Origin of the sequence: Citrobacter sp. Cpo065 (genome assembly GCF_030332805.1) — a bacterium.
GTDB classification, from domain to species: Bacteria; Pseudomonadota; Gammaproteobacteria; order Enterobacterales; family Enterobacteriaceae; genus Citrobacter; species Citrobacter portucalensis.
The window spans coordinates 55,156-142,198 of record NZ_JAOWHC010000033.1; the positions used below are offsets into that span (position 1 = coordinate 55,156).

The window sequence follows — 87,043 nt, forward strand, 5'->3', positions numbered from 1 at the left end:
CTGAGTTCAGAGGCACAACGCATGTCATGGCAACACTTCAAACAGGCCTGGTTAATTAAATTTTGGGCCCCCGCCCCTGCGGTCATCGCAGCGGGTATTCTCTCCACTTATTATTTCGGCATTACGGGAACCTTCTGGGCCGTTACCGGTGAATTCACCCGCTGGGGTGGTCAAATCCTGCAACTGTTTGGTGTGCACGCCGAAGAGTGGGGATACTACAAGCTGATCCATCTCGAAGGCTCGCCCCTGACCCGCATCGACGGCATGATGATCCTCGGTATGTTCGGCGGCTGTTTTGCTGCCGCACTGTGGGCCAACAACGTCAAGTTACGCATGCCGCGCAGTCGGGTGCGCATAATGCAGGCGATAATCGGCGGGGCAATCGCCGGATTCGGCGCACGACTGGCAATGGGCTGTAACCTGGCCGCATTCTTCACCGGCATTCCGCAGTTCTCGCTACACGCCTGGTTTTTTGCGCTGGCCACAGCTATTGGCTCCTGGTTTGGTGCACGCTTTACCCTGCTGCCAATGTTCCGTATTCCGGTCAAAATGCAGAAAGTCTCCGCCGCCTCGCCGTTAACGCAAAAACCGGATCAGGCCCGTCGCCGTTTCCGCCTGGGCATGCTGGTGTTTATCGCCATGATCGGCTGGGCGCTACTCACGGCGATGGATAAACCCAAGCTCGGTCTGGCGATGCTGTTCGGCGTTGGGTTCGGACTGCTGATTGAACGGGCGCAAATCTGCTTCACCTCCGCCTTCCGCGACCTGTGGATTTCCGGTCGCACCCATATGGCAAAAGCGATCATCTTCGGGATGGCGGTCAGCGCCATCGGTATCTTTAGCTACGTGCAACTGGGCGTCGAGCCTAAAATCATGTGGGCGGGTCCAAATGCGGTGATCGGCGGCTTGCTGTTCGGGTTCGGTATTGTTTTAGCGGGCGGATGTGAAACCGGCTGGATGTATCGCGCCGTTGAAGGCCAGGTGCATTACTGGTGGGTTGGTCTGGGCAACGTTATTGGCTCGACCATTCTGGCCTACTACTGGGATGATTTTGCTCCCGCGCTTGCCACCAACTGGGACAAAGTGAATCTGCTCAACACCTTCGGCCCGCTCGGCGGTCTGCTGGTGACCTATCTGCTGTTGTTTGCCGCGCTGATGCTCATTATCGGCTGGGAAAAACGTTTCTTCCGTCGCGCAGGGCTGACGCCTGCCAAGGAGTCTGTATGAAAAATATCGTGCCTGATTATCGCCTCGATATGGTCGGCGAACCGTGTCCATATCCGGCTGTAGCCACGCTGGAAGCGATGCCGCAATTGAAGAAAGGTGAAATTCTGGAAGTGGTGAGCGATTGCCCGCAGTCAATCAACAATATACCACTGGATGCGCGTAATCACGGCTATACGGTGCTGGATATTCAGCAGGATGGTCCAACGATCCGCTATTTGATTCAGAAGTAACTGTTTGCCGGATGGCACTGCGCTTATCCGGCAAACATTCCCAGCACGTTGTCCCTACACCTGCATGGACATCACTTCCTGATACGCCGACACCAGTTTGTTACGCACCTGAATACCCATCTGCATCGATACCGACGCCTTTTGCATATCGGTCATCACATCGTTTAACGCAATACCCGGCTCACCCAGGGTAAATTTCTCAGCCTGCGTACGGGACGCGGTTTGCACATCGCTGATTCTGTCTAACGCCGCATGCAGTTGTCCGGCAAAACTCACGGTCGGTTGTGGCTGCATATCCTGCATTTTTGCTGACATCGCCGTGGCCTGTAACTGGCTGATGACCCCTTCAATCCCCTGTATTGCCGACATTCTGATCCCCTGGATGATTTTTTACTTAGCTGAGATTACCAGTTAGTCAATAAGATAAAGGCGTTAAATAACGATAAAAAACCACGGTTTTTAACGCATAGAAAAATTCGAAACCGCAAATAATGAGACCGTCAATTTTTCGAGTTTGCTGACCCGGGAGTGAGTCTTGTTCCACTTTGCAAAAAACGCCGTCCACGATAAGCCACGAGGTGCGAGATGAGTGCGACAGCATCGACTGCAACCCAGCTTAAACCTCTCGAGTGGTTAAACCGCCTGCGCGCGAATCCCAGAATTCCTTTGATTGTGGCGGGAGCCGCTGCCGTCGCTATCATCGTGGCGATGGTCCTGTGGGCCAAAGCGCCTGACTATCGCACGCTGTTCAGCAATCTTTCCGATCAGGATGGTGGCGCGATTGTCACCCAACTGACGCAGATGAACGTTCCCTATCGTTTTACTGAGGGAAGCGGTGCTATCGAAGTTCCTGCCGATAAAGTCCACGAACTGCGCTTACGTCTGGCGCAGCAAGGCCTGCCCAAAGGCGGAGCCGTTGGTTTTGAACTGCTGGATCAGGAAAAGTTTGGTATCAGCCAGTTTAGCGAGCAGGTCAACTACCAGCGTGCGCTGGAAGGTGAATTAGCCCGTACCATTGAAACGCTGGGACCGGTAAAACGCGCCCGCGTGCATCTGGCAATGCCGAAACCGTCGCTGTTTGTGCGTGAGCAAAAAGCGCCTTCAGCCTCCGTGACCGTGAATCTTGAACCAGGCCGTGCACTGGATGAAGGTCAGATCAGTGCAGTTACGCATCTGGTTTCCAGCGCTGTCGCCGGGTTACCGCCGGGCAACGTTACGCTGGTCGACCAGGCGGGTCATCTGTTAACTCAGTCAAACACCAGCAGCCGCGATCTTAACGATGCGCAGTTGAAATACGCCAGCGATGTCGAAGGCCGCGTTCAACGTCGTATCGAATCGATCCTGTCGCCGATTGTCGGCAACGGTAACGTACATGCGCAGGTCACCGCGCAGCTGGATTTTGCTAATAAAGAGCAAACCGAAGAACAGTACCGTCCAAACGGTGATGATTCCCAGGCCGTGCTACGTTCACGTCAGTTAAACGTCAGCGAGCAGATCGGAAGCGGAGCGCCAGGCGGCGTACCGGGCGCATTGTCTAATCAGCCAGCACCGGCGAATACCGCGCCAATCGCCAACCCTCCGGCTAATCAGCAAAATACGCAAACTACGCAGACGGCAAATAACAGCAATAATGCCGGTCCACGCAGTACGCAGCGCAATGAAACCAGCAATTATGAAGTCGACCGTACCATTCGCCACACCAAAATGAACGTCGGCGATGTGCAGCGTCTCTCGGTTGCAGTGGTGGTCAACTATAAAACGTTGCCGGACGGCAAACCGCTGCCGTTAACCGCCGATCAGATGAAACAGATTGAGGATCTGACCCGCGAAGCGATGGGCTTCTCCGACAAACGTGGCGATACCCTGAACGTGGTGAACTCTCCGTTCACGGCGACCGACGATTCCATGGGCGAGCTGCCGTTCTGGAAACAGCCGTTCTTTATTGATCAGTTGATGACCGCAGGCCGTTGGTTACTGGTTCTGCTTGTTGCCTGGATCCTGTGGCGTAAGGCTGTTCGTCCGCAGTTGGTTCGCCGCAGCGAAGAAGCAAAAGCGGTACAAGAACAAACGCGTATTCGTCAGGAAACCGAAGAAGCGGTAGAAGTTCGCCTCAGCAAAGACGAACAGACCCAGCAGCGTCGTACGAATCAGCGTCTGGGTGCAGAAGTGATGAGCCAGCGTATTCGTGAAATGTCAGATAACGATCCGCGCGTCGTGGCGCTGGTCATTCGCCAGTGGATGAGTAACGATCATGAGTAATGCCCTTACCGGTACCGATAAAAGCGTCATCCTGCTGATGACCATTGGCGAAGATCGCGCGGCAGAGGTGTTTAAACACCTTTCCACGCGCGAAGTTCAGGCGCTGAGTACAGCGATGGCGAACGTACGCCAGATCTCCAACAAACAGTTGACGGAAGTGCTGGCCGAATTTGAGCAAGAAGCAGAACAGTTTGCCGCGCTGAATATCAATGCCAACGAATATCTGCGCTCCGTGCTGGTGAAAGCGCTGGGCGAGGAACGCGCCTCCAGCCTGCTGGAAGATATTCTGGAAACCCGCGATACCACCAGCGGCATTGAAACGCTCAACTTTATGGAGCCGCAAAGCGCCGCCGACCTTATCCGCGACGAGCATCCGCAGATTATCGCCACCATTCTGGTGCACCTCAAACGGGGCCAGGCCGCCGATATTCTGGCACTGTTCGACGAGCGTTTACGTCACGACGTGATGCTGCGTATCGCCACCTTCGGCGGCGTGCAGCCTGCCGCGCTGGCAGAACTGACCGAAGTATTGAACGGTCTGCTCGATGGCCAGAACCTCAAGCGCAGCAAAATGGGCGGCGTGAGAACGGCGGCAGAAATTATCAACCTGATGAAAACCCAGCAGGAAGAAGCGGTTATCACCGCCGTACGCGAGTTCGACGGCGAACTGGCGCAGAAAATTATCGACGAGATGTTCCTGTTCGAAAACCTGGTGGATGTCGACGATCGCAGTATCCAGCGTCTGCTACAGGAAGTGGATTCCGAATCGCTGCTGATTGCGCTGAAAGGTGCCGAACAGCCGCTACGCGAGAAGTTCCTGCGCAACATGTCGCAACGTGCTGCCGATATTCTGCGCGACGACCTTGCCAACCGCGGTCCGGTGCGTTTGTCGCAGGTGGAAAACGAACAGAAAGCGATTCTGCTTATTGTGCGTCGTCTGGCGGAAACCGGCGAGATGGTGATCGGCAGCGGCGAGGATACCTATGTCTAACGAACTGCCGTGGAAAGTCTGGACTCCGGACGATCTCGCCCCACCGATGGCAGAGTTCGTGCTGGCTGACCACAGCGAAACGCCGCTGTCCGAAGAGACGGAAGAACCCGAGCTTTCAGCAGAGCAACAGCTTGAACAACAGCTCGCACAGCTGCAAATGCAGGCCCATGAGCAAGGGTATAACGCGGGGCTGGCGGAAGGTCGACAAAAGGGTCATGAACAAGGCTATCAGGAAGGTCTGAGCCAGGGGCTGGAGCAAGGCCAGAACCAGGCGCGTGCGCAGCATGCGCCGATTCATGCCCGTATGCAGCAGCTGGTGAGCGAGTTTCAGAATACGCTGGACGCACTGGACAGCGTCATTGCCTCGCGCCTGATGCAAATGGCGCTGGAAGCTGCGCGTCAGGTGATTGGTCAGACGCCTATCGTGGATAACGCTGCGCTGATTAAGCAGATCCAACAGTTATTGCAACAGGAACCGCTGTTTAGCGGTAAGCCACAGTTGCGCGTACATCCGGACGATCTCCAGCGTGTTGAGGAGATGCTCGGTGCCACTCTCAGCCTGCACGGCTGGCGGCTGCGCGGCGATCCCACGCTGCATCACGGCGGATGTAAAGTTTCAGCCGACGAAGGCGATCTGGATGCCAGCGTCGCCACACGCTGGCAAGAACTCTGCCGTCTGGCAGCGCCGGGAGTCGTGTAATGACCACTCGCCTGACTCGCTGGCTCAATACGCTGGACAACTTCGAAGAGAAAATGTCTCTGTTGCCTGCGGTGCGTCGTTACGGTCGCCTGACCCGCGCAACCGGGCTGGTGCTGGAAGCCACGGGGTTACAGCTACCGCTGGGTGCCACCTGCGTCATTGAACGCCAGGATGGCAACGAAACCCAGGAAGTTGAAAGCGAAGTCGTAGGCTTTAACGGTCAACGTCTGTTTCTGATGCCGCTCGAAGAGGTCGAAGGCGTTCTGCCCGGCGCGCGCGTGTACGCGAAGAACATTGCCGGAGAAGGTCTGCAAAGCGGGAAGCAATTACCGCTTGGCCCTGCTCTGCTGGGGCGTGTGCTGGACGGCAGCGGCAAACCGCTCGACGGACTGCCCGCCCCGGATACCACCGAAACCGGCGCGCTGATTACACCGCCGTTTAACCCGCTGCAACGTACCGCAATTGAACACGTCCTGGATACCGGTGTACGCCCCATCAACGCGTTGTTAACCGTAGGTCGCGGCCAGCGTATGGGGCTTTTCGCAGGTTCCGGCGTCGGTAAAAGCGTCCTGCTCGGCATGATGGCGCGTTATACCCAGGCCGACGTCATCGTCGTGGGCCTGATTGGCGAGCGTGGCCGCGAAGTTAAAGATTTTATTGAAAATATTCTCGGCGCTGACGGTCGCGCACGCTCGGTAGTGATTGCCGCTCCGGCGGACGTCTCGCCGCTGTTACGTATGCAAGGCGCGGCCTACGCCACGCGCATCGCCGAAGATTTCCGCGATCGTGGACAGCACGTATTGCTGATTATGGATTCCCTCACCCGCTATGCGATGGCGCAACGTGAGATAGCCCTGGCAATAGGCGAGCCACCGGCAACCAAAGGTTATCCACCGTCAGTATTCGCCAAATTACCGGCGCTGGTTGAACGTGCCGGAAACGGTATTCACGGCGGCGGTTCAGTCACCGCGTTTTATACGGTACTGACCGAGGGTGATGACCAGCAGGACCCGATTGCCGATTCCGCGCGCGCGATTCTGGACGGCCACATTGTGCTGTCCCGCCATCTGGCCGAAGCAGGTCATTACCCGGCCATCGATATCGAAGCTTCGATCAGCCGCGCCATGACCGCGCTCATTAGTGAACAACACTATGCGCGGGTGCGTAACTTTAAACAGTTGCTATCCAGCTTCCAGCGTAACCGCGATCTGGTCAGCGTGGGGGCGTATGCCAAAGGCAGCGATCCAATGCTGGATAAAGCCATCGCCTTATGGCCACAGCTGGAAGCGTTTTTACAGCAAGGCATCTTTGAACGGGCTGACTGGGAAGATTCTCTACAAGCTTTAGAACTGATTTTCCCTGGTGTGTGATTAAGCAGGAGAGCATAGGTCATGGCACAACATGGTGCGTTAGCAACACTGAAAGACCTGGCTGAAAAAGAGGTAGATGACGCCGCTGTCTTATTAGGAGAGATGCGTCGTGGCTGTCAGCAGGCGGAAGAACAGTTAAAAATGCTGATCGATTATCAGCATGAGTATCGCAACAATCTGAATACCGATATGGGCCAGGGTATTACCAGCAATCGCTGGATTAACTACCAGCAATTTATTCAGACGCTGGAAAAAGCGATTGAACAACACCGCCAACAGCTCAATCAGTGGACGCAAAAAGTGGACATGGCTTTGAACAGTTGGCGCGACAAAAAACAACGATTACAGGCGTGGCAGACGTTGCAGGACAGACAAACCTCGGCGGCGTTACTGGCCGAAAACCGTCTGGATCAGAAAAAAATGGATGAATTTGCTCAGCGCGCAGCTATGAGGAAACCCGAATGATTACTTTACCCCAACTGATTACCACCGACACCGACGTAGCCGCAGGTCTTCAGTCAGGCAAAGCGGTAGATTCACCCGAGGATTTTTTAGCGCTGCTGGCTGGCGCATTAGGTGCGGGCGACGCGCAGGGTAAAGACGCTCCGCTGTCGCTTGCCGACTTACAGGCGGCCAGCAGTAAGCTGCAAAAAGGGTTACTGCAAAAAAATGGCGATGCCGCACAGTCGGTCAAATTAACCGATCTGTTGGCGCAACAGGAGCTACAAACCGAGACTTCTCTTGCCGACATGACAGACGCTCAGCAACTGTTGTCTGCTCTCACACCTTCACTGAAAGCTAATGCCCTGACGACGCTGGGCAAAGTTGCTCAGCAGGACGAAAAAAACACTACGCTGAGTGATGACGATCTCGCCAACCTGAGCGCATTGTTCGCCATGCTGCCAGGACAACCGCTGGCTACGCCTGCCGTCGACAGCGCACCAGCCCCGGTTGATGCCACGCTTTCCGCATTGTCACGTGGCGCTGCACACGGTGCTATTGCCGATAACGCTGGCGAATTGCTGCCGGGTGATGCCAAAAAAGGCAAAGCGGATGTCACAATTGCTGGCGGTGGTGCTAATCAGGCAAACAATCCAACATTAACCCCGCTGACGGCGGCGGCGAACGCCAGAGCTGAAATCGACAGCACCCCGTCACCGACCAGCATTGGCATGACTGCGGCCCCGCTAAGTGGTCCACAAACACACGCACAACCGTTACCGACGGCCGCGCCGGTGTTAAGCGCTCCGTTAGGTAGCCATGAATGGCAGCAATCGCTGAGCCAGCACGTCACATTGTTCACGCGCCAGGGCCAGCAAAGCGCAGAGCTGCGTCTGCATCCGCAGGACCTGGGTCAGGTACATATTTCCCTCAAGCTGGACGATAACCTCGCGCAGCTGCAGATGGTATCACCGCACAGTCACGTGCGCGCCGCACTGGAAGCCGCATTACCGATGCTGCGTACGCAGTTGGCTGAAAGCGGCATTCAACTGGGGCAAAGCAACATCAGCAGTGAAAGCTTCGCTGGCCATCAGCAGTCTTCCGGGCAGCAACAGCAGGCTGGTCGCGCTCAAGGACAAGACATTTTTGCCGCTGAAGATGACGCAATACTGGCAACCCCAGCCTCGCTGCAAGCCGCTGCCCGCGGCGATGGCGCAGTAGACATCTTCGCCTAACGCCAGAGGTAGCATGATTATCCGCGTCTTTTCCACGCTTTGTCGTGGACAGGACACGGGATAATCAGCCCATAAGCTGTACCGAAACAGGAAGCCCGTATCTGATGACTGACTCCGCGATTAACAAAAAAAGTAAACGCGCTATTTGGATCCCTCTGCTGGTATTAATTACCCTCGCCGCCTGCGCAACTGCGGGTTATAGCTACTGGCGCATGCAGCAGCAGCCGTCCGCCAGCGTCAAAGCGGAACCGCCTCCACCGCCAGCCCCGGTGTTCTTTGCGCTGGATACCTTTACCGTCAATCTGGGTGATGCAGACCGTGTGCTGTATATCGGTATCACGCTGCGCATGAAAGATGAGGCGACACGTTCACGTCTTAACGAATATCTGCCGGAAGTGCGCAGCCGCTTGCTGCTGCTGTTCTCTCGTCAGAATGCAGCCACACTCGCCACCGAGGAAGGTAAGCAACAGCTGATTACCGCCATCAAAGAGACGCTGGCGACTCCGCTCGTTGTCGGGCAGCCGAAACAGGTTGTCACCGACGTTCTTTATACAGCTTTTATTCTGCGGTAAAGACATGGGCGACAGTATTCTTTCTCAGGCTGAAATCGACGCATTGCTCAACGGCGATAGCGAAACCAAAGACGAACCCATTTCAGGTATCGCAAAAGAAAGCGATATTCGTCCTTATGATCCCAACACTCAGCGTCGCGTGGTACGTGAGCGTTTACAGGCGTTGGAAATCATTAACGAACGCTTTGCGCGCCAGTTCCGTATGGGGTTATTTAACCTGTTGCGCCGTAGCCCGGATATTACCGTGGGTGCGATCCGTATCCAGCCATACCATGAATTTGCGCGCAACTTACCGGTTCCGACCAACCTGAACTTAATCCACCTGAAGCCGCTGCGCGGTACGGGTCTGGTGGTGTTCTCACCGAGTCTGGTATTTATCGCCGTAGACAACCTGTTTGGCGGTGACGGTCGTTTCCCGACGAAAGTCGAAGGGCGCGAATTTACACACACGGAACAGCGCGTTATCAACCGCATGCTTAAGCTGGCGCTGGAAAGCTACAGCGACGCGTGGAAGGCCATCAACCCGCTGGAAGTGGAATACGTCCGTTCTGAGATGCAGGTGAAATTTACCAATATCACCACCTCTCCGAACGACATTGTGGTGAACACCCCGTTCCACGTTGAAATTGGCAACCTGACCGGTGAATTTAACATCTGTCTGCCATTCAGCATGATTGAACCGTTGCGTGAGCTGTTGGTGAATCCGCCGCTGGAAAACTCACGTAATGAAGATCAGAACTGGCGCAATAATCTGGTGCGTCAGGTTCAGCATTCTGAGCTGGAGCTGGTGGCAAACTTTGCCGACATTCCGCTGCGGCTATCCCAGATTTTAAAACTGAAACCCGGCGATGTACTGCCGATTGAAAAACCCGACCGCATTATTGCTCATGTGGACGGCGTGCCTGTGCTGACCAGCCAGTATGGCACCGTAAACGGTCAGTATGCGTTACGCGTAGAACATCTGATAAACCCGATTTTGAATTCGCTGAATGAGGAACAGCCCAAATGAGTGATATGAATAATCCGTCCGATGAGAACACTGGCGCATTGGACGATCTGTGGGCTGACGCGTTAAACGAGCAAAAAACCACGCCCACCAAAAGTGCGGCCGATGCGGTATTTCAGCAGTTAGGTGGCGGCGACGTCAGCGGTGCTTTGCAGGACATCGACCTGATCATGGACATTCCGGTCAAGCTGACCGTCGAACTGGGCCGTACCCGCATGACCATCAAAGAGCTGCTGCGTCTGACTCAGGGTTCGGTTGTCGCACTGGATGGTCTGGCAGGCGAACCGCTGGATATTCTGATCAACGGTTATCTGATTGCCCAGGGCGAAGTCGTCGTAGTTGCGGATAAATACGGTGTGCGTATCACTGACATTATCACCCCGTCTGAACGTATGCGCCGCCTGAGCCGTTAATCATGAATACCCAGGCTACCGTTTCTCAACCCGCCGCCGTTCCCGGCTCACCGCTGGTGCAGGTAAGCGGCGCGCTGCTCGGGATCATCGTCTTGATCCTGGCGGCGGCCTGGGTCATTAAACGTCTGGGGTTTGCCCCCAAAAGTGCCGGTACGCGCGGGCTAAAAGTTATGGCCAGCACCTCACTGGGTCCACGTGAGCGCGTGGTGATTGTCGAGGTCGAAGATGCCCGTCTGGTACTGGGCGTCACAGCCTCGCAGATTAACGTCCTGCACACCCTGCCCCCGGCACCTGCCGATGCAGAAGAAAAAACGGCCTCCCCTGCGGATTTCCAGGCCATGATGAAGAGTTTGCTGAAGCGTCCTGGGAGATCCTGATGCGCCGTTTGTTATCCCTTACGCTGGCAGGCTTGTGGCTTTTCAGCCCCGTTGCCCTCGCCCAACTCCCGGGTCTGGTCAGTCAGCCTTTGCCGGGCGGCGGACAAAACTGGACGTTACCCGTGCAGACGCTGGTGTTCATCACCTCGCTGACGTTCCTGCCTGCAATTTTGCTGATGATGACCAGCTTCACCCGCATCATCATCGTTTTTGGTCTACTGCGAAATGCGCTGGGTACCCCCTCAGCACCACCTAACCAGGTGCTCCTGGGCCTGGCGCTCTTTTTGACCTTTTTCATCATGTCGCCGGTGATCGATAAAATCTACGTTGACGCATACCAACCGTTCAGCGAAGAGAAGATCTCCATGCAGGAAGCCATGGAGAAAGGCGCCCAGCCGCTGCGTGAGTTTATGTTGCGCCAGACCCGTGAAGCCGATCTGGCACTCTTCGCGCGCTTAGCAAACAGCGGTCCGTTACAGGGACCAGAAGCCGTGCCGATGCGAATTTTGCTGCCCGCTTATGTCACCAGTGAGCTGAAAACAGCATTCCAGATAGGCTTTACCATTTTTATTCCGTTTCTGATTATCGACCTGGTGATCGCCAGCGTGTTGATGGCGCTCGGGATGATGATGGTACCGCCCGCCACAATCGCGTTGCCGTTCAAGCTGATGCTGTTTGTGTTGGTAGACGGTTGGCAGCTACTTGTCGGCTCGCTGGCACAAAGCTTTTACAGTTAGAGGCGCGAAATGACTCCTGAATCGGTCATGATGATGGGCACAGAGGCGATGAAAGTCGCCCTGGCCCTTGCCGCACCTTTGCTGTTGGTCGCTCTCATCACGGGTCTTATCATCAGTATTCTGCAGGCGGCGACCCAGATTAACGAAATGACGCTGTCCTTCATCCCCAAAATTGTCGCGGTGTTTATTGCCATCATTGTTGCTGGCCCGTGGATGCTTAACCTGCTGCTCGACTACGTGCGTACGCTGTTCAGCAATATCCCCTATATCATCGGGTAGACAACGTTATGTTGCAGGTGTCCAGCGTTGAGTGGCTCCACTGGCTGAATTTATACTTCTGGCCTTTGCTGCGCATACTGGCGCTCATCTCAACGGCCCCCATCCTCAGTGAACGAGCCATCCCCAAACGGGTAAAGCTGGGGCTGGGGTTGATGATTACCGTCGTTATCGCCCCATCGATCCCCGCCGTTGACGTCCCCATCTTTTCTGTTGGCGCGCTTTGGCAGGCAATGCAACAAATCCTGATCGGTATCGCATTAGGCTTCACCATGCAGTTTGCGTTTGCCGCAGTACGTACCGCCGGGGAATTAATTGGCCTGCAAATGGGCCTTTCCTTCGCGACGTTCTTCGATCCCGGTAGCCGTCTGAATATGCCGGTTCTGGCACGACTGATCGACATGCTCGCCATGCTTCTGTTCCTGACCTTTAACGGCCATTTATGGCTGATTTCGCTGCTGGTAGATACTTTTCATACTCTGCCCATCGGCGGCAATCCGGTGAACAGCAATGCGTTTCTCGCGCTGGCACGGGCGGGTAGCCTGATTTTCCTCAACGGGCTAATGCTGGCCCTGCCGGTAATGACGTTACTGCTCACGCTGAACCTCGCACTTGGTTTGTTAAATCGCATGGCGCCACAGCTGTCGGTTTTCGTCATCGGCTTTCCTCTCACTCTGACCGTAGGTATTTCACTAATGGCGGCGCTAATGCCATTAATTGCGCCATTCTGTGAACGATTATTCAGTGAGATTTTTAATTTACTGGCCGATATCGTCAGCGAAATGCCTGGAAAATAATAACCCTTATTTTTTATCCTGTTTTACTAAGGATTGTCCTAAATTTAAAAAGTGACAACATCCACCAGGATATCTCTGTCGCGGCTTATTTGTTTTTGCCTCACTCACATAACGCAACATTCACTTTACTTTAAGATATTTCCTGGCAAATTATACGCAACTTTACGGGATAGTAAATTCGCCTGAAAAACAGCGAAAGCGTCATCTTGGGTCGTTATTATTCCGTTTAGTTGTGATGAAATAATCAGGTAAGGGGAATTATCGTTACGCATTGAGTGAGGGTATGCCATGTCAACGATTATTATGGATTTATGCAGTTACACCCGACTAGGGTTAACCGGATATCTGGTAAGTCGGGGAGTGAAAAAAAAGGAAATCAACAACATTTCCAACGTTGATGAACTCAGTCTCGCCTGTGTCTCTCAACAACCCGCTGTGGTGTTTATTAATGAGGACTGCTTTATCCACGATCCTGCTAATAGCCAGCAAATAAAGCAAATCATTAATCAGCATCCCAGCACATTATTTATTGTGTTTATGGCAATTGCCAACGTGCATTTTGATGAATACCTACTCGTCAGAAAAAATTTATTGATTAGTTCTAAATCGATTAAACCTGACTCACTGGATAAACTACTTGGCGATATTCTGAAAAAGGAAGTAGATATTGCTATTGATGTGAATCTGCCGACATTATCATTAAGTCGAACCGAATCCAGCATGCTGCGTATGTGGATGGAGGGTCAAGGAACAATACAGATATCAGATCAAATGAATATCAAAGCCAAGACGGTGTCATCCCATAAGGGGAATATAAAACGAAAGATTAAAACGCATAATAAGCAAGTTATCTATCACGTTGTAAGGCTTACGGATAACGTCACCAATGGTATCTTTGTGAATATGCGCTAAGACGTTCTGACTGGTGGCGACTCCACCAGTCAGAATCAAACAGCGGAACTCATGTCACTCCACTTTTTCCACAAAGATACCATCCTGATGACCTGATTCATTAAAGAACCAGATACCGAGCGGGTAGTCTTCCAGCGAAACCAGGTACATGGTGCCTTCACTAAATTCTTCGATTGCCAGTACCACGCCCGGTCGACGAGGACCGCCGTCCGTTTTGACTGTGACCCGATCATTCACCTTCATAGTTTTCCTCCTGTGGCTTTGTGCCAGTGTAGAACAAATTCCTTTTTCTGGCAGCGCTGTGCACGCGCGATTGCGGGTTTTATCGACGGTCTATACTTAAGTTGTGCGTATCTGATGTTTGGGTACGCTCCCCCGGTATCCTTAACGGTTGAGAGGTATGAGGATGAAAACCGCGAAAGAGTACAGCGATACGGCCAAACGTGAAGTCAGCGTCGATGTCGACGCGCTGCTAAAGGCAATCAACGAAATCTGCGAGAGTGAAATTCATCGCAGCCAGGATGACCCGGAGCGCGTCAGCGTTGACGGGCGTGATTACCATACATGGCATGAACTGGCCGATGCGTTCGAGCTTGATATCCATGACTTTAGCGTGTCGGAGATCAATCGCTGACTGAGGGCGAAAAAAATCCCGGCCCTTATCGGGTCGGGATCAAGCTTGCTTATGCAAGAAGCACTTGTAAATTCGTTACACCAGAAAATCTGATGTGAACCAAACCTTATCTGCAATTTTTTTGCCTGACAAGTAAATAATTCTCACCGGAATGATAAATATAACTAATGGGTGAGAGATCACCAGGTTACGGTCGAGCCAAATGTTCAGGCATCCTGACAGAGCTGTCTTCGCTCGCCAGGCACCACCAGTTCATCTTCACGGAATGCTTCCCGTTTAACGCCAAAGCCGTCGTACCAGCGACATTCCACCATTCCGCTGGCATACCCGGTAACGATCATACGTGGGCCACCCTCTTTGGAGGTGACTTCCTCACTGACAGAAAAGACCATACCTGCCTCCTGTATCAAGAGAAACCTTTACACCTTAGATGACAAGGAGGCGTTTTGCGTAATCAGTCCTGTAACAATTAGTGCGAAATTCCGCGCACTCTGGCGACAGCTTTTACCAGCAGAACGACAATCCCACCGATGATAAAGCCGAGCACCAGGTTAAGCAGGGTCGGAAGCATTAGCGAAATCAATGTACTTTGCTGCTGAGCAAAATGTTCAATCGCATGATGCAGCGGCGATATTCCGTGTACCACAATGCCGCCTCCCACTAAAAACATCGCCAGTGTGCCGACCACAGAAAGTGTTTTCATAAGCCAGGGGGCAACCACCAGCAACCCTTTGCCCAGCGACTGGGCAAGCAGGCTGCGCTTTTCTGCCAGCCAGTAGCCGATATCATCAAGCTTAACGATAATCCCCACCAGGCCATACACGCCCACGGTCACCACTAACGCGATACCAGATAGCACCAACACCTGATTCAGCAAAGGGGCGTCCGCTACAATACCCAGCGTAATTGCGACAATCTCGGCAGACAAAATGAAGTCGGTACGTATTGCCCCTTTGATTTTATCTTTCTCAAAGGTGAGTGGATCCTGTGCGGCCAGAGCAGCCAGACGCTGCTGACGCTCTTCCGGGCTTTCTTTGTGCTTACGCGCCTCCAGGGTATGCAGAACCTTTTCCACGCCTTCAAAACAGAGAAACGCCCCGCCTACCATTAATAAGGGGGTGATCGCCCAGGGAATAAATGCGCTTATCAATAGCGCCAACGGCACCAGAATAACTTTGTTAACAAACGACCCTTTCGCCACGCTCCAGACCACCGGGAGTTCGCGGTTCGCCCGCACGCCCGATACCTGCTGCGCATTAAGCGACAGATCATCCCCCAGCACGCCCGCGGTTTTTTTCGCGGCCAGTTTTCCCATCACTGAGATATCATCCAGTAGCGTGGCGATATCATCGAGTAAGGTCAGTAAGCTACTTCCTGCCAAAATTTTCACCCTCAATATTATTTTTTTGCAGTCATAAGTATGAAGTAAAACACGCCATGCTGAAACTGACCTTTCTGGTCAACAATTTTTTAACATCAACACGTAATTATAAATCTCGCCAGTAAGATAGTTTTGACGTTTACTATGTTGCACCTTTTTATTTCCACCGTGAGGGATTATGCGTTTCAGGCAATTGTTACCGCTTTTCAGTGCGCTATTCGCGCTGTACATCATTTGGGGTTCCACGTACTTCGTTATTCGCATTGGCGTTGAAAGCTGGCCGCCGTTAATGATGGCAGCCGTACGTTTTCTCTCCGCGGGAATTTTATTAACAAGTTTCTTACTTATTCGTGGGCATGAGCTGCCCCCCTTACGCCAAATCCTGAACGCCGCGTTAATTGGTATCCTGCTGCTGGCTGTGGGTAATGGTCTGGTCACCGTCGCAGAACACCAAAATGTCCCTTCCGGTATTGCCGCCGTGGTGGTCGCCACCGTCCCGTTATTTACGCTGTGTTTTAGCCACTTTTTTGGCATCAAAACGCGCAAGCTGGAATGGTTGGGGATAGCGATTGGGCTAGCAGGGATCATCATGCTGAACAGCGGGGGCAATTTAAGTGGCAATCCGTGGGGCGCTATTTTGATCCTGATCGGTTCAATAAGCTGGGCGTTTGGCTCAGTGTACGGTTCACGCATTACGCTACCCGTTGGCATGATGGCCGGAGCCATTGAAATGTTAGCCGCCGGTATTGTGCTGATGTGCGCATCGCTACTCTCCGGGGAAAAACTGACCACCATGCCAACATTTTCAGGCTTTATGGCTGTGGCTTACCTGGCCCTGTTTGGCTCCATTATTGCCATTAATGCGTATATGTTCCTGATCCGCAATGTCAGCCCGGCGCTAGCCACCAGCTATGCTTACGTCAATCCGGTTGTTGCCGTGCTGTTAGGTACCGGTCTGGGGGGTGAAAGACTGGCCCCTATCGAATGGCTGGCACTCGGCGTGATCGTGTTTGCTGTGGTGCTGGTAACGTTGGGGAAATACCTGTTCCCTGTTAAAGCGGATGCCGTTGCTACCCCGTCGGAAAAAACGTTACAGTAAATGAATACCGAGTGTGTCGATCTGCGCGGTGTCGCCACCGCCGCAGATCCACTCGATGACACGTTCAGATAACGCTTCATCGTCCAGCTTTTCGCGACCACGCAGGGCGCACTCCCAGACAATCAGTACGCGCCAGCCCAGAGCCTGCAACTTTTCACAATCCCGCGCATCGCGCTGGACATTTTTGCCTATTTTTTCCAGCCAGAATTCCGTTCGTGTCGCGGGGACTTTAAACAAATAGCAATCGTGGTGGTGCCAGAAACAGCCGTGAGTAAAAATCACACAATGATAATCATCCACCACAAAATCGGGGCGACCGGGTAACGTCGCATCCTGCACGCGAAACGTTACCCCCTGCTCTGTCAGCACGCTGGCAAGGCGTTTTTCAATTGCGGTATCGCGGGTAGCTATCGCCCGCATATTTTTACTGCGTGTTGCTTTATCGTGAACGTCTGCCACGCTGGTTCTCTTTCTCGCGAATAGCAACTGCCTGCCTGATTTTCGGCTCCAGCAGCCTGGCCACCGCCGCAAATGCCGGAACGACCACCGAATTACCAAACTGGCGATAAGCCTGAGTATCTGACACAGGGATCCTGAACTGATAGCCCTGCGGAGATTCAAACCCCATCAGACGCGCGCACTCTCTGGGCGTAAGTCTGCGTGGGCGGTGTCGCTGATTCTGCGGATCGTCAAAATCTTTTTCACCCAGCGCCATATCCCAGCCACGGTCAATCAGGATCTCCGCCCCATCTTTATAATAACGCGCAGATAATGTGCGCGTTACGCTATCAGGGTTACCGGGATACACCATGCCATAGCCAAATCCATTGCCCCGCGCCTGATGCTTTTTCGCATAGCGATAGAGGTATTTCCACAGCACCGGCGTCAGTATATATTTCGCATCGACGGTCGGCTCAAGCAGTTCCGCAAGCGTAGTACGCCGCTGCGGATAACGCGTGACAATATCCCGCAGCGTGAAGTCTGATTTCAAATTCAGATCGCGTCGGAAGCCGACAAGCACGATACGTTCGCGATGCTGAGGCAAAAAATGTTGCCCATCGATAATTTTCGGATCGTCCGGACCGTTATCCGCCGCATCTGCCACGTCATAACCCAGCTCGTCCAGCGTTTGCATAATGATGCGAAACGTTTTGCCCTGATCGTGACTCTTCAGGTTTTTGACGTTTTCGAGCACAAATATGGCTGGCCGACGCGCATCGATAATGCGCACTACATCAAAAAAAAGTGTGCCTTGCGTATCACAGGCGAAACCATGGGCCCGCCCTAACGCGTTTTTCTTTGATACACCAGCCAGAGAAAATGGCTGACATGGGAATCCGGCCAACAGCACGTCATGTTCAGGAACATGCTGGCGAATATGTTCTGCCGCCTGCTGGTCACTCACCCCGTCATGATGGCTGAGTGTGATATCACGAATATCTTCATTAAAGCGGTGCTGGAGCGGATCGCAGTAGTTATTCGCTTTATAGGTGCGCACCGCATGCTTGTTCCACTCACTGGTAAACACGCACTGCCCGCCAATCGCTTCAAAGCCGCGACGAATGCCGCCAATACCGGCAAAAAGATCGATAAAGCGAAAGGCATAATGCGGATGATGCGCAGGTGGTTTCGGCAACAAAGTATTCAGATGAATGAGCTCGCGGTCGCTGAGGCGATGCCATGTTTCATTAGCAACCACTCGCTTAAAGATGGCCGGGCTCCAGCGGTTCTCGCCAACGCCATTCAGATGAGCAACCAGCGTTTTCACGTCATATATTTCAAGCAACTTGGCCAACATCACCTGCACGTCGGCCTCGTTTTCATCTGTCATCGGGTTCATGGAGCCTGCTACTGAAAAATTATCCTGCATACATTTAACCGGCAGAAATGGATAACCGACAGATTAACATAAATTAGCACGGTTGACGTTTCAGCCGTATTGGCGACTAGCGCGCTTTAAAGGGTTGAATCGCGTCAAGATCCAGCATTTCGTATTCTCCTTTTAGCTCCGCACTCAGCTTCGCCATATACGTCAGTAAAAAATCCGCATTGTGTTGCGCCAAATGCCGCCCTCGTTCGGTTTGCATCGTCAACGGCAACGTCAATAACTTGGTCTGGAAGTGATCGAGCGCGTACTGTTTATCGTCAAGGCTACGCTTTCGAGCAAACGGATCTTCCGCATCAAACAGCGCAACCCCCAACGCCCCTGACACGGCAAATACGCGCGCTAAACCAATTGCACCCAGCGCCTCAAGCCGATCTGCGTCCTGCACGATTTTCGCTTCAAGGGTTTCTGGCGCGATTTTGGCGCTAAAACTGTGCGCCTCAATGGCATGACACACTGCCGATAACCGCTGTTGTGGAAAATCCGGAAAATCGCGCATCAAAACACAACGTGTTTCCTTGGCTGCCAGTACCGACGAACAATGACGCTCAGGATGGTTCTTTGGCAGACTGACGAGATCGTGGAAGTAGCACGCGGTCAGCACCACCAGCCAGTCTACGGTTGCATCTGTACTCAGCTTTTGCGCCGTTATCCACACTCGTCGAAAGTGAAAGATGTCATGTGCAGCATCTTGTCCAGAATGGTTATCAGCTAACCAGGCTTCAAATCGCGACTGCCAGTCGTGCAGTTTCATGCTATCTCCCTTTGTAGAAAGAAAATCACCTTAGCAATAATTTTCATTGCAGACCACTGCCCGCCCCATTACATAATCATCTTTTATTATTGCACTAAAAATAAAATCCACATGAATTTATAAAGCCCACCACGCCAATATCGAAAAATAATTTATATGAATATTAAAAACAAACATCTAAAACAAATAAAATACACATAACAAATAAATAGATAAACACATATAACCCAATGATTAAAAACAATTCATATGGCGAATACCAATGTAATTAACATACACGTATAATTATATAAAGATGCAAAATAAACATTTTGAAATATTTTAAATATATTTGTTACATGTTATATTTTAAATTAAATGAACTTCATAGATAGTATCCAAATGTAGTCACTCGGATAGTACTACATATTCATTTTAATTATCATGCAAAGGGAATACATAATGAAAAGAAAAGTATTGGCACTGCTTCTCCCTGCTTTATTAGCTGCAGGCGCAGCAAATGCGGCTGAAATCTATAATAAGAACGGCAATAAACTGGATCTGTACGGTAAAGTCGATGGTCTGCGTTATTTCTCTGACGATGCTGACAGCGATGGCGATCAGACCTATGCGCGTCTGGGTTTTAAAGGCGAAACCCAGATCAACGACATGCTGACCGGTTACGGTCAGTGGGAATACAACATCCAGGCTAACGGTACCGAAGGTGAAGGCGCAAATTCCTGGACTCGTCTGGCCTTTGCCGGTTTAGGCTTTGGTGAGAACGGTACCTTCGACTACGGTCGTAACTACGGCGTGGTCTACGACGTAGAAGCCTGGACCGATATGCTGCCGGAATTTGGCGGTGACTCCTACACCCAGACCGACGTGTATATGACCGGTCGTACCAACGGTGTTGCCACCTACCGTAATAAAGGTTTCTTCGGTCAAGTTGATGGTCTGAACTTCGCACTGCAATACCAGGGTAATAATGAAAGTGCAGGAGCAGGCGAAGGTACTGGTAACGGTGAGAACCGTAAACTGTCTAAAGAAAACGGCGACGGTTTCGGTCTGTCAACCTCCTATGACTTCGACTTTGGTTTAAGCCTTGGTGCTGCTTATTCCAGTTCTGACCGTTCTAACAATCAGGTTGCTGCTGGTCGTGGCGATCGTAGCTATGAGAATAAATACGCAGGCGGCGAAACAGCAGATGCCTGGACTATTGGCGCTAAGTATGACGCTAACAACGTTTACCTGGCTGCTATGTATGCAGAAACCCGTAACATGACAGCATACGGTAGCGGAACTTATCAAGATGCTACAGGCAAAGATGTTGCTAAAGGCGGGATCGCTAATAAAACACAGAACTTTGAAGTTGTTGCGCAGTATCAGTTCGACTTCGGTCTGCGCCCTTCCATCGCTTACCTGCAGTCTAAAGGCGTCGACTTAGGCGGCTGGGATCACCATAGCAACGGCACCCCACGCTATACCGACAAAGACCTGGTCAAATATGTTGATGTGGGTGTGACTTACTACTTCAACAAAAACATGTCCACCTATGTCGATTATAAAATCAACCTGCTGGATGAAGACGACAGCTTCTATGAAAGCAATGGTATCGCAACTGACGACATCGTTGCCGTTGGTTTAGTCTACCAATTCTAATTGACGCAAAAACAAGCAAGCCCGCTTCATATGAAGCGGGCTTTTTATTTATACGAAACGTATTTTTTTATCACACGGGCATTACAACGATAAACTTGTGAGGATACTCAAAGAAAAAAACATCCATGAGAACTGTCGTTGAAAGCGAGGCGTGCAAGTGCTTGAATAGTGGCGGAGAGAGGGGGATTTGAACCCCCGGTAGAGTTGCCCCTACTCCGGTTTTCGAGACCGGTCCATTCAGCCGCTCTGGCATCTCTCCGTTTTGGCGGTTGCCATGATGCCAGGTAATTTGGCATTTTAACAGACCCCGTTCCGTCAATTTCGTTCAAGTGACGAGTTTGCGAGCAAAACGATGATTAAGTGGCCCTGGAAAGAGCAAGAAACAACCCGGAGTGACGACTGGCCGTGGGACGACGCCCTGGCTATTCCTCTTCTGGTGAATCTCACCGAGCAAGAACAAGCCAGGCTTATCGCCCTGGCCGAGCGCTTTTTACAGCAAAAAAGATTGGTAGCGCTTCAGGGGTTTGAACTGGATCCACTAAAAAGTGCGCGCATTGCGCTGCTTTTCTGTTTGCCTGTTCTGGAATTGGGGATCGAGTGGCTCGACGGGTTTCATGAAGTTCTCATCTACCCTGCCCCGTTTGTCGTGGACGATGAATGGGAAGACGATATTGGGCTGGTACATAATCAACGTGTTGTACAGTCCGGGCAAAGCTGGCAGCAAGGTCCAATAATCCTCAACTGGCTTGACATTCAGGATTCTTTTGATGCCTCCGGCTTCAATCTGATCATCCATGAAGTGGCACATAAGCTTGATATGCGTAATGGCGACCGCGCCAGCGGTATTCCGGCGATCCCTCTACGAGATATTGCCAGTTGGGAGCACGACCTGCATGCCGCAATGAATAACATTCAGGATGAAATTGATCTGGTCGGTGAAACCGCGTGCAGTATAGATGCCTACGCAGCGACCGATCCTGCCGAATGCTTTGCCGTTCTATCGGAGTATTTCTTCAGTGCCCCTGAATTATTTGCACCACGTTTTCCGGCATTATGGCAACGTTTCATTCAGTTTTACCGCCAGAACCCCATGGAGCGGTTACGCGATACCCGCTAAGGTGGCCATTGTCGCTCACCAAATGTGCATTAACGCTGAATTTGAAGATTAATTAACCAATTGAAATGACGCGCTAATTTTACTGTTGACACCTCATGATGAGGTCAGTAATATGCGCCTCGTTCACACGATTCCTCTGTAGTTCAGTCGGTAGAACGGCGGACTGTTAATCCGTATGTCACTGGTTCGAGTCCAGTCAGAGGAGCCATATTTAAGAAGCCTGCTTAGGAAACTAAGCAGGCTTCTTGCTTTTCAGGTCGCTATAAAATCCCTCTCATAAGCCCCCTGCCTGCTCTGCACCGCTGTTACATGCCGCATCACAACGTTGATTAAAGTTATGTAAATGTAAATCGTTTAAACTTTGCAATTATTGTAAGTGCTAGTGATTATCATTTATTGTACGCGAGCCAAAGGAACGAGCCCCCTGCTCGGTTCACTGTACGTTCCAATTACTCTGGGATATAAACGATGAATTCTCTGCCTCGCGCCGGACTGCGCCGTATCACCCTTGCCTCTGCCCTGGTCTTCTCTGTTAGCCTACCGGCTTTCGCTCAGGAAACGTTAACGCTCTATACCACCCGTGAACCGGGTCTGATCCAGCCTTTGCTTGATAGCTGGACCAAAACCAGCGGCATCAAAGTCAGTACGGTCTATATCAAGGACGGTATGCTCGAGCGCGTTAAAGCTGAAGGTAAAAATTCACCTGCTGACCTGCTGATGACCGTTGATGCCGGTAACCTCATTGATTTAGTGGAAGCGGGTGTAACTCAGCCAGTAGAGTCTGAAGCACTGAAAACCGCTATTCCGGCTAATCTGCGCGGCGCAGATAATCAGTGGTTTGCGCTGTCGATGCGTGCCCGCGTGCTGTATGCCGAGAAGTCACTGCCAATCGATAACTGGCATTACGAACAACTCGCCAGCCCTGAGTACAAAGGTAAAGTTTGTATTCGTTCCGGACAGCACCCGTATAACACAGCGCTGATCGCCGCAATGATTGCTCATCACGGTGAAGCAAAGACCGAAGAATGGCTGCGCGGTGTGAAAGCTAACCTGGCGCGTAAAGCTACCGGTGGCGACCGCGATGTAGCTCGCGATATTCTCGGTGGCATTTGCGATATTGGTCTCGCCAACTCCTATTACGTCGGCCATATGAAAAACGCCAAAGAAGGCAGTGATGCACGTCAGTGGGGCGATGCGATTAAAGTCGTTAAACCCACCTTTGAAAATGGCGGTACACACGTCAACATCAGTGGCGCAGCTGTAGCCCGCTATGCACCAAATAAAGCCGATGCCGTTAAGCTGATGGAATATCTGGTTTCCGCACCTGCCCAGCAGCAGTATGCGAAAGCGAACTTCGAATACCCGGTACTGAAAGGCGTGACGCTTGATCCGGTTATCAGTGCAACTATTGGTGAAATCGACGTCGATAAAACGCCGTTAACCGAAATCGTTAAATATCGTAAACAAGCTAGTCTGCTGGTAGATAAAGTTGGATTCGATCAATAAACCTCTGCAGTTTCCGACGTTACGCGGCCTGGTTTCCGGGCCGCAGTCATTATTAACGCCGCTACATCTTGGCGCGCTGTGCGTAGCGCTTGGCGTTCTGACACCGATCATTGCGCTGATTTGGCAGGCTACCCAGGCCGATTTATCTCACTGGGATAATCTCCTGACGTATGTACTGCCTGCCGCACTAAAAAATACCGTGCTGTTATTAGCCGGTGTCGCGGTGATGGTCGGCGTGATTGGCGTAGGCAGCGCATGGGCGGTAACGGCATGGGATTTTCCTGGACGTAAAATTCTTAGCTGGGCGTTACTGTTGCCGCTGGCGATGCCGACCTACATTGTGGCCTTTGCGTGGCTCGATCTGCTGCATCCGATTGGCCCTCTGCAAACCTTTATCCGTTTTTTATTGGGTTTTGACAGCCCAAGACAGTTCCGACTGCCTGATTTACGCTCACTTTCCGGCGCAATCATCCTGCTCGGATTAGTGCTGTACCCATACGTGTATCTGACAACCCGCGCCATGTTTATTAGCCAACCGGCTCATTTACTGGAAGCCGCACGCACGCTGGGATGCAGCGCAACCGGAACCTTCTTTCGTGTTGCTTTGCCCATGGCTCGTCCGGCGTTGGCCGTTGGGATCAGTCTGGCACTGCTGGAAACGCTCAACGATATTGGCGCATCAGAGTTTCTCGGTGTACAGACGTTAACCGTTACCGTGTACACCACATGGATCTCGCGGTCTGATTTATCTGCCGCGGCACAAATTGCCTGCATGATGCTGATGTTTATATTCCTTATTCTGACGCTGGAATTTTATGGTCGCAGAAAACAAGGATTCAGCAGCCGCAGTCTGCGGGAGATTCAACCTACGCGCGTGCATGGCTGGCGTGGTTGGCTGCTCGGTGGCGTTATTTCACTGCCGGTTGTGCTGGGTTTTCTGGCTCCGGTACTGTTTTTAATTTGGGAAAGCGCCAAACGCATAGGCGATGAGAACCCCCTTTCCTCTTCGTTACTGTCAGCATTGCAAAATACGCTATCGCTGGCAGCGGGAACCACGCTAGTGGTGGTTTGCGTCAGTATGCTGGTGGCCTGGAGCGCGCGTCATAGCGCCGCAGACAACGCCATGCCGGGATTTCGTCGCGGCGTGATGCGTCTGGCCTCTTTAGGCTATGCGGTTCCCGGCACAATTCTGGCGATTGGCTTTTTAACCCCCGCCATGGCTGTCGACCGCTGGCTGGCAGATTTACTGGATGTTCGCGGCCTGCCGCTGATGTCCGCCGGGATCCTGCTGGTAATTTGTTGTGCCATGCGATTCCAGGCGATTGCCATTGGCGCGCTGGATTCTGGTCTGGGCCGCATTCCACCTTCGCTGGAACAGGCGTCTCGTCTGTTGGGTGAGAATGGTGCGGGGACGTTTGCACGAGTCCATTTTCCCCTGCTGCGCCCGGCGTTAGTCAGCAGTGCCCTGCTGGTTTTTGCTGATGCCATGAAAGAGCTGCCAACAACGTTGCTTTTGCGCCCAGTCAATTTTGAAACGCTGGCAACGTTGCTGTATGCGGAAGCCGCCCGTGGAACCTATGAAGAAGGTGCTATCGCCGCGCTAATGATTGTTTTAGCTGGCACGCTACCGGTTATTTTGTTGGTGCGTCACCAAATGACTCGCCGTGGTTAAGAGAGCAACAATGTCAGAAATTGCATTACGACTCCAGGATGTACACGTTGCTTATGGCAACAGCCAGCAATCGGTACTGAGCGGATTTTCAATGTCGGTACGTAAAGGTGAAATTGCCTGTCTGCTGGGCGCTTCAGGCTGCGGAAAAACCACGGTGCTACGCGCAGTAGCCGGATTTGAACGCCTGCAAAACGGAGAGATCTATGTGTCACAGCGACGTGTTGCCGGTCCCGGCGTTCATCTGCCACCGGAAAAACGTCATGTCGGCATGGTCTTCCAGGAATATGCGTTATTCCCCCATCTGACCGCGCAGCAAAATGTGGCCTTTGGATTGCGTCGCATGCCGCGTGAGGAACAACAGGCCAGAGTGACTGAGTTGTTGAAAATGGTGGAGTTACACAGCCATGCCAACCGCTATCCGCATGAGCTTTCCGGCGGGCAACAACAGCGTATCGCCCTTGCGCGCGCGTTGGCGCCACATCCGGAAATCCTGTTGCTCGATGAACCCTTCTCCAGCCTGGATAAGCGCACGCGTGAGCGTCTTGGCAACGAGGTACGGGATATTTTGCGCGCCGCCGGGCAAACGGCGCTGTTGGTTACCCACAGTGAACACGAAGCCCAGCTAATGGCTGACCATATTGGCGTGGTAAAAATGGGGCAGTATCAAATTAAAAAAGCGACCCATCCGACCTGAAGGTAAACAGGATCGCCCTGAAAATTAATAATGCTTCTGTACCAGGCTGATGTTCACCGGCATACCGGAACGTCTTTCCAGTGCCTGGCTCCCGCGGCTCAAATCCACGTCATTCCCGCTGATAAAGGTGCGCAAAGCGGGAGTGACTGGCAAAGGCACCTTTCTGTCAGACTCGTATTCCGAACGGTTTCGTGACAGCGGCTCATGTACTTCCACCCAGCGACTACCGTCCGGCTCTTCGCTGTATTTCACCGGTCGGTCAATTAATTGTACACGCGTCCCTACAGGCACCGTATCAAACAGGTACTTGATGTCGTCATTCCGCAAACGGATGCACCCCTGACTTACCCGCAGACCAATACCGAAATTGGCATTTGTCCCGTGAATGGCATAAAGCCTGCCAATATAAATTGCATACAGGCCCATCGGATTTTCTGGTCCGGCAGGAACAAATGCTGGCAAGCTTTCCCCGCGAGCGGCGTATTCACGTCGGGTATTTGGCGTCGGCGTCCAGCTTGGTGCTTCCTGCTTACGTTCTACCGCTGTCACCCAGTTACGCGGCGTTTCTCTACCCGCCTGACCAATGCCAATGGGTAAAACCTCAACCGTATTGCTGCCAGCAGGATAATAGTAAAGCCGCATCTCGGCGACGTTGATGACAATCCCCTCACGCACGGTATCCGGAAGTATCAGTTGCTGTGGCACAACCAGCGTTGAACCCGATTTAGGCAGAAAAACATCGACGCCCGGATTGGCTTCAAGCATATTGCTCAACCCCTGCCCGTACTGAGCGGCAAATGCCTCCAGCGGCTTGGTGTTTCCTTGTGGAACCGTAATAGTCAAAGTGCTACCCACCAGGCGACTCCCCTCTGGCGGCAGCGGATAACTCACCGCCTGCACTCCCTGACTCGCAAGCAGCATAATGAGTGAACAAAGCAGTTTTACACGACGCATCTTTTTCCTTTCCTTCGTCGCAACAGATATCCGTTAAGTATAGCTTTTATTATCTGTTTTAGTGGGTTACGACATATTTGCGCATAAAAAAACCTCGCCATCAGGCGAGGTTCAGGTTGAACGGTAACTACGCTTCCTTACCATCTGGAAGCACGATGTTACTGGCGGCGAGCTGCCCCATATTTTTGTACATAGCACAGGCAGCTTCAACAATCGGCATTGCCAACGCGGCCCCACTGCCTTCACCTAAACGCATCCCCATATTCAGATAAGGATCCAATTCAAGATGCGCCAGCGCGGTGCGGGCGCCCTTCTCAGCGGAGAAGTGTGACGGAATTAAGTAGGGTTTAATTTGTGGTGCAATCTGGCTGGCCGCCAGAGCAGCAGAATACGAAAGAAAACCGTCCAGCACCACAGGCAGACCACAGGAGGCCGCCCCAAGCATCACCCCCGCCATACCGACAAGATCAAACCCGCCAACCTTAGCCAGCACATCGACACCGTCATGGCGATCCGGTTGATTGACGGCAATTGCCCGGCGCACAACGTCTACCTTATTCCCCACCCGAGAAAGAGGAAGGTTAGCGCCAATACCCACGACTTCCTCAGCATCACTGCCGGTCAGCACGCTGACAATGGCCGCCGCAGGTGTAGTATTTGCCATACCAAGCTCCCCGACGCCAAACAGCGTTACACCGTCTTTTGCCAGCTCATGGGTATAGCGGATGACTTCCAGCAACAGCTCCTCGGCCTGCGAACGGCTCATTGCCGGGCCTTCGGCTATATTGCCGCAACCGCGTGCCACACGCATATTCACCACACCGGGAATAGGTTCAGCATCAATCCCAACATCTATCACATGAACCTTCGCCCCAGCCTGAGCGGCCAGGACGCAGACGCCGGTCGTTCCACGCGTCATATTGGCAGCCTGAATAGCCGTGACAACTTTAGGCGAAACGGCAACCCCTTCATCCCACACGCCGTGATCGGCGCACATCACCAGCATCGCTTTGCCGTTCACATGCGGCACACCCTTCAGGCCAGGCATCCCGGCCAATTGTACGGCGAGAGATTCGAGTCGCCCCAAACTTCCCGGCGGCTTAAGCAAGCCGTCGATATGCTGCTGTGCACGCAACATCGCGGCACTGTCTGGTGATGGGATCGTGCGGAGTAAAGAGGTTAAAGTCTGCATAAGGGTTCCAGTATGTGGGCTGACTCAGAGCAGAGCCAGCAAGAAAATCAACTCGCCAAGTTCAATGGCAGCGCCCAGCGTATCGCCGGTTTGCCCACCCAACGTGCGTTTTAATAACTGCCCAAGAATAAAAATCGCCACTATTGTGACAACCAGCGCTGCCACGCCGCGCATGCCGGGAAGTAGCACGGCGGCAAGGATCGCCGCTAATCCCAACGTAACGCAGGTTTGACGCCCGGTGACTTTGCCAATAAAAACGTTGCCCAGCCCTTCTTCGCGGGCATAGCGATGCCGATACATCAGCAACACCGCCGTTCCTCGCCCGGCGACACATGCAGCTGCCAGCGCGGCCAGCATTGGCGTGCCACGCAAAGCCAGTTCGCTCACCACCAGCACCTTTGCCAGTAAAACGAAAATTAACGCCAGTCCACCGTGGGTGCCCAGACGACTGTCGCGCATGATTTCCAGCATCCGCTCGCGTCGGCGCGCCGAAAAAATGCCGTCACAGGTATCCGCCAGACCATCCAGATGAAATCCCCCGGTCAGCAATGCCAGTGTCAACACCGCAAAAAGGGCCGCCAACGGAATACCGCACCAGGGCTGGAGCGCCATAAAGACCAGCCCCGTCAGCCCTCCCAACACGACGCCAATCAGGGGAAACATTACAATACCGCGGGAATAGTGCTCGAAATCCAGTCCTTGCGACCAGCGAGCAGGAACGGGCAAGCGACTGATAAAAGAGAGCATTGCCCAGAACAACTTACTCATTTAATTTTGACTCCAATTCCTGATACCACCAGCCAGACCTCATCCGCTGCCGCCGCCAGTCGCTGGTTCACGCGTCCTGCAATATCACGAAAATGCCGCGCCAGACGGTTCTCCGGCACAATCCCCATTCCCACTTCGTTAGTGACCAACACGATCTTTGCCGGGCAGCGCTGACAGGCTGCGATCAGCGAACGGATTTCACCTTCGATAGACTGCTCCATCGCCGCGTAATCCCAGCTGTCCGGATCGCTTTCACCGCCCAGCGCAAACAGCAAGTTGGTCACCATCGTGGTGATGCATTCCAGCAGAATGGCTTCATGAGGATCGTTCGCGGCCGTGATCAGTTCATCAAGATGTTGCCAACGTTCGGCTGTACGCCAGTGCGCAGGACGTCCATCGCGATGATGCTGAATTCGCGCAGCCATCTCCTCATCAAAAATCTGCGAAGTCGCAATATACAAAACGTTTGGGGAATCAGCGATCAGCGCTTCCGCATGCCGACTCTTACCGCTTCGCGCGCCACCAGTAACCAGAATCATCATACTGGCTCCCGGTGTTGCTGCATGATGGTATAAATTTTTTCAATATCGATGTGTTGCCGCATCGCATCCGCCAGCAGATCAAACTGCTGCGATTTATATTGCGCGTAATGGAAGGTGGAATCCAGCGGAGCTAACCCTTTACGTTCTCGCAGGCCATTGACCAACGCACGGGTGAAATCATCGCTGTCGAAAAGACCGTGAAGATAGGTGCCGAACGCCAGGCCATCCGGAGTGACCGCGCCGTCAGCAACGCTGCCGCCGTCTTTGTGCAACGTCATCACCGACCGGCATTCATCGGTTAATGCTGTTTCGCCCATATGAATTTCATAACCGCGAACGGATAACCCCGCCGTGCCCGCCAGCCAGTCAGGCAGCGATGAAGACATTTGTCCCTCAACCAGGGTCGTGGTTTTGTGCTGGGCAAAATGGGTGACTGTATTGAGTAAGCCCAGACCCGGCAGCGTACCGAGGCCCGACTCTACTTCATCAATGATGGTGTCGCCGAGCATTTGATAGCCGCCGCAAATCCCCACCACCGGTACGTTATTACGATGTAATTGCACGACGCCATGCGCCATCCCACTTTCACGCAGCCATACCAGATCGCCAAGGGTATTTTTGCTGCCCGGCAAAATCACCAGATCGGCCCCCGCCAGCTCTTCAGGCTGGCGAACATAGCGCACGCGCACATCCGGCTGCGCAGCAAGCGCATTGAAATCAGTAAAGTTAGAAATGTGCGGTATTTGAACAACGGCGATATCGATGTCGCGTTTATCAGTGCGCAAATACTTGCCCTTTTGCAGCGCAACGCCGTCTTCATCTTCCAGATCGACATCCAGCCATGGCATCACGCCCAGTACAGGAACGCCGGTCAGCGCTTCAATTTGCTCGATACCGGAGTGCAGCAGCGTCACATCACCGCGAAACTTGTTGATGATCACCCCTTTTACCCGCGCGCGTTCGTGATCGTGCAGCAGCGCCAGCGTGCCGTAAATGGAGGCGAACACCCCGCCACGATCGATATCCGCCACCAAAACGACAGGGCACTGCGCCATCTCGGCCATACCCATATTGACGATATCGCGATCGCGCAGGTTAATCTCTGCCGGGCTCCCCGCTCCTTCCAGCACCAGCACATCGAACTCCTGCGCCAGGCTGTTATAAACTGACAGGATCTGTTCCCGCAGACGTGGCTTGTACTCGTGGTAACTCACCGCGTCCATATCGGTTGCCACTTTACCCATCAGCACTACTTGCGCTTTTCGATCGCTGGTCGGTTTAAGCAACACCGGGTTCATACGCACATCTGGCGTAATGCCTGCGGCTTCGGCCTGAAAAATTTGCGCGCGGCCCATTTCTTTTCCCTCTGGCGTAATGCCAGAGTTCAGCGCCATGTTCTGCGATTTGAACGGCGCGGTATGCAGTCCATCCTGATAAAAAATACGACACAGCCCGGCGACCAATACGCTTTTACCCACATCAGATGCCGTTCCCTGCAACATTATTGCCTGCGTCATGACGCCTCCTTCAGTGCGTTCTCTCGCATACAGCTAAAAAATTCAGCCTCTGTTTTACACAGCGGGAAGCCCAACTCTGTATGCAGCTTCACCAGCCAGGGCTGAGTTAATCCCGCGTGTTCAATAAGATCCGTACGGGCGAATACGTCGCCTGGCGTGCCGTGCGTGAGTACTTCGCCCCGGCGTAAAACGTACACCGCATCGCTGACTTCATAGATAAGATCGATATCATGGCTGGAAATTACGACGTGGTTTCCTTGCGCAACGATGCGTTTGATTATCTCAATCATCTGCGTGCGGCCTGACGGGTCGAGGCCCGCAGTAGGTTCATCCAGCAGCAGATACTGCGCCTGCAACACCAACGCCCCGGCAATCGCTACGCGTTTTTTTTGCCCATGGCTTAAACACTGAATGGGCTGATGGCGAAAATGCTGGGCGTCGACCAGCGTAAGCGCATCTTCCACGCGGCGAGCGATTTCAGCTTCATCCACCCCAAGATTGCGCAGGCTAAAGGCGATATCGCTGTCGATATCGGTATAAAAGATTTGCTGATCGGGGTCCTGAAATACCGTTGCCACCTGTTGACGCAGCGCCAGCAGGCCGCGCTTGCTGTAATCCAGCGGTTTGCCCTGCCACATCACCGCGCCTTGCTGTGGGCGCAATAAGCCACTCAGGTTCATAAACAGCGTGGATTTCCCGCAGCCATTAGCGCCTACCAGTCCGGTGACGGCATGCGTCGAAAAATCCAGCGTTAGCCCTTTGAGGATCGGGTCATCCTGATAGCGAAACCAAAGCGCTGAGGTGGCAAGCATACTTTTCCTTACAGGTGAAAATCACCCTGATACAGTTTGATATCCAGTGTGGTGGTCATTTGCTGGTAGCGGATCAACACACGGGTAAACAGCAATCCCACCAGCATTGCCAGAGAGCGGTAGCCCAACGGCAAGCTACGATAACCAAAACGCAGCGTTTGTGCGCGATGAATAGCCAGCGCCTCGTCTAACAGGATAAAAATAAACCGCCAGGTCAGCAGGATCTGCTCAGTTAGCAGGCGAGGAACGTGCGCGCGTTTGAGTAAGATAATTAATTGCGGAAACGGCAGATTCAGTACCAACCAGAAGGTTGCCGCCAGCGCGGCAAGGCTGCGCCAGAAGGTTTCATTGGCGGTTACCAGACCTGGTGCACTGATCCCCAACCAGTAACTTCCCACAGGTATGCTGGCCAACAGCGTCTGTGGATCGCGGCTGATGCTAAACAAAATGGTCACCACGCCAACCGTGAGAAAACCAAACGGCAATGCCATCCAACGGCACCAGCGCCAGAAGGAAATACGCAGCAGCCAGCAGCTCAGCGCGGCAATAAGTAAAAGCTCAATACCCTGCCCCAACGGGGGCAGAGTAAACGCCAGAATCATCATCACCAGCCAGAGCAGAAATTTCCGCACCGGCGAGACATGAACCCAACGGCTTTGATAGCTAAGCCTGTCAAGCCCGGTCATCACGGCGTTGCCTACCCTTGGTGTAACCCAGGATATAGAAAATCACAGCTGCGCCCAGCGATCCCTGGAGTGTAAACAGCAGACTTTCAATTTCACCGCTTGCGGGTTCATACAACGGTTGGAACCAGGGCTCATAATGCGGGGCAATAGCCTGAATCTGGCTTTCCGCCTCACCATCTGAACCGCCGTACTCCCCACCGTGGTTGATAAAGAACGGCAGGATCACCAGCGCCACTACCATGCCCAATATAATCAGCGTCTTTTTCATCGTTAATGCCCTTGTGCGGTTATCAACTGGCGTTTGGTTAGCTGATCGTAAATCAGCACGGTAAGTAACCCTTCCGCAATCGCAATTGGGATCTGCGTCAAGCAGAAAATCCCCATGAACTTAATGATTGAGCCGGTAGCGCCAGCAGAGGGATCCGGGAACGCAACGCCCAACTGTACAGAAGTCACAAAATAGGTGACGAGATCCGCCAGCATTGCACACAGGAAGACGCAGACATCACGACGCAATCCGGCGCGGCAGGCCATTTTCCACACCATGTAACCCACTACCGGGCCAATTACCGCCATCGACATGCCGTTCGCGCCGAGCGTAGTCAAACCACCGTGTGCCAGCAGCAGAGCCTGGAACAGCAGGACAATCGCCCCAAGGATGGCTACCACGCCCGGTCCAAACAGGATAACCGCCAGGCCTACACCGGTAGGATGTGAGCAGCTTCCGGTAACGGAAGGAATTTTCAGCGCCGACAGCACAAAAATAAAAGCGCCACACAGGGCCAGCAAAACCTTCTGGTGGTTATCCTCCTGCACAATTTGGCGCAGACGTACCAGCCCGTACCACAGGCAGGGTAAAAACAGCAGCCACCAGGCCAGCGCCCACATCGGCGGCAAGAAACCTTCCATAATGTGCATGGCGAACGCTTGTTCAGGAACAATCATCAGTAATAGCGCCGCAGCCAACCCGCTGAAAGACAGCTGTTTTAGCTGTTGTTCAAGCTTCATTGTGCATACTCCCACTGTTTATTGACCAGAATGGTCGAGAAATAAGGCAGCGGCTGATCGTCGCTCACCTCATCGAGATGACGCCAGCACTGTTCACCTGGCAGCGTGGCTTCAGACATCATTAATGCACAGTCCAACAAACCTTCTTGTTGTAGCAGCGCTTTGATACGTGCAAAACGACCGTACACTTTCATCAACACCAGACTGTCATGCTGTTGTAACGCTTGCTGGATTTCCGCTTCCGGTGCGGTACAGGAGACCACCGCCAGTGACTGCTGCTCCATAGCGAGCGGCGTTTTGGAACGCGCGGCAATCGCGGCGAAAGACGTGACGCCAGGAACGATTTCCAGCCAGTCAGGACAACCAATACGCTGAAGTAAAAAGACCCAGGTGCTGAACAGCATCGCATCGCCGAGAGTGATAAACCCCACCTGCTTACCGGCCTCGACTTCCTGAACCAGCGCGGCAGCAACTTCATCCCAGACGGCCTCTTTTTCAGCGCTATCGGCACTCATAGGAAAATGGCAGCAGCGGACTTCGGTCTGTTCACCGATATACTCACGTACAATCGACAATGCCAGACTGTCGCCGCCTTTACGCCCGGCAGGCGCATAGAGAATATCCAGCGCGCCCAGCGTGCGTGCGGCACGCACGGTAATCAAGTCGGAAGCACCTGGCCCGGTGCTCAGTGCATACAGTTTTCCGCTCATGCTGCTTCCTCCAGCGCCACATTAAGCGCCTGCTGTAAATGTGCCACGAACATGGCGCGAACCGCTGGGTTCTCACCCAGACCACTAAGCCACGGAGTAGCCGGTATCCCTGCTGCATTGAACAACGTTTTCCAGGAATCATCTTCGTCGGAGGCCATATCGTTGATGGCATGGTCACCAGCGACTAACATCAGCGGCATCAGATGAACCGCCGTCACCCCTTCCTGAGATAAACTTTCAATCAGCACATCCACTTCCGGATAGCTTTCCACCGCCCCAACCCGCGCGGGAAAGCGCTGCGCCGTCATCATGTGGTCGAGACAGGCATAGGCGGCAAAAGCATGGTGGCTGGCGCCGTGTCCCATAAAGACCACTTTTTCACTTTCGCCAAGCGCCGGCATCTGCTGTTGCAGCGCCAGCATCAACTGTGCGTAATCTTCATGGCTGCTCAGCAGCGGTACGCCGAGCGTCAGGCGTGAAAACAGCGGACGCATACTTTGCACTTCGCGGACAATTTTTTCGTATTCGTCACCATTAATAATGTGCAGCGACTGAATAGCCACATCCTGATACCCCTGCTCCGCCAGTTTTTGCAGCGCCTGCAGCGGCGTGTCGATTTCAATACCGTCTCGCTGCTTGAGCTTGCGGATTATCATCCCGGAGGTAAACGCCCGGAACAGGTCGCGGTCAGGGCAGCTAGCTGCGAGATCGCGCTCACAGGCCACAATATTTTTCTCGCAGGTGTCGTGATAGCTGGTGCCAAAGCTGACCACCAGAAGCGCCTTTTTCATCTCAAACTCCTTAAGCAGTGGCCAGCCAGCGCGTTAAACGCGCCCCAAAGGCGGCCTGACTTTCCAGTAACTCTTCTCCCGTCACCAACGGTGCCGGACGTGTAATCACGATGCAGGGGATTCCGGCATCCAGACAGGGTTGAACCTTTTCCTGATAACCACCTTCAGCGCCAGATGCTTTGGTGATCACCACATCAGCCTGGCACTGGCGATAAAACGCAGCGTTGAACTCGGCGCTAAACGGTCCGCACAGTGCGAAGATTTCACCGACGCCAAATCCCAGATCCGCGCATTGCTGAATGACCTCAGGAACAGGCAGAACGCGCGCCAGCAGCGTTTTTTCAGGCAACCCTTCGCGCCAGATAGCCAGATCTTTACTGCCGGTCGTCAGCAGCACACGATCGCCGAAGCGTCGCGCCAACTCACAGGCTTGCTGAATGCTTTGTACGGTATACAGGTGCGGGTGAGTTAAACCACTCAACTGCTCAGGACGCTGGTAGCGGCTCAGCAGTACGCCCGCCGCTTCGCAGGCGCTCATGATGTTGCGGCTCACCACCTCGGCGTATGGATGCGAGGCATCGATCACCCAGCGCGTCCGATTTTCCTGTAGCCAGGCAATCATTTGTTCGCGCTCCAGACGCCCGCAGCGCACCTGGCCTTTGATGTCTCCCGCCAGTTGTTTCCCTGTTGGGGTTGCAACTGACAAGGTGTAGGCCACGTTTGCCGCATCCAGTTGCTGGCACAGCATGCGCGCATCGCTCGTACCGCCCATGACCAGCACATCACCGTAATTCACAGCACATAACCTCGTGGCGTGATCATCAGGCCGTCCTGAACATAGGTTGTTTTGTTACCCACGATCACAAGGCTGGTCATATCAACCGGTTCGAAATCCATTTCACCGAGCGTGGTTAACCATTTTTCCTGCTTTTTACGTCCGGCAGACTTCACAATACCAACCGGCGTTTGTGCGCTTTTGCTGGCGGAAAGCAGCTCAAATGCGCGCGCCAGATGACCTTCGCGACCCCGACTGCGCGGGTTGTAGAAACAGATAACAAAGTCTGCCTCACCGGCGGCAACGATGCGTTTTTCGATAACCGGCCACGGCGTTAACAGATCGCTTAAGCTGATGTGGCAGAAGTCGTGCATCAGCGGCGCACCCAGCAAAGAGGCCGCGGCAATACTAGCGGTCATGCCTGGTATTAGCCTGACCTCAACATCCAGCTTTTGCTTGCTGACCAGTTCGAGCACCAGCCCGGCCATACCGTAAATCCCCGCGTCACCGCTACTGATCAGCGCCACGTTGTGACCCGCCTGTGCCAGTTCGATCGCCGCCTGGCAGCGTTCAATCTCTTTGCACATTCCGGTTTTGATCACCTGCTTGTCACCCGTGAACGCTTTTACCAGATGGGTGTAGGTTTTATAGCCAACGATGATTTCCGCTGCCTGCAGTGCTTCAACGGCTTCCATGGTCATCATTGCCTGCGAGCCAGGGCCAATTCCAATTACGCTTAACATCAGTGTGAAACTCCCAAAGTGATAGTGACGCCCTGTTCTCGCAGGGTCTCGCCTAACAGTTTTCCGTGGCTCAACAGCCAGGCTGCAGGACCGGAAACGCTTCCTGTACCCACCGTTTTGCGAACAAACGATGAGGCTGGAAAACGGTGCTCATGCTCACGCAGCGCGTCAGCGGTAAAGGTTTCGAAAGGAACGCGGCAGCACGAAGCCAGTTGGATAAGTCCCTGTTCATCTTTTTTCAGCGTGATGCTGCCAATCGCTTTTAGCGCCAACGGATCGAGCTGTTGGGCTTCGAGCTGCCGGGCAAGCAGCGCGGCCAGCAGAGGGAACGGCGTATCACGGCGACAGCCGATTCCGGCTACAACGCGCTGTGGCACCAACTTCCAGTGCGGAACAGGCAGGTCAGGTAAATTGGTGCGTAAGGTGATGCACACCAACGCATCCAGTTCAGGGAGCTGGTTGAGATCGGTAACCGTGATAAATCCGCGCCGGTCGCAATGGCTGACATCCTGCGTCAGTTCGTCATCCCACCACAAACCAACCCGCTTATTGCTGACCAGCATCTGGTTCACGATCTTCACCGCCGAACGGAAATCACTCATCCGGGCATTCAGTTGAAATGCCAGCGTATCCAGTGCCGCCATATCGTTCACATCCGTCGCGGTAGTGATAACCGGGTCAGCGCCCAACATGCCCGCCAGATAACGCGCCAACGCATTGGCACCGCCCGCGTGACCGGAGAGCAGGCTGATGACATGCTGGGCACGTTCATCAATGACCACCACCGCCGGATCGCAGAATTTGTCGTTGACCAGCGGGGCCAGTACGCGCACCGCAATGCCGGTCGCACCGATAAAAATCAGCGCCGAATAATTCGTAAACGCTTCGCGGGCGGTATTCGCAAAGCCGTTTTCAAAGGGAATAAACCCCTCCTCCAGCAGCTTTTCACTGGTAAAACAGGTAACCGGCAGCATGGCTGCCAGGCGTTTCGCCAGCACAACGCCGCCAGGAGTCAGGCAAAAAAGCGCAATTGACTCAGGCTTTACGGTATTCATGGCTAAAGTCCGCCGCATAGAGTTTGGAGTAGTGATACTCCGAGCCCAGGAAATTACCGACCAGAATAAGGGCCGTTTTACGGATGCCCGCATCGCGAACCTTGTCGCCAATATCCGCCAGGGTCCCGCGCACAGTCTGACTTTCCGGCCAGGTCGCTTTATAGATCACCGCCACGGGCGTGGTCGCCGGATAGCCGCCTTCAATAAGACGCTCGGCCACCCGATGAATACGCTGGACGGAAAGATAAATCGCCATTGATGTCTGATGGCTGGCAAAAGACTCCAGCTGTTCACGCTCTGGTACCGAGGTGCGGCCTTCCAGGCGCGTAATGATCAGGCTCTGTGAAACTTCGGGCACGGTATACTCAACGCCCAGCTCCGCCGCCGCGCCGAGGAACGCGCTGACGCCGGGCACCACCTGCCAGTCAATCCCGCGTTTGGTCAGCTCCTCACCCTGCTCGCGTACGGAACCGTACAACGAGACATCACCGGTTTGCAGGCGCACAACGGTCTTGCCCGCTTTCACTCCGGCCTCCATCAGATCAAGGATCTGCTCCAGATGCAGTTCGGCACTGTCGTGACATTCAGCACCGGCAGGGCAATACTCCAGCAATTCAGTGTTAATCAGCGATCCGGCGTAGATAACAACCTGCGCCTGCTGCAGCAACCGGTAACCTTTGAGGGTAATCAGCTCGCGATCGCCAGGACCTGCGCCAACAAACCACACGCTACGGGGATCAAAAATCTCAGACATGGTTTCCTTCCTTCTGACAGGCGATAACAAATACGGGGTTATTCGGTTTAAAATAGTGACCATTGCCAAGCGTGGTAAGCGAGGAAACCTGTAGCTGCAGGCAATCCACTCCCTGTACGCCAAGATGATCCAGATGTGCCAGCGCGGTGTTGAGGTTTTCCTGGAGGATAAACGTCATTACCAGACGCCCTGCGGGATGCAATTGGCGCATCGACCAGTCAATTAGTTCGGTCAGATGGCCTCCGCTGCCGCCCATAAAAATGGCATCGGCTTTTTCAGCGATGGTCATGGGAGCAACGCCGGGAAAAATATCGATATTTGCGCAGGCAAAATGCTGGCGGTTTTCATCCAGCAACCTGAGCGCCGCCGGGTTACGTTCGATGGCCGTTACACGTAATCCGGGATATTGCAACGCCGCATCTATCGACACGCTGCCGGTTCCGGCACCAATATCAATCAGGTGACTGGCGCGGTGTAATTCAAGTTTTGAGAGGGCAAGTGCGCGTACCGCTTCTTTGGTCATCGGCACTTTCTCTCCACGCAGAAACAGCTCATCTTTCATCAAGGATCACCACTGCATTCATGTCATAGTCAGCGTTAACTTCACGCACAGGCAGGAAATGGATCTGTTCGTTTTCCATCGCCAGGTTTTCGCCAATCACCATCCAGCGATGCCCCTTGCCTCGGGCAATGAGCTGCTGCGCGATTTCACGCGGGCCACACAGCGCATCAGTCACCATCGCCACCTTGTTATGTCGCGCCAGCTCATCAAAACAGACGCTGCGGCCATGGCTACTGGTCAGCCACATATCGTTCATATCAATACCGGACTGCGCGCACAGGTACTGCACCGCACTAATGCCGGGAATAATCCGCACATTCTCAATACCAAAATGCGCCACCATGCGCGTCCCGATGCCGTAAAACAGGGGATCGCCAGACGCCAGTACCACAACGTGCTTCTCCTGGTGCGCGCTAATCCAGCTCAGGAGTTCCGGGATATTGGCGCCAAGAGCAAACTGTTCACCGGTAAAATCCGGGAATTGCTGCAAATGCCGCTTTCCACCGACCAGAACATCCGCCGTCGCGACCGCTTCTCGTGCCGCAGGCGTCATCAAATGCAAACCGGCGGGGCCCATCCCTACAACGGTTAACATTGCATCTCCTCAGCAATCTCTGCGACCGGCCGATTACTTCCAAGGACCTGATTATCAAAAGAAAACATGATGGCATCGCAGGTCGGGGGATTTTTGGTAAAGCGCAATGTTTGCAGGACACGCATACAAATGCGCTGAGCCAGATGGTCATAAATGTGCTGGAAACCGTACGCCTCGATATGTTCCATCGCCGCTTCGGTGGTATCGCACTCACTGACTAACGTCAGCAGTTCCAGCGGTGCGCCAAGTAGCGCGAGGTGAGCCACCAGCGTTTCCATGCGGGCATCGGCAATATGGCTATGGGTATGGAAGATCCCCGCCGCGATTTTGACGAGCTTACCGGGGTGCCCCACCAGCACGATTTGCCGGAACCCCAGACGTACAGCTTCTTCAATCATGTAACCGACAAAGTTGCTCATGGTGACCACCACCTGGGTGTCGATACCCATTTGCTCGCGCACAAAACGCTCGCCGTGGTTTCCCGGCACCAGTACAACACGCTCCAGCCCTGCCGCCCGCTTAATTTCCAGCTCAAGCGACAGCGAACGCTTCCAGCTCTCTTCTGACATCGGCGTGACAATACCCGTTGTGCCGATAATCGAAATGCCGCCAAGAATGCCAAGGCGAGAGTTGTAGGTTTTTTGCGCCCGTTCTTCGCCTTCTGGCGCGAAGATTTCAATCTGCGCCCCACGATTTGGGCCAATCGCTTCGCGGACAGCTGATTCAATGGTCTGGCGAGGTGTACGGTTAATCGCCGAACTGCCCACCGGCAGGCCAATCCCCTTGCGGGTTACCGTACCGACCCCTTCACCGCCCTGTAAGGCAATCACGCCGCTATCGTCTAACGTCACGCGGGCAAAAATCAGCATGCCATGGGTGGCGTCCACATCATCTCCACCGTCTTTGCGGATGGCCGCTATTGCCTGCTGCCCTTCGATATGCGGTGACTCCACGTTCAGGCACAGCGTCACCCCGGAAGGCGTCACGATGGAAACCTGATGGATGAGGTGTTGGCGCAATACCATCAACGCGGCAACTTTTGCTGCCGCCGTGGCGCACGATCCCGTGGTATATCCTTTACGCAGCGCTTTACCGTTGTGCCACACCGGCGTATCGAAGGCCTCGCTCATCGCGCCCCCTGCATGTGATAAAGCATGGCGTTGACGATAGCGGCGGCGACATTGCTTCCCCCTTTGCGGCCTAACGCTGCAATGGCGGGCAAATTGCTTTGGGTCAGGGCATCTTTCGACTCTTCAGCACCAACGAACCCGACCGGTACACCCACCACACCGCTGACGGCAACATCATGCTCAAGCAGGCGGAACAGCGCAGTCGGCGCGTTGCCAAAGACAAACAGCTTTTCCCCCTCTTCCTTCACCGCAATGTCGACTGCCGCCATGGACCGGGTAATACCCTGCTCTTTTGCCGTACGCACAACCCGCGGGTCGCTGATGTAGCAGCGGCATTCACCGCCGAATTTTGCCAGCAGCGTTTTATTGATCCCGGAAAGCGCCATCGTGGTATCGGTATAAATCACGCTCGAACGGCTAAGCGCAGCACAAAACTGCTCCAGCACATCACTGGAAAACCACAGAATGTCCAGCCAGTCGAAATCTGCCGTCGTGTGAATAACCCGCTTGATAATGGCTTCATGTAACGGACTGGCAAACTGATAGTCCGGACGGGTTTCACGGATGATCTCGCCAATAATGTCGAAACTTTTGGCTTCAATCGCCTGGGGTTGCTGGATGTATTGCATTATGTTGTCCTCAGGCTACACCGACCCACAGCCACCGCAGCGCAATAAACAGCGCCAGTGCCAGCGTCGATGCCACCCACATCAGTCGAATCGTATGGGAAATGTCGTCTACCGAAATGTCACGTTGAGCATCACCGATCCACGGTTTCTCAACGCGCTCGCCAAAGTAGTCATTAGGACCACCCAGCCGAATGCCTAATGCCCCGGCTACGGATGCCTCTGACCATGCACAGTTTGGGCTGCTGTGGTTGTAGCGATCGCGCCAGCCAATCTGTAAAGCTCGCGAGCCGTCTTTACGACATAAAAATGCAGCCACGCCCAGCAACAGCCAGCTCAGTCTTGCAGGAATAAAGTTCGCGACATCGTCCAGACGCGCGCTGACCATACCAATAGCGCGGTATTTTTCATGTTTGTAGCCCACCATGGAGTCAAGGGTGTTTACCGCTTTGTAGGCCATCGCCAGGGGCGCACCGCCGAGGAGGAGAAAGAACAACGGCGCGATAATGCCGTCTACGGTGTTTTCAGCCACGGTTTCCACCACCGCGCGATTGATCTGCTGCGGTTGCAGCTGTGAGGTATCACGCCCCACAATCCACGATAGTTTTTCCCGACTCTGAGCAAGGTCACCGGCACGTAGAGGACGTTCGACATCCTGCGCGGCCTTTGCCAGGCAGCGCCCGGCCAGCACGGTAAAGATCATCCATACCTCTACCACCCAACCCAACCAGGGATGAATAGATTCTGCCAGTGCCAGCACGCCCCAGGACACCGCCCAGGTCAGACCAACTACCACAATCCACATCACCGCGCCGCCGATGCGCAGCGCACGGTCGCTATGGCAATAACGCCGAATAACTCGCTGCACGGCAGAAATCAGATTGCCAATCCAGCGCACCGGATGCGGCCAGTTCTGCGGATCGCCGATGATAAAATCAATCAGCCAGGCAACACACCATGCAAGGATCGTCATAGCGCACACCTCGCGGCTGCCAGCCAATGGTTAAGCATCTGCGGACGTTGAGCAAAATGAACGTGTAGATAGCTGGCGAAGGTGTTTCCGACCTGCCAGCCGCCGGACCAGGCTTGCAGCGTTTTACCATCGCGCACTTTGCGACAGTTCATTACCGCTGGCGTTTCAGGAGTAAAATCGGAGTAGTGGAATTCATGTCCGCGCAGCACTTCGCCTTCTGCAGCTAACAATGTTTGCTGCGCGGCCTGCGCTTCGCAGTAGCCAAATCGGGCCAGACGTTTCCCCATTTTGCTGTGGCCGGGAATGATATCCGCCATCAGCCAGGTATCGCCGTTGCTGTCCTCAAGCGAACTGCCGAGATACATCAGCCCGCCGCACTCTGCATAAATCGCGACGCCACGTTGATGTGCCTCTCGCAGTTGATTCAGCATCGAGACATTGCGAGCCAGCGCCGCAGCGTGTAGCTCAGGATATCCGCCACCTAACCAGATCATCTGACAGTCCGGTAAACAGGTGTCGTGCAACGGGCTAAAACGGACAACTTTAAGCCCCGTACGTTCCAGCAGCGTAATGTTGTCCGGGTAGTAGAAGTTGAAGGCTTCGTCATCGGCAACTGCAACCGTTAGCCCTGCTCCGGCGTCTGCGGCAGGAAGCGCGGGCCATTCGCCAGCAGGAAGATTGGTTGACTGGCTTAGTGTCAGCAGCGCGTCGATATCAAGGGTTTGCTCCAGCGTCGCGGCAAAAGCCTGCCACGGTTGCTGATTGATAACCGACTCACGTGCGGTTACTAAACCCAGATGACGTTCGGGAAGGGCAACGCCCTCCATACGGGGTACGTAGCCCAAGACGGGTACATCGCAGTAACGTTCGATTGCGACTTTCAGTAACTGGTAATGCGTTTCGCTGTTAACCCGATTAACAATAACCCCGGCGATGTTCAGGGTGGGATCAAAATGCTGAAAACCCATTACCGTTGCGGCGATTGAAGTGGAAACGGCTTTGCCATCAACCAGTAAGATGACCGGACAGCCTAACTGTTTAGCCATCGCGGCGGTGCTGCAGTAGTTTGGGTCGGTACCATAGCCGTCATACAGCCCCATCACACCTTCAATAACGGCGATATCCGCATGTTGCATCTGCTCGTTGAATAGAGCGTTCAGCGTGGGGACGGGAAGCATGAAGCTATCAAGATTGCGGGAAGCGGTACCGCATACCGCTGTATGCCAGCCGGTATCAAGGTAATCAGGACCCACTTTGCAAGGTTGGACGCGCAAACCGCGTTTTTTCAACAAGCTCAACAAGCCCAGCGTCACCGTGGTTTTACCACAGCCGCTTCCGGTACCTGCAAGAACAAATGCGTGAAAATTGGCCGCCATACCCTGATCCTGTTCAGGGTGGTAGGGGTGTAGAGATACCCAGTCTCTCGACTGTATGCATCTGAACCACCCACTTCCCACCGAAGTTGTTGGTAGTCACTGACAGGCAGGTCTTCTGGCTTAGCGTCATCCTCACCCGTCCTTCCCAATCTTGCGATCAGTGGTCCATACGGGGTCGTCAGCATCACAGCAGCGGGGGCTGCGGGGGATTCTCACCCCCTTCCCTACCACAAATGTGGCAAACCTGTCAGTTCAAGAGCCTGGTTAATTAAGCTCTCTGTTATGAGGTAAATTCACGACCTCATGACAATAATTCAATTTAATATCTTTCCGAGTTCATTCAGCCAATTTTCTGGCCTTAACCCACTTATTCATACGTTCACTTTTTGAATGAAAGTATCAGCTAAGAATAAAGAAAGTCATTCACACAGACACTGTATCTCATCACAAAAATAAAAACTGGTGCAGTTTATCCCTCTAATACCATTATTTTGTTGCGCTATGACAATTTATTGACTGCTGTTGTCACATTTCATTTTATAATGACTAACATAGCGCCCGATATCAAAAATCGGCAATAGCAAAATATTGCTATTTAAGCGGATTCACCACGTGAAATGACATTTATTTGCTGGCGAAATGCCTGCGGCGTAACCTGATAGGTCTGGCGGAAAACTTTGCAAAAATAACTTGTTTGCGAAAAGCCTAAATTACGCGCAATGCTGGCTATGCTCCAGTCACTGTGACAAAGCAGCTCTTTGGCACTGGCCATTCTTTGCTGGTTTACCCATGCGTTAAAACCAATACCCTGATATTTTTTGAACAATTTGCTGAAATAGTACGGGCTAAGGAAAACATGAGAGGCAACATCTTCCAGACGTAGATCGTCTGATAAATGTGCATCAATATAGCGCAGGGCTTTTTTCATTTTACTGTCATGAGGGTTGGTACTACGGTTAGCGCGTACCGGCTCTGACTGCTGCGGGTTATCTTTGATAACAACAAAATTAAGTTGTTTCTTAAGGCAATTTTCGACGATGAGCTTGAGTAAATCCGCTGAAGCAATGACGCGAGAATAGTCCATTTCAGGTACATTACGGAACTCGTTTACCAGCTCTGGATCGGCTTGCCAGCGGTCATCGACGTTCAGAATATCAACGAGGCCTACATCGTTACTTAAGCGTACTTGTCCACAAAGCACGAACCCTACCAGGTGTCCCGCGATGACCAGCGGAATTGAGAAATCGGTAAGCCCGGCATGGCAGCGATAAATACAGGGTTGATCGGATTTAGAGGCTTCCAACCCTCCACAGCGGTCGCTCATACGACAACGCGTACTATGCTGAGGATGCTGGCGCATCAACTGGCAAAAAGGAGTGAAATTAAAAAGCTCAGAAATTTCATCACCGTGAATATTGACAACCACAACAGCCAGACTGGTGGCCTGTGCAAAATCCTGTGCGATTTTATTAATGAGTTCTGAGTTCAGGGCACTCGCAGAAATCATGATAAAACCTCTCAGTTAATTTATTGTTATAAATAAAACATATTATTCACACATTCATTTTCATCTCGCGATCCAGCGCTCTGATGAAAGTCAGCATTGAACATAACAAAAGTCTCCCATTGTTGGGAGACTTTTTAAGCCGTTCAGGAAACCGGATCACGAAAACAGTTTTTACCTTTCAATAATAAACATCTTTCGTGAAGCTAGCTCTCGTTTTCCTCCAACTTACACGAATTACACGGTAAATTTTTGCCAATAAAATAACGATAAATTGCTGCGCCCGCACAGGCGCCGATGATGGGTGCCACAATCGGCACGATGAAATAAGGGATATCGCGCCCCCCGGTCATCGCAACATCACCCCACCCGGCCATCCAGGCAAACAATTTAGGACCAAAATCACGTGCCGGGTTCATCGCAAAACCGGTAAGTGGACCGGTTGATGCGCCGATAACAGCAACCAGAATACCAATCAGCAGTGGTGCTAACGGGCCTTTGGGAACACCGTTACCGTCATCCGTTAGCGCCATAATCATCCCCATCAGAATGGAGGTAATCACCACTTCGACCAGTGCGGCCTGCCAGACACTCAGTGCGGCGGCAGGATACGTACTAAAAATGCTGGCAAGTTGCAGGCTTTCCAGACTACCGCGTACCATTTGATGGGCTGATTCATACTCAATAAATAAGCTGCCGTACAACAAATAGGCCAGCATAGCGCCACCAAAGGCCCCCGCTATCTGAGCGACAGAATAAGGTAGTACCTTACGACCCGGAAAACAGGCAAACAACCAAAGTGCGATGGTAATAGCGGGATTGAGATGGGCCCCAGAAATCCCGGCTGTCAGGTAAACTGCAAGCGAGATCCCCAAGCCCCATATGATGCAGATCTCCCACAATCCCAAACTGGCACCCGCGACCTTCAGGGCGCTCAGGCACCCAATACCAAAAAACAAAAATAGTCCGGTACCTAAAAACTCAGCAATACATTGCGCTCTTAGTGAATCGTTCATTGTGACACCTTCTAAGCAGAGTTCGTGTCTTTACCAGCGGACTCCTTGCTGGCAGGAAGATTACTTCAAGGCTTACTATAAAAATCTGTATCGGCAAATTGTTGGCAATCTGCAAGCGACATGCCCTTAAAAATCGTGTTGTGATAGCAAATTCTTGCTATCACCTTTATTAAAGCAGGCGGTAAAACGAGGATTTACCCTATTAAAAGTACATTTTCAAAATAATAAAATATTGCGAACAGCAGAATTCCATTTTCAAACGATCATCACAATTTCATTTTTCTCGCATAGCAAATGATATTTAAACTGTCACTCGGAAAAGTGTAAATATGGAATTAACATAACCAAATAGTCACATTACCAAAACTAAAAATAACCAACAAAAACAAATTGTTATGATGACATATAGCAATTTTATCTCACCATAACCCCACTATTTTTTCACTCTTACTTTCAACTCAGCCATTCTTTTTCCTCGCTTCTTTTTATAGTCATGAAAATCGGGACAACCCAGGCGAGGTCTTTATGCAACAAGAAGCGTTAGGAATGGTAGAAACCAAAGGCTTAACTGCAGCCATAGAGGCCGCAGATGCAATGGTGAAGTCAGCCAATGTAATGCTGGTCGGCTACGAAAAAATTGGTTCGGGGCTGGTAACAGTCATTGTCCGTGGCGATGTCGGCGCAGTCAAAGCAGCAACAGATGCAGGTGCCGCCGCAGCCCGTAATGTGGGAGAAGTGAAAGCCGTACACGTCATCCCACGCCCGCATACCGATGTAGAAAAAATCTTACCGAAGGGAATTAGCTAATGAGCAGCAATGAGCTGGTTGAACAGATCATGGCGCAGGTGATTGCTCGCGTGGCAACGCCGGAACAGCAGGCTATCCCTGAAAATAATCCTCCAACACGAGAAACGGCTATGGCAGAGAAAAGCTGCAGTTTAACGGAGTTTGTCGGTACCGCGATTGGCGACACCGTCGGTCTGGTAATCGCCAACGTAGACAGCGCCCTACTGGACGCGATGAAACTTGAAAAACGGTATCGCTCCATTGGCATCCTTGGCGCCCGTACTGGCGCAGGCCCGCACATCATGGCCGCCGATGAAGCGGTAAAAGCCACCAATACTGAAGTCGTCAGTATTGAGTTACCACGTGATACCAAAGGCGGCGCAGGTCATGGTTCGCTGATTATTCTTGGCGGCAACGATGTTTCCGACGTGAAACGCGGCATTGAAGTCGCACTGAAAGAACTGGATCGCACCTTTGGCGATGTTTATGCCAACGAAGCCGGGCACATCGAAATGCAGTACACCGCACGCGCCAGCTACGCGCTGGAAAAAGCCTTTGGCGCACCGATTGGCCGTGCCTGTGGCGTTATCGTCGGCGCGCCAGCATCCGTTGGTGTCCTGATGGCCGATACGGCCCTGAAATCCGCCAACGTGGAAGTTGTGGCCTACAGCTCCCCTGCCCATGGCACCAGCTTCAGTAACGAAGCCATTCTGGTTATTTCGGGTGACTCTGGCGCTGTTCGTCAGGCCGTTATCTCCGCTCGTGAAATCGGTAAAACCGTACTCGGGACCCTCGGCTCAGAGCCGAAAAACGATCGTCCGTCCTACATCTGATATCAGTGAGGCTGATTCATGAGATCGAAAAGATTTGAAGCACTGGCGAAGCGCCCTGTGAATCAGGATGGTTTCGTTAAGGAGTGGATCGAAGAAGGCTTCATTGCGATGGAAAGCCCGAACGACCCCAAACCGTCGATTAAAATCGTCAACGGTACAGTCACTGAACTGGACGGTAAATCCGCCAGTGAATTTGACTTAATCGACCATTTCATTGCCCGCTATGGCATTAACCTGGCGCGCGCTGAAGAGGTCATGGCGATGGACTCGGTCAAACTGGCCAATATGCTTTGCGACCCTAACGTGAAGCGCAAAGACATTGTGCCGCTGACCACCGCAATGACGCCGGCAAAAATTGTCGAAGTGGTGTCCCATATGAACGTCGTTGAGATGATGATGGCGATGCAGAAAATGCGTGCTCGTCGTACACCCTCTCAACAAGCGCACGTCACTAACGTCAAAGATAACCCGGTGCAGATTGCCGCTGATGCCGCTGAAGGCGCATGGCGCGGGTTTGACGAACAGGAAACAACCGTTGCCGTTGCACGTTATGCGCCATTTAACGCCATTGCGCTGTTAGTCGGCTCACAGGTTGGACGCCCGGGCGTATTAACCCAGTGCTCGCTGGAAGAAGCTACCGAACTTAAACTCGGCATGCTAGGCCACACCTGCTACGCGGAAACCATCTCCGTCTATGGTACTGAACCCGTCTTTACCGACGGCGATGACACGCCATGGTCGAAAGGCTTCCTCGCCTCGTCCTATGCTTCCCGTGGTCTGAAAATGCGCTTTACCTCCGGCTCTGGCTCAGAAGTTCAAATGGGTTACGCCGAAGGCAAATCAATGCTTTATCTGGAAGCCCGCTGCATTTACATCACCAAAGCTGCGGGTGTACAGGGCCTGCAAAACGGTTCAGTAAGCTGCATCGGTGTCCCTTCCGCCGTGCCGTCAGGCATTCGTGCAGTGTTGGCTGAAAACCTGATTTGTTCCTCTCTGGATCTGGAATGCGCCTCCAGCAACGACCAAACCTTTACCCACTCGGATATGCGTCGTACTGCGCGCCTGCTGATGCAGTTCCTGCCGGGTACTGACTTCATTTCTTCTGGTTATTCCGCGGTGCCGAACTACGACAACATGTTTGCGGGTTCGAACGAAGATGCTGAAGATTTTGACGACTACAACGTTCTCCAGCGTGACCTGAAAGTAGACGGTGGTCTGCGCCCGGTTCGCGAAGAAGATGTTATCGCCATTCGTAACAAAGCGGCACGTGCGCTGCAGGCCGTCTTTGCCGGGATGGGATTACCACCAATCACTGATGAAGAAGTGGAAGCTGCGACCTACGCCCACGGTTCGAAAGATATGCCGGAACGTAACATCGTTGAAGACATCAAGTTTGCACAAGAGATCATCAATAAAAACCGTAACGGTCTGGAAGTGGTGAAAGCCCTTGCTCAGGGCGGATTTACCGATGTCGCTCAGGACATGCTCAACATCCAGAAAGCCAAGTTAACCGGGGATTACCTGCATACCTCCGCCATTATCGTTGGCGACGGACAGGTGCTATCCGCTGTCAATGATGTTAACGACTACGCCGGTCCGGCAACAGGTTATCGCCTGCAGGGCGAACGCTGGGAAGAAATCAAAAACATCCCTGGCGCACTTGATCCCAACGAGCTTGGCTAAGGGGTGAAAAATGGAAATTAATGAAAAACTACTGCGCCAGATAATTGAAGATGTGTTGTCTGAAATGCAGACCAGCGACAAACCCGTCTCTTTCCGCGCATCTACAGCGGCAAGCGCACCTCAGGCTGCGGCGACACAGGGAGACAGCTTTCTGACCGAGATTGGTGAAGCCAAACAAGGCCAGCAACAGGACGAAGTGATTATTGCCGTAGGGCCGGCGTTCGGGCTCTCGCAAACCGTCAATATCGTAGGTATCCCGCATAAGAATATCTTGCGCGAAGTGATTGCCGGTATTGAAGAAGAAGGCATTAAAGCGCGCGTTATCCGCTGCTTTAAATCCTCCGATGTGGCGTTTGTCGCCGTTGAGGGGAACCGTCTGAGCGGTTCCGGGATCTCTATCGGCATCCAGTCAAAAGGTACCACGGTTATCCACCAGCAGGGGTTACCGCCGCTTTCAAACCTGGAGCTGTTCCCTCAGGCACCGCTTCTGACGCTGGAAACCTATCGTCAGATCGGTAAAAACGCCGCGCGTTATGCCAAGCGTGAATCTCCGCAACCGGTCCCTACTCTGAATGACCAGATGGCCCGTCCTAAGTACCAGGCGAAATCAGCCATTCTGCACATTAAAGAGACCAAATACGTTGTGACAGGCAAAAACCCGCAGGAACTGCGCGTGGCGCTTTGATAAAGGATACCTCCATGAATACCGACGCAATTGAATCGATGGTTCGGGATGTGTTGAGCCGGATGAACAGCCTGCAAGGCGAGTCTGCGACTCCGCCCGCGGCGAGTTCATCAGCACATACCGCGAAAGTCACGGATTACCCTCTCGCGAATAAACATCCTGAGTGGGTAAAAACTGCGACCAACAAAACGCTGGACGACTTCACGCTTGAAAATGTTCTGAGCAACAAAGTGACCGCGCAGGACATGCGCATCACCCCTGAAACACTGCGCCTGCAGGCGGAAATCGCCAAAGATGCCGGACGTGACAGGCTGGCGATGAACTTCGAGCGTGCAGCCGAGCTAACCGCTGTTCCTGACGATCGCATTCTTGAGATCTACAACGCGCTGCGCCCGTACCGCTCAACAAAAGATGAGCTGATGGCTATCGCCGACGATCTCGAAAATCGTTATCAGGCAAAAATCTGTGCAGCTTTCGTTCGTGAAGCGGCAGCGCTGTACGTTGAGCGTAAAAAACTCAAAGGCGACGACTAACTCAGGGAAAGGATCATGCGATATATAGCTGGCATTGACATAGGCAACTCATCAACGGAGGTCGCTCTGGCTACTCTGGATGAGTCTGGCGTGCTGAGCATCACCGGCAGCGCGCTGGCAGAAACCACCGGAATTAAGGGCACATTACGTAATGTGTTTGGCATTCAGGAGGCCCTTACGCTGGCGGCAAAAAACGCCAGTATCAATGTCAGCGATATTTCGCTCATCCGTATTAACGAAGCCACCCCGGTCATTGGCGACGTGGCGATGGAAACAATAACCGAAACCATCATCACTGAATCCACCATGATCGGCCATAACCCTAAAACACCGGGCGGCGTCGGGTTAGGCGTGGGCGTCACTATTACGCCGGAAGACCTTCTCAGTCGCCCGGCGGATACGCCCTATATTCTGGTGGTGTCATCGGCATTTGATTTCGCCGATGTCGCTACGATGATTAATGCCTCCGTCCGTGCTGGATACCAGTTGACTGGCGTTATTTTGCAGCAGGACGACGGAGTGTTGGTCAGTAATCGTCTGACTCATCCCCTGCCCATCGTCGATGAAGTCCTTCATATCGACCGTATCCCGTTGGGGATGCTGGCTGCCATTGAGGTCGCTGTACCAGGAAAGGTCATTGAAACCCTTTCTAACCCCTACGGCATTGCAACTGTCTTTGGCCTCAATGCCGATGAGACTAAAAACATTGTTCCGATGGCACGGGCGCTGATCGGCAACCGTTCAGCCGTGGTGGTGAAAACGCCGTCAGGTGATGTGAAAGCGCGAGCGATTCCTGCCGGAAATCTGGAGCTACAGTCTCAGGGTCGTACCGTACGGGTCGACGTTGCCGCGGGCGCCGAAGCGATTATGAAAGCGGTTGGTGAATGCCCGAAACTGGATAACGTTACCGGAGAAGCTGGCACCAATATTGGCGGCATGCTGGAGCATGTGCGCCAGACGATGGCTGAATTAACCAACAAACCCAGTCATGAAATTTTTATTCAGGACCTGCTGGCGGTCGATACCTCGGTTCCCGTCAGTGTGACGGGTGGACTTGCCGGTGAGTTCTCGCTGGAGCAGGCTGTCGGCATAGCCTCCATGGTGAAATCAGACCGCCTGCAAATGGCGATGATTGCCCAGGAGATCAAGCAAAAGTTCAACATTGACGTCCAGGTTGGCGGGGCCGAAGCCGAAGCTGCCATTCTGGGAGCCTTAACAACTCCGGGCACAACACGACCACTGGCTATTCTGGATCTCGGCGCGGGTTCAACCGACGCTTCTATCATCAATCCTAAGGGCGAAATTATTGCCACGCACCTGGCAGGCGCAGGCGATATGGTCACGATGATCATTGCCCGTGAACTGGGTCTGGATGACCGTTATCTCGCTGAAGAGATTAAAAAGTATCCGTTGGCGAAAGTTGAGAGCTTGTTCCACCTTCGCCACGAAGACGGCAGCGTTCAGTTCTTCCCTACGCCTCTCCCACCAACGGTTTTTGCGCGCGTGTGCGTAGTGAAACCCGATGAACTGGTGCCACTGCCTGGTGAACTGGCGCTGGAGAAAGTACGGGCCATTCGTCGCAGCGCCAAGGAGCGCGTTTTCGTTACTAACGCACTCAGAGCGCTACGTCAGGTCAGTCCGACCGGGAACATTCGGGATATTCCCTTTGTGGTGCTGGTTGGCGGCTCATCTCTGGATTTTGAAGTTCCACAGCTGGTCACCGATGCTCTGGCGCATTATCGACTGGTTGCCGGGCGCGGCAACATTCGTGGTACCGAAGGTCCGCGCAATGCGGTTGCGACAGGACTGATTCTCTCCTGGCATAAGGCATTCGCTCATGGAAAGTAATCTCACCACCCCAGCCATCGTTATCTTTACCAGTGCTGACTGTGCTGACGTCTGGAATGACGTACTGCTGGGTATTGAAGAAGAAGGGATCCCCTTTGTAATTCAGGAGAGTAGCTCAACTGACGTTATCCACAACGCATGGTTGGCCGCCTGCCAGTCTCCATTGCTGGTCGGTATTGGCTGTAGCCGCGAAAAACTGGTCGTGCACTACAAAAACTTACCCACATCAGCACCACTTTTTACGCTGACGTATCAACAAAATAGCCACGATCGCCGCAGCATTGGTAACAACGCTGCGCGGCTGGTTAAAGGCATTCCGTTCCGGGAATGCCACTCATAACCCACAGGAGAAAAGCAGTATGAATAACGCACTGGGACTGGTTGAAACAAAAGGGCTTGTCGGCGCTATTGAAGCCGCTGATGCCATGGTGAAATCCGCAAACGTGCAGTTGGTTGGTTACGAAAAAATCGGCTCTGGCCTTATCACCGTTATGGTTCGCGGTGATGTCGGCGCAGTGAAAGCAGCCGTAGATGCTGGAAGCGCAGCCGCAAGCGCCGTTGGTGAGGTGAAATCCTGCCACGTTATCCCGCGTCCGCACAGCGACGTTGAAGCCATTTTACCTAAATCCGCATAAGTCGTTGCAACCAAGGAGCACAGCGTGAAGCAATCACTGGGATTACTTGAAGTTAGTGGTCTGGCATTAGCCATCAGTTGCGCGGACGTCATGGCGAAAGCCGCCTCCATCACGCTGGTGGGCCTCGAAAAAACCAACGGCTCAGGCTGGACGGTGATCAAGATAATCGGGGATGTGGCCTCCGTCCAGGCGGCCATTTCCACCGGTGTCAGTTTCGCTGACCAGCGAGATGGACTGGTGGCTCACAAAGTCATTTCCAGACCCGGGGATGGGATCCTGTCGCATAGCGTTGTCCTGGAGCCTGAGCCAACGCCCGAACCCATACCAGCCGTAGCGCATGAAGAGATATTTGTAGACCATGATGTACCCGAAGCACCGCAAGATGCAGAGTTGATTAGCTGCAATTTGTGTCTTGATCCTGCCTGCCCTCGCCAAAAAGGCGAGCCGCGCACGCTTTGTCTTCACTCTGGCAAACGAGGTGAAGCGTAATGGATAAACAGCAACTGGAGACCACTGTCGCTAAGGTTCTGGATGAAATGCGCGAGCGCCCGATTCCGCTGGGGATCTCTAATCGTCATATTCATCTGTGCGCTGAAGATTACGGTCGCTTGTTTCCCAATCACCCCATTAGTGAGAAAAAAGGGCTGTTGCAGCCAGGACAATATGCAGCAGAGCAGACTGTCACGCTGGTGGGGCCAAAAGGCCAGTTAAAAAATGTGCGTTTACTCGGCCCGCTGCGCAGTACCAGCCAGGTCGAAATTTCTCGTACCGACGCCCGCACGTTGGGAATTGCTGCTCCGCTGCGGATGTCGGGCAATATTCAGGGCACACCCGGTGTTCGTCTCGTCAGCCCATTTGCTGAACTGGACTTAGCATCTGGGGTGATCGTCGCCCAACGGCATATCCATATGTCGCCGCTCGATGCTCTGATTCTGCGGGTTTCCCATGGTGATAAAGTCTCGGTCGCCATTAATGGCGATGAACGTCGACTGATTTTCGATAACGTCGCCGTACGCGTTTCGCCGGATATGCGCCTCGAAATGCATATTGATACAGACGAAGCCAATGCTGCAGGCGCTGATAATCCCCAGGCATTCGCCACACTGGTGACCTCACGATGAACAACGAACTGCTGCAACGCATTATCGAGGAGGTTGTTTCCCGATTAAAAAAACGCGCGGAAAGCACGCTCACTCTTAGCGTCGCGCAGTTACGGGAAATCGATTCACGGACAGTATGCTGCCAGTACTCGTCGCTCCATCTCCAGCAAGTGGATCTGCCATTACTGGAACAAATTGCCGAAGGCTGCCCAGCCAACATGTCGGTGGGAAAGATTCACGACGCGCTGGCATGCGGAGTCCGCGTGAAAATTTCACTACAACACCGATTGTTACCCGCAATCCCCGTGAAAAAACTCGCACGTCTGCCGCTGGAGTTCAATGACGAACGGGGACGAATCATCTTTTTGCATCCTGAGAAGCTTCTCAGCTATGCCGACGTCGCCCAATTAAGGGATGGCGTACTGGTGTTGCGCCGTCGGTGTGTTGTGACGGCTCTGGCTCAGGAAGCTGTCAGTCTGCGAAATGTCCAACTAATTAAGCAGGAGTGAGCTATGCATCTGGCCCGGGTTACAGGCGTTGTGGTTTCCACGCAAAAATCCCCATCACTGGTGGGAAAAAAACTGTTGCTGGTACGTCGGGTAAGTGCTGACGGAGAGCTTCCTGCATCCCCTGTGAGTGGAGATGAAGTCGCTGTTGATTCTGTCGGCGCAGGGACCGGCGAACTGGTATTACTCAGCAGCGGATCCAGCGCCAGACACGTTTTTTCTGGCCCTAATGAGGCCATCGATCTGGCTATCGTCGGCATTGTCGACACGCTTTCTCGTTAGGAGGAACTATGGCGATTTATACCCGCACTGGTGATGCCGGAACAACAGCCCTCTTTACCGGACAGCGCGTGAGCAAAACGCATCCACGCGTGGAAGCCTACGGTACGCTGGACGAACTGAATGCGGCGCTAAGTCTGTGCGTTTGTGCAGCGAAAACCCCGCAGCACCGGCAGTTACTTGAAAATATCCAGCTGCAGCTTTTTTGGTTCAGCGCCGAACTGGCAAGCGAAAGCGAAGAACCAACGCCAGAGCAGCGCTACATCAGCTCAGAAGAAATTGCGGCACTGGAAGCTGCCATCGATACCGCAATGGGAAGAGTACCGCCCCTGCGCAGCTTTATTCTACCTGGCCGCAGCGAAGCCGCCAGCCGACTGCACTTTGCCCGTACGCTGGCACGCCGCGCAGAGAGACGACTGGTCGAGCTCTCCACCGATATATCCGTCAGACACGTGCTGATGCGTTATATCAATCGCCTGTCCGACTGCTTATATGCGCTTGCACGAGCAGAAGATCATGACGCCCATCAAAACGACATCATTCAGAAAGTGGCTGAGCGCTATCTCGCTGCCGTTCAAGCACCAGCCATAAAGGAGCCGACTATGTCTCTGTCTTTTCAGGAGCTCCACCAACTCACTCGCGCTGCGGTGACGAGAGCAGAAGAACTTCAGGTTCCGGTCGTCATTAGCATTGTTGATGCCAACGGAACCCAAATGGTGGCCTGGCGCATGCCTGACGCTTTACTCGTGAGTAGCGAACTGGCACCCAAAAAAGCCTGGACTGCCGTGGCGATGAAAACCGCCACACATGAGCTGACATCGGCAGTGCAACCCGGCGCTGCGCTTTACGGTCTGGAAAGCCATATGCAGGGAAAAGTCGTCACCTTCGGTGGCGGATACGCATTATGGCGTGAGGGTTTACTCCTCGGGGGTCTTGGCATCAGCGGAGGAAGCGTTGAACAGGATATGGACATTGCAGAAACGGCCATTGCGGCGATTAACGTGAGAACACATCAATGAATACTTCAGAACTTGAAACCCTTATTCGTAACATTTTGAGTGAGCAACTCGCCCCGGCAAAAGCAGAAGTTCAGGGTAACGGTATTTTTCCGTCCGTTGGCGAAGCTATCGATGCAGCGCATCAGGCTTTTCTGCGTTACCAGCAATGTCCATTGAAAACCCGCAGCGCCATCATAAACGCCCTACGCGAAGAACTGACGCCTCATCTTGCTTCACTGGCCGCTGAGAGCGCAGCTGAAACAGGAATGGGCAACAAAGAGGATAAGTTCCTTAAAAATAAAGCCGCGCTGGACAACACTCCAGGAATCGAAGATCTCACTACCACGGCGTTAACCGGTGACGGCGGCATGGTGTTATTCGAGTATTCCCCATTTGGCGTGATTGGTTCTGTCGCCCCCAGTACTAACCCGACAGAGACCATTATTAACAACAGCATCAGCATGCTGGCGGCAGGGAATAGCGTTTACTTCAGTCCGCATCCGGGTGCCAAAAAGGTTTCACTCAAGCTGATTGCCATGATTGAAGATATTGCTTTCCGTTGCTGCGGAATTCGTAATCTTGTCGTTACGGTCACAGAACCCACCTTTGAGGCTACCCAGCAGATGATGGCGCACCCTAAAATCGCAGTTCTCGCGATTACCGGTGGCCCAGGCATTGTTGCTATGGGCATGAAAAGCGGGAAAAAAGTCATCGGCGCAGGCGCAGGAAATCCACCCTGCATTGTTGATGAAACGGCCGACCTGGTTAAGGCGGCAGAGGATATCATCAATGGCGCATCCTTTGATTACAACCTCCCCTGCATCGCTGAGAAGAGCCTGATTGTTGTTGATGCCGTTGCCGAACGACTGGTTCAACAGATGCAGTCTTTTGGTGCGATACTTCTCAATAGCGAAGAGGTAGACAAACTGCGCGCTGTCTGTCTACCAGAAGGCATAGCCAATAAAAAACTGGTGGGTAAAAGCCCGGCAACCTTACTGGAAGCAGCAGGAATACCGGTTCCGGCAAAAGTACCTCGATTACTGACAGGCATCGTCAAGGCTGACGACCCGTGGGTTACCAGCGAGCAATTGATGCCAATGCTCCCCGTCGTAACGGTGAGCGATTTTGACAGTGCATTAACGTTGGCCCTGAAAGTTGAAGAGGGATTGCATCACACCGCCATTATGCATTCGCAAAATGTGTCACGTTTGAACCTTGCCGCGCGCACGCTTCAGACCTCCATCTTTGTGAAAAATGGCCCCTCTTACGCCGGGATCGGCGTTGGTGGTGAAGGTTTTACAACCTTCACTATTGCGACGCCAACCGGTGAAGGAACAACATCTGCGCGCACTTTCGCACGCTCTCGTCGTTGCGTGCTGACAAACGGTTTTTCTATTCGCTAATGGGGCCGTTATGAAAAGCTTTTCACTGCAAACTCGATTGTACAGCGGCCAGGGAAGTCTGGATGTGCTCAAGCGCTTCACGAATAAGCATATCTGGATTATCTGCGATGGTTTTCTCGCGCGTTCTCCCCTGATTGAAAAGCTGCGCAACGCTCTGCCAGCGGATAACCGCATCAGCATTTTCAGCGATATCACCCCCGATCCCACCATCGGCACGGTAGTTCAAGGGATTGCACAAATGCAGTCCCTACAACCAGACGTCGTGATGGGTTTTGGTGGCGGCTCAGCACTGGACGCCGCAAAAGCCATCGTCTGGTTCAGCCGACAGTTCGGTATTGAAATTGAAACCTGTGTCGCAATTCCCACCACCAGCGGCACAGGCTCCGAGGTAACCAGTGCCTGCGTGATTAGCGATCCGGATAAAGGCATTAAATATCCATTGTTTAATAATGCACTTTACCCGGACATGGCCATCCTTGATCCAACGTTGGTTGTCAGCGTACCACCTGCCATCACCGCGAATACCGGCATGGACGTGTTAACGCATGCACTGGAGGCTTACGTGTCCACGAAGGCCAGCGACTTCACAGACGCACTGGCTGAAAAAGCGGCTCAAATCGTCTTCCAGTACCTGCCTGTCGCCGTCAGCAAAGGCGACTGTCTGGCAACGCGGGGGAAAATGCACAATGCATCAACGCTCGCGGGAATGGCATTTAGTCAGGCTGGACTGGGGATCAATCATGCGATTGCCCATCAATTGGGTGGTCAGTTTCATCTGCCGCATGGACTTGCCAATGCGCTGCTGCTGACCCATGTCATTTATTTTAATGCCCGCGATCCGCGAGCTGCGAAGCGCTATGCCCGTTTTGCTAAAGCCTGCCATTTATGCCCGGATAATGCGAACGATACGGCTGCGCTGAATGCGCTCATTCATCAAATTGAGCTTCTCAAAAAACAGTGTGCGTTACCTTCTTTCGTTGACGCGCTTAAAGACGGAAAGCAAGTCTGGTCACAACGTATCCCATCGATGGTTCAGGCCGCGCTGGCTGACGTCACGCTGCAAACCAATCCTCGTGTTGCCGATGCCAGTGCCATGCAGGAACTGCTTGAGGAATTATTATGAAGACAGCCATGACGGCAGAGTCCACGCTTTATGATGCACAGACCATTCGCGAACGCGTTCGCGCAGCGGGTGTTGTCGGAGCCGGAGGCGCAGGCTTTCCTACTCACGTAAAATTACAGGCGCAGGTCGATACCTTTCTGGTCAATGCGGCTGAATGTGAGCCAATGCTGAAAGTTGACCAGCAGTTGATGGCCGTCCAGGCTGAGCGACTTATCCGCGGCGTTCAATATGCCATGACGGCGACGGGAGCCAGTGCCGGAATTATTGCGCTCAAGGAGAAATACCAAGGTGCTATCAATGCATTAACCCCCCTTCTACCTGCCGGGATCCGCTTACATATTTTGCCTGATGTCTACCCGGCTGGTGACGAGGTTCTGACCATCTGGATGGCAACAGGTCGGAGAGTTCCGCCTGCCGCGCTGCCGGTCAGCGTCGGTGTGGTGGTCAATAACGTTCAGACCGTGCTCAACATCGCCAGAGCAGTTGAGCAGCAGTACCCCGTTACGCGTCGCACCCTGACCGTTAACGGTGCAGTCGCCAGTCCCATCACACTCACTGTCCCTATCGGAATGTCTTTACGTGACGTTCTGGCGCTGGCCGGTGGCGCAACCGTTGACGATCCCGGCTTTATTAACGGTGGTCCGATGATGGGCGGCCTGATTACTTCACTGGATACCCCCGTAAGCAAGACCACCGGGGGCCTGCTGGTTTTGCCTAAGTCTCATGCGTTAATTCAGCGGCGGATGCAGGATGAACGCACCGTGCTTTCTGTAGCAAAAACCGTTTGCGAGCAGTGCCGTTTGTGTACGGATTTGTGCCCAAGGCATTTGATCGGCCATGAATTATCCCCGCACCTGTTGGTTCGTGCGGTTAATTATCAGCAGGCGGCCACACCACAGCTGCTGCTCACCGCCCTGACCTGTTCAGAATGCAATGTGTGTGAAAGCGTAGCCTGCCCGGTTGGGATTTCACCGATGCGCATCAACCGTATGCTGAAACGCGAGCTGCGGGCGCTCAACCATCGTTATGAAGGGCCGCTAAATCCTGAGGATGAAATGGCGAAATACCGGTTGATCCCGGTTAAGCGCCTTATTACCAAACTGGGTCTTAGCGACTGGTATCACGATGCGCCACTGGCTGAGAATGATTATTCCACAGATAAAACGACGCTGTTGTTACGCCAGCATATTGGTGCCAGCGCCATCCCATGTGTAGAACAAGGCGAACGCGTTGTTCGCGGTCAATGCGTTGCCGATGTGCCGTCCGGTGCATTAGGTGCGCCTGTTCACGCCAGCATTGACGGTATTGTCAGCGAAATCACTGAGCAATCTATCACGGTAATTAGAGGTTAATCATGTCTCAGGCTATAGGGATTTTAGAACTCACCAGCATTGCCAAAGGGATGGAAGCTGGTGATGCCATGTTAAAAAGCGCGAATGTGAATTTACTGGTCAGCAAGACCATCTGCCCGGGAAAATTTCTACTCATGCTCGGTGGTGACGTAGGTGCCGTACAACAGGCGATTGCCACTGGAACATCTCTTGCTGGCGATATGCTCGTTGACAGTCTGGTACTCCCCAACATTCATGCCAGCGTACTCCCCGCAATCAGCGGACTAAACAGCGTGGATAAGCGTCAGGCTGTTGGTATTGTCGAAACATGGAGCGTTGCTGCCTGCATCTGCGCCGCCGACCGGGCGGTTAAAGCCTCCAACGTCACGCTGGTACGCGTCCATATGGCATTTGGTATTGGCGGCAAGTGCTACATGGTCGTTGCTGGCGATGTATCCGATGTGAATAACGCAGTGACGGTTGCCAGTGAAAGTGCGGGTGAAAAAGGCCTGCTGGTTTACCGCTCGGTCATACCTCGCCCGCATGAAAGCATGTGGCGACAAATGGTGGAGGGATAATGGAAAGACAACCCACCACGGATCGAATGATTCAGGAATATGTACCTGGCAAACAGGTCACGCTGGCGCATCTTATTGCTAATCCAGGTAAAGATTTGTTCAAGAAGCTGGGATTACCAGATTCGGTTTCCGCAATCGGTATTCTGACCATTACCCCCAGCGAAGCCTCAATCATCGCCTGTGATATCGCCACGAAATCCGGGGCGGTAGAGATTGGTTTTCTCGACCGGTTTACCGGCGCGGTGGTACTGACGGGTGATGTTTCCGCCGTTGAGTACGCGCTGAAACAGGTAACCCGAACGCTCGGCGAAATGATGCATTTTACCGCGTGTCCCATCACCCGGACGTAATCTCATGAAACGTATCATGCTAATTGGCCCCAGCCAGTGCGGTAAAACGTCGCTCACGCAGTGCATGCGGGGAGAGGCGCTTCACTATCAGAAGACCCAGGCCATAGTCTGGTCTCCTACGACAATAGACACACCGGGTGAATATCTTGAGAACCGCTGCCTGTACAGTGCGCTGCTGGCCAGCGCCTGTGAAGCAGACATTATTGCGCTGGTACTCAATGCTGACGCGCCGTGGTCACCATTTTCTCCCGGTTTTACCGGACCAATGAACCGACCCGTTATTGGCCTCGTTACCAAAGCCGATTTAGCCAATCCGCAGCGTATTTCTCTTGTGGAGAGTTGGTTAGTTCAGGCTGGTGCGCAAAAAGTATTTGTCACCAGCGCGCTGGAGAATACTGGGGTCGATGAGATGTTCATTTTTCTGAATGCAAAGGAACCTTCATGTCTCACAAAATAATGGCCATTAATGCAGGTAGTTCCTCGCTTAAATTTCAACTACTGGCGATGCCGCAGGGTGAAATGATCTGTCAGGGGTTGATTGAACGTATCGGTTTGTCGGATGCGCAGGTCACCCTAAAAACGCCAGCGCAGAAATGGCAGGAGACTTTGCCCGTAGCCGATCACCGTGAAGCCGTAACGTTGCTCCTGGAAAAACTGCTCAACCACCACATTATCAACAGTCTGGAAGAGATCGACGGCGTGGGCCATCGCGTCGCGCACGGCGGAGAATCCTTTAAAGACTCCGCGCTGGTAACTGATGAAACGCTGGCAGAAATCGAGCGACTCGCGGAACTGGCCCCTCTGCATAACCCGGTAAATGCGTTGGGGATCGCGGTATTCCGCCAGCTATTGCCCAAAACACCAGCCGTTGCGGTGTTCGACACCGCCTTTCATCAAACGCTTGATGAGCCTTCTTTCATCTATCCCCTGCCCTGGCGTTACTATGCAGAGTTGGGTATTCGTCGCTATGGTTTTCATGGTACCAGCCACAAATACGTTAGCTCACAGCTTGCTGAAAAACTGGGTGTACCACTCAGCGCCCTGCGCGTTGTTTGTTGTCATCTGGGCAACGGCAGCAGCATCTGCGCCATCAAAGGCGGACAATCGGTGAATACGTCAATGGGCTTTACGCCGCAGTCTGGCGTGATGATGGGCACGCGAAGTGGCGATATCGATCCGTCCATTTTACCGTGGATTGCCCTGCGAGAAGGCAAAACACCGCAGCAGCTCAACCAATTGCTCAACAATGAGTCCGGATTGCTCGGTGTTTCTGGCATCTCACCTGACTACCGCGACGTTGAACATGCCGCAGATACGGGCAATCACCAGGCGGCGCTGGCGTTGACGCTTTTTGCTGAGCGCATTCGTGCCACCATTGGTAGCTATATTATGCAGATGGGCGGTCTGGATGCCCTGGTGTTTACCGGTGGTATTGGCGAAAACTCCGCACGGGCGCGCGCTGCGATTTGTCGTAATCTGAATTTCCTGGGGCTGGCCGTTGATGAGGAAAAAAATCAGCGTAATGCCACCTTCATTCAGACGGAAAATGCGATGGTCAAAGTGGCGGTGATTAATACCAATGAAGAGCTGATGATTGCGCAAGACGTTATGCGTTTAGCGATATCTGAAACTGTGACATTGGGCATTCCTGCATAATACTGCCGCACCGCAAATTGCGGCAAATCATGGTAATAGCGCGATCGCCATGACACTATGCGCCGAAGATTTCTGATCACATAGGTGAAGACGTGGCTGTTGCGCAATGTCCCGCATCGTGCGGAGAACTTATCCAGGGCTGGATTCTGGGCAGTGAGAAATTGGTCTCCTGCCCGGTTGAATGGTATAGCACCGTTGAGGTCACTTCAGGTTCACCGCTGACAGATGAACGTCCACTTTCGCGGGCGATGGTTGAGAGGTTATTGCTGCACTGGCAATACCCGGCACAAATGAGTCAGGATATTCGAATTGATGTCCAGTCAACCATTCCTGTCGCTAAAGGGATGGCCAGCAGCACAGCGGATATCGCCGCCACGGCAATCGCCACGGCGCAGTATCTGGGTCATCAGCTAGACGAATCCACTCTGGCGCAGCTTTGCGTTTCGCTGGAACCTACCGACAGCACCGTTTTCCGCCAGCTTACGCTGTTCGATCACAACGACGCCTCCACGCAAATTGCCTGTGAAGCCCAGCCTCAACTCGATCTGCTGGTTCTCGAAAGCCCGGAAACCTTGCTTACCGCTGATTATCACCGTACTCCACGCCAGTCAGGGTTACTTGCAGGCGCTCCAGCGCTGAAACGCGCATGGGAAAAGGTACAGGAAGCATGTATCAGTCAAAATCCTTATCGGATGGGTGAAGCCGCCACGCTGAGCGCGATCGCCAGCCAGTTGCTGTTACCTAAACCAAATTTTGATTCACTTTTAGCGCTGGTAGAAGAATGTGATTTATACGGTATCAACGTTGCGCACAGTGGCAGCGTAGTCGGTCTGATGCTCGACAGAAAGCGTCATGATGTGGACTACATTAAATGGATGCTGACGCAGAAAAAATTGACGGAACACTGGCCGGAACAGCATTTGTTGCGGATGGTAACTGGCGGGGTCGAACTGCAATAAGGGCCGCCGCTAAGCAGCGACCCGGACAAGCATAAAATCGTTACTCGGCTTTCGCTTCGCCGTTTTTCACTTCGCCCATCGCTTTCAGCTTTTTAGAGATGTCGCGGCGCTCTTTAGAGATCTCAGCGTTTTTGATGATGTAATCATCAACACGATCTTCATAATCGCTTTTCATGCTGGCGATAATGCCCTGAATCGCTTCCACGCTCATTCCAGGCTTGATGTAGTCGCTCAGGTTGTCCAGCAGCAGAACACGTTTCTGGTTGTCACGGATCTTTTTCTCAACGTCCTGGATTTCACGTTGCAGTTTGTTTTTACGACGGAACAGACGAACAAATTCCAGCACGTCCTGGAAAGAAGGCTTGGTAGTTTCCATTTTTACACCCCTGATAATGTGAGATTCGGATTCGTTAAAACAACGGCTAAAGTGGGTCAACATTACTTTCATGCCCGCCATACTTCAAGTTGCATCTGCATCGACCATGCATGGTTGAAACCTGAATTATCGAGGGTAAAGCCATTGCAGTTACCAATGGTTTTAGCCTTTTTCAGTATCATACCTCTATTCGTTGCTGAATCGAAGCAGCAGTAGAACCAATCCCCTCATCTGCTCTTTATTTGCGCAGCGCGCGACAGATCAAATGAGAGAGCAACTCCAGCTGTCGCGCCATTTCCATATTTAGCCAAACGTAGCCGTGAATGGGCGTTTCAGCGACATTATCGCCCTTATGCTCAGCAATAAGCTGACGTAACTCCACCACGGTGTCATTGAGTTTTTCCGTATTGGCAAGCACCGGTTGTGGATTACCTTCATACAATGCGTGGGTTATCGTCAGTAGCGCCTGTTGTGTCCTGAGCTGTGTTTCACGCAAAGTATGCGCATTCAACATAACAAAGTGGCTTGTACGGCTGGCCCAGAGCGCATTGATTTGCAGCTCAAGCATGCAGACCAGGTTACGATTAACCGTCTGAATAGCTTCAAAGATGGATTTTTGAATGCGGGTTTCTTTGCTGGCAGGAACGATGAGCCCACGCATTTTGACAACATCGCTTAAAAGCTGTTGTAAATGCTTCTCCAGTCGCGGTTGCTCCAGCAGGTTGGGAGATAGCGCAGCCTGATACACCCGATTGTACCCCGTTACGCAATGCGCCAGCTGAATTCGCCAGTGTATAAATGCCCGCTGCGGCCAGATACCGGTAAACAGCATTGCCAGTAATGAACCCAGAATAACATCGCCACCGCGCCATAACGCTGTGTTCATATCTCCAGCGGGGGCACCCACAACGACCGCAAGCGTTATACCAATCAGCAACGCCTGATACGGCTTTTTACCCAGCGCCAGCCAGCCGCAGAGAAACATCGCCACCGCGCACCATATCAGCATTAGCGGAAGTGAAAAGAGCTCCAGACGCAGGGCCACCAGCCCAAGTACCGAACCCAGAATTGTCCCGCCAATACGCTCAAACGCTCTGGGGACAACGTTCCCCCAAAAGGAAATAGGCCCCATAATTACCACCAACGTAATCAGAGGCCATGTACCTTCAGGAATGTTCAACAGGCGAACCAACAGAAAAGTAAAAAGAAACGCCAGCGCAATGCGAACACCATGCACCACACGATAATGACGATACAAACGAATTTCAAAAGGACTCAGTGACTTATCTGCACGCACTCATGCACTCCGTCAGGGAATTGCAAAGAACAGAATTGTACCTGTTTTTTGAGTGAAAACATCACTCTGATGACCAGGACATTCATCCTGATTTACACCAAAAACAGTTACTTCGACTGTACCGGCACGTACATTTCAATGTCCCAGTAGCCGTCCTCCATGCCATTGTTCATATAAACTTCAAAGCAAGGTTTAGCGGCTATCGCATACGTCGAATCCTGCAGCAGGCGCTCAAAGAACTGATACCACGGCGTCGCGAAGTCATGATTTTCAACGCGCGCAACGGCGATAGCATAGTCGCCCCCCGCCAGTTCGGTCTGGATCACCCCCTCGCTGTTTTCTGGGATCTCAAAACCTTCAGGCACCGACACCACGGTATCACAACGCAGTTTTTCCGCCGGAACAACGTCAGGATTGTCGTAATAAACGGCTATCCATTCCAGCGGTACGATCTGCTTACCGTCGACCCACATCATTAACTGCTCGAAACCCTGCTTTACCGTTTGTTCCCACGGTCCAACCATGTGAAAACCGGCAATTATGCGTTTCTCGACCTGCTTTATCTCGTACTCCATATAACCTCCGTTATTACACTGTATTTATATACAGTGTAATTTTTAGGTATGACGGCCACAAGGAATCAGTGATTATTATGTGAGCAGATTCGCACTCTTGCCAGTCAGGCACATCAGGAAAAACTACGCCTTGTGGTGGAAGTAATCGCTCAAACGCGAGAAGACGCCGCCTTCGTTGACAGACTCCAGCGTAACCAGAGGCCAGTGCGCCACCAGTTTATCCCGATCGTAGAGTTCAATTTCCCCCACACGTTGATGGGCAGCAATGGGGGCAACCAGTTCTTTCTTATCAAGAACATATTTTGCCTTGATATTAGCGACTTCGGCTTTAGGCAGGGCCATCCAGAAATCCTGCTCTGTGCCAAGGCTAATTTTTTCTTTATCGCCGTACCAGATCCGTTCAATACCAACCTGCTTACCGCTACGTAATACCTGCACGGTATCGAAGTTCTGTTGTCCCCATTGCAGCAGTTTTCGCGCCTGGTCTTCACGCCCTTTCGCACTCTCCGCCCCCATCACAACTGCAATCAGGCGGCGCTGCCCATCAACGGCAGAAGCAATCAGGTTGAATCCAGCGCCGGAGGTATGTCCTGTCTTCAGACCATCGACGTTCATAGTTTTATCCCACAACAAACCGTTACGGTTTTGCTGCGTGATTCCGTTCCAGGTAAGGCTTTTTTCACTGTACATATGGTAGAAATCCGGCTCTCCATGGATGATAGCTCTCGACAGCACGGCCAGATCGTAAGCTGAGCTATGCTGACCTGGCGCATCCAGACCATGTACCGTTTCAAAATGCGTGTCCCGCAGGTTCAGCTTTTGCACATAGTTGTTCATCATCGCGACAAACTGCGGCTGCCCTCCGGCGATGTAATCCGCCAGCGCCACACAGGCATCATTACCGGAATCAACAATTAACCCGCGACTCAGATCGCGCACAGAAACGCGATCCCCTTCTTTCAGGAACATTAAGGATGAACCGACGAATACCGGATTATCTTTCGCCCAGGCATCGCGCCCTACGGTGACAATATCTGTCGGACTAATACGCTTGCTGTCGATTGCGCGATCAACAACATAGCCGGTCATCAGCTTGGTCAGGCTGGCAGGGTTGCGCTGCTGGTGTTCATTTCCGGCTGTCAGGATTTGGCCCGTGGTGTAATCCATTAATACCCACGCACCGGCATTAATTGCCGGAGGCTGTGGAGCGAAACTGGCGACGTCGGTCGCGTACGCGGGCGAAAAACTCATCGCAAATAGTGAAGCGGCAATAAACAAACGGCGTTTCAACAGCATGTCCTCAGGAAATGGAGAAATAGCCGTTCTTTTTACGGAAGTTCTGGCGAACAAACATGGATAAATTGCAAGAAAATGTGACATAAGGCACATTTTCTTGCTGTATGGAAAGGATTTCAGATATCGACCGCGTCTGGCGTTACCCTTTGCGCGGTGCCGTTTCTGCGTGATGGCTACGATGACGATGATAGCCATCTATCATACTGCGGAAAATTTGCCCCGGCGTGTCACCCAGCGTGCACAGGTAAATATGCGCACAGATGAACAGTAAGCCGACAATCGCCAACACCATATGCAGCACCAGCATCACAGGCCCTGCCCCTACCACCTGCGGGTAGAGGCATAACAACCCGCTGATGATTAGCAGCGGGACCAGCGCATACATGATGGCCAGATAAGCCAGCTGTTGTAGCGGGTTAAATTTACTCTCTGCAGTTGCGGCAAACGGGTGTGGTTCACCCTTCATGATGCCATACAGATAAAAGCGCGTTTGCAACAAGCAGCGTGATATCAACCCATTAAACTTCACCCGGTAATGACAACCGTTGCCGCTGGTTGCGTTGATTAGCACAAAACCAACCCAGAAGGCCAACAAGGCGAAACCGCACCAGGTATGTATCTGCACCATCAATGCCACCGGTCCGAGAGAGAAGTGACCAAACAGGCCACTCAGCAAAAGCAGGATAAAAAGCAGCGCATTACCCCAGTGCCAGCGGCGGACTGCCAGAGAATAGAGGTAATCCCGTTGCTCTTCTCCGGTTGCCGTCTTGGGTGCCAGCATCCGACGTAACAGCGCGTGCATAACCAGGCCCGCAATCATCAGCACAACAACAACGCCTGCATAAATGAGCCACAGCGGCCAGTAGTCCGGCGCATAGTTAAGCTCTGCTCCCCAGATAGAATTCATGCTTTACCCTCCTGATGGATCTCTTTACGCCGATAAACACTCACCGGGCCGCTACGCGTATCCTGCTGGCGATAAACCTCTTTTTGATTTATCCAGTGCTGAATTTCCGGATCGTCACGACGACCAAATTTCAGCGCATCCGTCGGACAAACGGAAACGCAGGCGGGCGATTGACCGCTCTCGAGTCGGGTATCTGCGCAGAAGTTACATTTGTCGGCAATTCCCGTTTGCGGATTGAGATAACGGACATGGAACGGACAAGCGGCAACGCAGTAGTCACAACCAATACAGCGAGACTTATCCACTTGCACAATGCCATTTTCGTCGCGAAATGATGCACCGGTCGGACAAACGCTGACACACGGCGCATCTTCACAATGCTGACAGGAAACGCGAACAAACTGGAAGTGGGACAGCACCTCGGGTTCATGTTCGGGTGAACGGATCTGCACCTGTAGACGGCTAAATCCCTCTGGCACATCATTCAGAACTTTGCAGGCAACCGTGCATGCCTGACAGCCGATACAGCGTTTCTCGTCATGCAGCATGACATAAGGGTTTGTAGATTGATTCATGATGTTCTCCTTTCTCATGCCCGACGAAGCGTAACGCCAGCGGTGTGGACCACCGTACCGGAAACCGGACTGGTAACATGCGGAAGCAAATTACCGCAATGGATACCGTGCGTTGTCGCTGCGGTTTTGGCTCCCGCCTTGGCGCCAAATCCCATATAAACAAACAGCGTATCGGGCCGAATTCCGGCGGTGACCAGCGCTTTGCCTTTTTCCTTGCCGGTCGCATTTTCCAGCCAGATGTCATCACCGCTTTTGATGCCTTTTTCACGGGCCGTTTGCGGGTGGATCCACACTGCGTTATCCCACATCAACTCGCTAAGCAGTGGCACGTATTGCGTCGCACCGTTGGTATGCACCGCCACTTTTCCCTGGATAAAATAGAGTTCACTGTCGCCTTTAAGCGCAAAATTGCGCGCGCGCGGAATACCGTAGCCAGGCAGGAGCGTTTCCAGCTCTTCGGAATAGAGTTCGATTTTTCCTGACGGAGATTTAAAGCGCAGTTGCTCGCCATAGGTACCGTCGCTGTCAACCGCCACCGCGCCCGGATAGCGTTCCACAAACTGACGCACCGCTTCAGGTTCACGCAGCAGCAACGGAACACCCCACTCCCGATAACCTTTCTGACACAACTCAGCAGATAGCGCATGATCGCCATTAAGCTGGTATAACTGACGCGTTTGCATATCCTGCCATGGGTAGAATTGGCCAAGGCCTAACTGCACGGCCAGCTCTTTCCAGATTTGCCAGCTCGGACGCGCATCACCAATAGGTTCTACTACCTGCTGACGCAGGGCATAGGCGGGATTCAGACCCGACATGTCTGAAACTTCTTCATCGCGCTCAAGGTAAGTACATTCAGGCAAAAGGTAGTCGGCATACGCCGCGCTTTCGCTTAAATAGACATCACAACTGACCACAAGGTCGAGCTGTTCAACGGTTTTGACCAGATCTGGTCGACAGGTTACGGTTTGGAAAGGGTTGTGTCGGGACATAATCCATCCCTTCACCGGATAAGGCGTCTGATTTAACACAGCATCAATGATGCTTTGCACCACACCACCGCCCGCCGCGATGTACTTAAACTGCGGGGCTACCAGATCGATACGCTGCGCCGTTGGCTTGGGTAATTTGGCATCGGGTTTTGCCAGCACCGGAGCGACCTTCTCGCCAGCCAGCTTATTGTAAGTTGCCGCCGCTTTTTTCTGATACAAACCGCCTTCACGCTCAATATTGCCAAGCAGCACATTGAGGGTAAAAATCATGCGCCGCATATCAATTTCTTCTTGCGAAAACGTCGCGCGATGGCCCGGACTGACGATAGCATGAGGCGCGCAGGCGGCCATTTCGCGGGTGACCCGAACAATGACATCAGCAGGCACATCCGCGAGCTGCTGCGCCCATTCCGGCGTGGTCTCTTGTACCGCTTCTGCCAGTTGCTCAAACCCCGTGGTGTAGCGCGCAACAAAGTCCGCGTCATACAGATTTTCATTGATCATGACGTGACACATGGCCATCAGCACCGGTAAATCGCCGCCCGGCTTGAGCGCATGCCATTCATCCGCCTTGCTGGAGAATACGGACAGACGGGGATCGAAGCTGACCATCTTCGCCCCCTTCTCCTGCGCGGTCATCAGCTCATGCGTATCAGCAACCTCGATCCCTTCATAGAGGTTATGGCCAAAAGAGACCATATAACGGGTATTGGCGATATCCATGGCTAAATCGCCACCCATCATCACTTTAGCGGCAATGGCTTTACCGGCAGGACACGTTGATGCGTGAGTAAAGGTATTCGGTGACCCGAAAGCCGTCGCGAGGTGAAATAAATGACCAGACAGCGAGCCAGATTTAGACGAGAAGACGACTCCCTGGGGACCATATTGCGTTTTTATTGCCGTCATTTTTTCGGCGATTTCTTTATACGCCTGTTCCCAGCTAATAACCTGCCAGTCACCGCTCCCGCGAGGTCCTGTGCGTTTCATGGGTTTAACAATGCGATGAGGGTCGTTGACCAGGCTAACGCCGCTGCCGCCGCGAGCGCAGACACGTGTCCCCTGCTGTGGCGCATTAGGGTTTCCCTGAATAAAAACCGTTTTATTATTAATCACCTGAGCCTGAATTGGGCAGCGAAAAGAACACATCTCGCACAAACTTGGCGTCAGGGATGTTTTCCCTTTGATACTCTCTGGAGAATTTCGCGCCAGTGCCCCAGGCGGGAAACTGCCTATCGCACAGGCTGAACAGCCTATACCCACTCCTCGCAAAAAATTACGCCGACTAATGCTCATATAACCTCCTGTTATTAGATATATCCAATAATTATATGGCGTTTAGATTATTTATTTTTTACATCAATCACATTTCATTACAATGCATGACAGCGAATTGACACAAATAAAAACCCATTGTTTATAAAAGATTTTTAAAGTTTCCAGAACACAAGAAAGAAGAAGAAAATAACAATAATGGTTATCAGTTAGATTATTTACAAACCCGCAACTTCAAGATGTTTTATTTCCGTAATTTATTTTAACAGTGCGGAATTTATTAATTAATTCCATTAATGTCCTGTTTATCTCAATTTTATTGCGTACACAATCCAGCTTCGATAATGCCATAGCTGATTATCTCGCTATTTTTTGGTATTCTTGAACCAGCGCTAAATTGATCCCGGACATAACTGAACAATGAATGACGGCAAGCAGCAACCTGGTTTTCTCTTCCACGATTACGAGACCTTTGGTACCCATCCGGCGCTGGACAGACCCGCGCAATTTGCGGCTATCCGCACAGATAATGATTTCAACATCATCGGTGAACCAGAAGTCTTTTATTGCAAACCCGCGGACGATTATCTGCCGCAGCCTGAGGCGGTGTTGATTACGGGTATCACACCGCAGGAAGCACGAGAAAAGGGAGAAAATGAAGCCGCTTTTGCTGCACGCATCCACGCCCTGTTCACCGTGCCGAAAACCTGTATCCTGGGCTATAACAACGTGCGCTTCGATGATGAGGTGACGCGCAACATCCTGTATCGCAATTTCTACGATCCCTATGCCTGGAGCTGGCAGAACGATAATTCGCGCTGGGATCTGCTGGATGTGATGCGCGCCTGCTATGCCCTGCGTCCTGAAGGCATTAACTGGCCGGAAAACGACGACGGCTTACCCAGCTTCCGTCTGGAACATTTGACCAAAGCCAATGGTATTGAGCATACCAATGCTCACGATGCTATGGCGGACGTATACGCCACAATCGCAATGGCGCAATTAGTGAAGTCGCGCCAGCCGCGCCTGTTTGATTATCTCTACAGCCATCGTAATAAGCACAAGCTGGCCGCGCTGATTGATGTCCCGCAAATGAAGCCGCTGGTCCATGTCTCTGGTATGTTAGGCGCATGGCGCGGAAACACCAGTTGGGTAGCGCCGTTGGCGTGGCATCCGGAGAATCGTAACGCGGTTATTATGGTCGACTTAGCCGGTGATATTTCGCCGCTGCTCGAACTCGACAGTGACGCCCTGCGCGAGCGGCTTTATACGTCTAAAGCGGATCTGGGTGATAACCCGGCCGTACCGGTTAAACTGGTGCACATCAACAAATGCCCGGTACTGGCACAGGCTAATACCCTGCGTCCGGAAGATGCCGACCGTCTTGGCATTAACCGCCAGCACTGTCTGGATAATCTCAAAGTTCTGCGTGAAAATCCGCAGATACGCGACAAAGTGGTCGCGATCTTTGCAGATGCGGAACCCTTTACACCGTCAGATAACGTGGATGCCCAACTGTACAACGGCTTTTTCAGCGATGCTGACCGTGCGGCGATGAAAATCGTTCTGGAAACCGAACCACGCAATTTACCGGCGCTGGATATCTCCTTTGTCGATAAGCGCATTGAAAAACTGTTGTTTAATTACCGTGCACGTAACTTCCCGGGAACGCTGGACGAAGCAGAACAGCAACGCTGGCTGGACCATCGCCGCCAGGTATTCACACCGGAGTTTTTGCAAAATTACGCCAATGAACTGCAGTTATTGAGCCAGCAGTATGCGGATAACAAAGAAAAGTTGATGCTGCTGAAATCACTCTGGCAGTATGCCGAAGAGATTGTATAAATCCCACACATAAAAAAACGGAGAACATGTCTCCGTTTTTTTTAGTTAAATGCTGTTATTACGCGACATCTTCGTCGTACTGCGGCACCGGGTTGCGGAAGCTTTTGGTCACACAAGCCAGGTAAATCAGACCGATACCGGCCCAGATCAGACCCAGAACCATTGAGCTCTCTTCCAGATTCACCCACAGCGCACCAACGGTCAGCGCACCGCACATCGGCAGGAACAGATACTGGAAGTGGTCTTTCAGCGTCTTGTTACGCTTCTCACGGATCCAGAACTGGGAGATCACCGACAGGTTAACGAAGGTAAACGCCACCAGCGCACCAAAGTTAATCAGCGCCGTCGCCATCACCAGGTCGAAGTTGATTGCCAGCAGAGCAATCGCACCAACCAGAATGATGTTCATAGACGGAGTACGCCATTTCGGGTGTACATAACCGAAGAAACTTTTCGGGAACACGCCGTCACGCCCCATCACGTACATCAGACGCGCTACGCCAGCATGCGCCGCCATACCGGACGCCAGTACGGTAATGGTAGAGAAAATCAGCGCGCCAACCTGGAAGAACTTACCAGCGACGTACAGCATGATTTCCGGCTGTGAAGCGTCTGGATCTTTGAAGCGCGAGATATCCGGGAAGTACAGCTGCAACAGATAGGTGGAGACGATAAAGATCAGGCCACCAATCAGCGCGGTCAGGAAAATCGCACGCGGGATCACGCGCTCAGCGTCTTTGGTTTCTTCTGACAGGTTGCTGATACCGTCAAAACCGGTGAACGAGAAGCACAGGATCGTAGCGCCCGTGATCATCGGGATCACGTGTGCATCACCTGACCAGAACGGACGGCTGCTCGCCAATGTACCAGCACCTTCCCCTTCGAACACGCCATAAACGACCATGCCGAGGATCACTGCAATCAGCACCACCTGCAACAACACGATTACGGTGTTGAAATTCGCAACGGATTTAAGGCTGCGCAGGTTGAAGGCGGTCATAAAGGCCACCAGCGCCACCACGAATATCCATGACGGTATCGACGGCACCAGGGCTTCAAAATAAATTTTTGCCAACAGAATGTTGATCATCGGAGCGAACAGGTAGTCCAGCAGTGATGACCAACCCACCATAAAGCCAACGGTCGGGCTAATGGATTTCTGGGCGTAAGTGTAGGCAGAGCCTGCAGACGGATAGCGACGCACCAGTTTACCGTAGCTCAGTGCGGTAAAGAGGATGGCGATCAGTGCAAAGGCGTAAGCTGTCGGGACGTGACCATCGGTCATTCCTGATACGATACCGAATGTATCGAACAGCGTCATCGGCTGCATATAGGCAAGGCCCATCATGACAACCGGAACCAGCGTAAGCGTTTTACGTAATTCCACGCGAGAGGTGTTTGGAGTAGCGTTATGCGACATGGTTATCCCCCATTACGGCGAAAACCGTCGCGTAAGCAAAAAATTGCCCCATTTTTTGTTAATCCTCAGCGACAACAACTGTCGATTTTTAAGTAAGTATCTATCCGGTACGAAGCCCGGCCTCTTTTATGAATGATTGGTTTGATGCAAAAAAATAACCGACGCGTATTAAAACGTCGGTTAATGTCATTTTTTGCAAGCGGCGTATTTTGCCCTAAATTGGGGAGAAATAACAAGAGATTGAAGCGACCACAAAAGAATATTTTTTCTTAACTGATTGATTTGTCAGCAGCTGTTTTAACATACACCCCCGCAATAGCACTATTTGCTAAAATTTCATCCCGCCACCAGGCACTGGCCAACCCGGCGGTCTGTTCATTCCAGCCTATCCACACGGGTTCAAAGACAATTTGCGCGACCACTTTTTTCTCAATCAGTGCGCCACTCTCCAGAAATCGCTGCGCCAGGTAGCGCGGAATATAGCCACATCCCAGACCGCTGATTTGCAGTTCCAGCTTGGTTTTGAAGTCAAAAACGGTAATGGCTTCTTGATCGTCCAGCACCTGGGAACCTGAGACGTTGGCATGCTGCGCATTGTCGCCCACCACTATGGCGCGAAAACGGCGAATGGTACGACGATTTAACGGTTCCTGTTCCTGCGCCAGCGGATGATGCGGCGCAACCACAAATACCTGTTCCAGAACCCCGAGTCGCGCAAAGCCAAATTCACTCGCAGCAGGCGGTTCGTGCATGGCACCGACAATAATATCCGCCCGGCCTTGAGTGAGAGCATCCCAGGAGCCGCCCAGCACGCCATTGATAAATTTCAGGCGCGTCACGCTGTGGTGTTGATAGAAAGATTCGATGAGTGGGGCCAGCAGTGAAAAGGGAAACGTATCATCTACGCCAATAACCAGTTCATTCTCCCAGCCTTCGTGAAGTTTAATCGCCTGTTTTTCAAGTTCGCGGACGGTGTGCAGCACCTCCCGTCCCTTTTCCAGCAGCATCTGCCCGGTGCGGGTGAACTTAGCCCGGTGTCCGCTGCGATCGAGTAGCTGAATATTAAGATCGCTTTCCAGCTTATGGACGGTGTAGCTGAGCGCAGACGGCGTCTTAAACAATTTTGCCGACGCCGCCGCGAAACTGCCCTCTTTTTCTAATGCATCGAGGATGATAAGAACGTCCAGCAGTGGTTTCATACTCGCCCCCTGGCGGTATACAGCGGCACTCTGCTGGATTGTCACTCCATCGGCATCACCAGCGGGTCAGGATACTGGTACTCAAACCCAAGCTCATTACAAATACGGTTGCCATCAATGACTTTACCTTTACCGTTATCCGTACCGCCGCGAAATTCCGGCGGCTCCATCCCCAACTGGCGGGCCATCTGCGGATAGAACACGTTACGCGCCGGATGCATAGGCGCACATATATTATAGATGTGTCCCCCTTTAGGCGCTTGCAGCAGTAACGTGATGGCAGAAACTACATCGTCCAGATGCACCAGATTGACGCCATGATGTCCGTCAGGTGCCGTCTTGCCAGCGAAGAAGCGACCAGGATGTCTTCCCGGACCGACCAACCCGGCCAGACGCAAAATATCCACCGACGTACCTGGCAAATTGTGCAACCAGTCTTCAAGTTCTTTCAGGACACGACCGCTCGCCGTGACCGGATTACGCGCCGTCCCCTCTTTCACTGTGCCCTGAACGTCACCATAGACTGACGTCGAACTGGTAAAAATAATTCGTGGGATCCGATACGCCAGCGCGCTGTCGACCAGCTCCTGCATTGCCTGCAAGTAAAATGCTTCCCCAGGACCGCTACGACGCGCAGGCAGCGTAATAACCAGCGCATCGGCGTCCATCAGTGCATCGAGATCGTCAGCCTCACAGACCAGTTCAGGTTCCAGGCGCAGCGAATAACTCTCGATACCGCTCATGCGGGCCGCTTCCACCCCATCCAATGTGGTTTTGCTGCCGGTAACCTGCCAGCCTCTCGCCGCCAGCGACATGGCTAACGGCATGCCTAACCAACCTAACCCGACAATTGCGACCTTTTTCATGCCTTCTCTCCTGACTTTTGGCCTATAACGCAAGGCTACGCCAGCCCACGGTGGCTGACAATTCATAGTATCAATATGAAATGAATTAATGATCAAAAAAAGCCCTTGCTTTCCGTAGCTAAAGTGGTTTAGGTTAAAAGACATCAAATGAATAAACATTCATCGAGAAAATTTATGACACGCGCTCAATTCAAACACCATCATCACCATCATCCTGACTAGTCTTTCAGGCGATGTGTGCTGGGAGACGTTTAAATCTTCCAGCGGTGCATGAGCGTATGAGAAAGCCCCCGGAAGATTTCTTCCGGGGGCTTTTTTTTGTGCGTGACCCAAACTGATTCAGACAGGATAACGAGGAATAAAGAATGTTAGACAACACCCGTTTACGCATAGCTATGCAGAAATCAGGCCGCTTAAGCGATGATTCACGCGAATTACTGGCCCGTTGCGGCATTAAAATTAATCTTCACACCCAGCGCCTGATTGCGATGGCGGAGAACATGCCGATCGATATTCTGCGCGTGCGTGATGACGATATCCCGGGCCTGGTGATGGATGGTGTCGTTGATCTCGGCATCATCGGGGAAAACGTTCTGGAAGAGGAACTGCTCAACCGCCGGGCACAGGGTGAAGACCCTCGCTATTTTACCCTGCGCCGTCTGGACTTCGGCGGCTGCCGTCTCTCGCTGGCTACCCCGGTTGATGAAGCCTGGGATGGCCCGGCAGCGCTGAACGGTAAACGTATCGCGACCTCTTACCCACACCTGCTCAAACGTTATCTCGATCAGAAAGGAGTTTCGTTTAAATCTTGTCTGTTAAACGGCTCAGTAGAAGTCGCTCCCCGTGCGGGTCTGGCTGATGCGATTTGCGATCTGGTGTCCACCGGCGCAACGCTTGAAGCCAACGGTCTGCGCGAAGTAGAAGTGATCTACCGCTCTAAAGCCTGTCTGATTCAGCGCGACGGCGAAATGGCCGAAGCCAAGCAACAACTGATCGACAAACTGCTGACCCGTATCCAGGGGGTTATTCAGGCCCGTGAATCCAAATACATCATGATGCACGCGCCGAGCGAGCGTCTGGACGAGGTCATCGCCCTGCTGCCCGGCGCTGAGCGCCCTACCATTCTGCCTCTAGCGGGCGACCAGCAGCGTGTTGCCATGCACATGGTCAGCAGCGAAACCCTGTTCTGGGAAACAATGGAAAAACTGAAAGCGCTCGGTGCCAGCTCAATTCTGGTGTTGCCGATTGAGAAGATGATGGAGTGATCTGATGCCTGATGGCGCTTCGCTTATCAGGCCTACAAGAATTGTCACAATCATTGATATTACGGGTCTTGTAGGCCGGATAAGGCAGCGCCGCCATCCGGCAACACCCGATGATGGAGTAACGACCATGAGCTTCAATACCCTGATTGACTGGAATAGCTATAGCCCTGAGCAGCAGCGCGAACTGCTGATGCGCCCGGCGATTTCCGCCTCTGAAAGCATCAGCCGTACGGTGGCCGAGATCCTTGAGAACGTCAAAAATAACGGCGACCGGGCGCTGCGTGAATACAGCGCAAAGTTCGATAAAACCGAGGTTGGCGCGCTGCGCGTGACCGAGGAAGAAATCCAGCAAGCCAGCAGTCGCCTGAGCGACGAACTGAAACAAGCCATGCAGGCGGCGGTGCGTAATATTGATACTTTCCACACCGCGCAGATCCTGCCACCGGTGGATATCGAGACCCAGCCAGGCGTGCGTTGCCAGCAGGTTACCCGCCCTATCGCTTCCGTGGGCCTGTATATTCCTGGAGGTTCGGCGCCGCTGTTTTCCACCGTATTAATGCTGGCGACCCCGGCGCGCATCGCCGGTTGCAAAAAAGTGGTGCTGTGCTCACCGCCGCCGATTGCAGATGAAATCCTCTACGCCGCGCAGCTGTGTGGCGTAAAAGAGGTGTTTAATGTAGGCGGCGCGCAGGCTATTGCCGCGCTGGCGCTGGGCACCGAATCTATTCCTAAGGTCGATAAAATCTTCGGGCCAGGCAATGCATATGTGACCGAAGCCAAACGCCAGGTCAGCCAGCGTCTTGACGGCGCGGCCATCGACATGCCTGCTGGCCCGTCCGAAGTGCTGGTTATCGCCGACAGCGGTGCGACGCCGGACTTTGTTGCCTCTGACCTGCTTTCTCAGGCAGAACACGGCCCCGACTCGCAGGTTATTCTCCTGACGCCAGACGCTACGCTTGCCGAAGGCGTTGCCAAAGCCGTTGAACGCCAGCTCGCTGAGCTTTCCCGCGCTGAGACCGCACGTCAGGCGCTCTCAGCCAGCCGCTTAATCGTGGCGAAAGATCTGGCGCAGTGCGTTGAAATATCTAACGCCTACGGTCCGGAACACCTGATTATTCAGACCCGCAACGCGCGTGAACTGGTTGATGAGATCACCAGCGCCGGTTCGGTGTTCCTCGGGGACTGGTCGCCGGAATCCGCAGGCGACTATGCTTCTGGCACCAACCACGTTCTTCCGACCTACGGCTATACCGCGACCTGCTCAAGCCTTGGGCTGGCTGATTTCCAGAAACGGATGACTGTACAGGAATTAACCCCACAAGGTTTCTCTGCCCTGGCCTCAACCATTGAAACACTGGCCGCTGCTGAACGACTGACTGCCCACAAAAATGCCGTCACCCTGCGCGTTAACGCCCTGAAGGAGCAAGCATGAGCACTGACAACTTTCTCAGCGTCACTGATTTAGCCCGTAAGAATGTTCGCGAATTAACGCCCTATCAGTCTGCCCGTCGTCTCGGCGGTAACGGCGATGTCTGGCTCAACGCGAATGAGTACCCAACCGCCGTTGAGTTCCAGCTCACTCAGCAAACGCTGAACCGCTACCCTGAATGCCAGCCGAAAGCTGTGATTGAGAATTACGCGCAGTATGCTGGCGTCAAGCCGGAGCAGGTACTGGTCAGCCGCGGCGCAGATGAAGGGATCGAACTGCTCGTGCGCGCTTTTTGCGAACCCGGTAAAGATGCCATTCTGTACTGCCCGCCAACTTACGGCATGTACAGCGTCAGCGCCGAAACGATTGGTGTTGAGTGCCGCACCGTTCCAACCCTTGATAGCTGGCAACTTGATTTGCAAGGCATCGCGGACAAGCTTGATGGCGTGAAAGTTGTTTACGTATGCAGCCCGAACAACCCAACCGGCCAACTGATCAAGCCACAGGATCTGCGTTCGCTGCTCGACATGACGCAGGGTAAAGCTATCGTGGTTGCCGATGAAGCGTATATCGAGTTTTGCCCGCAGGCCACGCTGGCAGGCTGGCTGTCTGAGTATCCGCATCTGGTGATATTACGCACGTTGTCCAAAGCGTTTGCGCTCGCCGGTTTACGCTGCGGGTTTACGCTGGCGAATGAAGAGGTTATCAATCTGCTGTTAAAAGTGATTGCCCCTTACCCACTCTCTACGCCGGTGGCAGATATCGCCGCCCAGGCGCTGACGCCGCAAGGGATTTCCGCCATGCGTAAACGCGTAGAGCAGATCCTGGAAGAGCGTCAGTATCTGGTAGATAACCTGAAAACAATTCGCTGTGTAGAGCAGGTATTCGATTCTGAAACCAACTATGTTCTGGCGCGCTTCACCGCATCAAGTAGCGTATTTAAATCTTTGTGGGATCAGGGCATTATCTTACGAGATCAGAATAAACAACCTTCGTTAAGCGGCTGCCTGCGAATTACAGTCGGAACCCGTGAAGAGAGCCAGCGCGTCATTGACGCCTTACGTGCGGAGCAAGTATGAGCCAGAAGTATCTTTTTATTGACCGTGATGGAACCCTGATTTCCGAACCGCCAAGTGACTTTCAGGTCGATCGCTTTGACAAACTCGCCTTCGAGCCGGAAGTTGTTCCCGTTTTGCTGAAACTGCAAAAAGCAGGTTTTAAGCTGGTTATGATTACTAACCAGGATGGACTCGGAACCCAGAGTTTCCCGCAGGCTGATTTTGACGGTCCGCATAACCTGATGATGCAAATTTTCACCTCTCAGGGCGTGACGTTTGATGAGGTACTGATTTGCCCGCACCTGCCAGCAGACGAGTGCGATTGCCGTAAGCCAAAAGTGAAGCTGGTTGAACAGTATCTGGTTGAACAGGCCATGGATATGGCGAACAGCTACGTCATTGGCGATCGGGCGACCGATATTCAGCTCGCTGAAAACATGGGCATTAGCGGATTGCGTTACCATCGCGATACCCTGAACTGGGCGATGATCGGCGAGCAGTTGACCAAACGTGACCGCTACGCACACGTTGAGCGCAATACCAAAGAAACGCAGATTGACGTCAAAGTCTGGCTGGACCGCGAAGGCCGCAGCAAAATCAATACCGGCGTTGGCTTCTTTGACCACATGCTGGATCAAATCGCCACCCACGGCGGTTTTCGCATGGAGATTGCCGTCAAGGGCGATCTGTATATAGACGATCACCACACCGTTGAAGATACCGGTCTGGCGCTGGGCGAAGCCTTAAAGCTGGCGTTAGGCGATAAGCGCGGCATCAATCGTTTTGGTTTTGTACTGCCGATGGATGAGTGCCTGGCACGTTGCGCGCTGGATATCTCCGGCCGCCCACACCTGGAGTACCGCGCGGAGTTTACCTACCAGCGCGTGGGCGATCTGAGCACGGAGATGATCGAACACTTCTTCCGTTCACTCTCTTACACTATGGGCGTCACCCTGCACCTGAAAACCAAAGGCAAAAATGACCACCACCGTGTGGAGAGCCTGTTTAAAGCCTTTGGCCGTACGCTGCGTCAGGCGATTCGTGTAGAAGGCGACACGCTGCCCTCCTCAAAAGGAGTGCTGTAATGAACGTGGTGATTCTGGACACCGGTTGCGCCAACCTGCATTCGGTAAAATCCGCCGTCGCACGCCACGGATACGATCCTGTTGTCAGTCGTGACCCGGACGTGGTGCTGCGCGCCGATAAGCTATTTCTGCCGGGCGTAGGCACCGCGCAGGCGGCTATGGACCAGTTGCACGAGCGCGAACTGATTGAACTGATAAAAGCCTGTACTCAACCGGTACTGGGGATCTGTTTAGGTATGCAACTGCTGGGCCGCCGCAGCGAAGAGAGTAACGGTGTCTCCCTACTGGGCATTATTGAGCAGGACGTCCCGAAGATGACCGATTTCGGTCTGCCGCTGCCGCATATGGGCTGGAATCGCGTCTATCCGCAGGCGGGAAATCGTCTGTTCCAGGGCATTGAAGATGGCGCCTATTTCTACTTTGTACACAGCTACGCTATGCCGGTAAACCCGTGGACCATCGCCCAGTGCAATTACGGCGAACCGTTTACCGCGGCAGTACAAAAGGACAATTTCTTTGGCGTACAGTTTCACCCGGAACGTTCGGGCGCGGCTGGGGCACAGTTGCTGAAAAACTTTCTGGAGATGTAATGATTATTCCGGCATTAGATTTAATCGACGGCACGGTGGTGCGTCTTCATCAGGGCGATTACGCTAAGCAACGTGATTACGGTAACGCTCCTCTCCCCCGTTTGCAGGATTATGCAGCCCAGGGTGCTGAAGTGCTACACCTGGTAGATTTAACCGGCGCGAAAGATCCGGCGCAGCGCCAGATCCCGCTGATCAAAACGCTGGTCGCTGGCGTCAATGTTCCGGTACAGGTTGGCGGCGGCGTGCGTACGGAAGCAGACGTGGCGGCGCTTCTTGACGCAGGTGTGGCGCGCGTGGTGGTGGGTTCGACGGCGGTAAAATCCCCTGAGGAAGTCAAAAGCTGGTTTTCCCGTTTTGGTGCCGACGCACTGGTGCTGGCGCTGGACGTTCGTATTGACGAGCACGGGAATAAACAGGTGGCGGTTAGCGGCTGGCAGGAAGATTCCGGGGTTTCACTGGAAGAACTGGTTGAGACCTATTTACCCGTCGGCCTGAAGCACGTGCTGTGCACCGATATCTCCCGCGACGGTACGCTGGCAGGCTCAAACGTCGCGCTGTATGAAGAAGTGTGCGCCAAATACCCGCAGGTGGCATTTCAGTCATCTGGCGGCATTGGCGGAATCGAGGACGTAGCGGCCCTGCGCGGGACCGGAGTTCGCGGCGTGATCGTCGGACGCGCCCTGCTGGAAGGAAAGTTCACCGTTGAGGAGGCCATTCAATGCTGGCAAAACGCATAATTCCTTGTCTGGACGTCCGTGATGGGCAGGTGGTAAAAGGTGTCCAGTTCCGCAATCACGAGATTATTGGTGACATCGTCCCGCTGGCAAAACGCTATGCCGATGAAGGTGCAGATGAACTGGTGTTCTACGATATCACCGCTTCCAGCGATGGCCGCGTAGTGGATAAAAGCTGGGTATCACGCGTGGCGGAAGTGATCGATATTCCGTTCTGCGTAGCCGGCGGCATTAAATCCATCGACGATGCGGCGCGCATTCTCTCCTTTGGGGCGGATAAAATCTCCATCAACTCCCCGGCGCTGGCCGAACCGGAGCTTATCACCCGTCTGGCGGATCGCTTTGGCGTGCAGTGCATCGTGGTGGGCATTGATACCTGGTATGACGCCGAAACCGGCAAATATCATGTCAATCAGTATACGGGAGATGAAAGCCGTACCCGCGTCACTCAGTGGGAAACACTGGACTGGGTGCAGGAGGTCCAAAAACGCGGCGCGGGCGAAATCGTCCTGAACATGATGAACCAGGACGGCGTACGTAACGGTTATGACCTGGAACAACTGAAAAAAGTGCGTGACGTTTGCCACGTCCCGCTGATTGCCTCCGGCGGTGCGGGCACCATGGAACACTTCCTCGAAGCCTTCCGGGATGCCGACGTTGACGGCGCGCTTGCCGCCTCCGTCTTCCACAAACAAATTATCAATATTGGCGAATTAAAAGCGTACCTGGCAACACAGGGCGTGGAGATCAGGATATGTTAACGAAGCAACAATGCCGCGAACTGGACTGGGAAAAAACCGACGGACTGATGCCAGTCATCGTGCAGCATGCGGTTTCCGGTGAAGTATTGATGCTGGGGTATATGAACCCGGAGGCGCTGGATAAAACGCTCGAAAGCGGCAAAGTGACCTTTTTCTCGCGGACCAAGCAGCGCCTGTGGACCAAAGGAGAAACCTCCGGTCACTTCCTGAATGTGGTGAGCATTGCGCCTGACTGCGACAACGACACCCTGCTGGTGCTGGTTAACCCGATTGGCCCGACCTGCCATAAAGGCAATTCAAGCTGCTTTGGCGACATTAGCCACCAGTGGCTGTTCCTGTATCAGCTTGAGCAATTGCTGGCCGAACGTAAAACCGCTGACCCAGCCAGCTCCTACACCGCGAAACTGTATGCCAGCGGCACCAAACGCATCGCGCAGAAAGTGGGCGAAGAAGGCGTAGAAACCGCGCTGGCCGCTACGGTGAACGACCGTTTTGAGCTGACAAATGAAGCTTCTGATCTGATGTATCACCTGCTGGTTTTGTTGCAAGATCAGGACCTCGATCTGACGACGGTGATTGAGAATTTACGTAAGCGTCATCAGTAAGTTGCAGACGTAAAAAAACCGGGCGCTGCCCGGTTTTTTGTTGTCAGGTTCAAACTTACTCAGCTTTGGCTTTGTAACCGCGCAGAGCATTTCGCCCCAGCACTACGCCTGCACCAATCATCCCACCGAGCAGAACTGCCAGTACGAGGGTAATCGCTTTTTTCGGGCTGTCACGACGAATCGGTAACGTTGGTTTCATCACATAGCGGTAGGCGTGTAACTCAGCCCCTTCAAGCTTAAGATTTTCAATATCCAAAAGCTTTTGCTTGGTCTGGAAGTAGTTATCAGACAATATCAAAGGACGTGTAGATTCGTGCTCAATCATGGACTTCAGGGCATCACTCCCCAACAGGAACATACTGTCCTGCGTCACATCCTGCGTCTGCTGAATTTGCGGCTTAGTCACCCCGGCCTGCTCTGCATAACGCAGCGCTTCCTGAATTTGTTTAATTCGCAGATCTTTTTGCTCCTGAGCAACCACTTCCTGAGTTTTCAGAGAGTCTTGCAACGTGGTGGTTTGCAACTTGATATTATCAACCAGGTCAAGCTTCAGCTCTTTAGCGACCTTTTCATCTGTTTGTTGAATGTATTCAGCCAGCTGACGCTGAGCGTCTTCAGGTGAGCCACCCACATAAGAAACCGCTAACGGCAGCGGTTGACCTTTAACAGACTGTTCAATTGACAGTTTCTGTGGTTCTTCCTGATTATCAAGCGTTTCAGCCAATGCAGAGAGAGAAGTACTGAAACGACCAACCACGTTTGTCTGCAGTTCAGTAGCCTTGGGGGCGCTGACACCATACAACACATTGAGGGCGTTGTTATATGTGGCTATCTGACCAACATCCGGTTGAGTAATAATGGCTGTTGAGGTCCATTTCTCCTTAGCAACTACCAAATAGCCCACAGCAAGTACTATGGCAATAACAATCGCGATAACGATTGTTACTTTCCCACGCCACAACTGTACCAGTAAATCAATCAGATCAATCTGTTCCGGATCGTGATTGCGCCCGGACATGCTGTTATCACTTACAGACATAGAAACCCTAGGTAAGGAAAGACTTAAACTGGGGTTAGTTTAGCTATAAATTGCGGCAATACCATAGGATTAATGATAAAAAAATCAAATTGTTTCAGGTATTTTGATTGGTATTTCAAACACTACTGGAAAACGATACGTTTAAAAAAGTGGACTGATGCAGACACGTAATGGACCGTAGAGACGCGCACGCCCGCAGCCAGCATGAGCCCTATCACGTCGACAATATCAGCAATAGTTAACCGGTTGAGCTAATGGACTATATCCAGGCTCTGGAAGATGCACTGAGTATTGAAGCGAAGAAAAATATGCTACCGCTACCGCCAGGTGATGTGCTGGAAACCAGCGAGGACACTAAAGCACTGTATGAGGTAATTGGTTTTAAACATGAAACCACGGTAAAAGATGGGGTGAAGAACTTTGTTGACTGGTACCGTGATTTCTACAAAGTTTGATTACTGGCCTGATTAAAATAAAAAAGGCCTTATATTAAGGCCTTTTTTATGGAGACGAGATTAATCACTACCAAACAAATCGCGGGTATAAACTTTATCGGCAACATCAGCTAATTCTGACACCATGCGGTTAGAAATAATAATATCCGCTTCATTTTTGAACACATTAAGATCACGCACTACCCGAGAGTGGAAAAATTCGTCCTCTTCAACGACGGGTTCGTAAATAATCACGGGCACGCCCTTTGCCTTAATGCGCTTCATGATGCCCTGAATGGATGATGCACGGAAATTATCGGAACCGCTTTTCATAATTAAACGGTATACGCCAACTACTTTAGGGTGACGGGCAAGAATAGAGTCTGCAATGAAGTCCTTACGCGTACGGTTAGCATCAACGATTGCGCCAATAATGTTATTCGGCACAGATGCATAATTCGCCAACAGCTGCTTAGTATCTTTTGGCAAGCAGTAGCCACCGTAACCGAATGACGGGTTATTGTAGTGATTACCGATACGGGGATCCAGGCACACGCCTTCAATAATCTGCCGTGAGTTCAGACCAAGGCTTTCGGCATAGCTATCCAGTTCGTTAAAGTAGGCCACACGTAACGCCAGATAGGTGTTAGCGAACAACTTGATGGCTTCGGCTTCAGTCGAGTCGGTAAATAAGGTCGGGATATCTTTCTTCACTGCACCTTTCAGCAGCAACCCGGCAAAGCGCTCGGCACGTTCAGAACGTTCACCAATAACGATACGAGACGGGTGCAGGTTGTCGTATAGGGCTTTACCCTCACGCAGGAATTCAGGGGAGAAGATGATATTATCTGTTCTATATTTTTGACGCATTGATTGAGTAAAACCGACAGGAACTGTCGATTTTATTATCATTAAGGCATCTGGATTTATTTCAATAACATCCTGTATGACTGACTCGACACTGCTAGTATCAAAGTAATTAGTTTTAGGATCGTAGTCTGTTGGGGTTGCAATAATGACAAACTCTGCACTCTGATAAGCGTAGTATTTATCTAGTGTAGCTTCGAATTTTATATCTTTAGATTGCAGATACTGTTCAATTTCTTGATCAACTATCGGAGACATCCGATTATTTAGCATCTCGACACGTGAGGGAACAATGTCCAGAGCAATGACCTTATGATGTTGGGCGATAAGAAGACTATTTGACAGACCAACATACCCAGTACCAGAAATGGCGATTTTCATTTCATGCTCTCAGTATTATCTTAATATTTAATCATGATGCCGTACATCTTGATAAGAGAATAATGTTTTAACTTTTTTTTGAATATCATGTCAACGATGGTTAAAACAATTAAGATTTTCTTTATCAGATTACGCCAGGAATATTAAGAAAAGATTAAGCAATCAACTTAAATCAATAGAATTTGAGATAATAAATATCCTCCGGCATAGCCGGAGGTTTTTCTGATGCGCCTATAAGGCTCTGTTACCAGCCGCGCCCTAACAGGCGCATACGATCTGACATTTGCATCAGACTTCGTTACTTACGGCCCGTAAACGGGCTACCCGGATAAGGGATCGATAACTGCTCGCCCATTTTATCCTCTGCAAGCTGGTGCTTTATGTATTCCTGTATCCTTGCTGTGTTCTTACCCACCGTATCTACGTAATACCCACGACACCAGAACTCCCTGTTCCTGTATTTAAACTTCATATCACCAAACTGCTCATACAACATCAGACTGCTTTTACCTTTCAGATAACCCATAAAACCGGATACGCTCATTTTGGGCGGGATTTCCACAAGCATATGGATATGATCTGCACAGCATTCCGCTTCCAGGATCCGCACGTTTTTCCACTCACACAGCTTTCTTAAGATGCTGCCTATCGCCCTACGTTTCTCCCCGTAGAATGCTTGTCTTCGGTATTTGGGCGCAAAAACTATGTGATATTTACAGTTCCATCGGGTGTGCGCTAAGCTCTTTTCGTCCCCCATTGGGACCCCCTTTTGATTTCTTGTTTAACCCTTGCAGTTGCCAGACCGCAAGGTGTTTTAACAAATCAAAAGGGGTTTTAATAACTGGCCCAAAGCTGAAAGCTTTCCGGAACC

Annotated in this window: 96 protein-coding genes, 2 tRNA genes, 3 pseudogenes, 1 riboswitch and 1 other annotated feature; of the genes and pseudogenes, 56 read left to right on the plus strand and 45 right to left on the minus strand. The window is 52.6% G+C overall.

Going from position 1 to position 87,043, the window contains the following annotated elements:
* The first annotated feature begins 21 nt into the window (after positions 1-21).
* Together yedE and yedF are read left to right on the plus strand one after the other, a co-directional pair.
* On the plus strand, positions 22-1,227 hold the full coding sequence (yedE, locus tag OGY68_RS15595) for a selenium metabolism membrane protein YedE/FdhT (protein ID WP_057067685.1): 1,206 nt from the start codon (positions 22-24) through the stop codon (positions 1,225-1,227).
* Positions 1,224-1,457, plus strand: coding sequence for a sulfurtransferase-like selenium metabolism protein YedF (gene yedF, locus OGY68_RS15600; protein WP_000790504.1), 234 nt, complete (start codon positions 1,224-1,226; stop codon positions 1,455-1,457). Before yedE ends, yedF begins: the two co-directional genes overlap by 4 nt.
* Before the next feature lie 54 nt (positions 1,458-1,511).
* On the opposite strand, the gene fliE is transcribed toward yedF, so the two are convergent.
* Positions 1,512-1,826 (minus strand): flagellar hook-basal body complex protein FliE, encoded by a 315-nt coding sequence (fliE, locus tag OGY68_RS15605; RefSeq protein WP_003030448.1) that lies wholly within the window; start codon positions 1,824-1,826, stop codon positions 1,512-1,514.
* A 216-nt stretch (positions 1,827-2,042) separates the two neighbouring features.
* On the opposite strand from fliE, the gene fliF reads away from it, so the two are divergent.
* From fliF to rcsA, 14 genes and pseudogenes are all read left to right on the plus strand, one after another.
* Positions 2,043-3,716, plus strand: coding sequence for a flagellar basal-body MS-ring/collar protein FliF (gene fliF / locus OGY68_RS15610; protein ID WP_057067686.1), 1,674 nt, complete (start codon positions 2,043-2,045; stop codon positions 3,714-3,716).
* Complete coding sequence (fliG, locus tag OGY68_RS15615) at positions 3,709-4,707, plus strand: flagellar motor switch protein FliG (RefSeq protein ID WP_003030443.1); 999 nt, start codon at positions 3,709-3,711, stop codon at positions 4,705-4,707. Before fliF ends, fliG begins: the two co-directional genes overlap by 8 nt.
* The gene (gene fliH, locus OGY68_RS15620) at positions 4,700-5,407 is read left to right on the plus strand and encodes a flagellar assembly protein FliH (protein WP_003834049.1); all 708 of its coding nucleotides are present in this window, start codon (positions 4,700-4,702) and stop codon (positions 5,405-5,407) included. Before fliG ends, fliH begins: the two co-directional genes overlap by 8 nt.
* Positions 5,407-6,777 (plus strand): flagellar protein export ATPase FliI, encoded by a 1,371-nt coding sequence (fliI, locus tag OGY68_RS15625; RefSeq protein WP_047410431.1) that lies wholly within the window; start codon positions 5,407-5,409, stop codon positions 6,775-6,777. The genes fliH and fliI overlap by 1 nt, the downstream gene beginning before the upstream one ends.
* 21 nt (positions 6,778-6,798) lie before the next feature.
* Positions 6,799-7,242 (plus strand): flagellar export protein FliJ, encoded by a 444-nt coding sequence (gene fliJ / locus OGY68_RS15630; protein ID WP_003834052.1) that lies wholly within the window; start codon positions 6,799-6,801, stop codon positions 7,240-7,242.
* A complete protein-coding gene (gene fliK, locus OGY68_RS15635) occupies positions 7,239-8,453 on the plus strand; it encodes a flagellar hook length control protein FliK (protein ID WP_057067687.1) in 1,215 nt (404 codons plus the stop codon). Before fliJ ends, fliK begins: the two co-directional genes overlap by 4 nt.
* A 104-nt stretch (positions 8,454-8,557) precedes the next feature.
* Entirely contained in the window at positions 8,558-9,025 is a 468-nt protein-coding gene (gene fliL / locus OGY68_RS15640; protein WP_003834054.1) for a flagellar basal body-associated protein FliL, read from the plus strand.
* 4 nt (positions 9,026-9,029) lie between these two features.
* A complete protein-coding gene (gene fliM, locus OGY68_RS15645) occupies positions 9,030-10,034 on the plus strand; it encodes a flagellar motor switch protein FliM (protein WP_003030434.1) in 1,005 nt (334 codons plus the stop codon).
* Positions 10,031-10,444, plus strand: a complete 414-nt coding sequence (fliN, locus tag OGY68_RS15650) for a flagellar motor switch protein FliN (RefSeq protein WP_003030433.1) — start codon at positions 10,031-10,033, stop codon at positions 10,442-10,444. Before fliM ends, fliN begins: the two co-directional genes overlap by 4 nt.
* Complete coding sequence (gene fliO, locus OGY68_RS15655) at positions 10,444-10,821, plus strand: flagellar biosynthetic protein FliO (RefSeq protein ID WP_100247253.1); 378 nt, start codon at positions 10,444-10,446, stop codon at positions 10,819-10,821. Before fliN ends, fliO begins: the two co-directional genes overlap by 1 nt.
* On the plus strand, positions 10,821-11,558 hold the full coding sequence (fliP, locus tag OGY68_RS15660; RefSeq protein ID WP_003834056.1) for a flagellar type III secretion system pore protein FliP: 738 nt from the start codon (positions 10,821-10,823) through the stop codon (positions 11,556-11,558). Before fliO ends, fliP begins: the two co-directional genes overlap by 1 nt.
* A 9-nt stretch (positions 11,559-11,567) precedes the next feature.
* The gene (gene fliQ / locus OGY68_RS15665) at positions 11,568-11,837 is read left to right on the plus strand and encodes a flagellar biosynthesis protein FliQ (protein ID WP_008785117.1); all 270 of its coding nucleotides are present in this window, start codon (positions 11,568-11,570) and stop codon (positions 11,835-11,837) included.
* 8 nt (positions 11,838-11,845) lie between these two features.
* Positions 11,846-12,686 (plus strand): annotated as a pseudogene (fliR, locus tag OGY68_RS15670) (flagellar biosynthetic protein FliR).
* 233 nt (positions 12,687-12,919) lie between these two features.
* Positions 12,920-13,543, plus strand: a complete 624-nt coding sequence (gene rcsA, locus OGY68_RS15675) for a transcriptional regulator RcsA (protein WP_057067690.1) — start codon at positions 12,920-12,922, stop codon at positions 13,541-13,543.
* Between the two features lie 54 nt (positions 13,544-13,597).
* On the opposite strand, the gene dsrB is transcribed toward rcsA, so the two are convergent.
* Positions 13,598-13,786 carry a protein DsrB gene (gene dsrB, locus OGY68_RS15680; RefSeq protein ID WP_003030419.1) on the minus strand — a complete coding sequence of 63 codons (189 nt, stop codon included), beginning with the start codon at positions 13,784-13,786 and terminating at the stop codon, positions 13,598-13,600.
* Positions 13,787-13,949: 163 nt separating this feature from the next.
* On the opposite strand from dsrB, the gene yodD reads away from it, so the two are divergent.
* A complete protein-coding gene (gene yodD, locus OGY68_RS15685) occupies positions 13,950-14,177 on the plus strand; it encodes a YodD family peroxide/acid resistance protein (RefSeq protein WP_003030417.1) in 228 nt (75 codons plus the stop codon).
* Between the two features lie 206 nt (positions 14,178-14,383).
* Here yodD and OGY68_RS15690 read toward each other — a convergent pair whose 3' ends face one another.
* Together OGY68_RS15690 and OGY68_RS15695 are read right to left on the minus strand one after the other, a co-directional pair.
* Complete coding sequence (locus OGY68_RS15690) at positions 14,384-14,569, minus strand: YodC family protein (protein WP_003030415.1); 186 nt, start codon at positions 14,567-14,569, stop codon at positions 14,384-14,386.
* Positions 14,570-14,646: 77 nt separating this feature from the next.
* Entirely contained in the window at positions 14,647-15,558 is a 912-nt protein-coding gene (locus tag OGY68_RS15695) for a DUF808 domain-containing protein (RefSeq protein WP_048235177.1), read from the minus strand.
* Positions 15,559-15,736: 178 nt separating this feature from the next.
* Here OGY68_RS15695 and yedA point away from each other — a divergent pair, with 178 nt between their 5' ends.
* Positions 15,737-16,657, plus strand: coding sequence for a drug/metabolite exporter YedA (gene yedA, locus OGY68_RS15700; protein ID WP_286617243.1), 921 nt, complete (start codon positions 15,737-15,739; stop codon positions 16,655-16,657).
* Here yedA and OGY68_RS15705 read toward each other — a convergent pair.
* The 3 genes from OGY68_RS15705 to OGY68_RS15715 all read right to left on the minus strand — a co-directional run bounded on the left by OGY68_RS15705 (position 16,649) and on the right by OGY68_RS15715 (position 19,296).
* Entirely contained in the window at positions 16,649-17,116 is a 468-nt protein-coding gene (locus OGY68_RS15705; RefSeq protein ID WP_003839067.1) for a very short patch repair endonuclease, read from the minus strand. The two genes, yedA and OGY68_RS15705, sit on opposite strands and share 9 nt — an antisense overlap.
* Entirely contained in the window at positions 17,097-18,527 is a 1,431-nt protein-coding gene (locus OGY68_RS15710) for a DNA cytosine methyltransferase (RefSeq protein WP_008785123.1), read from the minus strand. Before OGY68_RS15710 ends, OGY68_RS15705 begins: the two co-directional genes overlap by 20 nt.
* Before the next feature lie 76 nt (positions 18,528-18,603).
* Positions 18,604-19,296 (minus strand): phosphohydrolase, encoded by a 693-nt coding sequence (locus OGY68_RS15715; RefSeq protein ID WP_057069503.1) that lies wholly within the window; start codon positions 19,294-19,296, stop codon positions 18,604-18,606.
* A gap of 441 nt (positions 19,297-19,737) precedes the next feature.
* Between OGY68_RS15715 and ompC the strand changes: the two genes are divergently transcribed.
* Positions 19,738-20,937, plus strand: coding sequence for a porin OmpC (gene ompC / locus OGY68_RS15720; protein ID WP_032943839.1), 1,200 nt, complete (start codon positions 19,738-19,740; stop codon positions 20,935-20,937).
* Between the two features lie 169 nt (positions 20,938-21,106).
* Here ompC and OGY68_RS15725 read toward each other — a convergent pair.
* Positions 21,107-21,196: transfer RNA gene (locus tag OGY68_RS15725), tRNA-Ser, on the minus strand.
* Positions 21,197-21,289: 93 nt separating this feature from the next.
* Here OGY68_RS15725 and mtfA point away from each other — a divergent pair.
* The 5 genes from mtfA to OGY68_RS15750 all read left to right on the plus strand — a co-directional run bounded on the left by mtfA (position 21,290) and on the right by OGY68_RS15750 (position 25,926).
* On the plus strand, positions 21,290-22,054 hold the full coding sequence (gene mtfA / locus OGY68_RS15730; protein WP_032943883.1) for a DgsA anti-repressor MtfA: 765 nt from the start codon (positions 21,290-21,292) through the stop codon (positions 22,052-22,054).
* Between the two features lie 132 nt (positions 22,055-22,186).
* Positions 22,187-22,262 (plus strand) — tRNA-Asn (locus OGY68_RS15735).
* Between the two features lie 260 nt (positions 22,263-22,522).
* A complete protein-coding gene (locus tag OGY68_RS15740; protein WP_003834073.1) occupies positions 22,523-23,560 on the plus strand; it encodes an extracellular solute-binding protein in 1,038 nt (345 codons plus the stop codon).
* A complete protein-coding gene (locus tag OGY68_RS15745; RefSeq protein WP_057067530.1) occupies positions 23,544-25,232 on the plus strand; it encodes an ABC transporter permease in 1,689 nt (562 codons plus the stop codon). Before OGY68_RS15740 ends, OGY68_RS15745 begins: the two co-directional genes overlap by 17 nt.
* Positions 25,233-25,242: 10 nt before the next feature.
* Positions 25,243-25,926 carry an ABC transporter ATP-binding protein gene (locus OGY68_RS15750; RefSeq protein ID WP_032669186.1) on the plus strand — a complete coding sequence of 228 codons (684 nt, stop codon included), beginning with the start codon at positions 25,243-25,245 and terminating at the stop codon, positions 25,924-25,926.
* Positions 25,927-25,950: 24 nt separating this feature from the next.
* Here the strand turns inward: OGY68_RS15750 and ldtA are convergent, their stop codons facing one another.
* From ldtA to pduF, 23 genes are all read right to left on the minus strand, one after another.
* Positions 25,951-26,880 carry a L,D-transpeptidase gene (gene ldtA / locus OGY68_RS15755; protein ID WP_057067531.1) on the minus strand — a complete coding sequence of 310 codons (930 nt, stop codon included), beginning with the start codon at positions 26,878-26,880 and terminating at the stop codon, positions 25,951-25,953.
* 127 nt (positions 26,881-27,007) lie between these two features.
* Positions 27,008-28,072: a nicotinate-nucleotide--dimethylbenzimidazole phosphoribosyltransferase gene (gene cobT, locus OGY68_RS15760; protein ID WP_048216014.1), complete on the minus strand. Its 1,065-nt coding sequence runs from the start codon at positions 28,070-28,072 to the stop codon at positions 27,008-27,010.
* 24 nt (positions 28,073-28,096) lie between these two features.
* Positions 28,097-28,840, minus strand: a complete 744-nt coding sequence (gene cobS / locus OGY68_RS15765) for an adenosylcobinamide-GDP ribazoletransferase (protein ID WP_003834082.1) — start codon at positions 28,838-28,840, stop codon at positions 28,097-28,099.
* Complete coding sequence (cobU, locus tag OGY68_RS15770) at positions 28,837-29,382, minus strand: bifunctional adenosylcobinamide kinase/adenosylcobinamide-phosphate guanylyltransferase (protein ID WP_111465414.1); 546 nt, start codon at positions 29,380-29,382, stop codon at positions 28,837-28,839. Before cobU ends, cobS begins: the two co-directional genes overlap by 4 nt.
* The gene (locus OGY68_RS15775) at positions 29,379-30,899 is read right to left on the minus strand and encodes a cobyric acid synthase (RefSeq protein ID WP_057067533.1); all 1,521 of its coding nucleotides are present in this window, start codon (positions 30,897-30,899) and stop codon (positions 29,379-29,381) included. The genes cobU and OGY68_RS15775 overlap by 4 nt, the downstream gene beginning before the upstream one ends.
* Positions 30,896-31,711 carry an energy-coupling factor ABC transporter ATP-binding protein gene (locus OGY68_RS15780; protein WP_057067534.1) on the minus strand — a complete coding sequence of 272 codons (816 nt, stop codon included), beginning with the start codon at positions 31,709-31,711 and terminating at the stop codon, positions 30,896-30,898. Before OGY68_RS15780 ends, OGY68_RS15775 begins: the two co-directional genes overlap by 4 nt.
* A gap of 8 nt (positions 31,712-31,719) precedes the next feature.
* Positions 31,720-32,397, minus strand: a complete 678-nt coding sequence (locus OGY68_RS15785) for an energy-coupling factor ABC transporter transmembrane protein (protein WP_003834087.1) — start codon at positions 32,395-32,397, stop codon at positions 31,720-31,722.
* On the minus strand, positions 32,384-32,665 hold the full coding sequence (locus OGY68_RS15790) for an energy-coupling factor ABC transporter substrate-binding protein (RefSeq protein ID WP_003030289.1): 282 nt from the start codon (positions 32,663-32,665) through the stop codon (positions 32,384-32,386). Before OGY68_RS15790 ends, OGY68_RS15785 begins: the two co-directional genes overlap by 14 nt.
* A gap of 2 nt (positions 32,666-32,667) precedes the next feature.
* Positions 32,668-33,405 carry a cobalt ECF transporter S component CbiM gene (gene cbiM, locus OGY68_RS15795; RefSeq protein WP_003834098.1) on the minus strand — a complete coding sequence of 246 codons (738 nt, stop codon included), beginning with the start codon at positions 33,403-33,405 and terminating at the stop codon, positions 32,668-32,670.
* The gene (locus tag OGY68_RS15800; protein WP_057067535.1) at positions 33,402-34,115 is read right to left on the minus strand and encodes a cobalt-factor II C(20)-methyltransferase; all 714 of its coding nucleotides are present in this window, start codon (positions 34,113-34,115) and stop codon (positions 33,402-33,404) included. Before OGY68_RS15800 ends, cbiM begins: the two co-directional genes overlap by 4 nt.
* Positions 34,112-34,906: a sirohydrochlorin cobaltochelatase gene (cbiK, locus tag OGY68_RS15805; RefSeq protein WP_008785135.1), complete on the minus strand. Its 795-nt coding sequence runs from the start codon at positions 34,904-34,906 to the stop codon at positions 34,112-34,114. The genes OGY68_RS15800 and cbiK overlap by 4 nt, the downstream gene beginning before the upstream one ends.
* A gap of 10 nt (positions 34,907-34,916) precedes the next feature.
* Entirely contained in the window at positions 34,917-35,702 is a 786-nt protein-coding gene (locus OGY68_RS15810) for a cobalt-precorrin-6A reductase (RefSeq protein ID WP_008785136.1), read from the minus strand.
* Positions 35,699-36,424, minus strand: coding sequence for a precorrin-3B C(17)-methyltransferase (locus OGY68_RS15815; RefSeq protein ID WP_003030278.1), 726 nt, complete (start codon positions 36,422-36,424; stop codon positions 35,699-35,701). The genes OGY68_RS15810 and OGY68_RS15815 overlap by 4 nt, the downstream gene beginning before the upstream one ends.
* Complete coding sequence (gene cbiG, locus OGY68_RS15820; protein ID WP_003834107.1) at positions 36,424-37,479, minus strand: cobalt-precorrin 5A hydrolase; 1,056 nt, start codon at positions 37,477-37,479, stop codon at positions 36,424-36,426. Before cbiG ends, OGY68_RS15815 begins: the two co-directional genes overlap by 1 nt.
* Positions 37,460-38,233 carry a cobalt-precorrin-4 methyltransferase gene (locus tag OGY68_RS15825; protein ID WP_286617245.1) on the minus strand — a complete coding sequence of 258 codons (774 nt, stop codon included), beginning with the start codon at positions 38,231-38,233 and terminating at the stop codon, positions 37,460-37,462. Before OGY68_RS15825 ends, cbiG begins: the two co-directional genes overlap by 20 nt.
* Complete coding sequence (locus OGY68_RS15830; RefSeq protein WP_057067536.1) at positions 38,226-38,795, minus strand: decarboxylating cobalt-precorrin-6B (C(15))-methyltransferase; 570 nt, start codon at positions 38,793-38,795, stop codon at positions 38,226-38,228. Before OGY68_RS15830 ends, OGY68_RS15825 begins: the two co-directional genes overlap by 8 nt.
* The gene (locus OGY68_RS15835) at positions 38,785-39,390 is read right to left on the minus strand and encodes a cobalt-precorrin-7 (C(5))-methyltransferase (RefSeq protein ID WP_008785139.1); all 606 of its coding nucleotides are present in this window, start codon (positions 39,388-39,390) and stop codon (positions 38,785-38,787) included. The genes OGY68_RS15830 and OGY68_RS15835 overlap by 11 nt, the downstream gene beginning before the upstream one ends.
* Entirely contained in the window at positions 39,384-40,520 is a 1,137-nt protein-coding gene (gene cbiD / locus OGY68_RS15840; RefSeq protein ID WP_032943892.1) for a cobalt-precorrin-5B (C(1))-methyltransferase CbiD, read from the minus strand. Before cbiD ends, OGY68_RS15835 begins: the two co-directional genes overlap by 7 nt.
* Positions 40,517-41,149, minus strand: coding sequence for a cobalt-precorrin-8 methylmutase (locus tag OGY68_RS15845; RefSeq protein ID WP_008785140.1), 633 nt, complete (start codon positions 41,147-41,149; stop codon positions 40,517-40,519). The genes cbiD and OGY68_RS15845 overlap by 4 nt, the downstream gene beginning before the upstream one ends.
* Positions 41,150-41,159: 10 nt before the next feature.
* Complete coding sequence (cbiB, locus tag OGY68_RS15850; RefSeq protein ID WP_008785141.1) at positions 41,160-42,119, minus strand: adenosylcobinamide-phosphate synthase CbiB; 960 nt, start codon at positions 42,117-42,119, stop codon at positions 41,160-41,162.
* Complete coding sequence (locus tag OGY68_RS15855) at positions 42,116-43,495, minus strand: cobyrinic acid a,c-diamide synthase CobB (protein WP_286617247.1); 1,380 nt, start codon at positions 43,493-43,495, stop codon at positions 42,116-42,118. The genes cbiB and OGY68_RS15855 overlap by 4 nt, the downstream gene beginning before the upstream one ends.
* An 88-nt stretch (positions 43,496-43,583) precedes the next feature.
* Positions 43,584-43,758: riboswitch (cobalamin riboswitch) on the minus strand.
* Positions 43,759-44,090: 332 nt separating this feature from the next.
* Positions 44,091-45,002 carry a transcriptional regulator PocR gene (pocR, locus tag OGY68_RS15860; RefSeq protein ID WP_003834122.1) on the minus strand — a complete coding sequence of 304 codons (912 nt, stop codon included), beginning with the start codon at positions 45,000-45,002 and terminating at the stop codon, positions 44,091-44,093.
* Between the two features lie 203 nt (positions 45,003-45,205).
* Positions 45,206-46,015 (minus strand): propanediol diffusion facilitator PduF, encoded by an 810-nt coding sequence (gene pduF / locus OGY68_RS15865; RefSeq protein WP_003030258.1) that lies wholly within the window; start codon positions 46,013-46,015, stop codon positions 45,206-45,208.
* 525 nt (positions 46,016-46,540) lie between these two features.
* On the opposite strand from pduF, the gene pduA reads away from it, so the two are divergent.
* The 21 genes from pduA (at position 46,541) to OGY68_RS15970 (ending at position 63,301) form a co-directional block, all read left to right on the plus strand.
* Positions 46,541-46,822 carry a propanediol utilization microcompartment protein PduA gene (gene pduA, locus OGY68_RS15870; RefSeq protein WP_003030255.1) on the plus strand — a complete coding sequence of 94 codons (282 nt, stop codon included), beginning with the start codon at positions 46,541-46,543 and terminating at the stop codon, positions 46,820-46,822.
* A complete protein-coding gene (gene pduB / locus OGY68_RS15875; protein WP_003834129.1) occupies positions 46,822-47,634 on the plus strand; it encodes a propanediol utilization microcompartment protein PduB in 813 nt (270 codons plus the stop codon). Before pduA ends, pduB begins: the two co-directional genes overlap by 1 nt.
* Positions 47,635-47,652: 18 nt before the next feature.
* Positions 47,653-49,317, plus strand: a complete 1,665-nt coding sequence (pduC, locus tag OGY68_RS15880) for a propanediol dehydratase large subunit PduC (RefSeq protein ID WP_003030249.1) — start codon at positions 47,653-47,655, stop codon at positions 49,315-49,317.
* 10 nt (positions 49,318-49,327) lie between these two features.
* Positions 49,328-50,002, plus strand: a complete 675-nt coding sequence (gene pduD, locus OGY68_RS15885; RefSeq protein WP_003834131.1) for a propanediol dehydratase medium subunit PduD — start codon at positions 49,328-49,330, stop codon at positions 50,000-50,002.
* Positions 50,003-50,016: 14 nt separating this feature from the next.
* Positions 50,017-50,535 carry a propanediol dehydratase small subunit PduE gene (gene pduE / locus OGY68_RS15890; protein ID WP_003030243.1) on the plus strand — a complete coding sequence of 173 codons (519 nt, stop codon included), beginning with the start codon at positions 50,017-50,019 and terminating at the stop codon, positions 50,533-50,535.
* A gap of 15 nt (positions 50,536-50,550) precedes the next feature.
* Positions 50,551-52,383 (plus strand): diol dehydratase reactivase subunit alpha, encoded by a 1,833-nt coding sequence (locus tag OGY68_RS15895; protein WP_057067511.1) that lies wholly within the window; start codon positions 50,551-50,553, stop codon positions 52,381-52,383.
* On the plus strand, positions 52,373-52,723 hold the full coding sequence (locus tag OGY68_RS15900; protein ID WP_003834139.1) for a glycerol dehydratase reactivase beta/small subunit family protein: 351 nt from the start codon (positions 52,373-52,375) through the stop codon (positions 52,721-52,723). The genes OGY68_RS15895 and OGY68_RS15900 overlap by 11 nt, the downstream gene beginning before the upstream one ends.
* 19 nt (positions 52,724-52,742) lie before the next feature.
* A complete protein-coding gene (pduJ, locus tag OGY68_RS15905) occupies positions 52,743-53,018 on the plus strand; it encodes a propanediol utilization microcompartment protein PduJ (protein WP_001057752.1) in 276 nt (91 codons plus the stop codon).
* Between the two features lie 24 nt (positions 53,019-53,042).
* A complete protein-coding gene (locus OGY68_RS15910) occupies positions 53,043-53,507 on the plus strand; it encodes a BMC domain-containing protein (RefSeq protein WP_048235096.1) in 465 nt (154 codons plus the stop codon).
* Positions 53,507-54,139: a phosphate propanoyltransferase gene (locus OGY68_RS15915; protein WP_008785145.1), complete on the plus strand. Its 633-nt coding sequence runs from the start codon at positions 53,507-53,509 to the stop codon at positions 54,137-54,139. Before OGY68_RS15910 ends, OGY68_RS15915 begins: the two co-directional genes overlap by 1 nt.
* Positions 54,136-54,627, plus strand: coding sequence for a microcompartment protein PduM (gene pduM / locus OGY68_RS15920; protein ID WP_008785146.1), 492 nt, complete (start codon positions 54,136-54,138; stop codon positions 54,625-54,627). The genes OGY68_RS15915 and pduM overlap by 4 nt, the downstream gene beginning before the upstream one ends.
* 3 nt (positions 54,628-54,630) lie before the next feature.
* Positions 54,631-54,906: a EutN/CcmL family microcompartment protein gene (locus OGY68_RS15925; RefSeq protein WP_003030211.1), complete on the plus strand. Its 276-nt coding sequence runs from the start codon at positions 54,631-54,633 to the stop codon at positions 54,904-54,906.
* 8 nt (positions 54,907-54,914) lie between these two features.
* Positions 54,915-55,922, plus strand: a complete 1,008-nt coding sequence (gene pduO, locus OGY68_RS15930; RefSeq protein ID WP_057067510.1) for a two-domain cob(I)yrinic acid a,c-diamide adenosyltransferase PduO — start codon at positions 54,915-54,917, stop codon at positions 55,920-55,922.
* On the plus strand, positions 55,919-57,304 hold the full coding sequence (gene pduP / locus OGY68_RS15935; protein ID WP_057067509.1) for a CoA-acylating propionaldehyde dehydrogenase PduP: 1,386 nt from the start codon (positions 55,919-55,921) through the stop codon (positions 57,302-57,304). The genes pduO and pduP overlap by 4 nt, the downstream gene beginning before the upstream one ends.
* Before the next feature lie 10 nt (positions 57,305-57,314).
* A complete protein-coding gene (locus OGY68_RS15940) occupies positions 57,315-58,427 on the plus strand; it encodes a 1-propanol dehydrogenase PduQ (protein ID WP_057067508.1) in 1,113 nt (370 codons plus the stop codon).
* Positions 58,424-59,779 carry a cobalamin reductase PduS gene (pduS, locus tag OGY68_RS15945; RefSeq protein ID WP_057067507.1) on the plus strand — a complete coding sequence of 452 codons (1,356 nt, stop codon included), beginning with the start codon at positions 58,424-58,426 and terminating at the stop codon, positions 59,777-59,779. Before OGY68_RS15940 ends, pduS begins: the two co-directional genes overlap by 4 nt.
* 2 nt (positions 59,780-59,781) lie before the next feature.
* Positions 59,782-60,336 carry a propanediol utilization microcompartment protein PduT gene (pduT, locus tag OGY68_RS15950; RefSeq protein WP_003030201.1) on the plus strand — a complete coding sequence of 185 codons (555 nt, stop codon included), beginning with the start codon at positions 59,782-59,784 and terminating at the stop codon, positions 60,334-60,336.
* Positions 60,336-60,686 carry a propanediol utilization microcompartment protein PduU gene (gene pduU / locus OGY68_RS15955; RefSeq protein WP_057067506.1) on the plus strand — a complete coding sequence of 117 codons (351 nt, stop codon included), beginning with the start codon at positions 60,336-60,338 and terminating at the stop codon, positions 60,684-60,686. Before pduT ends, pduU begins: the two co-directional genes overlap by 1 nt.
* A gap of 4 nt (positions 60,687-60,690) precedes the next feature.
* Positions 60,691-61,143 carry a propanediol utilization protein PduV gene (gene pduV, locus OGY68_RS15960; RefSeq protein ID WP_008785152.1) on the plus strand — a complete coding sequence of 151 codons (453 nt, stop codon included), beginning with the start codon at positions 60,691-60,693 and terminating at the stop codon, positions 61,141-61,143.
* Positions 61,128-62,342: an acetate/propionate family kinase gene (locus OGY68_RS15965; RefSeq protein WP_008785153.1), complete on the plus strand. Its 1,215-nt coding sequence runs from the start codon at positions 61,128-61,130 to the stop codon at positions 62,340-62,342. The genes pduV and OGY68_RS15965 overlap by 16 nt, the downstream gene beginning before the upstream one ends.
* 92 nt (positions 62,343-62,434) lie before the next feature.
* Entirely contained in the window at positions 62,435-63,301 is an 867-nt protein-coding gene (locus OGY68_RS15970; RefSeq protein ID WP_057067505.1) for a GHMP family kinase ATP-binding protein, read from the plus strand.
* A gap of 40 nt (positions 63,302-63,341) precedes the next feature.
* Here the strand turns inward: OGY68_RS15970 and OGY68_RS15975 are convergent, their stop codons facing one another.
* The 7 genes from OGY68_RS15975 to phsA all read right to left on the minus strand — a co-directional run bounded on the left by OGY68_RS15975 (position 63,342) and on the right by phsA (position 70,615).
* Positions 63,342-63,677: a DUF496 family protein gene (locus tag OGY68_RS15975; protein ID WP_003834176.1), complete on the minus strand. Its 336-nt coding sequence runs from the start codon at positions 63,675-63,677 to the stop codon at positions 63,342-63,344.
* 238 nt (positions 63,678-63,915) lie between these two features.
* Positions 63,916-64,974, minus strand: coding sequence for an FUSC family protein (locus OGY68_RS15980; protein WP_008785155.1), 1,059 nt, complete (start codon positions 64,972-64,974; stop codon positions 63,916-63,918).
* 107 nt (positions 64,975-65,081) lie between these two features.
* Positions 65,082-65,549 (minus strand): DNA gyrase inhibitor SbmC, encoded by a 468-nt coding sequence (sbmC, locus tag OGY68_RS15985; RefSeq protein ID WP_008785156.1) that lies wholly within the window; start codon positions 65,547-65,549, stop codon positions 65,082-65,084.
* Between the two features lie 123 nt (positions 65,550-65,672).
* Complete coding sequence (dacD, locus tag OGY68_RS15990) at positions 65,673-66,845, minus strand: serine-type D-Ala-D-Ala carboxypeptidase DacD (protein ID WP_032941959.1); 1,173 nt, start codon at positions 66,843-66,845, stop codon at positions 65,673-65,675.
* Positions 66,846-66,984: 139 nt separating this feature from the next.
* Complete coding sequence (gene phsC / locus OGY68_RS15995; protein WP_057067504.1) at positions 66,985-67,752, minus strand: thiosulfate reductase cytochrome B subunit; 768 nt, start codon at positions 67,750-67,752, stop codon at positions 66,985-66,987.
* A complete protein-coding gene (gene phsB / locus OGY68_RS16000; RefSeq protein WP_003834185.1) occupies positions 67,749-68,327 on the minus strand; it encodes a thiosulfate reductase electron transport protein PhsB in 579 nt (192 codons plus the stop codon). The genes phsC and phsB overlap by 4 nt, the downstream gene beginning before the upstream one ends.
* 14 nt (positions 68,328-68,341) lie before the next feature.
* Entirely contained in the window at positions 68,342-70,615 is a 2,274-nt protein-coding gene (gene phsA / locus OGY68_RS16005) for a thiosulfate reductase PhsA (RefSeq protein WP_204558191.1), read from the minus strand.
* A gap of 399 nt (positions 70,616-71,014) precedes the next feature.
* Between phsA and sbcB the strand changes: the two genes are divergently transcribed.
* Positions 71,015-72,439, plus strand: a complete 1,425-nt coding sequence (gene sbcB / locus OGY68_RS16010; protein WP_057067502.1) for an exodeoxyribonuclease I — start codon at positions 71,015-71,017, stop codon at positions 72,437-72,439.
* 58 nt (positions 72,440-72,497) lie between these two features.
* Here the strand turns inward: sbcB and plaP are convergent, their stop codons facing one another.
* The 4 genes and pseudogenes from plaP to OGY68_RS16025 all read right to left on the minus strand — a co-directional run bounded on the left by plaP (position 72,498) and on the right by OGY68_RS16025 (position 75,924).
* Positions 72,498-73,859 (minus strand): putrescine/proton symporter PlaP, encoded by a 1,362-nt coding sequence (plaP, locus tag OGY68_RS16015; RefSeq protein ID WP_003834188.1) that lies wholly within the window; start codon positions 73,857-73,859, stop codon positions 72,498-72,500.
* Positions 73,849-73,911, minus strand: a complete 63-nt coding sequence (gene yoeI / locus OGY68_RS22915) for a membrane protein YoeI (RefSeq protein ID WP_099045591.1) — start codon at positions 73,909-73,911, stop codon at positions 73,849-73,851. Before yoeI ends, plaP begins: the two co-directional genes overlap by 11 nt.
* Positions 73,912-74,073: 162 nt before the next feature.
* Positions 74,074-75,058 (minus strand): annotated as a pseudogene (locus OGY68_RS16020) (LysR family transcriptional regulator).
* Positions 75,059-75,099: 41 nt separating this feature from the next.
* On the minus strand, positions 75,100-75,924 hold the full coding sequence (locus OGY68_RS16025; RefSeq protein ID WP_003834190.1) for an SDR family oxidoreductase: 825 nt from the start codon (positions 75,922-75,924) through the stop codon (positions 75,100-75,102).
* A gap of 174 nt (positions 75,925-76,098) precedes the next feature.
* Between OGY68_RS16025 and hisL the strand changes: the two genes are divergently transcribed.
* From hisL to hisIE, 9 genes are all read left to right on the plus strand, one after another.
* Positions 76,099-76,146 carry a his operon leader peptide gene (hisL, locus tag OGY68_RS16030; protein WP_100250077.1) on the plus strand — a complete coding sequence of 16 codons (48 nt, stop codon included), beginning with the start codon at positions 76,099-76,101 and terminating at the stop codon, positions 76,144-76,146.
* Positions 76,122-76,244, plus strand: a sequence feature (His leader region). (Overlaps the previous gene by 25 nt.)
* Positions 76,245-76,289: 45 nt before the next feature.
* Entirely contained in the window at positions 76,290-77,189 is a 900-nt protein-coding gene (gene hisG / locus OGY68_RS16035) for an ATP phosphoribosyltransferase (protein ID WP_003834191.1), read from the plus strand.
* Between the two features lie 127 nt (positions 77,190-77,316).
* A complete protein-coding gene (gene hisD / locus OGY68_RS16040) occupies positions 77,317-78,621 on the plus strand; it encodes a histidinol dehydrogenase (protein WP_048235082.1) in 1,305 nt (434 codons plus the stop codon).
* Positions 78,618-79,697 (plus strand): histidinol-phosphate transaminase, encoded by a 1,080-nt coding sequence (gene hisC / locus OGY68_RS16045; RefSeq protein ID WP_008785164.1) that lies wholly within the window; start codon positions 78,618-78,620, stop codon positions 79,695-79,697. Before hisD ends, hisC begins: the two co-directional genes overlap by 4 nt.
* Entirely contained in the window at positions 79,694-80,761 is a 1,068-nt protein-coding gene (gene hisB, locus OGY68_RS16050; RefSeq protein ID WP_000080054.1) for a bifunctional histidinol-phosphatase/imidazoleglycerol-phosphate dehydratase HisB, read from the plus strand. Before hisC ends, hisB begins: the two co-directional genes overlap by 4 nt.
* Complete coding sequence (hisH, locus tag OGY68_RS16055; RefSeq protein WP_001103544.1) at positions 80,761-81,351, plus strand: imidazole glycerol phosphate synthase subunit HisH; 591 nt, start codon at positions 80,761-80,763, stop codon at positions 81,349-81,351. The genes hisB and hisH overlap by 1 nt, the downstream gene beginning before the upstream one ends.
* Positions 81,351-82,088, plus strand: coding sequence for a 1-(5-phosphoribosyl)-5-[(5-phosphoribosylamino)methylideneamino]imidazole-4-carboxamide isomerase (gene hisA, locus OGY68_RS16060; RefSeq protein WP_286617250.1), 738 nt, complete (start codon positions 81,351-81,353; stop codon positions 82,086-82,088). The genes hisH and hisA overlap by 1 nt, the downstream gene beginning before the upstream one ends.
* A complete protein-coding gene (gene hisF / locus OGY68_RS16065; protein WP_019077116.1) occupies positions 82,070-82,846 on the plus strand; it encodes an imidazole glycerol phosphate synthase subunit HisF in 777 nt (258 codons plus the stop codon). Before hisA ends, hisF begins: the two co-directional genes overlap by 19 nt.
* Positions 82,840-83,451 carry a bifunctional phosphoribosyl-AMP cyclohydrolase/phosphoribosyl-ATP diphosphatase HisIE gene (gene hisIE / locus OGY68_RS16070; RefSeq protein WP_057067500.1) on the plus strand — a complete coding sequence of 204 codons (612 nt, stop codon included), beginning with the start codon at positions 82,840-82,842 and terminating at the stop codon, positions 83,449-83,451. The genes hisF and hisIE overlap by 7 nt, the downstream gene beginning before the upstream one ends.
* A 55-nt stretch (positions 83,452-83,506) precedes the next feature.
* Here hisIE and wzzB read toward each other — a convergent pair whose 3' ends face one another.
* A complete protein-coding gene (gene wzzB, locus OGY68_RS16075; protein WP_057067499.1) occupies positions 83,507-84,490 on the minus strand; it encodes an LPS O-antigen chain length determinant protein WzzB in 984 nt (327 codons plus the stop codon).
* Between the two features lie 171 nt (positions 84,491-84,661).
* On the opposite strand from wzzB, the pseudogene OGY68_RS16080 reads away from it, so the two are divergent.
* Positions 84,662-84,945 (plus strand): annotated as a pseudogene (locus tag OGY68_RS16080) (protein CapI); the annotation flags it as partial.
* Between the two features lie 60 nt (positions 84,946-85,005).
* On the opposite strand, the gene ugd reads toward OGY68_RS16080, so the two are convergent.
* Positions 85,006-86,172 (minus strand): UDP-glucose 6-dehydrogenase, encoded by a 1,167-nt coding sequence (ugd, locus tag OGY68_RS16085; RefSeq protein ID WP_057067497.1) that lies wholly within the window; start codon positions 86,170-86,172, stop codon positions 85,006-85,008.
* A 298-nt stretch (positions 86,173-86,470) separates the two neighbouring features.
* Entirely contained in the window at positions 86,471-86,929 is a 459-nt protein-coding gene (tnpA, locus tag OGY68_RS16090; RefSeq protein ID WP_057069660.1) for an IS200/IS605 family transposase, read from the minus strand.
* Between the last annotated feature and the right edge of the window lie 114 nt (positions 86,930-87,043).

Coding starts and splice junctions, on each gene's coding strand:
- yodD (WP_003030417.1), top strand. CDS start 13,950: ATGAAAACCGCGAAAGAGTACAGCGATACGGCCAAACGTGAAGTCAGC.
- yedF (WP_000790504.1), top strand. CDS start 1,224: ATGAAAAATATCGTGCCTGATTATCGCCTCGATATGGTCGGCGAACCG.
- OGY68_RS16025 (WP_003834190.1), bottom strand. CDS start 75,924: ATGAAAAAGGTCGCAATTGTCGGGTTAGGTTGGTTAGGCATGCCGTTA.
- OGY68_RS15940 (WP_057067508.1), top strand. CDS start 57,315: ATGAAAAGCTTTTCACTGCAAACTCGATTGTACAGCGGCCAGGGAAGT.
- pduC (WP_003030249.1), top strand. CDS start 47,653: ATGAGATCGAAAAGATTTGAAGCACTGGCGAAGCGCCCTGTGAATCAG.
- OGY68_RS15780 (WP_057067534.1), bottom strand. CDS start 31,711: ATGCTTGCCACCTCAGCGCTTTGGTTTCGCTATCAGGATGACCCGATC.
- hisA (WP_286617250.1), top strand. CDS start 81,351: ATGATTATTCCGGCATTAGATTTAATCGACGGCACGGTGGTGCGTCTT.
- hisB (WP_000080054.1), top strand. CDS start 79,694: ATGAGCCAGAAGTATCTTTTTATTGACCGTGATGGAACCCTGATTTCC.
- fliF (WP_057067686.1), top strand. CDS start 2,043: ATGAGTGCGACAGCATCGACTGCAACCCAGCTTAAACCTCTCGAGTGG.
- OGY68_RS15830 (WP_057067536.1), bottom strand. CDS start 38,795: ATGAAAGATGAGCTGTTTCTGCGTGGAGAGAAAGTGCCGATGACCAAA.
- pduD (WP_003834131.1), top strand. CDS start 49,328: ATGGAAATTAATGAAAAACTACTGCGCCAGATAATTGAAGATGTGTTG.
- OGY68_RS15975 (WP_003834176.1), bottom strand. CDS start 63,677: ATGGAAACTACCAAGCCTTCTTTCCAGGACGTGCTGGAATTTGTTCGT.
- cobU (WP_111465414.1), bottom strand. CDS start 29,382: ATGATGATTCTGGTTACTGGTGGCGCGCGAAGCGGTAAGAGTCGGCAT.
- OGY68_RS15775 (WP_057067533.1), bottom strand. CDS start 30,899: ATGACGCAGGCAATAATGTTGCAGGGAACGGCATCTGATGTGGGTAAA.
- cobT (WP_048216014.1), bottom strand. CDS start 28,072: ATGCAGACTTTAACCTCTTTACTCCGCACGATCCCATCACCAGACAGT.
- OGY68_RS15785 (WP_003834087.1), bottom strand. CDS start 32,397: ATGACCGGGCTTGACAGGCTTAGCTATCAAAGCCGTTGGGTTCATGTC.
- OGY68_RS15965 (WP_008785153.1), top strand. CDS start 61,128: ATGTCTCACAAAATAATGGCCATTAATGCAGGTAGTTCCTCGCTTAAA.
- dacD (WP_032941959.1), bottom strand. CDS start 66,845: ATGCTGTTGAAACGCCGTTTGTTTATTGCCGCTTCACTATTTGCGATG.
- OGY68_RS15900 (WP_003834139.1), top strand. CDS start 52,373: ATGGAAAGTAATCTCACCACCCCAGCCATCGTTATCTTTACCAGTGCT.
- phsA (WP_204558191.1), bottom strand. CDS start 70,615: ATGAGCATTAGTCGGCGTAATTTTTTGCGAGGAGTGGGTATAGGCTGT.
- rcsA (WP_057067690.1), top strand. CDS start 12,920: ATGTCAACGATTATTATGGATTTATGCAGTTACACCCGACTAGGGTTA.
- OGY68_RS15710 (WP_008785123.1), bottom strand. CDS start 18,527: ATGCAGGATAATTTTTCAGTAGCAGGCTCCATGAACCCGATGACAGAT.
- OGY68_RS15740 (WP_003834073.1), top strand. CDS start 22,523: ATGAATTCTCTGCCTCGCGCCGGACTGCGCCGTATCACCCTTGCCTCT.
- hisH (WP_001103544.1), top strand. CDS start 80,761: ATGAACGTGGTGATTCTGGACACCGGTTGCGCCAACCTGCATTCGGTA.
- fliP (WP_003834056.1), top strand. CDS start 10,821: ATGCGCCGTTTGTTATCCCTTACGCTGGCAGGCTTGTGGCTTTTCAGC.
- yedA (WP_286617243.1), top strand. CDS start 15,737: ATGCGTTTCAGGCAATTGTTACCGCTTTTCAGTGCGCTATTCGCGCTG.
- cbiG (WP_003834107.1), bottom strand. CDS start 37,479: ATGAATACCGTAAAGCCTGAGTCAATTGCGCTTTTTTGCCTGACTCCT.
- tnpA (WP_057069660.1), bottom strand. CDS start 86,929: ATGGGGGACGAAAAGAGCTTAGCGCACACCCGATGGAACTGTAAATAT.
- fliN (WP_003030433.1), top strand. CDS start 10,031: ATGAGTGATATGAATAATCCGTCCGATGAGAACACTGGCGCATTGGAC.
- pduB (WP_003834129.1), top strand. CDS start 46,822: ATGAGCAGCAATGAGCTGGTTGAACAGATCATGGCGCAGGTGATTGCT.
- plaP (WP_003834188.1), bottom strand. CDS start 73,859: ATGTCGCATAACGCTACTCCAAACACCTCTCGCGTGGAATTACGTAAA.
- pduU (WP_057067506.1), top strand. CDS start 60,336: ATGGAAAGACAACCCACCACGGATCGAATGATTCAGGAATATGTACCT.
- pduT (WP_003030201.1), top strand. CDS start 59,782: ATGTCTCAGGCTATAGGGATTTTAGAACTCACCAGCATTGCCAAAGGG.
- cobS (WP_003834082.1), bottom strand. CDS start 28,840: ATGAGTAAGTTGTTCTGGGCAATGCTCTCTTTTATCAGTCGCTTGCCC.
- fliH (WP_003834049.1), top strand. CDS start 4,700: ATGTCTAACGAACTGCCGTGGAAAGTCTGGACTCCGGACGATCTCGCC.
- OGY68_RS15790 (WP_003030289.1), bottom strand. CDS start 32,665: ATGAAAAAGACGCTGATTATATTGGGCATGGTAGTGGCGCTGGTGATC.
- sbcB (WP_057067502.1), top strand. CDS start 71,015: ATGAATGACGGCAAGCAGCAACCTGGTTTTCTCTTCCACGATTACGAG.
- fliM (WP_003030434.1), top strand. CDS start 9,030: ATGGGCGACAGTATTCTTTCTCAGGCTGAAATCGACGCATTGCTCAAC.
- pduF (WP_003030258.1), bottom strand. CDS start 46,015: ATGAACGATTCACTAAGAGCGCAATGTATTGCTGAGTTTTTAGGTACC.
- wzzB (WP_057067499.1), bottom strand. CDS start 84,490: ATGTCTGTAAGTGATAACAGCATGTCCGGGCGCAATCACGATCCGGAA.
- sbmC (WP_008785156.1), bottom strand. CDS start 65,549: ATGGAGTACGAGATAAAGCAGGTCGAGAAACGCATAATTGCCGGTTTT.
- OGY68_RS15800 (WP_057067535.1), bottom strand. CDS start 34,115: ATGAGCGGAAAACTGTATGCACTGAGCACCGGGCCAGGTGCTTCCGAC.
- mtfA (WP_032943883.1), top strand. CDS start 21,290: ATGATTAAGTGGCCCTGGAAAGAGCAAGAAACAACCCGGAGTGACGAC.
- pduP (WP_057067509.1), top strand. CDS start 55,919: ATGAATACTTCAGAACTTGAAACCCTTATTCGTAACATTTTGAGTGAG.
- fliQ (WP_008785117.1), top strand. CDS start 11,568: ATGACTCCTGAATCGGTCATGATGATGGGCACAGAGGCGATGAAAGTC.
- fliK (WP_057067687.1), top strand. CDS start 7,239: ATGATTACTTTACCCCAACTGATTACCACCGACACCGACGTAGCCGCA.
- OGY68_RS15835 (WP_008785139.1), bottom strand. CDS start 39,390: ATGTTAACCGTTGTAGGGATGGGCCCCGCCGGTTTGCATTTGATGACG.
- pduO (WP_057067510.1), top strand. CDS start 54,915: ATGGCGATTTATACCCGCACTGGTGATGCCGGAACAACAGCCCTCTTT.
- OGY68_RS15825 (WP_286617245.1), bottom strand. CDS start 38,233: ATGTCTGAGATTTTTGATCCCCGTAGCGTGTGGTTTGTTGGCGCAGGT.
- OGY68_RS15915 (WP_008785145.1), top strand. CDS start 53,507: ATGGATAAACAGCAACTGGAGACCACTGTCGCTAAGGTTCTGGATGAA.
- fliL (WP_003834054.1), top strand. CDS start 8,558: ATGACTGACTCCGCGATTAACAAAAAAAGTAAACGCGCTATTTGGATC.
- ldtA (WP_057067531.1), bottom strand. CDS start 26,880: ATGCGTCGTGTAAAACTGCTTTGTTCACTCATTATGCTGCTTGCGAGT.
- pocR (WP_003834122.1), bottom strand. CDS start 45,002: ATGATTTCTGCGAGTGCCCTGAACTCAGAACTCATTAATAAAATCGCA.
- pduJ (WP_001057752.1), top strand. CDS start 52,743: ATGAATAACGCACTGGGACTGGTTGAAACAAAAGGGCTTGTCGGCGCT.
- yedE (WP_057067685.1), top strand. CDS start 22: ATGTCATGGCAACACTTCAAACAGGCCTGGTTAATTAAATTTTGGGCC.
- OGY68_RS15895 (WP_057067511.1), top strand. CDS start 50,551: ATGCGATATATAGCTGGCATTGACATAGGCAACTCATCAACGGAGGTC.
- phsC (WP_057067504.1), bottom strand. CDS start 67,752: ATGAATTCTATCTGGGGAGCAGAGCTTAACTATGCGCCGGACTACTGG.
- OGY68_RS15815 (WP_003030278.1), bottom strand. CDS start 36,424: ATGTTAAGCGTAATTGGAATTGGCCCTGGCTCGCAGGCAATGATGACC.
- pduS (WP_057067507.1), top strand. CDS start 58,424: ATGAAGACAGCCATGACGGCAGAGTCCACGCTTTATGATGCACAGACC.
- cbiK (WP_008785135.1), bottom strand. CDS start 34,906: ATGAAAAAGGCGCTTCTGGTGGTCAGCTTTGGCACCAGCTATCACGAC.
- cbiD (WP_032943892.1), bottom strand. CDS start 40,520: ATGAGCGAGGCCTTCGATACGCCGGTGTGGCACAACGGTAAAGCGCTG.
- ugd (WP_057067497.1), bottom strand. CDS start 86,172: ATGAAAATCGCCATTTCTGGTACTGGGTATGTTGGTCTGTCAAATAGT.
- OGY68_RS15715 (WP_057069503.1), bottom strand. CDS start 19,296: ATGAAACTGCACGACTGGCAGTCGCGATTTGAAGCCTGGTTAGCTGAT.
- hisD (WP_048235082.1), top strand. CDS start 77,317: ATGAGCTTCAATACCCTGATTGACTGGAATAGCTATAGCCCTGAGCAG.
- phsB (WP_003834185.1), bottom strand. CDS start 68,327: ATGAATCAATCTACAAACCCTTATGTCATGCTGCATGACGAGAAACGC.
- OGY68_RS15750 (WP_032669186.1), top strand. CDS start 25,243: ATGTCAGAAATTGCATTACGACTCCAGGATGTACACGTTGCTTATGGC.
- fliE (WP_003030448.1), bottom strand. CDS start 1,826: ATGTCGGCAATACAGGGGATTGAAGGGGTCATCAGCCAGTTACAGGCC.
- hisF (WP_019077116.1), top strand. CDS start 82,070: ATGCTGGCAAAACGCATAATTCCTTGTCTGGACGTCCGTGATGGGCAG.
- OGY68_RS15855 (WP_286617247.1), bottom strand. CDS start 43,495: ATGGCGGCCAATTTTCACGCATTTGTTCTTGCAGGTACCGGAAGCGGC.
- OGY68_RS15845 (WP_008785140.1), bottom strand. CDS start 41,149: ATGCAATACATCCAGCAACCCCAGGCGATTGAAGCCAAAAGTTTCGAC.
- fliJ (WP_003834052.1), top strand. CDS start 6,799: ATGGCACAACATGGTGCGTTAGCAACACTGAAAGACCTGGCTGAAAAA.
- fliI (WP_047410431.1), top strand. CDS start 5,407: ATGACCACTCGCCTGACTCGCTGGCTCAATACGCTGGACAACTTCGAA.
- OGY68_RS15925 (WP_003030211.1), top strand. CDS start 54,631: ATGCATCTGGCCCGGGTTACAGGCGTTGTGGTTTCCACGCAAAAATCC.
- ompC (WP_032943839.1), top strand. CDS start 19,738: ATGAAAAGAAAAGTATTGGCACTGCTTCTCCCTGCTTTATTAGCTGCA.
- pduM (WP_008785146.1), top strand. CDS start 54,136: ATGAACAACGAACTGCTGCAACGCATTATCGAGGAGGTTGTTTCCCGA.
- pduE (WP_003030243.1), top strand. CDS start 50,017: ATGAATACCGACGCAATTGAATCGATGGTTCGGGATGTGTTGAGCCGG.
- cbiM (WP_003834098.1), bottom strand. CDS start 33,405: ATGAAGCTTGAACAACAGCTAAAACAGCTGTCTTTCAGCGGGTTGGCT.
- hisC (WP_008785164.1), top strand. CDS start 78,618: ATGAGCACTGACAACTTTCTCAGCGTCACTGATTTAGCCCGTAAGAAT.
- pduV (WP_008785152.1), top strand. CDS start 60,691: ATGAAACGTATCATGCTAATTGGCCCCAGCCAGTGCGGTAAAACGTCG.
- cbiB (WP_008785141.1), bottom strand. CDS start 42,119: ATGACGATCCTTGCATGGTGTGTTGCCTGGCTGATTGATTTTATCATC.
- dsrB (WP_003030419.1), bottom strand. CDS start 13,786: ATGAAGGTGAATGATCGGGTCACAGTCAAAACGGACGGCGGTCCTCGT.
- pduA (WP_003030255.1), top strand. CDS start 46,541: ATGCAACAAGAAGCGTTAGGAATGGTAGAAACCAAAGGCTTAACTGCA.
- OGY68_RS15690 (WP_003030415.1), bottom strand. CDS start 14,569: ATGGTCTTTTCTGTCAGTGAGGAAGTCACCTCCAAAGAGGGTGGCCCA.
- fliG (WP_003030443.1), top strand. CDS start 3,709: ATGAGTAATGCCCTTACCGGTACCGATAAAAGCGTCATCCTGCTGATG.
- hisG (WP_003834191.1), top strand. CDS start 76,290: ATGTTAGACAACACCCGTTTACGCATAGCTATGCAGAAATCAGGCCGC.
- hisIE (WP_057067500.1), top strand. CDS start 82,840: ATGTTAACGAAGCAACAATGCCGCGAACTGGACTGGGAAAAAACCGAC.